The organism is Marivita geojedonensis, from assembly GCF_002115805.1.
GTDB classification, from domain to species: Bacteria; Pseudomonadota; Alphaproteobacteria; order Rhodobacterales; family Rhodobacteraceae; genus Marivita; species Marivita geojedonensis.
Genome location: NZ_JFKC01000011.1, coordinates 1 through 108,102 on the forward strand (window position 1 = coordinate 1; position 108,102 = coordinate 108,102).

General features: G+C 58.2%; 89 protein-coding genes and 1 pseudogene. 52 read left to right on the forward strand and 38 right to left on the reverse strand.

The features are described 5' to 3' along the window. Window positions 1-221 precede the first annotated feature (221 nt). Window positions 222-422 (forward strand): type I restriction-modification system subunit M N-terminal domain-containing protein, encoded by a 201-nt coding sequence (locus MGEO_RS21930; protein WP_085637835.1) that lies wholly within the window; start codon window positions 222-224, stop codon window positions 420-422. Between the two features lie 169 nt (window positions 423-591). Here MGEO_RS21930 and MGEO_RS12040 read toward each other — a convergent pair whose 3' ends face one another. Further along, window positions 592-1,536, reverse strand: a complete 945-nt coding sequence (locus MGEO_RS12040; protein ID WP_332908313.1) for a phosphatidate cytidylyltransferase — start codon at window positions 1,534-1,536, stop codon at window positions 592-594. Continuing rightward, window positions 1,533-2,198 (reverse strand): lysophospholipid acyltransferase family protein, encoded by a 666-nt coding sequence (locus tag MGEO_RS12045; RefSeq protein ID WP_085637841.1) that lies wholly within the window; start codon window positions 2,196-2,198, stop codon window positions 1,533-1,535. The genes MGEO_RS12040 and MGEO_RS12045 overlap by 4 nt, the downstream gene beginning before the upstream one ends. 167 nt (window positions 2,199-2,365) lie before the next feature. On the opposite strand from MGEO_RS12045, the gene MGEO_RS12050 reads away from it, so the two are divergent. After that, on the forward strand, window positions 2,366-2,992 hold the full coding sequence (locus MGEO_RS12050; RefSeq protein ID WP_408607508.1) for an alpha/beta hydrolase family protein: 627 nt from the start codon (window positions 2,366-2,368) through the stop codon (window positions 2,990-2,992). 203 nt (window positions 2,993-3,195) lie between these two features. Further along, a complete protein-coding gene (locus MGEO_RS12055; protein ID WP_332908314.1) occupies window positions 3,196-4,716 on the forward strand; it encodes an aldehyde dehydrogenase family protein in 1,521 nt (506 codons plus the stop codon). On the opposite strand, the gene MGEO_RS12060 is transcribed toward MGEO_RS12055, so the two are convergent. Beyond that, window positions 4,706-5,329: a TetR/AcrR family transcriptional regulator gene (locus MGEO_RS12060; protein ID WP_085637850.1), complete on the reverse strand. Its 624-nt coding sequence runs from the start codon at window positions 5,327-5,329 to the stop codon at window positions 4,706-4,708. The two genes, MGEO_RS12055 and MGEO_RS12060, sit on opposite strands and share 11 nt — an antisense overlap. Window positions 5,330-5,455: 126 nt before the next feature. Between MGEO_RS12060 and MGEO_RS12065 the strand changes: the two genes are divergently transcribed. From MGEO_RS12065 to MGEO_RS12095, 7 genes and pseudogenes are all read left to right on the forward strand, one after another. Continuing rightward, window positions 5,456-6,508 carry an ABC transporter substrate-binding protein gene (locus tag MGEO_RS12065; protein ID WP_085637853.1) on the forward strand — a complete coding sequence of 351 codons (1,053 nt, stop codon included), beginning with the start codon at window positions 5,456-5,458 and terminating at the stop codon, window positions 6,506-6,508. After that, window positions 6,505-7,356 (forward strand): ABC transporter permease, encoded by an 852-nt coding sequence (locus tag MGEO_RS12070; RefSeq protein WP_085637856.1) that lies wholly within the window; start codon window positions 6,505-6,507, stop codon window positions 7,354-7,356. The genes MGEO_RS12065 and MGEO_RS12070 overlap by 4 nt, the downstream gene beginning before the upstream one ends. A 2-nt stretch (window positions 7,357-7,358) precedes the next feature. Further along, the gene (locus MGEO_RS12075) at window positions 7,359-8,129 is read left to right on the forward strand and encodes an ABC transporter permease (protein WP_085637859.1); all 771 of its coding nucleotides are present in this window, start codon (window positions 7,359-7,361) and stop codon (window positions 8,127-8,129) included. After that, window positions 8,126-9,169 carry an ABC transporter ATP-binding protein gene (locus MGEO_RS21935; RefSeq protein WP_085637862.1) on the forward strand — a complete coding sequence of 348 codons (1,044 nt, stop codon included), beginning with the start codon at window positions 8,126-8,128 and terminating at the stop codon, window positions 9,167-9,169. The genes MGEO_RS12075 and MGEO_RS21935 overlap by 4 nt, the downstream gene beginning before the upstream one ends. Further along, window positions 9,166-9,894 carry an MBL fold metallo-hydrolase gene (locus MGEO_RS12085; RefSeq protein WP_085637865.1) on the forward strand — a complete coding sequence of 243 codons (729 nt, stop codon included), beginning with the start codon at window positions 9,166-9,168 and terminating at the stop codon, window positions 9,892-9,894. Before MGEO_RS21935 ends, MGEO_RS12085 begins: the two co-directional genes overlap by 4 nt. Window positions 9,895-10,300: 406 nt before the next feature. Beyond that, window positions 10,301-10,459 (forward strand): annotated as a pseudogene (locus MGEO_RS21725) (carbohydrate ABC transporter permease); the annotation flags it as partial. 4 nt (window positions 10,460-10,463) lie between these two features. Continuing rightward, on the forward strand, window positions 10,464-11,561 hold the full coding sequence (locus MGEO_RS12095; RefSeq protein WP_085637869.1) for an ABC transporter ATP-binding protein: 1,098 nt from the start codon (window positions 10,464-10,466) through the stop codon (window positions 11,559-11,561). A gap of 106 nt (window positions 11,562-11,667) precedes the next feature. On the opposite strand, the gene MGEO_RS12100 is transcribed toward MGEO_RS12095, so the two are convergent. Beyond that, a complete protein-coding gene (locus MGEO_RS12100; RefSeq protein WP_085637872.1) occupies window positions 11,668-12,012 on the reverse strand; it encodes a hypothetical protein in 345 nt (114 codons plus the stop codon). Between the two features lie 331 nt (window positions 12,013-12,343). Between MGEO_RS12100 and MGEO_RS12105 the strand changes: the two genes are divergently transcribed. Next, window positions 12,344-13,789: an FkbM family methyltransferase gene (locus MGEO_RS12105; protein ID WP_143746269.1), complete on the forward strand. Its 1,446-nt coding sequence runs from the start codon at window positions 12,344-12,346 to the stop codon at window positions 13,787-13,789. Window positions 13,790-13,792: 3 nt separating this feature from the next. On the opposite strand, the gene MGEO_RS12110 is transcribed toward MGEO_RS12105, so the two are convergent. Further along, a complete protein-coding gene (locus MGEO_RS12110; protein ID WP_085637878.1) occupies window positions 13,793-16,003 on the reverse strand; it encodes a hypothetical protein in 2,211 nt (736 codons plus the stop codon). Between the two features lie 225 nt (window positions 16,004-16,228). Between MGEO_RS12110 and MGEO_RS12115 the strand changes: the two genes are divergently transcribed. Then, window positions 16,229-17,197 carry a glycosyltransferase family 2 protein gene (locus tag MGEO_RS12115; protein WP_085637881.1) on the forward strand — a complete coding sequence of 323 codons (969 nt, stop codon included), beginning with the start codon at window positions 16,229-16,231 and terminating at the stop codon, window positions 17,195-17,197. 70 nt (window positions 17,198-17,267) lie between these two features. On the opposite strand, the gene MGEO_RS12120 is transcribed toward MGEO_RS12115, so the two are convergent. Together MGEO_RS12120 and MGEO_RS12125 are read right to left on the reverse strand one after the other, a co-directional pair. After that, window positions 17,268-18,917 carry a glycosyltransferase family protein gene (locus tag MGEO_RS12120; RefSeq protein WP_085637884.1) on the reverse strand — a complete coding sequence of 550 codons (1,650 nt, stop codon included), beginning with the start codon at window positions 18,915-18,917 and terminating at the stop codon, window positions 17,268-17,270. A 36-nt stretch (window positions 18,918-18,953) separates the two neighbouring features. Further along, on the reverse strand, window positions 18,954-19,700 hold the full coding sequence (locus tag MGEO_RS12125) for a class I SAM-dependent methyltransferase (protein ID WP_085637887.1): 747 nt from the start codon (window positions 19,698-19,700) through the stop codon (window positions 18,954-18,956). A gap of 260 nt (window positions 19,701-19,960) precedes the next feature. Here MGEO_RS12125 and MGEO_RS12130 point away from each other — a divergent pair, with 260 nt between their 5' ends. Continuing rightward, the gene (locus MGEO_RS12130; protein ID WP_085637890.1) at window positions 19,961-22,207 is read left to right on the forward strand and encodes a glycosyltransferase family 2 protein; all 2,247 of its coding nucleotides are present in this window, start codon (window positions 19,961-19,963) and stop codon (window positions 22,205-22,207) included. Between the two features lie 161 nt (window positions 22,208-22,368). Here MGEO_RS12130 and MGEO_RS12135 read toward each other — a convergent pair whose 3' ends face one another. The 4 genes from MGEO_RS12135 to MGEO_RS12150 all read right to left on the reverse strand — a co-directional run bounded on the left by MGEO_RS12135 (window position 22,369) and on the right by MGEO_RS12150 (window position 26,394). After that, window positions 22,369-22,575, reverse strand: coding sequence for a hypothetical protein (locus MGEO_RS12135; RefSeq protein WP_085637893.1), 207 nt, complete (start codon window positions 22,573-22,575; stop codon window positions 22,369-22,371). Between the two features lie 35 nt (window positions 22,576-22,610). Further along, window positions 22,611-22,817, reverse strand: coding sequence for a hypothetical protein (locus MGEO_RS12140; RefSeq protein WP_085637896.1), 207 nt, complete (start codon window positions 22,815-22,817; stop codon window positions 22,611-22,613). A gap of 527 nt (window positions 22,818-23,344) precedes the next feature. Next, window positions 23,345-25,552 (reverse strand): NADP-dependent isocitrate dehydrogenase, encoded by a 2,208-nt coding sequence (locus tag MGEO_RS12145; RefSeq protein WP_085637899.1) that lies wholly within the window; start codon window positions 25,550-25,552, stop codon window positions 23,345-23,347. Window positions 25,553-25,656: 104 nt separating this feature from the next. Continuing rightward, window positions 25,657-26,394, reverse strand: coding sequence for a metallophosphoesterase (locus MGEO_RS12150; protein WP_085637902.1), 738 nt, complete (start codon window positions 26,392-26,394; stop codon window positions 25,657-25,659). 176 nt (window positions 26,395-26,570) lie between these two features. Between MGEO_RS12150 and MGEO_RS12155 the strand changes: the two genes are divergently transcribed. The 7 genes from MGEO_RS12155 (at window position 26,571) to MGEO_RS12185 (ending at window position 33,928) form a co-directional block, all read left to right on the forward strand. Beyond that, a complete protein-coding gene (locus MGEO_RS12155; RefSeq protein ID WP_085637905.1) occupies window positions 26,571-27,575 on the forward strand; it encodes an NAD-dependent epimerase/dehydratase family protein in 1,005 nt (334 codons plus the stop codon). A 132-nt stretch (window positions 27,576-27,707) separates the two neighbouring features. Then, window positions 27,708-28,541 carry a bifunctional allantoicase/(S)-ureidoglycine aminohydrolase gene (locus MGEO_RS12160; protein WP_085637907.1) on the forward strand — a complete coding sequence of 278 codons (834 nt, stop codon included), beginning with the start codon at window positions 27,708-27,710 and terminating at the stop codon, window positions 28,539-28,541. A gap of 208 nt (window positions 28,542-28,749) precedes the next feature. Then, window positions 28,750-29,943 carry an L-aspartate--glyoxylate aminotransferase BhcA gene (gene bhcA / locus MGEO_RS12165; RefSeq protein WP_085637910.1) on the forward strand — a complete coding sequence of 398 codons (1,194 nt, stop codon included), beginning with the start codon at window positions 28,750-28,752 and terminating at the stop codon, window positions 29,941-29,943. Then, the gene (gene bhcB / locus MGEO_RS12170; protein ID WP_085637913.1) at window positions 29,940-30,908 is read left to right on the forward strand and encodes a beta-hydroxyaspartate dehydratase BhcB; all 969 of its coding nucleotides are present in this window, start codon (window positions 29,940-29,942) and stop codon (window positions 30,906-30,908) included. The genes bhcA and bhcB overlap by 4 nt, the downstream gene beginning before the upstream one ends. Before the next feature lie 106 nt (window positions 30,909-31,014). Next, a complete protein-coding gene (bhcC, locus tag MGEO_RS12175) occupies window positions 31,015-32,178 on the forward strand; it encodes a 3-hydroxy-D-aspartate aldolase BhcC (protein ID WP_085637916.1) in 1,164 nt (387 codons plus the stop codon). A gap of 128 nt (window positions 32,179-32,306) precedes the next feature. After that, a complete protein-coding gene (gene bhcD / locus MGEO_RS12180) occupies window positions 32,307-33,272 on the forward strand; it encodes an iminosuccinate reductase BhcD (RefSeq protein ID WP_085637919.1) in 966 nt (321 codons plus the stop codon). Between the two features lie 131 nt (window positions 33,273-33,403). Further along, window positions 33,404-33,928, forward strand: a complete 525-nt coding sequence (locus tag MGEO_RS12185; protein ID WP_085637922.1) for a peroxiredoxin — start codon at window positions 33,404-33,406, stop codon at window positions 33,926-33,928. Here MGEO_RS12185 and MGEO_RS12190 read toward each other — a convergent pair whose 3' ends face one another. Genes MGEO_RS12190 through MGEO_RS12200 form a run of 3 tightly spaced genes read right to left on the reverse strand, consistent with a single transcriptional unit; the run spans window position 33,929 to window position 36,149 of the window. Further along, window positions 33,929-34,729 (reverse strand): 3-methyl-2-oxobutanoate hydroxymethyltransferase, encoded by an 801-nt coding sequence (locus MGEO_RS12190; RefSeq protein WP_085637925.1) that lies wholly within the window; start codon window positions 34,727-34,729, stop codon window positions 33,929-33,931. A gap of 2 nt (window positions 34,730-34,731) precedes the next feature. Continuing rightward, on the reverse strand, window positions 34,732-35,043 hold the full coding sequence (locus tag MGEO_RS12195; protein ID WP_085637927.1) for a MocE family 2Fe-2S type ferredoxin: 312 nt from the start codon (window positions 35,041-35,043) through the stop codon (window positions 34,732-34,734). A gap of 26 nt (window positions 35,044-35,069) precedes the next feature. Beyond that, window positions 35,070-36,149, reverse strand: a complete 1,080-nt coding sequence (locus MGEO_RS12200; RefSeq protein WP_085637930.1) for a fatty acid desaturase family protein — start codon at window positions 36,147-36,149, stop codon at window positions 35,070-35,072. Between the two features lie 124 nt (window positions 36,150-36,273). Here MGEO_RS12200 and MGEO_RS12205 point away from each other — a divergent pair, with 124 nt between their 5' ends. After that, complete coding sequence (locus MGEO_RS12205) at window positions 36,274-37,302, forward strand: LacI family DNA-binding transcriptional regulator (protein WP_085637933.1); 1,029 nt, start codon at window positions 36,274-36,276, stop codon at window positions 37,300-37,302. A gap of 11 nt (window positions 37,303-37,313) precedes the next feature. On the opposite strand, the gene iolB is transcribed toward MGEO_RS12205, so the two are convergent. From iolB to puuE, 13 genes are all read right to left on the reverse strand, one after another. Then, window positions 37,314-38,120, reverse strand: a complete 807-nt coding sequence (gene iolB / locus MGEO_RS12210) for a 5-deoxy-glucuronate isomerase (protein WP_085637936.1) — start codon at window positions 38,118-38,120, stop codon at window positions 37,314-37,316. A gap of 90 nt (window positions 38,121-38,210) precedes the next feature. Continuing rightward, the gene (locus MGEO_RS12215) at window positions 38,211-39,392 is read right to left on the reverse strand and encodes a phytanoyl-CoA dioxygenase family protein (protein WP_085637939.1); all 1,182 of its coding nucleotides are present in this window, start codon (window positions 39,390-39,392) and stop codon (window positions 38,211-38,213) included. A gap of 56 nt (window positions 39,393-39,448) precedes the next feature. Continuing rightward, entirely contained in the window at window positions 39,449-40,354 is a 906-nt protein-coding gene (iolE, locus tag MGEO_RS12220; RefSeq protein ID WP_085637942.1) for a myo-inosose-2 dehydratase, read from the reverse strand. Beyond that, the gene (gene iolD / locus MGEO_RS12225; protein WP_085637945.1) at window positions 40,354-42,183 is read right to left on the reverse strand and encodes a 3D-(3,5/4)-trihydroxycyclohexane-1,2-dione acylhydrolase (decyclizing); all 1,830 of its coding nucleotides are present in this window, start codon (window positions 42,181-42,183) and stop codon (window positions 40,354-40,356) included. Before iolD ends, iolE begins: the two co-directional genes overlap by 1 nt. Window positions 42,184-42,289: 106 nt before the next feature. Then, a complete protein-coding gene (gene iolG / locus MGEO_RS12230) occupies window positions 42,290-43,300 on the reverse strand; it encodes an inositol 2-dehydrogenase (protein WP_085637948.1) in 1,011 nt (336 codons plus the stop codon). A 137-nt stretch (window positions 43,301-43,437) separates the two neighbouring features. Continuing rightward, window positions 43,438-44,217: an ATP-binding cassette domain-containing protein gene (locus tag MGEO_RS12235; protein ID WP_085637951.1), complete on the reverse strand. Its 780-nt coding sequence runs from the start codon at window positions 44,215-44,217 to the stop codon at window positions 43,438-43,440. A 12-nt stretch (window positions 44,218-44,229) separates the two neighbouring features. Next, entirely contained in the window at window positions 44,230-45,318 is a 1,089-nt protein-coding gene (locus MGEO_RS12240) for an ABC transporter permease (RefSeq protein WP_085637954.1), read from the reverse strand. A 95-nt stretch (window positions 45,319-45,413) separates the two neighbouring features. Beyond that, window positions 45,414-46,358 carry a sugar ABC transporter substrate-binding protein gene (locus tag MGEO_RS12245; protein WP_085637957.1) on the reverse strand — a complete coding sequence of 315 codons (945 nt, stop codon included), beginning with the start codon at window positions 46,356-46,358 and terminating at the stop codon, window positions 45,414-45,416. 77 nt (window positions 46,359-46,435) lie between these two features. Then, window positions 46,436-47,251 (reverse strand): TIM barrel protein, encoded by an 816-nt coding sequence (locus MGEO_RS12250; protein WP_085637960.1) that lies wholly within the window; start codon window positions 47,249-47,251, stop codon window positions 46,436-46,438. Between the two features lie 161 nt (window positions 47,252-47,412). Further along, window positions 47,413-48,444 carry a LacI family DNA-binding transcriptional regulator gene (locus MGEO_RS12255; RefSeq protein WP_085637963.1) on the reverse strand — a complete coding sequence of 344 codons (1,032 nt, stop codon included), beginning with the start codon at window positions 48,442-48,444 and terminating at the stop codon, window positions 47,413-47,415. A 146-nt stretch (window positions 48,445-48,590) separates the two neighbouring features. Then, entirely contained in the window at window positions 48,591-50,006 is a 1,416-nt protein-coding gene (locus MGEO_RS12260; RefSeq protein WP_085637966.1) for a uracil-xanthine permease family protein, read from the reverse strand. 66 nt (window positions 50,007-50,072) lie between these two features. Further along, the gene (locus MGEO_RS12265) at window positions 50,073-50,564 is read right to left on the reverse strand and encodes an ureidoglycolate lyase (protein ID WP_085637970.1); all 492 of its coding nucleotides are present in this window, start codon (window positions 50,562-50,564) and stop codon (window positions 50,073-50,075) included. Beyond that, window positions 50,561-51,973: an allantoinase PuuE gene (gene puuE, locus MGEO_RS12270; protein ID WP_233139874.1), complete on the reverse strand. Its 1,413-nt coding sequence runs from the start codon at window positions 51,971-51,973 to the stop codon at window positions 50,561-50,563. The genes MGEO_RS12265 and puuE overlap by 4 nt, the downstream gene beginning before the upstream one ends. A 148-nt stretch (window positions 51,974-52,121) precedes the next feature. On the opposite strand from puuE, the gene uraH reads away from it, so the two are divergent. Next, window positions 52,122-52,478 (forward strand): hydroxyisourate hydrolase, encoded by a 357-nt coding sequence (gene uraH / locus MGEO_RS12275; RefSeq protein WP_085637977.1) that lies wholly within the window; start codon window positions 52,122-52,124, stop codon window positions 52,476-52,478. 42 nt (window positions 52,479-52,520) lie between these two features. Here the strand turns inward: uraH and MGEO_RS12280 are convergent, their stop codons facing one another. The 3 genes from MGEO_RS12280 to MGEO_RS12290 all read right to left on the reverse strand — a co-directional run bounded on the left by MGEO_RS12280 (window position 52,521) and on the right by MGEO_RS12290 (window position 54,150). Next, window positions 52,521-53,234 (reverse strand): class I SAM-dependent methyltransferase, encoded by a 714-nt coding sequence (locus MGEO_RS12280; protein ID WP_158091015.1) that lies wholly within the window; start codon window positions 53,232-53,234, stop codon window positions 52,521-52,523. Between the two features lie 113 nt (window positions 53,235-53,347). Next, the gene (locus MGEO_RS12285) at window positions 53,348-53,866 is read right to left on the reverse strand and encodes an OsmC family protein (RefSeq protein ID WP_085637983.1); all 519 of its coding nucleotides are present in this window, start codon (window positions 53,864-53,866) and stop codon (window positions 53,348-53,350) included. Window positions 53,867-53,934: 68 nt separating this feature from the next. Then, entirely contained in the window at window positions 53,935-54,150 is a 216-nt protein-coding gene (locus tag MGEO_RS12290; RefSeq protein ID WP_085637986.1) for a tautomerase family protein, read from the reverse strand. A 191-nt stretch (window positions 54,151-54,341) separates the two neighbouring features. Between MGEO_RS12290 and MGEO_RS12295 the strand changes: the two genes are divergently transcribed. Next, on the forward strand, window positions 54,342-55,019 hold the full coding sequence (locus MGEO_RS12295) for a winged helix-turn-helix transcriptional regulator (RefSeq protein ID WP_233139875.1): 678 nt from the start codon (window positions 54,342-54,344) through the stop codon (window positions 55,017-55,019). Between the two features lie 23 nt (window positions 55,020-55,042). Here the strand turns inward: MGEO_RS12295 and MGEO_RS12300 are convergent, their stop codons facing one another. Beyond that, on the reverse strand, window positions 55,043-55,951 hold the full coding sequence (locus tag MGEO_RS12300; RefSeq protein WP_085637993.1) for a LysR family transcriptional regulator: 909 nt from the start codon (window positions 55,949-55,951) through the stop codon (window positions 55,043-55,045). A 98-nt stretch (window positions 55,952-56,049) separates the two neighbouring features. Here MGEO_RS12300 and MGEO_RS12305 point away from each other — a divergent pair, with 98 nt between their 5' ends. The 6 genes from MGEO_RS12305 (at window position 56,050) to MGEO_RS12330 (ending at window position 63,080) form a co-directional block, all read left to right on the forward strand. After that, window positions 56,050-57,276, forward strand: a complete 1,227-nt coding sequence (locus MGEO_RS12305; protein ID WP_085637996.1) for a urate hydroxylase PuuD — start codon at window positions 56,050-56,052, stop codon at window positions 57,274-57,276. A gap of 191 nt (window positions 57,277-57,467) precedes the next feature. Then, window positions 57,468-59,048 carry an ABC transporter substrate-binding protein gene (locus tag MGEO_RS12310; protein WP_085638094.1) on the forward strand — a complete coding sequence of 527 codons (1,581 nt, stop codon included), beginning with the start codon at window positions 57,468-57,470 and terminating at the stop codon, window positions 59,046-59,048. 171 nt (window positions 59,049-59,219) lie between these two features. After that, the gene (locus MGEO_RS12315) at window positions 59,220-60,200 is read left to right on the forward strand and encodes an ABC transporter permease (protein ID WP_085637999.1); all 981 of its coding nucleotides are present in this window, start codon (window positions 59,220-59,222) and stop codon (window positions 60,198-60,200) included. Continuing rightward, on the forward strand, window positions 60,200-61,144 hold the full coding sequence (locus MGEO_RS12320; protein ID WP_085638002.1) for an ABC transporter permease: 945 nt from the start codon (window positions 60,200-60,202) through the stop codon (window positions 61,142-61,144). The genes MGEO_RS12315 and MGEO_RS12320 overlap by 1 nt, the downstream gene beginning before the upstream one ends. Next, window positions 61,144-62,118, forward strand: coding sequence for an ABC transporter ATP-binding protein (locus MGEO_RS12325; protein ID WP_085638005.1), 975 nt, complete (start codon window positions 61,144-61,146; stop codon window positions 62,116-62,118). The genes MGEO_RS12320 and MGEO_RS12325 overlap by 1 nt, the downstream gene beginning before the upstream one ends. Next, entirely contained in the window at window positions 62,118-63,080 is a 963-nt protein-coding gene (locus MGEO_RS12330; protein WP_085638008.1) for an ABC transporter ATP-binding protein, read from the forward strand. Before MGEO_RS12325 ends, MGEO_RS12330 begins: the two co-directional genes overlap by 1 nt. 33 nt (window positions 63,081-63,113) lie before the next feature. Here the strand turns inward: MGEO_RS12330 and ggpS are convergent, their stop codons facing one another. From ggpS to MGEO_RS12345, 3 genes are read right to left on the reverse strand one after another with little or no spacing between them, the layout of a single operon-like run. After that, window positions 63,114-64,601, reverse strand: a complete 1,488-nt coding sequence (ggpS, locus tag MGEO_RS12335; protein ID WP_085638011.1) for a glucosylglycerol-phosphate synthase — start codon at window positions 64,599-64,601, stop codon at window positions 63,114-63,116. Beyond that, window positions 64,601-65,383 (reverse strand): HAD family hydrolase, encoded by a 783-nt coding sequence (locus MGEO_RS12340; RefSeq protein WP_085638014.1) that lies wholly within the window; start codon window positions 65,381-65,383, stop codon window positions 64,601-64,603. The genes ggpS and MGEO_RS12340 overlap by 1 nt, the downstream gene beginning before the upstream one ends. Further along, a complete protein-coding gene (locus tag MGEO_RS12345; protein WP_085638018.1) occupies window positions 65,380-66,522 on the reverse strand; it encodes an NAD(P)H-dependent glycerol-3-phosphate dehydrogenase in 1,143 nt (380 codons plus the stop codon). Before MGEO_RS12345 ends, MGEO_RS12340 begins: the two co-directional genes overlap by 4 nt. A 152-nt stretch (window positions 66,523-66,674) precedes the next feature. Between MGEO_RS12345 and MGEO_RS12350 the strand changes: the two genes are divergently transcribed. After that, window positions 66,675-67,571: a UTP--glucose-1-phosphate uridylyltransferase gene (locus MGEO_RS12350; protein ID WP_085638021.1), complete on the forward strand. Its 897-nt coding sequence runs from the start codon at window positions 66,675-66,677 to the stop codon at window positions 67,569-67,571. Window positions 67,572-67,665: 94 nt separating this feature from the next. Continuing rightward, on the forward strand, window positions 67,666-68,658 hold the full coding sequence (locus tag MGEO_RS12355; protein WP_085638024.1) for an aldo/keto reductase: 993 nt from the start codon (window positions 67,666-67,668) through the stop codon (window positions 68,656-68,658). A 43-nt stretch (window positions 68,659-68,701) separates the two neighbouring features. On the opposite strand, the gene MGEO_RS12360 is transcribed toward MGEO_RS12355, so the two are convergent. The 3 genes from MGEO_RS12360 to MGEO_RS12370 all read right to left on the reverse strand — a co-directional run bounded on the left by MGEO_RS12360 (window position 68,702) and on the right by MGEO_RS12370 (window position 73,211). Then, window positions 68,702-70,987, reverse strand: a complete 2,286-nt coding sequence (locus MGEO_RS12360; RefSeq protein WP_085638026.1) for a TRAP transporter permease — start codon at window positions 70,985-70,987, stop codon at window positions 68,702-68,704. A gap of 149 nt (window positions 70,988-71,136) precedes the next feature. Beyond that, window positions 71,137-72,120 (reverse strand): TAXI family TRAP transporter solute-binding subunit, encoded by a 984-nt coding sequence (locus MGEO_RS12365; RefSeq protein WP_085638029.1) that lies wholly within the window; start codon window positions 72,118-72,120, stop codon window positions 71,137-71,139. Window positions 72,121-72,296: 176 nt separating this feature from the next. Next, entirely contained in the window at window positions 72,297-73,211 is a 915-nt protein-coding gene (locus tag MGEO_RS12370; RefSeq protein WP_085638032.1) for a LysR family transcriptional regulator, read from the reverse strand. Between the two features lie 128 nt (window positions 73,212-73,339). On the opposite strand from MGEO_RS12370, the gene MGEO_RS12375 reads away from it, so the two are divergent. The 9 genes from MGEO_RS12375 (at window position 73,340) to MGEO_RS12415 (ending at window position 87,348) form a co-directional block, all read left to right on the forward strand. Continuing rightward, window positions 73,340-74,413, forward strand: a complete 1,074-nt coding sequence (locus MGEO_RS12375) for a tartrate dehydrogenase (protein ID WP_085638035.1) — start codon at window positions 73,340-73,342, stop codon at window positions 74,411-74,413. Window positions 74,414-74,505: 92 nt separating this feature from the next. Further along, window positions 74,506-75,585: a tartrate dehydrogenase gene (locus MGEO_RS12380; protein ID WP_085638096.1), complete on the forward strand. Its 1,080-nt coding sequence runs from the start codon at window positions 74,506-74,508 to the stop codon at window positions 75,583-75,585. 2 nt (window positions 75,586-75,587) lie between these two features. Further along, on the forward strand, window positions 75,588-76,478 hold the full coding sequence (locus MGEO_RS12385) for an alpha/beta fold hydrolase (RefSeq protein ID WP_085638038.1): 891 nt from the start codon (window positions 75,588-75,590) through the stop codon (window positions 76,476-76,478). A 129-nt stretch (window positions 76,479-76,607) separates the two neighbouring features. Continuing rightward, window positions 76,608-77,732, forward strand: coding sequence for an efflux RND transporter periplasmic adaptor subunit (locus tag MGEO_RS12390; protein WP_085638041.1), 1,125 nt, complete (start codon window positions 76,608-76,610; stop codon window positions 77,730-77,732). Window positions 77,733-77,735: 3 nt separating this feature from the next. Further along, window positions 77,736-80,906 (forward strand): efflux RND transporter permease subunit, encoded by a 3,171-nt coding sequence (locus MGEO_RS12395; RefSeq protein WP_085638044.1) that lies wholly within the window; start codon window positions 77,736-77,738, stop codon window positions 80,904-80,906. 52 nt (window positions 80,907-80,958) lie between these two features. Further along, on the forward strand, window positions 80,959-82,713 hold the full coding sequence (locus MGEO_RS12400) for a sensor histidine kinase (RefSeq protein ID WP_085638047.1): 1,755 nt from the start codon (window positions 80,959-80,961) through the stop codon (window positions 82,711-82,713). Beyond that, the gene (locus MGEO_RS12405) at window positions 82,706-84,043 is read left to right on the forward strand and encodes a sigma-54-dependent transcriptional regulator (RefSeq protein WP_085638050.1); all 1,338 of its coding nucleotides are present in this window, start codon (window positions 82,706-82,708) and stop codon (window positions 84,041-84,043) included. The genes MGEO_RS12400 and MGEO_RS12405 overlap by 8 nt, the downstream gene beginning before the upstream one ends. 120 nt (window positions 84,044-84,163) lie before the next feature. After that, the gene (locus MGEO_RS12410; RefSeq protein ID WP_085638053.1) at window positions 84,164-85,174 is read left to right on the forward strand and encodes a TAXI family TRAP transporter solute-binding subunit; all 1,011 of its coding nucleotides are present in this window, start codon (window positions 84,164-84,166) and stop codon (window positions 85,172-85,174) included. Window positions 85,175-85,239: 65 nt separating this feature from the next. Continuing rightward, complete coding sequence (locus MGEO_RS12415; RefSeq protein ID WP_085638056.1) at window positions 85,240-87,348, forward strand: TRAP transporter permease; 2,109 nt, start codon at window positions 85,240-85,242, stop codon at window positions 87,346-87,348. 3 nt (window positions 87,349-87,351) lie between these two features. Here the strand turns inward: MGEO_RS12415 and MGEO_RS12420 are convergent, their stop codons facing one another. Beyond that, window positions 87,352-88,125 carry an SdiA-regulated/phytase-like domain-containing protein gene (locus MGEO_RS12420; protein ID WP_085638059.1) on the reverse strand — a complete coding sequence of 258 codons (774 nt, stop codon included), beginning with the start codon at window positions 88,123-88,125 and terminating at the stop codon, window positions 87,352-87,354. A 167-nt stretch (window positions 88,126-88,292) separates the two neighbouring features. Here MGEO_RS12420 and MGEO_RS12425 point away from each other — a divergent pair, with 167 nt between their 5' ends. The 12 genes from MGEO_RS12425 to MGEO_RS12480 form a co-directional block, all read left to right on the forward strand. Continuing rightward, window positions 88,293-89,534: an NAD(P)/FAD-dependent oxidoreductase gene (locus MGEO_RS12425; RefSeq protein ID WP_085638061.1), complete on the forward strand. Its 1,242-nt coding sequence runs from the start codon at window positions 88,293-88,295 to the stop codon at window positions 89,532-89,534. 91 nt (window positions 89,535-89,625) lie between these two features. Beyond that, the gene (locus tag MGEO_RS12430; RefSeq protein ID WP_085638064.1) at window positions 89,626-90,438 is read left to right on the forward strand and encodes an OmpA/MotB family protein; all 813 of its coding nucleotides are present in this window, start codon (window positions 89,626-89,628) and stop codon (window positions 90,436-90,438) included. A gap of 101 nt (window positions 90,439-90,539) precedes the next feature. After that, on the forward strand, window positions 90,540-91,841 hold the full coding sequence (locus MGEO_RS12435; RefSeq protein ID WP_085638067.1) for a flagellar hook protein FlgE: 1,302 nt from the start codon (window positions 90,540-90,542) through the stop codon (window positions 91,839-91,841). Between the two features lie 27 nt (window positions 91,842-91,868). Continuing rightward, entirely contained in the window at window positions 91,869-93,317 is a 1,449-nt protein-coding gene (flgK, locus tag MGEO_RS12440; RefSeq protein ID WP_085638070.1) for a flagellar hook-associated protein FlgK, read from the forward strand. A 10-nt stretch (window positions 93,318-93,327) separates the two neighbouring features. Then, window positions 93,328-94,323, forward strand: coding sequence for a flagellin (locus tag MGEO_RS12445; RefSeq protein ID WP_085638073.1), 996 nt, complete (start codon window positions 93,328-93,330; stop codon window positions 94,321-94,323). After that, window positions 94,320-95,420 carry a flagellar basal body P-ring protein FlgI gene (locus tag MGEO_RS12450; RefSeq protein WP_085638076.1) on the forward strand — a complete coding sequence of 367 codons (1,101 nt, stop codon included), beginning with the start codon at window positions 94,320-94,322 and terminating at the stop codon, window positions 95,418-95,420. Before MGEO_RS12445 ends, MGEO_RS12450 begins: the two co-directional genes overlap by 4 nt. Before the next feature lie 33 nt (window positions 95,421-95,453). Next, window positions 95,454-96,320 carry a flagellar motor stator protein MotA gene (gene motA / locus MGEO_RS12455; protein ID WP_085638079.1) on the forward strand — a complete coding sequence of 289 codons (867 nt, stop codon included), beginning with the start codon at window positions 95,454-95,456 and terminating at the stop codon, window positions 96,318-96,320. Between the two features lie 34 nt (window positions 96,321-96,354). Continuing rightward, a complete protein-coding gene (locus MGEO_RS12460; RefSeq protein WP_233139876.1) occupies window positions 96,355-98,031 on the forward strand; it encodes a hypothetical protein in 1,677 nt (558 codons plus the stop codon). An 81-nt stretch (window positions 98,032-98,112) separates the two neighbouring features. After that, entirely contained in the window at window positions 98,113-99,765 is a 1,653-nt protein-coding gene (locus MGEO_RS12465; protein ID WP_085638085.1) for a hypothetical protein, read from the forward strand. A 108-nt stretch (window positions 99,766-99,873) separates the two neighbouring features. Continuing rightward, window positions 99,874-100,746: a glycosyltransferase gene (locus MGEO_RS12470; RefSeq protein ID WP_085638088.1), complete on the forward strand. Its 873-nt coding sequence runs from the start codon at window positions 99,874-99,876 to the stop codon at window positions 100,744-100,746. Window positions 100,747-100,796: 50 nt separating this feature from the next. Next, window positions 100,797-102,104 carry an oligosaccharide flippase family protein gene (locus MGEO_RS12475; protein ID WP_233139878.1) on the forward strand — a complete coding sequence of 436 codons (1,308 nt, stop codon included), beginning with the start codon at window positions 100,797-100,799 and terminating at the stop codon, window positions 102,102-102,104. A 107-nt stretch (window positions 102,105-102,211) separates the two neighbouring features. Beyond that, window positions 102,212-108,102: type I polyketide synthase (locus MGEO_RS12480; protein ID WP_085638091.1), on the forward strand; the 5,891-nt coding region annotated here is incomplete at its 3' end.

Genomic DNA, 108,102 nt, shown 5'->3' on the forward strand with positions numbered 1-108,102 from the left:
GTTATACGGTTTTGACTGGTTGGGTCCGGTCAAGTCCAAGAGTGGGACGGCAAAATTCGTAATGATGGGATCGGGGGTTCGAGTCCCTTCAGCGGCACCAATTCTACTCCAAAAAAGAAACAAACGTTAGTACGGATTGTGCGGTAGCAACTGCCGCCCAAGAGCTTGCCGTTTGATTTGTGTTGTCGAAAGAATTGGCTTTTCCGGGCCTTATTGAGGCTATGCAGCATGATGCGGCTGAAGTGAAATCCGCCCTGTGGGAGGCGGCAGAGACGTTACGCGTACCTGCGGTCGATACAACTGATTGGAAGGGTTACATCCTTTGTCTCTTGTTCTTTAAGTGTATCTCTGACGTGTGGGACGAGGAGACCACCGAGGCACAAGGACTTTACGGCCAAGCAGAAACAAAGTGTTGGCATTGAGACCTCCTGTGGCCTCAATTCAACTTAAGCGGGATAAGGCCAAAATACACTCATTATCAGAGGCTTATCCTATGTGAGCCGGCGCCGCCCTTCGCGCGCGGGTGTAAGTCAACAAAAGCCGGAACTCTGAGCTAAACATTGGCGACGCGAGAAAAAACAACCTTCACCGTCAGCTCCAAATCAGGTGGGTGATGTGATAGAACACCGGGGCCGCGAAAATTACGCTGTCTAGTTGATCTAGGAACCCACCATGGCCAGGGATGAGGTGTGACCAGTCCTTTACATCCTTGTCGCGTTTGATCGCCGCGAACACCAAGCTCCCAAACATGCCTGTCAACGACGCCATTGCCGCCATGCCAATCGAGCCGATCACTCCAAATGGGGTTATCCAACTGAGCGCAGCCCCAACCAAGGCCGCGGCAGAAATGCCAACTCCAACGCCGATAAAAGATTTGGTGGATATCTCGGGCGCAATTCTGCTTCTGCCGAAGGCACGCCCTGCATAATACTCAAAAAGATCGCCGACTTGGACCACCATCGCAAAGAAAACGATCAGCAGAATGGACCTGTCCGCTCCGTCTTGAATGTCAAAGGTCAGCAGCGCCGGGACATGGCTGATACAGAAGACGCATATCATCAAGCCCCACTGCGTTTCCGCGACACTCACTAGGAAACGGTCTGGATCACCCCGCATGGCACTCACAACCGGCAAAAGGAGAAACGCATAGACGGGAATGAAAACCGTGAACAGTGCCATCCAATCCAGCCAGACAAAGAGGTACTGAAGCGGAAGAATGACAAAGAACGCCAATACCAGAGATAGGTGATCTGCCCGACGTTTGGCCGTTAGCGTTAGGAACTCTCTGAGGGCGGCAAAACTGACAAACGCAAAAAGCAGAGTTACGCCGATCTTGCCACTCAGCACCGCGACAGACAGAACGATCGTCAAACCCCACCAAGTGTGCAGACGAACGGCAAAGGCTTCCAAGGCGCTGTCTGTGTGACCTTGGGGGACGCGCGCACGCCACAGTTCAGCAAACACAGTTAGCGCTGCCAGTAAGCCGAAGACGGCAAGCATCAGAAAAATCAGATCTAGTGTAGTCTGAGACATCATGGTCCGGGATCCACATCGCCCGGCGACAACTCAAACAGGGCTTGGGCCGCGCGACCAAGAAAGGCGTCCTTCTCTTCACCTTCTTCGACGTGAATGGGTCTGCCGAAGGTCACCGTACATATCAGTGGAATCGGGATGACCTCGCCCTTCGGCATGATTTCATTCAGATTTGCCACCCAAGTAGGAACGAGATCGACATGCGGTCGTGATCTTCCGATATTGTAGAGCCCAGCGCGAAACGGCAGTAAGGGAGCCTCCGTCATATTGCGCTTTCCCTCTGGGAAAATGATGAGCGAGGAGCCTTCATCGAGCGCCTCGAGTATTTTTTGCATTGGGTCTTCTGTTCGAGTTTCCCGTCGCCGGTCAATTAGAACGCAGTTGAAAACCTCTGGACCGACAAAGGCGCGTAACTTGTTCTTTAGCCAGTAATCGGCCGCTGCAACGGGTCTCGTTTGTTTTCTCATAGACCGGGGCAGGACCGTCCAGATCATCGGCATGTCAGCATTGCTGACATGGTTGGCGAAATAGACGCGTTGCTTTGCGATTGGTTCAATACCGCGCCAATCTGCTCGGACCGCTGTGATGAAACGGGCGGTCAAAGCCAGCAAATGGCCGACAGCTCGGGCTGCGATTTGCCGGAGAAAGGACCTTGTCTGCACCATAAGCAGAGTTTGACCAAGAAGTGCGTTGATTTGAAGCCTACCATGCGATGTGGCCAAAGGCTTCGAATCGGGTGTGCTAGGTATCGGACCATCTTCACGCCGCAGCAAATGCACGTTGAGCGAACACTGGGAACCTCATAGGAAGATCGACTATGCGAACCAAATTCTTGGAGCTTGGATCGAAATCAGCAAGCGCAACCATCCTGTTTGCACACGGTGCCGGTGCGCCGATGGACTCTCCCACAATGACAGCGACTGCGGAAGCTCTTGCCGAACAGGGGCTGAGAGTTGTTCGGTTTGAATTCTCCTACATGGCTAACCGACGAACTGAAGGCAGCCGAAAACCCCCACCACGCGCTGATAAACTGAACGCAGAATACAAAGCCGCAATCGACGCGCTCGATGTCGATGGCCCGCTGATCATAGGCGGAAAATCCATGGGCGGGCGTGTCGCCAGCATGATTGCAGATGAGTTGTTTGAAGCGGGTCAGATCGCTGGGCTGCTCTGTGTAGGCTATCCATTTCACCCTATTGGGAAACCCGAAAAACTTCGCACTGAGCACCTGCTAAACCTGCGGATCCCAACGCTGATCTGCCAAGGAACGCGCGACCAGTTTGGCTCGAGGGATGAAGTCAGCGGGTATGAGCTATCGTCGGCAATCCAGCTGAGATGGTTTGAAGACGGCGATCACGATCTGAAACCGCGCAAGCGAATTTCAGGCTTCACACATGCAGATCATATCACGTCCATGGCCGCAGCAGTTTCAGCATGGGTCGAGGGTCTTGTTCGCTAGAGAGACCAAGCGCGCCGGGTTTACCGTGTCTGAAGGGTATGATTGCGGCAGCTGCACCGCGCAGTCGGCGTTCAACAAAAGGACGCATACGTGTGCCGTCGTAACTAAGTCGCCGTTCGAGCCACTCGATATCAATGGTTTTGGGAAAATAGGAAAAGTTCGCCTTGAGAGTTGTACCTGAACTTTGCGAACACCTTCCGGCGGTGGATTTCATTTCATGCAAATTTTTGGCATGTTCACAGAAGCCGTTCGCTTTCCCGGAGATCGAGCTACCAATCAATGCGCCCAGGAGAGCCAGGATGGATAAATCGCACAAGTATTACGTTAATGGGGCATGGGTCGATCCCGTCGCTTACAGGGATTTTGAAGTCATTCATCCCGGCAACGAAGAGGTGATCGCAACGATTGCACTCGGATCGTCCTCTGACGTTGACCATGCAGTTGCCGCAGCGACGGAGGCGTTCAATACATGGCAGTTCAGCACTGTGGATGAACGTGTGGCACTGCTTGAACGGATGATCATCGCCTACGAGAAGCGCTCGGAAGCGTTTATCAAAGTTATGTCGCAGGAGATAGGCACGACCCTATCGTTCTCGCGCGAGGTTCAGATGCCAGTTGGGATTGGGCATTTGGAGGCCGCCATTGAGGCGTTGAAGGCGCATCAGTTCGAGCGACCGTCGCTGCGCGGCGGGTCTACGCTCATTGACGAACCTGTTGGTGTTGTTGGCATGATCACACCCTGGAACTGGCCGGTGAACCAGATCATGATTAAGGTTGCACCCGCCTTGGCAGCCGGATGCACAATTGTTCTTAAGCCAAGCGAATATTCCCCCCTATCGGCAATTATGCTTGCCGAGGTGATTGATGAGGCGGGGTGCCCACCGGGCGTGTTCAACTTGGTGAACGGCGACGGACCCGGCGTTGGAGAAGCGATATCAGCGCATCCCGGCATTCACATGGTGTCATTTACGGGTTCAACCCGCGCGGGAAAATTGGTGACAAAGTCCGCCGCCAATTCAATCAAACGGGTGACACTCGAACTTGGCGGCAAGTCACCGAACTTGTTCTTCGCAGATGCGGATCTGGATGCGGCAGCACGGATCTCGGTCGATGCCTGCTTCATCAATAACGGACAATCCTGCGATGCGGCGTCGCGACTGCTCGTGGAACGCAAGATCTATGATGAGGTTGTCGAGCGGGTCACGCAGATTGTTGAAAACACAAAGGTCGACGACCCGATGAAAGAGGGCAGCCATATCGGCCCTGTTGTGAACAAGAAGCAGTTCGAACACGTCCAACGGCTAATCCAGGTTGGCATCGACGACGGCGCGCGGCTTGCTGCGGGGGGACTTGGACGTCCTGCGGGTTTCAACAAAGGCTACTACATCCGGCCTACCTTATTTGCTGATGTCACAAACGACATGGAGATCGCACAGCAGGAGGTTTTTGGACCGGTGCTGGCGATCCTGCCGTTCGACACCGAAGAGGAAGCCATAGAGATCGCCAATGACACGCCGTACGGTTTGGCGGCCTACATCCAGTCCACCGATCAAGAGCGCATTCATCGTGTGAGCCGCAAGCTCAGAGCGGGGGTGATCAGTGTGAACGGTAAGGTGGGCGACTACGACGTGCCATTCGGCGGCTACAAGGAGTCCGGTAACGGCCGCGAAGCTGGGCCGATGGGGTTCCACGAGTATTTGGAAACCAAAGCCATCACGATGTGAGTTTTGGCAGCAGCTGTGCGATTGGCTTGGTCAAGGCGGTCATGACGGTGCGAAGGTCGTGCAAGGTCATGCTGTCGTCAGTTACGAATGCGATGAAGGACTGATTGAGGTTGTTGAAAAGGACACGCCCTAGAGCAGTAGCATCGAGATCGCTGGCCAGTTGCCCCTGGGCCTGAAAGCGCCGCAAGAGATCGGCGACCTGTTGCGCGAGTTTTGCATCGAGCGCAGCGTATCTCTGCCCGTTCGGGGTGTCTGGTGCTTCGATTGAGAGCGCCATAGCGCGTCGCCACATCTCTTTGGTGAGGTAATTCAACGAATGGTCATAGTAGCACAAGGTGAGTGCCAAGAGCGCTTCGCCAGGATCCTTGGGCGGGTTGTCGACAAGGGCCTGACCCTCTGCCAGAACCTCTTCCACCTCCATCGTGACAATCGCGATGAGGATGTCCCCCTTCGTTCCGTAGTAATTGTAGACCGTGCCAACCGAGACCTCCGCCGCTTCAGCGAGGTCTTCGATGCGCGCAGCCTTGTAGCCATTTGCCCGAAATTTATGCACTGCGGCAGAGAGAATGCGTTTTTCGCGGTCAGCCTTCTTTCTCTCGCGGAGTGTACCCATATCTGCCTGCCTCAAAATTGAACCGTATACAATTTTATAGTTGACTACAAAAATGAAGGTATTCAACCTTTTTCCGTCAAACGGGCTATCTCAATGGCGCGATGACACAACATGGGAGCATGGAAGATGACAAAACGGACCGTTGCCCTTTTGGGCGGAACCGCGATGTGGCTTGTGGGGGCCGCAGCGAATGCGCAGGAACTGAACGCACTGGTGTGGTGCGACCACACGGATGATGCGCTGATTAAGCCTTTTGAAGAAGAGTTCGGCGTTACCGTGAACGTGCGTGAATACGAAGGCACCGGTGCAGCGCTCGCGCTTCTGGAGCAATCGCGCCCCGGCGATTGGGACGTTCTTGTCATCGACGGGATCGACGTTTTCCGTGCTGTGGAGTCTGGTTTGCTTGCGCCGTTGCCGGACGATCAGTTGCCCACCGCAGATTTCTTCCCAGAGATCGTGATGGCGGAAAACAACACCCTGGATGGTGTCACTTACGCGGTAACCGAGAAGTTCGGTTATAACACAATCTCGTACAACTCCGAAAAGGTGGACCCGGCGGACATGCAGGACCTGTCGACCGTTTGGTCTGACAAGTACGCAGAGCGCATATCGATTTATGACTATTACCTGCCGGTGATGGGGCTTGCCGCGATTGCCGAAGGTGTGGCGACAGCGGACATCGATGCGAAATCGCTCGACACCATTGGGCCAGTGCTCTCGCAGATGCGGTCGAGTGCGGCGTCGGTGGCGGGCGTCGTGGCAGCACAAACCGCGCTGGCAACCGGTGAGGTAGACATCGTCGTTGGTGGCGGTGAATGGCTGACTGCCGTGCTGGCCGAGGAGCAACCCGAGCTGACATGGACCATTCCGGATCAAGGTGCGGTGCGTTGGACGCAGTCCATCGGTGTCCTTGCTGACAGTGAACAGCCCGATCTGGCATTGGAATTCGTGAAATACATCGTCAGCCCAGAGGGTCAGGCGCGCCTTGCGACATCGGCGTGTTTCTGGGGCATGCCGGCCAATTCTGCTGCGGGGGAAATTCTGAACGATGATCAGAAATCTGTCCTGCGCTGGGATGATCAGACAGACTACCTTGCGCGCACGCAGCTCTACCCGGCGCCGGATGCCGATCTTGATGTAGAGATGCAGGATCTTTGGCTCGATACGCTCTCGCAGTGAGCGCTGGTACAGGCACAAAACTTGGCTGGGGCTTCGTGGCCCCAGCTCTGCTCTGGACGCTCGCGTTTTTCATCGTGCCTTTCCTTGTGATGGGTGCCATGAGCTTTGCGACACTGGAAGGGCGCAGCCTTGTCTGGGGGTTTTACCTCGACAATTACATCGAACTGGCAACGCGGGCGTATCTCTGGCGAGCGATCTTGGTGTCGCTAGAGATCACCCTGACGGTTACCGTGGTGTCCGTCGTTCTAGCCTATCCACTTGCCGCGATCATTGCATTCCGTGTGCCGCCTCAATGGCAGCGCCTGGCACTTCTTCTGGCGATCCTGCCGTTTTGGACGTCGTACGTGGTCCGGTCCTACGCCTGGCTACTCGTGTTGGCGCGAGAGGGACTGATCAACCAGACCTTGATCAACATCGGGCTGATTGCAGAACCCATAACGCTGGCCAATACACGCTTTGCGACAGTGACCGGCTTTGTGCATTTCTTTGTCATGCTGCTCACGCTGACGATCTACGCAAACCTTGTGCAACTGTCGCCGAATTACCGGCGTGCCGCCACAGATTTGGGCGCCAATGCGTTCCAGACCTTCAGGCATGTAATCCTGCCTTTGACCTTGCCAGGGATTGCTACAGGCGCGTTCCTGACCTTCGTGCTGTGCATTGGCGACTACGTCACGCCGCAGGTTCTGGGTGGCAACAATGAGCTGACCATGCCGCAGGTGATCATGGTTCAACTGGGACGCAGGGCCGACTTCCCCCTCGCCTCGGCTTTGGCAATTGTCATGATGGCGATTGTCATGTTGGCCTACCTTGCCAGTGCGCGCTGGCTGCGACTGGATCGGGTGTGACGATGCGGATGGCGGCGTGGTTCTATTTGGTTTTGGCTTTTGGGTTCATCTACCTCCCGGTGGGCACACTGGTTCTGTATTCATTTCAGGATGGCACATTGCCGGTCCCTCCGTTTAACGGGCCGTCGCTCCAATGGTACACTGAGGTTTTGGCGGACGATGACGTTACAGACGCGCTGTTCAATTCCCTGATTGTAGCGATCGGATCCTCTGCCGTGGCTGTGCTCTTGGGCTTTCTGGCCGCTTATGGATTGGCGCGCCATGTGTTGCCCGGATCGGCCTTCATGCGCGGGCTGTTGATCGCGCCGTTGACCGTGAGCTACCTGATCGTCGGACTTGGTCTTTTGATCGTGCTCAACCGAACGGGCGTTGGCCTGTCCCTGGTCACCGCTGGTATTGGGCATGTGGTAATCAACCTGCCCCTCGCCTTCGCGATTATCTACGCGTCCATGGGCGCACAGCACGAAAACGCCGAACGCGCCGCGCGGGACTTGGGTGCGAGCGAAACCAAGGTTGTGCTGCTGGTGACAGCGCCCATGCTCGCCCCAGCTATTGCGGCGGCGTTTTTCCTCTCGGTTACCCTGTCGTGGGACGAGTTCATCATCGCTTTTCTTCTCACGAGGTTCGACATCACCCTACCAGTCGAGATCTGGTCGATGTTGCGCTCTGGCCTCTCACCGAGGTTGAACGCCATTGGCAGCGTGGTGTTCCTGATCTCGGTCACAGCGGTGCTCGTCCTTGAATTCACAATGTTGCGGAGGCGACAGTCATGACTGCCTCGGTACGGTTAGACAAACTGAACCATTGGTTTGGAACCTTGCACGCGTTGCGCGACATCTCTTTGGAGATAGGCGCGGGCGAATACGTCACGCTGCTTGGTCCGTCGGGCTGTGGAAAGACGACGCTGTTGTCGGTGCTCGGGGGATTCATCGACCCCGATCAGGGCACCGTGTTCATTGGGGACGCGGATATGACCAGCGTCGCGCCCGCAAAACGGCCGACTACCACGATGTTTCAGGACTACGCTCTGTTCCCGCATATGAGCCTTCGGGACAACGTGGCTTTTGGGTTGCGCATGGCTGGCGTTGCCAAGGCCGAACGGCATCGCAAGGCGGACGAGAAGCTCGATCTCGTGGGTCTCAAGGCCGACGGGAGGAAGCGACCGCATGAACTGTCAGGCGGGCAAAGACAGCGCGTTGCGTTAGCCCGCGCTTTGGCGGTGGAGCCAGAGGTGCTGTTGCTTGATGAGCCGCTTGGAGCCTTGGACCTGAAATTGCGCCGTGCCATGCAGGACGAACTCAAGGACATTCAAAGGCAGGTTGGCACAACCTTCGTGCATGTGACACATGACCAAGAGGAAGCGATGGCAATCTCTGACCGGATTGTGGTGATGAACGCGGGCAGGATCGAGGATGCAGGGCCGCCTTTGCGCATCTACCGGGAGCCCGCATCGCTGTTTGCAGCCGATTTCATGGGCGAGATGAATCACATCCCGGCACAGGTTGGACCGCAAGGCGCGCAAACCGCGCTCACAAATCTGCCAGCCGCAGACCTTCCGCCAGGTGCTGCCACTGTTTGCATACGTCCCGAAGCCGTACGTCAGGATGGCAAAGGCATCGCATTAGGAGACGCAACGGTCCGGGACGCAACCTTCTTCGGCACATATACCCGTGCGCATGTCACGCCGGTCACCGCGCCGGATATGGTACTGGTTGCGCATTTGCCGCCGACCAGCCTTCCCGAAGCGGGGACGGTGCTGAATTTGTCTGTCCTGCCGGAAGACATTCGGATCTTCACAAAGGAAACCGCATGAAACGCGCCGCTCCCGAAGATTGGTATCGCGTCCAGACAATGGGCGATGACGTCACCTTGATCGACGAACCGCATATCCAACCCTTCTACCGCTGCAATATCTGGCACGTGCGCGGGAGGGACAAAGACATGTTGGTCGACAGTGGGATGGGCGTTGTGTCTCTGCGCGAATGGGTGCCGTTGGTGACCGAGCGCCCGCTGACAGCGGTCGCCAGCCACACGCATTTCGACCATATTGGCTGCCATCACGAGTTCGAAGACTGTGCCATCCATCACGCAGAGGCCGGCATTCTGGCCGATCCAACGCGTGCCTCCACCCTTGCAGAACCTTACGTCACCGATGAGATTTTCGACCTACTGCCGCCAGCACCGTACGTGTCCACAAATTATTCTGTGAAAGGCGCCAGGGCTGCGCAGTTGCTTGATGATGGCGACGTGATCGACCTTGGCGACCGTCACTTCGAAGTCATCCACACACCTGGTCACTCTCCCGGAGGTATCGCGCTTTGGGAAGCTAAGAGCGGCATCCTGTTTTCCGGCGATATCGTCTACGACGGTCCGCTGATCGAAGATACATATCATGCCGATCCACACGACTACCACGCGTCGATGGTCCGGCTTTACGATCTTCCCGTGCGCGTCGTTCACGGCGGCCACTTCGGAAGCTATGGCGCGGAGCGACATCGCACAATCATACGGGAATGGCTGGCATCAAAGGAGGGGTAGACGCCGCCGCATACCTTTTTTCTCAAGACGGGCAACGAAGGTTCAAACTGCGTTCCTTCAGTACGAGTTTCGGCGAATTTCTGTGTTGCACGGAAAAGCGGCTTGGCTTGCTGTTGGCGCTATGCATTAAAGTGGCGTTCCAAGTAGCTCGCCGGTCTCAATGCGCCGCCCCGAGTTCAAAAGGAATTCTGAAAGATCGACCGCCGACCGCTATTCGTGCAAGCGATGGATCTTCCGTGCGAATATGCATGCTGCGCGGCCAGACTGGATCCATCTCGCATCGATTGACACAGGTCAAACAATTGCCGCGTCAACCGTGATTGATTTATTTCTATCCCTCCGGGCGGTTTGTGTTTTGGGGAGGACAGCGATGCTTGGAAGATCAGCTATCCGTTCAACCGATCACGTCGCCCTCAACAGCATCGTCAACGCTAGCACGGGGGTGAAGGATCACAACGTCGACATGGCTGCCGCAATAATTGCCGCTCTTCCGACCTTGCCCGTCTATGTCGTGGCCGGGAGGGATTCTACCCGAGGGTTCATCGCGGGAGCAGTCAAGGGATAACCGAATGGCACCAATCCTCGAAATTCGAAACCTTTACAAGAGCTTCGGCTCCGTCGACGTGTTGAAAAACATCAATGTCTCGATCGATCCCGGAGATTTCGTCGTGCTCGTCGGTCCCTCGGGGTGCGGCAAGTCCACGCTCTTGAATTGCATCGCTGGCCTGGAGCCCATCACACGCGGCACGATCGAGATCGCCGGCGAGGACATGACGGACGTGCCGGCTAGGGACCGCGACATCGCTATGGTGTTCCAGTCCTACGCCCTTTACCCCACGATGAGCGTGGCACAGAATATCACTTTCGGGATGAGGGTACGCGGGATCGACCGTGAGACCCGCGAAAAAAAGCTGGCGGAGGTCGCTCGTCTTCTGAAGATCGAACCACTGCTTGACCGGCGGCCAAAGCAGCTATCAGGCGGACAGCGACAACGGGTGGCAATGGGCCGGGCGCTGGTGCGCGAGCCCAAGCTCTTTCTGTTCGACGAGCCCTTGTCGAATCTGGACGCCAAACTGCGTGTCGAGATGCGTGCAGAGATCCGCAGGCTTCACCAGAGACTGTCCACAACGATAGTATATGTGACTCACGATCAGATCGAGGCCATGACACTCGCCACGAAAATCGCCGTGATGAAGGCTGGGGAGGTTCATCAGATCGGCAAGCCCAAAGAGATTTACGAGCGGCCCGTAAACATGTTCGTGGCCGATTTCATAGGATCACCCTCCATGAACCTTTTCCCGGCTCGCGCAACGAGGGTCGATGGACATACGAGACTGGAAGTTTCGCGATCTGGTGGGGCGCCACTTGTGTTGAAGGATCCAAGGCAGTTTGATTTGCCATCCCAAGTCGTTGTCGGACTGCGCCCAGAGGATATCGCCGAGGCCAATCTGCGATCAGGGCCCTTCGTACAGACGGGCACCTGCCGTATTGATTTCATCGAGCAGTCCGGCTCTGACACCTATGTTCTCACGAAGCTTGGTGGGGTCGATGTCTTCGGGCGTTTCCACACGGAAACACATGTGGAAGAAGGTATGGAGATCGATTTCGCATTCGACCTCGCGAAGGTCTTGTTCTTTCACCCAGAGACCGAGGTGCTGTTAAACTAGGGTCTGGACTCATTGAGTTTCAAAGCCAGTAGAGATCAGACATGGTCACCGCTCGTTTTTCGATCCGTGAATTACGCTACCGAGCGGTGATCAATAGGTCCTGTCCCTATGAGCCAAACTGGGACAGAGAACCCGAAGCAAACTGGGTTTCGGACGACACTCCAGGAGGCAGGTCAGGGACGTCGGCCAAATCCGGGACGGACGCGCCGAAAATGCCACCCAGCAGACCTTCGCGGCTGCTGACGAATTCACGCAGCGCTTCTGCGAGGGGATCCGTGCCGTTCACCAGCTGTGGATTGGCCGAGATGTAGGCAAGAATAGCCTGCGTATCGCCCGCTTCGACTAGGCCGCGCAACTCCACAAGATCATCCAGAGAGTAGACTGCGTGTGCAGCTTGTCCGAGTCCCAATGCTAAAGCGGACGAAAGGAGAACGATGCGTAGTTTCTTCATTCAGGCAACTCCGTAATTTGCGCGTTGGGCCATGGTTTAGCAGTGCAGCCATTAATGAAGCGTAAACGAATCCGGCCGTATGAATTTTCCATGTTGATTCAAAATCGAACGGTTGGCTGTTCCTGAAGGCCCTGCGGGTCAATTCAAGGTGCTGCTGGAAAAGGACGCAAATGTCGCAAAAAATGCTTGAAGCCATTGGGTTGAGCGCTGCGTATCGTGCAATCTGGGCGGAGGCTCAGATGTCAGACGACAAATCGGGACCGAGGCCATCGCGCGGTCTTCGGCTCGTTTGGATGCCGAGTCCATTGAGCTTCTCGAACTGTCCGAGAAATTGTCGAGGTATGTTTCCGAAAGCTGTCTTTCGCCGTTTCTCGATCTCGACAGTTCCGCTCTGAAAGCGCTTTTGCCTAAGGCGACGGTTCAGTCATTGCAGCGTTTTGGGTATCGGCTCACCCCAGACGCCACTGGTGAAGATGGGGCCTCCACGCCTATCCGGGATGAAACTCTGAGCCACTATGGTCTGAGGTATCTTGAAAAGGCCGAGCTTCGCAGTATCGAAAACCGTGACGTCATTGACGCGGGGAGTTTCGATGGATCGTCGGCGCGGTTCTTTCTGCAAAATCATCCGATCCAACGGGTTTTCTGTTTCGAACCCGATCCGGCAAATTTCGCGCATTTGATGAATGACTCGCAGGCTGAACTGTCAAGCGGTCGGATCGTGGCAACGCAAGTGGCGTTATCGAACAGGATGGGGCTGGCGATCATGAGCCCCGCTGGCATGGGATCTTCGCGGGCAAAGGCCGAGCTCGTGGCAGAACCGCGAATTGTGGTGCGGTCAAAAACGATAGACGTTTTCCTGAAGGATTTCCCTGAAGCCAATATCGGTTTGATCAAACTGGATGTGGAGGGTGACGCAGTTTTGGCATTGCAAGGTGCTGTTCAGACCATTCGAACGCACCGGCCTGTTCTGATCGTCTCTTTCTATCATACGCCGCAGGAGTTCGCGGAAACACCTCCATACCTGCTTGATACGTTTCCCGCACCTGGAGCACCACAGCGCGACGTCTGTCGGGAGAGGTTGGGTCTGGCACCTGAAACCAGAGTTATTCTCCTTGCCGTTCACAAGTCTTCGAACAAGCGTAAGGGGTTCTCACTTGCTGCGCAGGCGCTGGCCAAGCTGGCGGTGGCAGACGACGGCGCGCATGATATCTGCGTTGCCGTCCTTGGAAGTGTCGACAAGGATGCGCTGTCCGATCTGGCACTGCCGTTCAAGGTTGTTTCGTTGGGATTCATCTCTGAAGAGGAGCAGAAATCGGTGATCTACAAGGCCGCTGATGTCTGCCTTGTGCCATCGTTACAGGAATCGCTTTCGGTGGTCGCGTCCGATTCCATTCGCAATGGAACTCCGGTGGTGTGTTTCAAATCCAGTGGGTTGCAGAGCTTTGTGCGGCACAAGGCAAACGGATATACCGCCAGCGCCTTTGACACGGACGATCTGTCGCGCGGGTTGCAATGGGCGTTGTTTGATTGTGACGCCCGTGCCACCCGCTCGGCAGCGGCCGAAACCGGGCAGGAGCTGTTTGCACCGGAAAACAATATCGAGCGTTATGAACAGATCATCGACCACGCAATTCGAAACCATGCGGCGCAGGACTTCGATACGGAAACCTTCGAGGAACTGACAAATCTTTTTCAGTGTGTTGGTCAGGATTCCCGGTACCGCCATGTTGTTCGACGGCATCTGGAGAAGTCGCTCAAGAAGACGAAGGTCGGCTGACACTCAGCCGGTCAGCGCATTCAGCCCCATTCGCACTGCACGGTTGGGGTTCTTTTTGAGGATGTGCTGGCCCAACGCCTTGGCGAGCCGGGTATGGCCCTTTTCGACGGCTCGATTGAAAAGCTCCCGCTGATATCTCGGAAAGCTGCGACGGGTTCGGAGCATCTGGTAGTAGGCATCGCTGCTGAGAGTGCCATTCAGCGCGCCCAGAATGATCGGGCTGAGAATTCCCATCTGATTCAGCGAACTGCCAAGCCGGTGGCCTAGAAGCGGCGCGCGAAGGTGCTGGACGTTGTCTGCCGTAAAGCGGGCTGCGTGACCGGCGTCCAGCGGCTCGTAAGGATCGTAGAGGATGGATACGCGGTTTGCTGCGGCGCTGACTGCTGCAGCATCCCCATATTTCCCGGAGAAATCCCGATCCCATACAACCCTGTAGCGGGTTTCCCATGGAACAATCGATTTATCGACTGTCGATTGCGGTGAGATGGCGACGACATCGCATCCCGGTGCGGCAGGAGAAAACGCGCAGGCGGCATAGCCGCCCATGGATGCGCCGTAGAACACGACGCGTTTGAATTGGTTGAAAAAGCCACTCGCCTTCAGTTCGTCGAACTGGTCGTATACCCACGGTTCCCGATACCAAGTCCAACCACCGGCCAGCACGCCGAGCATGGACCAGCCTTGGTCCTTGATGAAACTGTATCCCCATGGCCGCCGGTCTTCGCGCTTGGTCATCGCGATGTCGAGGTTGTCGAATGTCACGACAAGCGTATCCGGATCCCGCGGCACATAAAGGAAACTGTGGCCGTTTGTTCCCGGGCGATACCACCCACCCTTTCCAGCCAATTGAACGGCGATTTCATCCCAGGACTCATCCGTAACGGGAGAAGGTGGATTGGGGGTCACGCGTATGCGGGTGACCGGTTTTCCGTCGTCTTCCCGTTCGGACAGCTTCGCATTGCTGCCGTAGGCTTTGAGGAATGGGAAAGCCCCGGACCCACGCCGGACATCCATAAAGACCCGCGTGTCGGAATGGATGCAGCGCTGCAGGAATGGTTCCAGAAACTGTGTTTTCCACTGATCGCCGAACCCTTGCAGATTGCACAGCACATCCACCGGGCGCAGGTCTTTCTCGGCGCGGATCACCTTGATCCGATCAAGATCGACCTCGTTTTCGGTCAGGAAGGTGATGTAGTCCTTCAGCCACGGCATGTCTTCGTCTTTGAATTTGGCCCGGCGGTTGGTGTTCACAAGCTGAATATCGCAATCGAATTTGTGGTGCAGGGCCAAGACAAAACTGCGCGCCTGTCCGGTCAGATCGGCAACGCTGGTGACCTCGTCGAGGTCCAGCGAGTCTATCAGCGCACCGTCAAAGGTGGTGTTGCCACGCCCTTTGATCGGGGCCAGCGCGGGGGTGATGCCATGCTCCTGCACCAGTTTCTCAAAGTACGATCCTTTGGGTGGCAGCCCGTCATGCAGGTTGCCCAACTGTCGCTTGTTCGACGCCCAGAGGTGCAGAGCGGTGGTCTGGCTCGTGATGAGACCCTCGGCAAGTTCGGCGCGTCGCATGAACTTGAACCGTTCCCGAAAGGTAATCGGGTAGAAGGCGTTGAGCGGCTGCACATGCTCTTCCAGACCCAGCTCATGCACATAGTGGGTGACCATCATCGGCCCCCACACACCCCAGGGCTGTTCGGTGATATGCACCGGCTTGCCCTTCTCGGCCTTCTTGCGCATCTCTTCTTTCCGCTTTTTCGGCAGGAAGGGCGCGATGGAGAACCGGTCACTTGTGAAGTCGAGCATCTGACGCAGCGCGTCGCTGTCGGCGGGAAGGCCCAAGACCGCGTTGTTCACCCGGTGTTCGCCGGGAAGCTCGTAGCCGAACACGTAGTCGCTGTCATAGTCCATCGGACGGTAGCAATAGACGTCCGTATCCACCCAGATCATGCCTGGGTTCTGGTGGATCATGTGCAGGCGGAACCAGTCAGCAAACAGCGCATAGCTGTTCTTCTGCTCGTACTTGATGAAATCGTCGGTATCGATGATCTCGCGCCCGTCGCGGCGTATGACGCCGTCAGGGACATTGGGGATGTCCTCATAGCTGAACAGGGTGATCTTCTGGCCCTTGTCGACAAAGGACTTGAGACACAGCTGTTCCAGCCAGCTGAGCGGCCCTCCGATCCAGAGCGTTCCAACCTCGCGGGTGCGTGGCATCTGCTATTCCTCAATGCGCGCGCCTCTTGTTCTTTTTCGGGCGGCGGCGTTTCGAGCAGGTTAATCGCAAATGCCCCGACTTGGGTAGCCTGCGTGAAATCTGACTCAGTTTTTGCGTCATTCGTGCCTTTGCTGCCATGCGGGTTGCGTGGGCCTAGGCCGACACGTTAATTTTTCGAAAACATATGCAAACCGGGCAGAAATATTTCCGGTCATGAGGCAGAGATGAGCAGTGAGACCTATACGGTTGTCTCAACCATGAAGAATGAGGGGCCCTACATTATTGACTGGGTCGCTCACTACAAAACCCTTGGTTTCGATCACATTCTTGTCTGTACGAACGACTGCACCGACACCACGGTTGAAATCCTCCTGCGACTGCAGGAAATGGGCCTTGTCACGCAGCACAACACCATTGTCCGACGCGCGGGGATTCACCGCTCTGCCCTGAGACAGGCGAGCCGGCGCTATGACATCGTCATGAATGCGACATGGGTGTTTGTCTGTGACGTCGATGAATACCTCAACATTCATCTTGGCGATGGATCAGTGCAGGCGCTGGTGGACGGGTCGGGTCCGGACGCAGACGTGATTTCGGTTCCTTGGCGTGTTTTCGGTCCGGATGGGATCGAGACCTTTGAGGATAAGCCTGTGACACAGCAGTTCCGCATGGCGGAACTCGAATGGGACGCAACCGAGCGGCCGGAGACCGGCAAATTCGTCAAGTCGCTGTATACCAACCAGCATAAGTTTCAGCGGATGGGTCTCCACGCACCCGTGTCGCTCGATGAACATGTTGCCGATACACGTCGGGTTCTCCCCGGTGGAGCGGAGTATGTCCTCAACGGCCAAAGAACGGAAAATCCTCCGCTTTTTACGCATGCTCAGGTGAACCACTACGCACTGCGATCCTTGGACAGCTTTCTCATTAAGCGCGCGCGCGGCCGGGCCAACCATTCGCACCACGTTCTGGGGATGGAGTATTGGGAGCGGTTCAACCTCAACGCGGAAAAAGACACATCGATCGACCGCTACAAGACCAAGGCGAACAAACTTGCGAAAGAGCTGAAGTCGGACCCGATCCTGGGGGATCTGCACGCGCGTGCCGTGGAGTGGCATCAGCGCAAGGCAGCTTCGATCAAGATGGATCCGGAGATGGACGCTTTGGTGGGTGGTTTGAAAGCCGCACTGTAAGCCCAGCGGACGGGCTCTGTTTGAGACCGTCCGCCTGTTGGGCAAGCATTTCGTACGGTTGGTCGCTTGGCTATTCAGCCGCAATCCGCTGTTTGTCCAGGCTCGCCGCCACATCGAGAATTGTCTGTGCGCGGGCTTCAAAAGAGTGCGATTTTTCGAGACTCTTCGCCAATGCGGCGCGTTTCTTTTTCTTGGTTGCTGTCTCGGAGCGGGCTTTATTAATGGCCGTCTTGAAGCTCTTTTCATCGTCGAAGGTGTAGACGAATTTGGCGATGTCATCGGGAAGCCAGCCAACATCCTCCGAGACCGGGATTGCCCCACAAGCCAGTGCATCAAACACGCGATTGGACAGAAGCCCGCGAGTTTGCATCACTGACGTGTGGTCATTGAGCACGATCTCTGCCGACTGGTAAATCTCGGGCAAGTCCTGGTTGGCAACGCCATCAGCGACCACGCTGTCCTCATAGGGTCCATCCCGCCAGCCCGGTCCCCAAACCTTGACCTCTTCTCCGGCCTCGATCGCGTATTTGACCGCTTTTCTCTCGTGACCTTCGCGGGCTCGTCCGACAAAGACGATCCCATTGCGTGACTTGGATTTACCGGGTTGCATGAGGTCAGCATCAAATGCCTGAGGCAACAGGGTGGAAATACCCTTGCCTCGACCCGTTTCCCCTTGTTCCATGAGGTCAGGAGATGCCCAGAACACATGATCCGCATGTTCGTAGTTCATGATCCGCATCCCTTTTGAGATCGACCATAACAGGCACGGACGTCCGGGAATTCGGGACACCTGCGCACGGCCCCTGAGAACAAGGTCGATCCCGCCGGGATCGGTAATCAGGTTCCAGTTTTCCTGAGACGCGATCGTGACTCGGTGGCCTTTCCTGCTGAATGCGCGGGCGAGTCCTCGGGCAAAATAGTAGTCGCCCCAATTGATCATCTTCGCTTGCGACGGCGCGGCGATCTTGATGCAGATGTCCGGATTGGTTTCCCAACCTTTGCCGAGCTCGCGCGGGAATTCTGATATCCAGCGGCATTTGTTTGCGGGGACAATCGGGAAGGATGAAAAATATCGCTCCACGCCGTAGTCCGCCAGTTCCACATCCAGAAACTCGCTCAGGATTTCGTCGTATTTCTTTTCGAGAATGCGGTTTTTCGGATCCAGGCCGGTTACGATGACAAGACCTGTCGGTTCGGCATCGACGATTTCGAGTGTGAGATCCGGGCGGTATTTCTGAAGGACCGGAACCATCTTCCAGACATCGCCGGTCCATGACGAGGTTTCTGTCTGCCCGCGCACGCGCGAGGTCATGGCAGTGTTCCACGGCAAGCAGTCGTGAAGCAGGATCATTCCATCTTTTGAGCAGTGCTTTTCGGTCCCGATGAAATCGCGCAGCAGGTACTCGAACAGATGCATCCCGTCGAGGAACGCCAGATCAACTGATACCCCGAGTTTCTTGATACGATCCGCTTCAAAGAAGGCGTCACTGGTTTCCTGAAACGCATATAACTCCGGTTTCTGGCCAATTACATCGTGCCGGATCCGATAGACCGGATCGACGGCGATGGACTTTGATGAACTCAGAGCAAGGCTCGCCCCGGTTTGCGTCCCGATCTCAAGATACCAATCCGGCTTCAATGTCTGATGAAGACGTTCGAAAAATGACAGGTACCGCATCCCGTCAGCGAGAATACAACCGTTCTCTGCAATACGTTTCATACCCTTTACCTCAGTTTTTGGTTGTTCGGGTGCGGCTTATTCTGCCGCTTGTTCCCAGCGATTGACGTAGTCTGACTGATAGACCTTTGTGTTCGAAGATGCGGCACGCATTGGTTTGCGGACAGCGTAGTTGAGAATGATCCCTCCACCGACGAGCGGACCGGATAACCGAGGACGTTTCCCCGTTTCATTGGGATTGGTCGTTGTCACGACCTTGTGCGCATACATCGGCATGAGCGGCTGCAGTGAGCAGTGGAGGACCTCGTAGCCAAGCGTTTTCTGCCAGAACCCGTAAACCATCTCCGGATTGATCTGGTAGAACGAGTGGTTGACCCAGTTGTTGCAGGGCGAGTGACCGATCAGCACCCCGCCGGGTTTCAGCATTTCGTGGATGTTGCGATAAGCCGTGGGCAGATCGAAGATATGTTCACAGGTGCCGCCGTCATAGACGACGTTGAACCTGCGCTCGAGCTTCTTGGGGATCTTTGCGCCCAGATCTTGAATGATGCTGGCGTTTTCAAAGTCTGACACGTCCATCGAGTCGACTGACGAGAATCCCAGTGTTTCAAAGAAACGTTCCGAATACTCATTGTCGGGGTTGGCCAGATCTTCGTCACTTACGCCCGGCAGGTATTTTTCGAGCGTTTGTTGAAGAAGAGCAGCAGACCGTTTGCGCCGTTTCCCGACCCAGCGCTGACGCCCAAGCATCACGAAAGCGCCGGAGAGGTCGTTCTCCTTCACGGTTTCGATCAACCGCGCCGCGAGCGTGTCGGGGATCGCCATTTTGTACTCGTCCTCAATATTTGGCGTCTTTTTGCGCCTGATTACCGCGAAGCCTACACAATATGTCGCCGGTTAGGCAGCAAAATTTCGCCATAGGTTGTGGAAAGTGCTTTTGCGCTGTGGCCGAATTGCCAATGCCTGCGAAACTGGATTTTTTCTCAGCATAGCGGTAAAGCGTTGAAAAAGACTGTACCGATACGATCAGAGCAGACGAAGCGCGGACCAACCGCAACGGTGCAGAGTTACGGGCGAACCTTGTGATGAAACGAGTGATCGAACGGCAATTGGCTGGCCGGGACCATGGTCCGGCAACGGTCCTCGACGCTGTTCGTCATGAGGTAGATGGCACGGACGGTGCCACTCTGTTTCTGGCTGCCGGATCCGATGCTCGGGCGCTTCATCCCGGAGCCGGCGTTACCTTGGCCTCCCAGAACAGTGTCGGTGGCGCGCTTTGCCTGACATTCCGGATCGAACATGGCGCCGAGCCTGACTTTCTTCTCGACGGTGAGCGGATTGATCTGGTTTGGTCGGCGGTCGAGACGCAGTTGTTCGAAGGCCTCAACACGATGGCAGCGGTGCGCAACGGTGAGACGGCGTCCACCGTCGCAGTGTGGCTGAACCATCACGTTCAACTCCAATCGCTCCAGGGAGCCGTTGTCGTAGACCGCGCGCCGCCCGGCGACGATACGGAGTTTGCCGAAAATCTCGATCGCGCAATGGATGAACTCGGGCTGAAGATACCCGTGCTGGTCCTGCGCAGCAGCGTGCCTCTCGGAAAGGCGGACATACCTGCTGAAGCGCATCCGTACTGTGTGCCGGAAGCACCGGGAAAGGATCGAATGAAAGTTCCGCCCCCTGCGCCTTGGCGCTCTCCTTTGGGGGCAATGTCGCTTTATGAGATATTGCGGTTGCGGTTTCTGTCCTCCGCGCGCGCGGTTGCCAACCTTGAGGTGCATGATCTTCTGCCGGACGGAGCGCGAAATGTCTTCGACAGCGCGGTGGAGGCTGAAGGCGGTGTGATCGCACTGTTCGGCCGCCATTGTTACCCGTGGCGGGTGCGCAAGGATCAGGATGCCCAGTTCGCGGATCATATCTGCGTTCAGTTCGATGCAAAAGGTGGTCGACCGCGATGGTGTATCGCTCCATCCAAGGCGCCCGAAGCGGCGGTTTGGCGGATGATCCGGATCGGGAATACGGTGCCGGATCGGTCGCGCACACAGCTCTTCTACCGTTACATGGCGCTGCGCCATCCGACGCCGTCGATCTCCAAAATCGTGCCCAAGACTTCGTTGATTGAGCATCCTCCATTGCTCGAGATGTCCGAACAACGTTGGGGTTACAAACCGGTTCGAATGCCGGAACTGGAATCAGACAACTTGCCAAAGGGAAAGGGCAGGCGTGCGATCGTAACGACGATGAAGAATGAGGGGCCGTTTATCCTGGAATGGCTGGCCTACCACCGTGCAATCGGGTTCGACGATGTTCTCGTCTATACCAATGATTGCACTGATGGGACTGACACGATGCTCCAGATGCTTGAGCGGAAGGGCTATGTGCAGCATCGCGAGAATCCGTTTCGGGAAAGCGGGCTCAAACCGCAACACGCGGCGCTCCAGGCGTCGGACGATGAATCGGTGGTCAGGAACGCCGCGTGGGTGACCTGTATTGATGTGGACGAATATGTGAACATCAAGGTCGGCGATGGCACGCTGGACGCGCTGTTCGATGCGGTCCCTGACGCCAACATGATCGCCATGACGTGGCGGCTGTTTGGAAATGGGGATGTTCACGAATACGAAGACCGTCCGATCACCGAGCAGTTTCTTCGCTGTGCCCCAGAATTCGCCCGAAAGCCTCATCAGGCTTGGGGCTTCAAGACGTTGTTCCAGAACATTGGTCTGTTCAAGAAAATGGGAGTTCACCGCCCGAAAGGACTGAACCCGCAGTTGTGGGAGGAGATCAACTGGGTCAACGGGTCTGGACAACTGCTTCCCCGCGAGATGTATCGGAACGGGTGGAGGTCCACCACGGACACCTATGGCTACGATCTTGTGCAACTCAATCACTACGCAGTCAGATCGGCCGAGAGCTTTCTGGTCAAGCGTGACCGTGGGCGCGTGAACCATGTAGACCGGGATCAGGGCCTCGCTTACTGGTTCCGGATGAACAACAACGCGGAAGAGGAATTGTCTATCCAGCGTCGTCTGCCGATGATGCGGGAAGAGCTTGCACGGATGATGGCGGACCCCGAGATAAGATCTGCACATGAAGCTGCGGTCGCGGCTCACCGGGCCAAGATCGACGCTCTCAGGGCGACGGAGAATTACGCCAATTTCTATTCCGATCTGACGGGGTCGCGGCTGGAAAAGCTGTCGCGGTTGCATACCCATTTTGGATCGAACGTATTTCTGTCGGGGCCAGAAGTCGTTCCGGACGATATCGTTGCACGCGAACCGGGAGGAGACTGGTTCTTCACGGTCGAACTGACCGGTGAAACGGCTCATTGACCATCGCACCATTGAAATGCAGGTCGTGTCGGGTGCCCAATATCACGCTTTGAATATTGAAGGCCGCCCGGTTGGGCGGCCTGTTCAGCATCCGCGACGCATCAACAACTAGATCGTGCGTCGCGGGTTCTGATGTTCGGCCATCAAGGACCGTGCTGCGATCACTTGACCAGTGCTTGAATGATCGCGCGCTTTTCGCCGGCGCTGTCGCCCGAATGGACGATTGACAGAAGCAGGTTCACTTCGGCGTCGCTCAGTGTGGAGACGTCGACGTTCGGTGCGTACTGCTGGATGGCAGACATATCGACCATTGCCGAAGCGGAGACTGCGGTCAGAGCGAGAGCTGCAGATGCGATGAGAGTTTTCATTGGTGTGTCCTTTTTTGTGAGGTTGGTGTTTTGGGTTACTTCACGAGGGCCTGAACGAAGGCACGCTTCTCGCTTGCGCTTTCGATCGAATGGATCGCCGAAAGGATCGAGTTGACCTCGGCTTCGCTCAGCGTCGAGACATCGACATTCGGCGCGTACTGTTCGATGGCAGACGTATCGACCATTGCCGAAGCAGAGAATGCGGTCAGGGCGAGAGCTGCAGAGGCGATAAGAGTCTTCATGGTTTTGGTCCTTACTTTCAGTTGGTTACACGCCGTATGGCGCTTTTGGGTTCATTCGGTTTGCCGGGCTGTCTGTCCGACACCGATCAAGCTAGGGGCCGGTTGGGCGGCTTTGAACTCACAGCTCGTGCACACTGGCTCTCGCAAATGTGGACTTGACGGGAGCGGCCGCTGACCAGCGGTTGCGCAGGGATGCACAGGCATGGTGCGGGTCAAGAATGATTGGACAAAACGCGACTTCAGATAGGTGACTTCTGACACCTCGCCGTGACGCGGATCACGTCATCTGCCACGTCAAAAGACATATCAACAAAATGTGTTTTCCGGGATTTCGCGCATTGTTTCAGGCAAAGCACCAGCACGCGACCGGAGAGGTGATATTTCGTGATGCCTGTGTCAGGTATTCCCGCCTGACCTGTCGCAAGATGCGGATGCGTCCCGCAAAAAATGAGGGGCCGAAAGGGCCATTGTCGCGAAAAAAAAGGCCGGGCATTTGCCCGGCCTTTTGACGCTCAGTTGTTTGGGTATCAGCCGATGATTGAGTTCAGCGTTGCGGACGGGCGCATCACCGAAGCCGTTTTGTCGGCATCTGTGTGATAGTACCCGCCAAGGTCCGCCGGGCTTCCTTGTGCAGCGGCAAGCTCGGAAATGATGGCCGATTCATTGTCGGCCAGCGCCTTCGCAATTGGTGCGAAATGCGCGGCCAGATCGGCATCTTCGGACTGAGCGGCAAGCGCCTCGGCCCAGTAGCGGGCAAACCAGTAGTGGCTGTCGCGGTTGTCGGGTTCACCGACCTTGCGCGAGGGCGAGCGGTTGTTGTCGAGAATGCCCTGCGTTGCAGCATCGACCGCCTTGCCCAGCACGCGCGCCTTTTCGTTGCCACGCGCATCGGCGAGGAACTGAAGGCTTTCACCAAGCGCGCAGAACTCTCCAAGGCTGTCCCAGCGCAGGTGGTTTTCCTGCTGGAGTTGCTGGACGTGCTTGGGAGCAGAGCCGCCGGCACCGGTTTCAAACAGGCCGCCGCCGTTCATCAGTTTGACGATGGACAGCATCTTGGCCGACGTCGCCAGCTCGAGGATCGGGAAGAGGTCGGTCAGATAGTCGCGCAGCACGTTGCCGGTGACGGCGATCGAATTCTTGCCGGCACGGATGGTTTCGAGCGAGGCACGAGTGGCTTCGCGCGGGGCCATGATCTTGAACTTGTCTGCGACGCCTTTCGCTTCGAGGATCGGCTTGACGTACTTGATCAACTCGGCGTCATGCGCACGGTCAGCGTTCAGCCAGAAGATCGCTTCGCAGCCTTCTGCGCGCTGGCGGTCGATGGCCAGTTGGACCCAGTCCTGGATCGGGGCCTTGCGGGTCGAGGCAGAGCGCCAGATGTCGCCGGCTTCGACGGTGTGCTCGTGCAGAACCGTGCCGTCCGACAGGATCATTTTCACGGTCCCGTCATGCGGGATCTCGAAGGTGGTCGGGTGCGAACCGTATTCTTCGGCCTTCTGCGCCATCAGGCCGATGTTCTGAACCGTACCTGCGGTTGCCGGGTCGAGTTTGCCGGTTTCCTTGAAGTAGTTGATCGTCTCGTCATAGACGGGCGCATAGGAATTGTCCGGGATCACGCAGTTGGAGTCGTGCTCCTTGCCGTCCGGGCCCCAGCCCTTGCCGCCGGCGCGGATCAGTGCGGGCATGGAGGCGTCGACGATCACATCCGAAGGAACGTGCAGGTTGGTGATGCCACGGTCGCTGTCGACCATGTAGAGCGGCGGGCGCTCTGCCATGACCTTTTCGACTTCGGCCATGATCTCGGGCTTGTCGTCAAGACGCGCGAGCATGTCGCCCAGACCGGAGTTCGGGTTGACACCTGCTGCTGCCAGCTCGTCGCCGTACTTGTCGAAGACCGGTTTGAGGTAGGCCTTGACCGCGTGGCCAAAGATGATCGGGTCGGAAACCTTCATCATTGTCGCCTTGAGGTGCAGCGAGAACAGCGTGCCATCGGCCTTGGTCTTTGCGATCTGATCCTCGAGGAACATACCCAGCGCCTTGGCCGACATGAACGTCGCGTCGACCACCGTGCCGGCGGGGTAGCTGAGGCCATCCTTCAGAACCGTCTCGGACCCATCTTTGCCGACCAGAACGATCTTCGCGCCGGTTTCAGCGGCCAGCGTCGCGGATTTCTCGTTCGACACGAAATCATTGCCGGACATCGAAGAGACGCGCGTCTTGCTGTTGGCTGTCCAGTCACCCATGCGGTGCGGGTTGGCCTGGGCGTAGGCCTTGACGGCCTTAGCCGCGCGGCGGTCGGAGTTGCCTTCGCGCAGAACCGGGTTCACGGCCGAGCCCTTGATCGTGTCGTACTTGGCGCGGATCGCCTTTTCAGTGTCCGTTTCCGGTGCTTCGGGGTAGTCCGGCAAGGCGTAGCCCTGGCCCTGCAGTTCCTTGATCGCGGCAACCAGCTGCGGCACGGAGGCCGAGATGTTCGGCAGCTTGATCACGTTGGCGCCGGGCGTCTTGACCAGTTCGCCGAGCACGGCGAGATCGTCTGTCTGACGCTGGTCTTCGGTCAGGACCTCGGGGAAGGTCGCGATGATGCGGCCCGCCAGCGAAATGTCCCGGGTGCCGACGGTAACGCCAGCGGCATTTGCGAATTTCTTGATGATCGGCAGGAACGAAGCCGACGCCAACTCGGGCGCTTCGTCTACCTTGGTATAGATGATGTCTGGGGTGGTGTTTTCAGCCATGGGTCACGCCTTTCATGATTTGTCCCTGCCATAGGCCAAACCAAGCGAGTCGTAAACAGCATACAGTGGTATACATTGCCGCAATCGGCGGAATGTCCCAACTGTCAGGTCGACATGAACTCAACACCTTCTGGTGTGAACACGGCAGCGGTCAGTTGTCCGGTTGCATAGGCTCCGGTATCGATTGAAATCCTGCCATCTCTCATTTTGGGCCGGTCAACAATTGTGTGCCCATGAACGATCCAGAAGCCGTCTGATCGTGGAATTTTCCGAAAGTCGGCATGGCCCCAAATGAATGTGTCCGGGTCGTGCTGTTCAAGAGGAATGGCTGGGTTCGCGCCTGCGTGGACGACCGCAACGTTGCCGGACCAAGCTATACAATCCAGCCCCGACAACCAGATCAGCATATCTTCGCCCATTGCCTCATAGAGGTCGTCGCGCACCCGGATCAGTGTGTCGCCGCTTGTTGCTTCGGTGATCCCCGCGATGCCAAAACTTGCCAGCGTCTGCAGCCCGCCGTTGCGAAGCCAGCGGCGGCCCTCTGTCTCCGGGGACTTGAGGAAGTTGAGCATCATCTGTTCATGGTTTCCCATGAGCGGGGAGATCAACTCATTGTCCATCGCAAAGCGCAGGACCTGCGCACTCTGATCGCCACGGTCAACGAGGTCGCCAACACAGATGATGGTGGTGTCTTTCGGCAGCGCAGCCACCAAAGTGGTAAAGAGATCGAGGCGACCGTGGATATCCCCAATCACGCAGAACGGAGCATCCGGTTTGACCGGATCGAAATGAACCTCAGGCTCTGGTTGCTTCCGTTTGCCGAACAGCGTGGGGATTTTCATGCGCGTTTCTTCTTTGACCGGGCGTGCTGTGCCATTTTTTTAAGCGGAACTACAGGGGAATATGTGTTTCAGATCATCATTAAAAAGTGCTTGCCGGGTCTGGTGGAGTGGCTCCAGCCAGATGATCATGCTAGGTGGCGAGCACAGATTTGAACCTGGAAGGACGAATTGACCCGATGAAACGTGTTCTGGTCACCGGTACGGCCGGGTTCATCGGCTTTTATCTTGCTCGGCTACTGCTGGACGATGGGTTCGTTGTCCACGGGTACGACGCGATCACCGATTACTATGATGTGACGCTCAAGGAACGCCGCAACCAGATGTTGCTGCAATCTGCGGGCTACAGCTTTACCCATGCGACGCTGGAAGAGGACGGCACGTTTGAACGCGTTGCGGCCGAGTTCGCACCGGACATCATTGTTCATCTCGCCGGGCAGGCGGGGGTGCGCTACTCGCTGGAGAACCCGCGCGCTTATCTGGACAGCAATCTCGTTGGGACGTTCAACGTGATGGAGGCCGCGCGGCAGTTGGAGGTGGAGCATCTGTTGATGGCGTCCACATCGTCGGTCTATGGCGCAAACGAAGAGATGCCGTTCCGCGAGACTGACAAGGCGGATACGCAGCTGACATTCTATGCGGCGACGAAGAAGGCCAATGAAAGCATGGCGCATTCGTATGCGCATCTGTGGAACATCCCCACCACCATGTTTCGCTTCTTCACCGTGTATGGCCCGTGGGGGCGGCCGGACATGGCGCTCTTCAAGTTCACCAAGGGCATCTTCGAAGGCACGCCCATCGACATCTACAACCACGGCGACATGTACCGTGACTTTACCTATGTCGAGGATCTGGTGCGGGGCATCCGGCTTTTGATGGATGCGGTGCCCGGTGGGCCGGAGACAGCCGTCGAGGGCGATACGCTCAGCCCGGCGGCCCCTTACCGGATCGTGAATATCGGCAACTCGGACAAGGTGCGTCTGCTCGATTTTATCGAGGCAATCGAGGCGGAGACCGGGATTGAAGCCAAGCGCAATTACATGGAGATGCAGAAGGGGGATGTGTTCGCCACTTGGGCCGATGCGTCGCTGCTGCGGAACCTGACGGGATATGCGCCCAAGACCGATGTGCGCGAAGGGGTGGCAAAGTTCGTGGCGTGGTATCGGGACTATTACCAAGTCTGACGATTGATCGCGGTTGCAAGGCAATCAGCCGCGATTATCAAGGAAAGCCGAAAAGTCTTGATTGACGAAAGGCATGGTCGCGCAGGCGTTGCGGCGCGATACTTAATGCATCAGCAACAAAGGGTATCGCGCATGACCACGTCATATTTTGCGCCCAAGGGTGGGCATCCGGAGCAGGACCAGCTTTTGACGGATCGCGCGATGTTCACCGAGGCCTATGCGGTGATCCCCAAGGGCACGATGCGCGACATCACCACCAGCTTTCTGCCGTTCTGGGACAACACCCGCCTGTGGGTGATCGCGCGGCCGCTGACCGGCTTTGCCGAGACCTTTTCGCATTACATCATGGAGGTTGGCCCCGGTGGCGGGTCCGACCGTGCCGAGACCGACCCCGAGGCCGAAGGTGTGCTGTTCGTCGTCGAAGGGTCCATGACCCTGAGCGTGGGCGGGCAGACCCACGAGATGAAGGCGGGTGGTTATGCGTTCCTGCCGCCGCAATCCGGCTGGACCCTGCGCAACACAGGGACGGAGCCTGTGCGCTTTCACTGGCTGCGCAAGGCGTATCAGGCGGTGGACGGGCTGGACTATCCTGAGGCGTTCGTCACCAACGAGGCGGATGTGACGCCGAACGCGATGCCGGGCACCGATGGTAAATGGGCGACGACACGGTTTGTCGATCCGACCGACCTGCGGCACGACATGCACGTCAACATTGTGACCTTCGAGCCGGGCGCTGTGATTCCGTTTGCCGAAACCCATGTGATGGAGCACGGGCTCTACGTACTGGAAGGCAAGGCGGTCTACCGGTTGAACCAGGATTGGGTCGAGGTGGAGGCCGGGGATTACATGTGGCTGCGCGCCTTCTGCCCGCAGGCCTGTTACTCTGGTGGGCCGGGGCGCTTCCGTTACCTGCTCTACAAGGATGTGAACCGGCACATGCCGTTGCGGCTGGGTACCGCGCGCTGACCTGCTGCGATTCTGATGAAATCTACCTGAAAAGCGCATCCAAACGGGTGCGCTTTTCATTTTTCAAAAAATCATTTCATAATATGAAAAATATAATCATTTGTTTTTATGTAGTTTTGTAGATTTTCAAAATATGAAAAATAATTTCGAAAAAATTGTGTGGTGCGGATCGGTCGCGTAGTTTGATGGCAATTGGAGGAGAGACACCATGAGTTTCCAGAACCCCGTTTTCATTCCCGGCCCGACCAACATCCCAGAATCGCTGCGCAAGGCGTGCGATATGCCGACGATCGACCACCGGTCGCCACTGTTCGGTCAGATCCTGCACCCGGCCCGCAAGGCGGTTCAGCAAATTCTGAAAAGCACCAGCGCCGAGGTGTTCATCTTCCCGGCATCTGGGACTGGCGGTTGGGAAACCGCGCTGACCAACACGCTCAGCGCCGGCGACACCGTTCTGGTTGCACGCAACGGCATGTTCTCGCACCGCTGGATCGACATGTGTGAACGCTTTGGTCTGGATGTGATCATCGTGGACGTGGCCTGGGGCAATGGCATTCCGGCGGATCGCTACGAAGAGATTCTGACCAAGGACACGGCGCACCGGATCAAGGCGGTTCTGGCCACACACAATGAAACAGCGACAGGTGTGAAATCTGACATCGCCGCCGTGCGCCGTGCGATGGACGCGGCCAAGCACCCGGCCTTGCTCATGGTGGATGGCGTGTCGTCGATCGCGTCGATGGATTTCCGCTTTGACGAGTGGGGTGTCGACGTTGCCGTGACCGGGTCGCAAAAGGGTTTCATGCTGCCCGCCGGGCTGGCAATTGTCGGGTTCAGCCAGAAGGCTATGGAGGCGACCAAGACCGCCGGCCTGTTCCGCACCTTCTTTGACGTGCACGACATGATGAAGGGGTACGCCAACAACGCCTATCCCTACACGCCCGCCGTTGGTCTGATGAACGGCCTGAACGAGGCATGCCGCATGTTGCAGGCCGAAGGTCTGGAGAACGTGTTCGCACGTCATATCCGCATCGCCGAAGGCGTGCGTGCTGCGGTGGACGCGTGGGGTTTGAAGCTTTGTGCGGAAACGCCGGATGTCTATTCCGATACAGTGTCCGCGATCCGGACTCCCGAAGGGTTCAATGCGTCTGACATCGTGTCCCATGCGGCGACAACCTATGGCGTGGCCTTTGGGACAGGTCTCGGTGACGTTGCCGGCAAGGTGTTCCGCATCGGTCACTTGGGCAGCCTCACAGACGTAATGGCGCTGTCGGGCATCGCCACGGCCGAGATGTGCATGGTTGACCTTGGCCTCGACATCAAGCTTGGCTCGGGTGTGGCTGCGGCGCAGGACTACTATCGTCAAGGTTCCAACATCGCGCAGAAGGTGGCGGCAGAATGAAAGACATGAGCATGATCATTCCAACGTATGAGGACATGCTGGCAGCGCATGAGCGGATCAAACCGCACATCCGCCGGACGCCCGTGATGCAGTCGGACTACCTGAACGAACTGACCGGCGCGCAGCTGTTCTTCAAGTGCGAGAACTTCCAGGAGCCGGGCGCGTTCAAGGTGCGCGGCGGATCGAACGCGGTGTTCGGGCTGAGCGATGAAGAAGCGCAGCGCGGGGTCTGCACACATTCCTCGGGCAACCACGCTTTGTGTCTTAGCTATGCGGCTGGTCGCCGGGGTATTCCCTGCAACGTGGTTATGCCGCGCACGGCGCCGCAGGCCAAGAAGGACGCGGTGCGTCGCTATGGCGGCACCATCACCGAATGTGAGCCGTCGACCACATCGCGCGAGGCGGTGTTTGCCGAGGTGCAGGCGCGCACTGGTGGTGAATTCGTGCATCCCTACAACGATCCGCGCGTGATTGCGGGTCAGGGCACCTGTTCCAAGGAATTCATGGAGCAGACCGATGGTCTCGACATGATGGTGGCACCCATTGGGGGCGGGGGAATGATCTCGGGCACCTGTCTGACGCTGTCGACACTGGCGCCCGAGGTCAGCATCATCGCCGCCGAACCGGAGCAGGCCGACGACGCCTATCGCAGCTTCAAGGCAGGCCACATCATTGCCGATGACGCGCCCGAGACGATCGCGGATGGCCTCAAAGTTCCGCTCAAGGACCTGACATGGCATTTTGTGTCGAACCACGTGTCCGACATCATGACCGCGTCGGAACAAGAGATCATCGACGCGATGAAGATCACGTGGAAGTACCTGCGCATCGTGATGGAGCCGTCCTGCGCCGTTCCGCTCGCAGTGATCCTCAAGAACAAAGAGGCGTTCGCGGGCAAACGTGTCGGCGTAGTCGTCACCGGGGGCAATGTGGACCTCGATAAACTGCCGTGGATGGCGCAGTAATCGCGCTTCCATATACGTTTTGTTTCCGATAGGAAACTTCTGAGAATATACGACACATGCCGATTCCGCGCGATGACCGCGCTCGGCTTATAATCGGAGAGACGCAATGAAAGACATGAGCATTCTGGACGACTACGAAGTGGGCTACGACATCCCGGCCAAGCCTGGCATGAGCGAAGCCGAGGTGCAGACACCCTGCCTCGTGCTCGACCTCGACGCGCTGGAGCGCAACGTCAAGAAGATGGGCGACTACGCCAAGGCGCATGGCATGCGTCACCGCGTTCATGGCAAAATGCACAAGTCCGTCGATGTCGCTCTGATGCAGGTCGAGCTGGGCGGCGCGTGTGGCGTCTGCTGTCAGAAAGTCTCCGAGGCGGAAGTGTTCGCCCGTGGCGGCATCAAGGATGTTCTGGTGTCGAACCAAGTGCGTGACCCGGCCAAGATCGACCGCCTGGCACGTATGCCCAAGCTGGGTGCGCGGACGATCTGCTGTGTCGACGATCTAGCCAACGTGGCCGACCTTTCGGCAGCGGCGGTCAAGCATGGTACGCAGATCGAATGTCTGGTCGAGATCGACTGCGGCGCGGGCCGCTGTGGTGTGACCACGACACCGGAAGTTGTCGAGATTGCCAAGGCGATCGACGCGGCAGAGGGGCTCAAGTTTGCCGGCATCCAGGCCTATCAGGGCGCGATGCAGCACATGGACAGCTATGACGATCGCAAAGCGAAGATCGACATCGCCGTGGCACAGGTGAAGGACGCGGTGGACGCTCTGAAAGCCGAAGGTCTTGAGTGCGACATCGTCGGCGGCGGTGGCACCGGGTCGTATTACTTCGAGTCCAATTCGGGTGTGTATAACGAGCTTCAGTGCGGATCTTATGCGTTCATGGACGCGGATTACGGCCGTATCCTCGACAAGGACGGCAAGCGCATCGACCAGGGCGAGTGGGAGAACGCGCTTTTCATCCTGACCTCGGTGATGAGCCACGCGAAGGCCGACAAAGCGATTGTCGATGCGGGCCTCAAGGCGCAGTCGGTTGATAGCGGTCTGCCGGTGATCTTTGGCCGTGATGACGTGCAGTACGTCAAATGCTCGGACGAGCATGGCGTGGTGATGGACCCGAACGGCGCGCTCAAGGTCAATGACAAGCTCAAGCTGGTTCCGGGCCATTGCGATCCGACCTGCAACGTGCACGATTGGTATGTCGGCATCCGCAACGGCGTTGTGGAAACAGTCTGGCCGGTCTCGGCGCGCGGTCGGGCATATTGATGTCGTCGCGCTGACGCGCGCCGACACCTGGGGGCTCTGCCCCCAGACCCCCGAGGTATTTGGAAAACGAAGAAGACTAGGACGGTGCGCAGCGTGGACTGTCGCACCGTTTTTGTGAGGGAGAGACCATGTATATCGTTCCGGAAGCCATGATTGCTGATCTGGTGTCACGCGAAGCCTCGTTCGAGGCGGTGGAGCAGGTGTTTGCCGCGATGGCGGCGAAGGATGCCTATAACTTTCCGGTGGTGCGCGAGGCGATTGGCCATGAGGATGCGCTCTATGGCTTCAAGGGTGGGTTTGACCGGGTGGGCGGTGCGCTGGGCCTGAAGGCCGGAGGGTACTGGCCGCACAACCTCGAGAAGCGCGGGCTGATCAACCACCAGTCGACGGTGTTCCTGTTCGATCCGGATACCGGCAAGGTTCGGGCGATGGTCGGGGGGAACCTGTTGACCGCCTTGCGGACGGCGGCGGCGTCTTCGGTGTCGATCAAACATCTGGCGCGGGCGGATGCCAGGGTCATGGGTATGGTTGGCGCGGGTCATCAGGCGACGTTCCAGCTGCGCGCGGCGCTGGAGCAGCGGCCGTTCGAGAAGGTGATCGGGTGGAACTACCATCCAGAGATGCTGCCCAATATCGAGAAGGTCGCGAACGAGGCCGGTGTGCCGTTTGAGGCGGTGGACCTACCGGGGATGGCCGAGGCGGATGTGATCATTTCGATCACCTCGGCTTTTGCGCCGTCACTGATGGCAGATCATGTCAGCCCGGGAACCCATCTGGCCTGCATGGGCACCGACACCAAGGGCAAGCAGGAGGTCGAGTCGGCGCTTCTGGCGCGGGCCAAGGTATTCACGGATGAGGTGGCGCAGTCGGTCAGCATTGGTGAGGCGCAGCACGCGGTGGCTGCCGGTCTGATCGCGGAAAGCGACGTGACCGAGATCGGCGCGGTGATCAACGGCACCCATCCGGGGCGGACATCGGGCGATGACATCACTCTGTTCGATGGCACGGGAGTCGGGCTTCAGGATCTGGCGGTGGCGTCGAAAGTTGTCGATCTGGCCATCGAGCGTGGTGTGGCGATCGAGGTTGATTTCTGATCGGTTTGAGTTTGGCAACTCAGTCAACGCGGGTCGTTCCCATGGATTGCCCTTGTCGGTCTGCTGTCTATGGTCCGGGATTTGACGAGATGTTGCGCTATGATCTCTAGGCGCACTCAGAGGGGGTAGAGATGGCGAAAGGTTTTGCAGTTGGGGCGGAGGTGCCCGATATCGCGCTTCCGGCAACCGATGGACAGACAATCAATCTGCGCCGTTTGACCGGAGTTTCGGTTGTGTATGCATACCCGCGCACCGGCGTGCCAGGCGCTGTACCGATTCTGGGATGGGGCGACATTCCCGGTGCAACCGGATGTACGCCCCAGTCATGTGGGTTTCGCGACCATCACGCCGAGCTTCTTGCCGCCGGGGCATCGCAGGTGTTTGGGTTGTCGACACAGGACACCGCGTATCAAAAAGAAGCGGTGGACCGTTTGCAGCTTCCGTTTGCAATCCTGTCGGATGAAGAGTTGCGATTTGCCAGCGCTCTGGGGCTGACCACTTTTGAGGCAGGAGGCATGGTGCTGTTGAAGCGGGTTAGTTTCGTGATCGAGGACGGCCGCTTGATCATGGTGATGCCTGACGTACCTGACCCGGCGGAAAACGCAGAAGAGGTTCTCGCCTGGCTTCGTGGCCGCCCTCGGACTCCGTCCGCGTGATCACTTGTCGAGATCGGCGATGAACTGGTCCAGTTCGGCGTCATCAATACTGACGCTGTGTTCACGCGCCGGGTAGACACCCGAGGCGACATCAGCACGAAACTCCTGAAAAGCGGTGACACGTTCCTGTTGCAGTCGCGCGAACTCGGCATTGAAGTCGCGGTACCTTTTGGCGTGGCGGGGTGTGTGGCCCTGCGTTTGGCCCAGGACATCATCGGCAAAGAGATATTGCGCATCGGCATATGGGCCGGCGCCCATTCCAAGCAGGACAAGACTGGTTCGTTTGGCGATTTCTTCGGCGACGCGATCCGGCACGACTTCGAGTTCCGCGCCAAAGCAGCCGATGTATTCCAGCATCTTCACGTGATCAAAGACACTGCGGGCACTTTCGGCGGTTTTGCCGACGGCTTTGAAACCACCTGTCCATGTGGCCTTGGACGGGATGAGGCCCACATGGCTGACCACCGGGATGCCATCGTCGGTCAATGCACGGATTGTTCCCGGCGAAGATGCGCAATAAACGCAATCTCCGCCGATCTGCATCGCACGATGCGCGGCGCGCTGGTAGTCCTCCTGCGTGACGAGTTCGCCGTAAAGGAGGCCGACCTGAACGAAACAGTCACCGGCCGCGTCGCGCATGTCCGGTGACCAGAGCGGGTCGATGATGGACAACATATCGATCCCTGCCTCGGCTGCCGCCTCCGCTTCTTCAGGCGTTTCAACATACAGCATGGTCAGGGTGCGCTTTCCCTTAAGGTCGCGGATGTCGGCGACGGTGGGTCGGGTGTGATAGAGGCCCATTTTCAGACCTCGATCAGCACTCGGCCATCTTCGACCCGGACAGGGTAGGTGCCGAGGTTCACGCAAACAGGAGCACGCTTCGCTTCTCCGGTACGATAGTCGAACTGGCCGTTATGTTTGGGACATTCGATGACGTAATCCATCACCAGACCGTCTTCGAGGTGGACGTTTTCGTGGGTGCACAGACCATCAGTGCAGAAGTATTCGTCATCCGGGCTGCGGTAGATGGCGAACGTGTGACCGTCATGGTCGAAACGGATCAGGTCTTCTTCTTCGATATCGTCGGTTGCGCAGGCGTCTATCCATTGTGCCATTCGCCAAACTCCTTCTGCTGGATTGATCATTCTGCGGGTATGCCAAGCGCGTCGGCGTGCAGGTCTTCTCGGTACGGGCGCGCGGTGGCAGGCAGGTCGCGGCGCAGGAAGTAGTCTTCGTAGCGCAGTTGCCGTTTCAGTGCTGGCCAGACCTCGGCATAGGCTGCGAAGATTGACGGGTTCGGCTCGGGCAGATCATGTTTGATCATCTCGTGAAGTTCGGGCAGCCGATGGTAGGGCACCATCGGGAACATGTGGTGTTCCACGTGGTAGTTCATGTTCCAGTAGATGAAGCGGCTGACCGGGTTCATGTAGACTGTCCGACTGTTGAGCCGGTGGTCGAGAACATTGTCTGCAAGACCCGCGTGCTGCAGAACACCGGTCATGACATGGTGCCATGCGCCATACAGCCGGGGCAGTCCAATGAAAAGCAGCGGGATCCAAGACTGGGCCAGCAGGGCACTGGCGAGTGTGGCGGCGTAGATGACCGTCCAGATGCGCGCGACACGGACCACCTTGGGATGCTCCTGTTCGGGGATAAAGGTCGCCTCTTCCGGATCAAGCCTGCCGCTGGCATTGAGCAGCATCCGTTTCCAACCGTTCAGCGCATCGAGTATCCCAAAGACGTTCAGAAGGATGCGGATGAGCGCGGGTGGGCGCATGGCTACGATTTCCGGGTCACGACCGACGATGATCGTGTCTGTGTGATGCCGTGCGTGGCTCCAGCGCCATGTGACGGGATTTCGAACCATACAGAACGAGGCAATCTGGTAAACGGCATCGTTCATCCATGGTGTCTTGAAGGCTGTGCCGTGGCCACATTCATGCCAACGGCTGTCCATTGCGGACCCATAAAGCACGCCATAGGCCAACCAGAACGGGACTGCGACCCACGATGGCCACAGAGCTATGGCAACTGCTGCGAAGACTGCCATGCAGCCAAAGAGTATGAGAGTGTCCTGGATCGCGGGCGAATCCGTCCGTTTCATGAGCGCTTTCATGTCTTTGCGCGGGATGTCGGTGTGATACCATTCCGCCGTCGCCAGACCGGTCTCAACCGCGCGCCGGGCGTCGGATCCCAGCATCGAATAATCGCGTCGCGCCATCCTGTCCTCCCGTTCTGGCCTGATCCGTTGCTAGCACAGCAGATGGGTGAAAAGGTGCAGCGCACTTGCAGTTTACATCAAAAAACATCAGTCTATGTGGATAAACTGATGTGATTACATCAATATGTCCAAACGACCCACCATATCTGATCTTGCCCGCGAAACCGGGTTGGGTGTGGCGACTGTCGATCGGGCGCTCAACGGACGCAGCAACGTGTCAGCGCGGGCTGTTGCACGGGTGGCCGAAGCTGCGGAACGGCTTGGCTATCATGCCAGCGGGCTGGCAAGGCTGCGTGTCGAGGCCAAGGCGCGACCTGTCAAAAGACTTGGTTTTGTGCTGCAAAAGCCCGGACAGGCATTCTATCGCAACTTTGCCACGGAACTGGAGGTGGCCGTTGCTGCCCGTAGCGATGTGAACGGAAAAACCAAAATCCGGTTTCCCGACTCGCAGGCCATCGAAGCCTACGAGTCCGTTATCGGCGAAGTGGCCGATGAGGTGGATGCGCTGGCGGTTGTCGCGCCAAACCATCCCCGGCTGGTGGAACTGGTTGGGCGGTGCCGGGCGAATGGTCTCCCGGTGTTTACGCTGTTAAACGATTTTGCCCAGGACACGCGGGCTGGATATCTCGGGATGGACAACCTCAAGGTTGGCCGCATCGCGGCTTGGATGCTGACCACGGGCCTGCGCCAGCCTGGAGAGCTTGCCATTTTTGTCGGATCGGGACGCTGGTATGGTCACATGATGCGTGAAACAGGGTTTCAGAGTTACCTGCGCCAGAACGCACCCGCGTTCACGATGCTGGATACAATGGTCAACCTGGACACCCGCCAGGTGACATACGAGGCCACACTGGATCTGCTGAACCGCAGGCCGGATCTTCGTGGGATTTACGTTGCGGGCGGGGGCATGGAAGGCGCTATCGCCGCGCTCAGGGAGGTACGCCCGGCGGGTCGGGTAGGGCTCGTGGTCAATGAACTGACACCGGAAAGCCGAGCCGCGCTGGTGGACCGCTATGCCCTGATGGCAATTGCGACGCCGTTGGCAGAGCTGTGCCGCCGCTGCGTTGCGGCGATGCTGGAGGCGTCTTCAGGTGGCGCGAGCTTTGGACAGGTGTTCCTTCCGCCTGATCTTCACGTGCCCGAGTCGATCTGAAGACGTCCTGGTCAGGCGTCCCGCTCCATGATCCACTCGACCTCAGGTGCAGCGACAAAGCGCCATTTCCGCAACGGGCCGGCCATGACATTGAGGTAATACATCTCGAAACCGTAGGGCGCGCCGCAGGGGTGGTGACCTCGTGGGACAAGGACAACATCGCCGTCGGACACCGCCATTGTTTCGTCGAGTTGGCCATCATCGGTATAGACGCGTTGGATACCAAATCCGGAGGCCGGATTCAGCCGGTGGTAATAGGTCTCTTCGAGATAGGTGATGCGCGGGAAGTCATCCTCATCGTGACGGTGACTGGGATAAGAGGACCAGTGCCCGTTCGGCGTGAACACCTCGGTGACCAACAGACTGTCTGCGTAATCCTCGGTCTCCATCGCGATGTTGTTGATGTAGCGGGTGTTCACACCTTTACCGCGCTCCGTGAGCGTGATGCCATCCGGCCCGATTGTGCGCGCCGCATGCCCACCTTTGCCGGGTGCCGAGCAGACCGCGATAACGCAATCGGTTTCCGCCGTGGCAGTCCAGTCGGAACCGTTCGGAAGGTAAAGGCAATGCGGCGGCGTCTTTTCGAAGACGGACATGCGGTCGCCCAGCACGCCCCAGTCCCGCCCTGCCCCGGTAATTGCCGCCTTGCCCTCGACCATCACAAGGATCACTTCGCGGTCTCCCGTCGCCTCCGACGCGGTGTCGCCTTTTTTTAGGTGGTACAGTGAGAACCCGACATAGCGCCAACCAGCGCTCTCGGGAGTGATCCGATGCACCTCTCCGCGTGTGCCGAAGGGTTTGCGCAGCAGGTTGGGCATGTTTCGGATCCTTTTCTGTTTCGTGTTCGGCCGCTGAGCGCCGTGGAGCAAGCAGGCCCGGAAAATCCACCCGGACCTGCCGTCTATGTGTCAGGCTGCCTGACGATGCGCCATATCGCTCAGAGCGTCCCGGAACTGAGCATTTGTCCAGCCTTCTTCGAGCGCGCGACGCAGCATGTCGGCTTGGCTTTCCGGAGCGTTGCCGCCGATGGGCGGATCTGTGTCCAGATTGGTTGGAAAGCTGTAGCCCTCCGCACAGGCCGCGATAGCAGCGTCACACTCGCTGGCGGACAAACGTCCGCCCTGTTTGAGCGCGACAAGTTCCGGAAAGAGTGCGGCACTCATTGTCCGGCGATCGACGGCTTCCATTGCGCGGCCAAACGCGGATGAGACCTGCAGCAGATTGACCATGCGATTGATGTCGCTGCTCCGGTTTTCGCCCGCCGCATGAAACAGCGCGGGATTGAAGAAGACGGCATCGCCCTTTTCCAGCGCAACCTGCACATGGTTCGCCTCAAAATAATCCGAATGATCCTCCCGATGAAACGCAAGATACCCCGACGGGTAAAGTTGCGAGAAGGGAAGGAGCTTTGTCGGACCGCTTTCCAGCGGCATGTCGCAATGCGCAACCGCGCCCTGCAACGTCAGCGTCGCCGTGACTTCATGGGCATGTGCCGGGTATCGGGCGGACTGATCCGCGCTTTGGAAGCCGAGGTGATAGTCCCGGTGTGCCTTTTGCGCCTTTCCACCCGGCCGCACCTGATTGACCTGCGCGGTCATCTGGTAGTTCGGGCCAAGCCATGCCTCGCAAGCTGCGGCGATGGACAGGTTGCCGAAGTAAAGCGCAAAACCTTCGGGATCGCGCAGACATTGCTTCTGCAACGAATTCCAGACCCGGTCGTTGGCTCCGGACGTAGCGAAATGATCGCCTTTGCCTGCGGTTTGCGATTTCTCATCCGCAATAATCGCGTTGAACACATCCGAGGCACGGTCGATCAATGACGTATCGGCATACGCGCGCTTCAGCGCGATCACACCTGCGGATTGTCGCAGAACCCAGGCCCACTCTGACATGAGTGACTGTTGCTTTTCAGGATCGTCCAGAGCAGATCGCAGCGCGGTCATGTCATAGATCGGTACGTTCTTTTCGATTCCGGCAGCATGAGGCACGTCTGCTGGCTGAAGTTGTTGCGAGGTCAGCACCTTGAATTCATCCAGATCGCAGGACTCCCGATCGAAATAACCGATATATCCGAATGTGCGATGTACCATGTCGTCCTCCTGTTGCATGGTTTCGGTGCTGGCCCCAAGCGGGGACCGGTTGAACCTTACTGCGCGATCTCCAGACCGGAGGCGGCGGCGATTGCGCGAATGTGATCGTAGCCGATTTTTGAGTACTCAAAGGGCGGCGCCTTGGCGGGGTCCTGTTCGGCCTCGACAACGATCCAGCCGTTGTAATCCATCGCCGCCAGTTTTTTCGTGATGGCCATAAAGTCGATGCAGCCTTCCGGATCACCCGGCACGGAATAGACGCCGGCGGCCACACCATCGAGGAAGCTGCGGTCCTCGGATCGCACCCAGTCCAGCACCGACTGCCTCACGTCTTTGCAGTGAACGTGGTGAACGCGGTGACCCCATTTTTCGAGAACCGCCAAAGGGTCCGCCCCGGCGAAATGCAGATGACCTGTATCGTAAAGCAGGGTCAGTGCAGGATCGCTGCCCTCCATCAGCCAGTCGATGTCCTCGGCATCCTGCACCATTGCACCCATGTGATGGTGGTAGGACAGAACGCAGCCCTGGTCGGCGGACCATTTGGCAAGTTCCGACAGTTTCGCGCCATACGCCATAACTTCATCACGGGTCAGTTTGGGGCGCTGGCTGACCGGGCGGGCGATGTCGCCCTGAATGGTGTTGGAACATTCCGCATAGACGATGCAGGGCGCATTGAGGGCAGCGAATTGTTCGACCTGCTGCCGGATTGCGGCTTTTTCGGTCGCAAGGTCATTCACCATCAGATTGCCCGAACACCAACCGCCGCAGAGTGACACGCCATAGCGATCCAGATAGGCGCGCAACCCTTCGGTGTCGGCTGGCATCCGGCGACCGCGCTCGACACCCTGATAGCCAATCCGTGCGGCGTCTTGCATCGCACCTTCGGTTGTGTAGGCCGCTGTCAAATCGGGCAGGTCGTCATTCTGCCAGGCAATCAGCGAGATGCCGATTTTGATCGCCATCAGTCTGCCCTTTGTTTGAATTTGTTGGCTTCATACCGTTCCCGCGCGGCGTTCACTTCAGGACGGACCGAGACTTCGGGAACGCCAACCTCCCACCAGGTTCCCCCATGCTCGGTGGATGGATAGGGATCAGTGTCGATGACGATCACGTAGGGAACCGCCATGTCGTGACGCTTGGCCAGTGCATCTTCGAGCTCCGAAATGGAGCTTACTTTGACACTGATCGCGCCCATGGATCCTGCGTGCTGGGCAAAATCGATGGCACTAGGGTTCGCGTGAACCGCGTGGTCGAGCAGGTTGTTGAACTCGGCCCCGCCTGTGCCCATCTGCAGCCGGTTGATGCAGCCAAAGCCCCGGTTGTCGGTCACGACCACTGTGAAGGGGATACCCATCATGACAGCCGTGGCCATTTCCGAGTTGGCCATCATGTAAGTGCCATCCCCGGTAAAGCAGACAACGTCGGCCTGCGGCTGGGCCATCTTGATTCCCATTGCCCCCGCGATTTCGTAGCCCATGCAGGAAAAACCGTATTCCATATGATAGCTGCCCGGCTTTCCCGCCTTCCACAGCTTGTGCAATTCACCGGGCATGGTGCCTGCAGCGCACATCACGACCGTCTCATCCGTCGCAGCACGCTGAACCGCGCCGATGACCTGCATATCTGTTGGTAGCTCATTGCCCTCGGGTGCATCGGTCAGCGGATCGACCTTGGAAAACCAGCCGGATTTCAGGTCGGGGGCAGGCGCGTCGGCGGCGTAGCTCACCAGTTCGAGCGCAAGCTCGGTCAGGCCGGTTTTTGCGTCCGACATCACCGGCATCGCGCCGTGCTTAGCAGCGTCATAAGCGTTGACGTTCAGGCTTATGATACGGCGTTCGGGATTGGCAAAAAGTCCCCAGGACCCGGTTGTAAAATCCTGAAAACGGGTGCCGATGCCTATGACCACATCTGCCTCTGCGCAAACAGTGTTGGCCGGCTCGCCCCCAGTGACTCCGATGGGCCCGAGGTTCAGGGCGTGGTCCCAGGGCAGAGCGGATTTCCCCGCCTGGGTTTCGGCGACAGGGATGTTGTGCGTTTCGGCAAAGGCTTTCAGGTCTTCCATCGCGCCGGAATAATGCACCCCGCCACCTGCGACGATCACCGGGCGTTTGGCAGACCGGATCACCTCGACTGCGCGGTGCAGTTCGTGATGATCGGGACGGATGCGGCGCTGGTGCCAGACCTGCGGCTCGAAAAAGCTGACCGGGTAGTCAAATGCTTCGGCCTGGACGTCCTGGCAGAACGAAAGGGTCACCGGACCACAATCTGCGGGATCGGTCATCGTGCGGAACGCACGCGGCAGGGCCGTCAGCAGATGCTCGGGTCTGGTGATCCGATCGAAATAGCGGCTTACGGTCTTGAACGTATCATTGACCGAAGCGCTGCCGTCGGAGAAATCCTCGATCTGCTGCAACACTGGGTCCGGGCCACGGTTGGCAAAGACGTCGCCGGGAAGAAACAGGACAGGAAGACGGTTGACGTGTGCCAGCGCTGCCGCAGTGACCATGTTGGTTGCGCCCGGTCCGATGGATGACGTGACAGCCATCGCCCGACGACGGCGCAACTGCTTGGCATAGGCAATCGCCGTATGTGCCATCGTCTGTTCGTTGTGGCCTCGGTATGTTGGCAGCGAGTCGCGCACGCCATAGAGCGCCTCGCCCAGACCGGCGACATTGCCATGTCCAAAGATGGCCCAGACCCCGGCGATGAACGGATCGCCATCCTCGTTCATCTGTGCCGTGAGATAGCGCACCAATGCCTGTGCAGCGGTCAACCGTATTGTCTTGGCCATGGTTCAGTCCTTCATTGTCTTCGGTGTCGCGCCATGGTGCCATCCTGGCACGACGGTAACATTCCTGGTCCTGGTCCTGGACCTCTGGCCTGGACACAGTGTTGGATCATGCATCGTCGAGAATTTCCGACACATGCACGACGCGCTTTTCCTTGACCGAGCGCAGCGCCGCCTCAGCCAGTGCCAGCGCCATCATCCCATCATGACCGGTCGTCGGGGTTTTGCCGTCTCCGGCCAAAGCGGCGACGAATGCGGCGATTTCATTCGCATAGGCAGCCACGTAGCGGGTCATAAAGAAATCAAGCAGCGGCGGGCGGTGGAAACCATCTGCATTTGCCAGTTCGATATTGGCTTCGCGCATGTTTTCGGCCGAGACCGACCCGTGCGATCCAAGCACCTCGATCCGCTGGTCATAGCCGTAAGTCGCGCGGCGGGAGTTGGTGATTGTGCATTGCCGGCCACCTGCCGTCGTCAAGATCACGTTCACACTGTCGTAGTCGCCCAGATCTGCGATCTTGGGATCGGTAAGAACCGATGCAGCTGCCTGAACGGTGTCCACCTCTTCGCCCAAAAGCCAGCGCGCGACGTCGAAATCGTGGATTGTCATGTCGCGGAAGATGCCACCAGACACCTTTATGTATTCAGCGGGCGGTGCGCCCGGATCGCGGCTGGAGATTGTGACCATCTCGACATCCCCGATCCGGCCCTCATCGATGGCCTTTTTGAGCGCCCTGAAATCCGGGTCAAAGCGTCGATTGAAGCCGACCATCAACGTCGCACCTTCCTGCTCGACTGTTTTCAGGCAGTCTTTGACCCGTCCCAGATCAAGATCCACCGGCTTTTCACAGAAGATCGCTTTTCCAGCACGCGCGAACTGTTCGATCAGATCGGCATGTGTGTTGGTCGGTGTGCAGATCGCAACCGCATCGACATCGTCGCTTGCCGCGATTTCGTCGATGGTGCGGATATCGCATCCATAACCCGACGCCACACGCTCGGCTGCTTCAGCCACCGGATCGGCAATAGCGACCAGTGAAGCACCTTCGGTCGAAGCGACAGCGCGGGCGTGGACCTGGCCGATGCGGCCTGCTCCGAGAATGGCGAAACGAACGGTCATGTGATCCTCATGATCTTGGCGTCCTTGGACGGATTGGGCGCTGTTGCGCAATGCAGTCTGGGCGACCGACGCTGGGAGGCCGCGCCGGTCGCTATTTGGCTTTGCCCCTGTCCTGTTGGACCGGGCATCTGCCGGTGTCAGGCGGCGTCTTCGTAACCTGCCTGGGTCTTTGCGCCTGTAATGTAGGCCACGACATCTTCGCCCGAGATATCCTCGTTCTTGATGTCAAGGTTTGCGCAGATACGCCCACGCCGGAATACCACGACACGATCAACCAGATCGAACACCTGACGCATGTTGTGACTCACAAGGATCAGCGGTTCCCCTGCTTCCTTGAGAGTACGAATGATGTTTTCCACCTGCGCGGTTTCCTGCACACCAAGCGCCGCCGTGGGTTCGTCCATGATGGTCAGCTTGGAGTGGAACGTTGCCGTGCGCGCGATGGCAACGCACTGACGTTGACCACCGGACATGTTGCGGATGGAGTTTCGGATGTTCGGGATTTTCACGGCAGTCTTTTCCAAACCGGCAAGTGTCGCTTCGCGCATCGAACGGTAATCAAGGAGCCGGAACGGACCCAGGAAATTCCACTTCGTGATCTCGCGCCCCAGAAACAGGTTGTCGGGTACATCAAGGTCGTCGGCCAGCGCCAGCGTCTGGAATACGGTCTCGATCCCTGCCTCACGGGCGTCGATCGGACCGGAAAAATTCACCGGTTTACCGTCGAAAATGATGTCACCGCGGGTTCGCTGCTCCACTCCTGTAATCTGGCGGACAAAGGTGGATTTCCCTGCACCGTTGTCTCCCATGATTGCAACGTGTTCGCCTTTGCGAAGAACGAAGTTGGCATCCTGCAGCGCATGTACGCCGCCATAGTGTTTGGTCAGGTTTCGGGTCTCAAGGATGATGTCTGACATGGTGATCCCTCCTCAGGACCGCATCGCGGCGCGTTGCTGACGCCATTGATCCAGAACGACGGCGCTGATGATGATCGCGCCCATGGCCATCAACTGATAGAACGCGTCGAGTTTGATGAAGGTGAAGCCGGACTGGATGACGCCAAAAACCATCGCCCCCAGAACAGTGCCGACGATAGAGCCGCGCCCTCCGGTAAGGCTCACGCCGCCGATTACGGCCATGGCAATGGCGTAGAGTTCGTAGAACTGTCCCATGCCGGCCTGCGCGGTGAGGTTCTTGGAGCTCAGCACGATCGCAGCAAAGGCGGCCAGCATGCCCGCGATCATGTAAACGAGGATCTTGTGACGTTTCACGTTGATGCCCGACATGCGTGCCGCGTCTTCGTTCGAGCCGATGGCGTATGTGTGCTTGCCGTAAACGGTGAATTTCATGATCACGAAGAACACGGCGGCCAGCAGGACGAACCAGACAACAGGCATCATACCAGCGCCAAGGGCTGCGTACTGTTCGGTCGGAAACGAGACGGGTTGCCCCTTGGTCCACCACTGAGCAATGCCGCGGCAGATCAGGAACATGCCAAGAGTCGCGATGAACGGCGGGATTCGGGTAAGGGCAATGAATGTGCCATTGATCGCGCCGATCAAGGCACCGAAGGCCAACCCCACGAGTATGGGAATGATCACGGGAAGGTCAAACGACCAAGGCCCAAACACGGCCTTTGGGTTCGGGTTGCCGTTGACCAGCTCTGTTTGTGCAAAAGACATCACGATCATAGCCGCCGCGCCGACGAGTGGCCCTGAGGAAAGGTCGATCCCTCCGGAAATGATGACCTGGGTTACTCCAAGCGCGATGATCCCGATGATCGACACCTGCAGGATCACGATCTTGATCCGCGCGATGTTGAGGATCGTGCCGTCCCGGTTGGTGTTGAAATCGAACAGCATGCTCTGGCCGTTCATGTAGGGCAGGATCTGTCCGAGAGCCTCGAAGATCAGAATGATCAAAACCAGCGCGATAAAGACATTGGCCTCGTTCGGCCAGGCGCGCTTGGACTTGTCGTAGGTCAGTCCGCCGATACCGTGTGATGTTTGATCTGCCATTTTCCCCTCCGCACGCCCGTTCTGCGCGCTGCTCGCGTTGCAGTCGGGACGGCGCGAAGTTGGTGCGCCGCCCCGATCTTCTCAGTCGTTCAGGCTCAGTTTTTGCTCAGGAAGTTGTCGATGTTAGCCGGGGTGACCAGCTGGAACGGGATGTAGACTTTCTGATCGACATCTTCGCCACGGGCCAGCGCCAGAGCTGCGTCGACCGACCCTTCACCCTGACCGAACGCATCCTGGAAAACGGTTGCATCGAGATCGCCCGCCTGCATCGCAACCAGAGCGTCCTGAGTGGCGTCTACGCCGACCACAACCACGTCTTCCATCGAGATGCCTGCGGCCTTCATCGCCTGGATCGCGCCGATGGCCATTTCGTCATTGTTTGCGAAGACCACCTGGAAGTCTTCACCCGAGGACAACCAGTTGGTCATCAGATCCTGCGCTTCGTCGCGCGACCAGTTTGCCGTCTGGCGGTCGATGATCGAGATGAAGTTGCACATGTCGATGCCGAGAATGTCATCGACATCCTTGGTGCGCTGTACCGCCGCCTGGTTGGACAGCTGCCCCATCAGCAGGTAGCCGGATGCGCCACCGCTGTGCCCCATGGCACGCAGCATCTTGCAGGCTTCGAATGCGGCGAGTGTACCGGACTCGATTTCGTTCGAGGCGACGAACGCCTGATCGTCGGGAAGTGTGTCCACGTTGACAGGTTGGCGGTTCACATAGACGAGCGGTACGCCGGCAGAAGCGGCGGCCTGTGTCATGGCTTCGGTTGCGTTGGTGTCGACGGCGTTCACGATGATCGCGTCAACGCCGGACGCGACGAAGTTGTTGATCTGGTCAAGCTGACGGGCCACGTCATCCTGTGCGTCTTCAACAACGAGATCCACGCCATCGATGCCGGACGCATAGTCTTCCATGCCGTTCCGCATGACGGTCAGGAAGTTGTCGTCAAAGCGGGCAATCGACACGCCGATTGTCTCCGCAAACGACGCCGAGGACATCAACGACAGCGTGACTGCAGCAATAAGAGTTTTCTTCATGGTTTCCTCCCTAAACGGTGTCCGGCACACCAAACTCAAAACCGGAAGCCCCGCTGGCGGGGCGGTTGGTCGTCCCTTCAGGCGGCGTGCGCCTGAAGTTCGGAAGCGATAAAGTCAAAGGATCTCCGGATTGCACTGTACGGATCCGTCAGCGCGTGGGTTTCCGGTGAAAAGCATTCGTAGGAGACCGGGCCGTCATATCCTGCCGAGAGCAGCGCAGCGATTTGGTCGATGTTGCCAAGACGGTCCGAGGCATCGATGAGAACGCGGTGTTCGTCTTCCATTTGCCCCAATGTCAGCGCGGGATCGACGACGCCGGAGATGTGCACAATGCCTGTCATCTGGGGGAAGAAAGTGTCTTCCTCGGCCAGTGTATGGTGAAACGTATCGTGCACGATGCGCATATGCGTTTCGCCGCCGATGGACCGGATCGTGTCCACCAGCTCTGCCTTGTGGCGCAGCGACGAGCGCTGGAAACCCAGCGGTTCCACAAGGCCGATGAGTTCGGCATCCTGCAGCAATGGAAGGATGGCTCGCAGCGCGACGCGCAGATTTGCCTGCCGCTCACCGTTGCCAAGGGCGGTTCCATCGTTGCGGGGGATCAGGCTGATCGTATCGGCGCCAGCCTCTTTGGCGATCCCGATAAGGGCTTTCACCGCGTCTTCGCGCTCTGCCGACCAGTCATTGAAGGGATACACCTGGCTCACACCGAATAGGCTGAGGCCCTTGTCCTGCGCGATACGTCCGGCGTCCGCAGGGGAGCGCCCGTCGAAGAGGGGCTGGTCGATGTCATTGCGGACCTCGACCCCGGCGCATCCCAGTTTGGATGCAAGGTCCAGAAACGCCACATAGTCCAGACCGGGCACGGTCATGTGGTTCAGAGCCGTCTTCATTTTTCCTCCCAGCGCAGCTCCGCCAACCTCTTCGGGTCGTGTCAAAGCCTGCCTTACGGAAGGTAACCTGTCGTCAATTGTGAGATTCGGTCAATGCTACGCGCGTAAAAATGCGTCATTCATGACGCTTTCCAGGCCGCAATAATGACGTAAACACGTCATCATACGATTTCAGGCAGGATCAGCACCGGGTCGAGAAACAGCTGCCCGAATACGCCGTCCTCACCATGCAGCGAGGTCTTGACCATCATATCCACCACATCATCGCAAACCTTGGCCAGCGGTGTGGAAATCACCATGGTGGCATATCCATCGATCAATGCTGCGCGGCTCTCGGCCGTCAGTTCGTTTACCACGAGCGCCACTTTTGGTTCGGAATGAACCTCGCGCAAAGCGGCGATCGCCCCCTCCATGCCGCCACCTGCCACGTAGATACCCTTGAGATCCGGGTGACGGTGAATGAGGTCGAGCGTTGCCTCGTAGGTCAGTTGGCGTGTCTCGAGGTTCACGAGCGTGTCCAGAACCTGAAACCCACGCCCGGTTTCCCGGACAAATGATCGGAATCCCACTTCGCGAAGATCGTGCCCGTGCCAACGGTTGCCGCCGACGAAAATGGCCAGCTTGCCCGGTTCATGCACGGTTTTGGTGATCAGCCACGCAGCCTGCCTTCCGATCTTCATATTGTTCATGCCGACATAGCAACTGCGGATGCCCTGCGCGAAATCATTGAGCATCGAGAATACTGGAACGTCTTTGTCCTTCAGATCCTGAACGACGCGGTCAAGTTTGGGGTCATTCACCGCAACCCCGGCGATCGAGTCACAGGAGGCTCCAAGCTCTGACAGCAGTTCGGCGAATTCGGACGGCGATTGAGAAGACGCGTATCGGATTACGGCCTGCCCCCGGATATCCGAGCGTTCAGACACCGCGCGTTCTATCTCGCGTGCGAAATTCTTATAAAACTCCTGAGACTGCTTCAGAAGCACAAATCCCAGCCGAAGCTCTGGCAGGGACTCATTCAGCCGCCCCTGGAAGAGCCCGGTTCCATGGTAGCCGATGCGATGTGCAGCTTCGGAAATCCTGCGTATGGTTTCGGGCCGTACTTTGGCCCGACCGTTGATTGCCCGGTCAACGGTGGTCACGCTCACCCCGGCTTCGCGGGCAACGTCCTTGATGGTGACTCGGTCAGCCACGCAGTCTCCTATGGCGAAATAACGTCATTGGATGATAGCTTTGCAGCAAGTCACTTGCCAGATCAAAGTTAGCAGGCTTGTTTATTCGACACGAAACACCCCCAGCCGTCTGGCCGGGGGTGTTTGCATAATTGGATCTGCTGCCGTTATTCGCCGGGCATAGATCCTGAGCCGTGACCGGACATGCCGCCCGAAACTTCCTCGGTCGATTCACTTGCCAGTTCCTGTGGCAGGACGAGGTTGAGAACGATGGCGATAAGCGCGGCAGGCAGGATGCCGGAGGTGGCGAGCACCTTGATCGTCTGCGGCAGGTACTGCAACGCGCCGGGTTCGAGTTGCAGGCCAAGGCCCAGCGACAGAGCAATCGCGAAGATCACCATGTTGCGGCGGTTCCAGTTCACATCAGACAGCATCGAAATACCGGCCGCGACGACCATGCCGAACATGACGATCACACCGCCGCCCAGCACTTCGATCGGGACCGACGAGATCACCGCGCCCACTTTGGGCACGAGGCCGCAGAGGATCAGGAACAGCGCGCCGATGGTGACGACGCCCCGGCTCATCACGCCGGTCATGGCGATCAGGCCAACGTTCTGGCTGAAGGAGGTGTTGGGCAGCGCGCCAAATAGGCCCGAGACGGCAGTCCCGAGACCGTCGGCAAAGGTCGCGCCCTGGATTTCCTTGTCGGTGGCTTCGCGGCCCGCGCCTCCTTTGGTGATGCCCGACACGTCGCCCACGGTTTCCACCGCCGAGACAAAGGACATCAGGCAGAAGCCGAGGATTGCGGCGAAGGAGAACTCCAACCCGAAATGCAGCGGGTTCGGCAAGGCGAAACTCGCCGCACGCCCCACGTTGCCCAGGTTCACCTGACCCAGAGCGAAGGCCACGACGTAGCCGACCAGGAGGCCGACCAGAACCGCCGAGACCGACAGCATGCCACGGGTGAAGAACTTGAGCCCCAGCGTGACGATGATCACGGTGCCGGCCATCGTCCAGTTCAGCAGAGAGCCGTACTCTTCGGTCCCGATGGCGGGAACGCCGCCTGCGGCGTATTGGATACCCACCTTGACCAGCGCGAGGCCGATCATCGTGACGACAAGGCCCGTGACCAGCGGCGGCAAGGCAAAGCGTAGCTTGCCGATGAACAGGCCGAGGAAGGCGTGAAACAGGCCGCCGACAAGGATGCCGCCCATCAGCACCGCGATGGCATCGACGCCCTTGCCGGCGACCAGCGGGATCATGATCGGGATGAAGGCAAAGCTGGTGCCCTGCACGATGGGCAGCCGCGCGCCGACTGGACCGAAGCCGATGGTCTGGAACAGCGTGGCGATGCCTGCAAAGAACATCGACATCTGGATCATGTAGATCATCTGGGGGAAATCGGGGCTGTTGGAACCAAAGCCGAAGCCCGCCGCGCCGCAGACGATGATTGCCGGGGTGACGTTGGACACGAACATCGCCAGAACGTGCTGGATGCCCAGGGGCACCGCCTTGGCGATGGGGGGTGTGTAATTCGGATCGCGGAGCTGCTCCGGCGTGCCGATGGATGCGTCTGACATGGTTCCTTCTCCCTCGTAACCACTTGTTTTATTGCCGGACGCCCCTCCTCAAAGGCGGCCGGTTCGTTAACTTCCGTCGATCACCTCGTAGGGGGTGTCGAGCCAGTGTTCCTGCAGATTTTTGCCGTCTCCGATCCGGTCGATGACGACGAAAAGGCCGCTGCCTGCCAGCGGGGTCAGAACCCCGTGCCAGGTGTTGCGGTGCAGATTGATCGCCTGACCCGCCTGGGTCAGGAACGCGCGGGGTGTGCCGGGTTTGCCATCGGCGTCCGGAGCGACGATCGCAAGAAAGGGATCGTGGCTCATCGGGACGAAGGCCTGACTGCCCAGCGGGTGCCGCTCCAGCAGGTCGAGCGTGTAGGGCAGGCTGCGCAGCTCGGCCTTGAATATGCTGATCCCGGCGCGGCCATCGGCGAAGTCGAGCGTCGCGCGGTCGTGGTAGCGGCCGCACAGACCCTGGTTGATGATCTTGTCCGGCGCACCTGCGCAATCGAGCAGGTCGCCGAACGGGGCGAAGGCGTCCGCTGTCAGCGGCTCTGTCTGAATCTGACGGGTCATGCGCCAAGCTTGTCCAAAAGCCGCAGCTCGGCGATGCGTTCGACCTGACGGCAGGCTTCGGCGAATTCGGTGGCGCGGTCGTTGCCGATGCGGCGGTGGAAGGCGTCGAGGATGCTGGCCTTGGTGTTGTCCTTGACCGCGATGATGAACGGAAACCCGTGGCGCGCGACGTAATCGGCGTTGAGTTTCTGGAACGTGGCGCGTTCGTCGTCGGTCAGCATGTCGAGGCCGGCACCGGCCTGTTCTGCGGTGGACTCGGCAGTAAGCCGTCCGGCAGCGGCGAGTTTGCCGGCAAGGTCGGGGTGGGCGTTCAGCACGCCGAGGCGTTCCTCATCCGACGCGCTGCGGAAGGCGCGGCAGAGCAGGTTGTGTACGCCACGCGCCGTGTCGTGGGTTGGGCCGGATTCATAGGCGCAGGCGCGTTCGGCAATCCAGGGGGAATGCTCGAAGATACCGCCAAAGGCCGCGACGAAGTCGTCCTGGCTCATCTCGGACGGGCGCTGCGCGGTGGGGGCCGGGTGTTCCCTTGCCCAATGCTGCGCGATCTGCTGGCGGGTGGCGAACCAGACGCCGTCGTGCCCCGCCATGTAATCCAGCGCGCGCTTCAGCGCAGCCGCGCGACCGGGGCGGCCGACGATGCGGCAATGCAGGCCGATGGAGAGCATCTTGGGCGAGCCTTCGATGCCTTCGGCATAAAGGTAATCGAAGCTGTCCTTGAGGTAGCTTTCGAACTGGTCGCCATTGGTATATCCCGCCTGGATGCCGAACCGCATGTCATTGCAGTCCATCGTGTAGGGCATGATGAGCTGGTCGATATCCCCGAACCGCATCCAATAGGGCAGGTCGTCGGCATAGCTGTCGGCGACATAGTCGAAGCCGCCCTGTTCCGCGACAAGCCGGATCGTGTTGTTGGAACAGCGCCCGGTGTACCACCCCTTGGGCGGTTCCCCGACCACTTCGGTGTGCAGGCGGATCGCCTCGAGGATCTGTGCGCGTTCCTCGTCTTCGGGCATGTCCTTGTGTTCGACCCATTTCAGACCGTGCGAGGCGATTTCCCACCCGGCATCCTTCATCGCGGCGACCTGTTCAGGCGCGCGGGCAAGCGCCGTGGCGACGCCGTAGATGGTGATGGGAATGTCCTTCATCATCCGGTGCAGGCGCCAGAACCCGGCGCGCGAGCCGTATTCGTAGATGGATTCCATGTTCCAGTGCCGTTGACCCGGCCAGGGCTGCGCGCCGGTGATCTCGGACAGGAACGCCTCCGAGGCCTTGTCGCCATGCAGGATGTTGTTCTCGCCGCCCTCTTCGTAATTGAGCACGATCTGAACGGCGATCTTTGCACCCTTTGGCCAGTTGGCCTTGGGTGGGTTGGCGCCATAGCCTATCATGTCGCGTGGATAGCGTTGCACGTCGGTGTCCTCCTGATCGGTTGTCTTTGTAATCCGAATAATCGAATTCCTTTTTCAAGAAATCCCGAAAGCTGTCTCAAATGGCTTACAGTTTGCGCATTTCGGACGGATGGCTGCATAAAGAGGCAGTTGATCACAGGAGGCCGCGATGTCCGGTTATTTGACGACCCATGTTCTGGATACCGCCAAGGGCTGCCCGGCCGAGGGGATCAGGATCGTTCTTTACCGTGTGACCGATTCCGGCACCGAGCAGATCGCCGAGACAGTAACCAATGACGATGGGCGCACCGACAGCCCGATCTTGCCGGTTGATGCGTTCCAGACCGGAACCTACGAGTTGGTGTTCTTCGCGGGCGACTACCTGCGCGCGACCGGGCAGGCTGGGGCCGATCCGCTGTTTCTGGATGAGGTGCCGATCCGGTTCGGCATGTCGGATGCAGCGGCGCATTACCATGTGCCGCTTTTGCTATCTCCGTATGGGTATTCGACCTATCGGGGGAGTTGAGCCCAGGCTCAGACTGGGGCTCGTACGGTAAGCGCGAATGTCCTAGGTGGCCTCGCGTACACCCTTCACGGTGACAAATTCACCCGGTATGCCATAGCTGCCGTCATTTCGCCGGAAGTCCGCGACTGAGGCCAGGAAGGAGTTTTGAACTTCCGCCCAAATCTCATTTGAAAACCGTTTGACCGCGAGGGCGACTGGCCCGCCCAATAACACGGCGTCCAAGACGTCATGTTCGGTTCCAAACTCAAGGGTTTCGCAGTGGCGGATCTCTTCAATCCGTCCCAGACCCGCATCTTCGAAAATACGCTTTAGTATTCCGGGCGCGCCCGTTCCGAAAAACATTGGGCACACCTCGGATGCCACATGGGAGTCCACGATGGGAAACACTTCGGCCCATCCACAATTCCTGCGGTTCCCCCAAACGGTTGCTGCCACGGTTCCGCCGGAACCCGTCACTCTCGCCATTTCGGAAACAGCTGCGGCGGGATCGGGCGTATACATGAGACCAAGCGCACAAATTGCTGCATCAAAGCTCTGGTTTGGCAGGTCCAGTTTCTCTGCACCCATACGCTCTACTTTGACATTCGGGGTCGCGCTCGCCTCCAGCCTTGCTTTCAAGTCATCGATCATGCCTTGGGACAGGTCCGTGGCAAGAACTGAGCCTGCGTCACCCACCATCTCAGCCAGGCGCAACGTGACCAAACCACTGCCGCAGGCCGTCTCGACCACGTTCTGTCCACTTTGGACTCGTGCCATGTGAAGAAGTCGATCATGGGCGGGGCGCAGCTGTTTGCCCCATGAGTCATGATAATGCGCCGACGCCGCATCCCACCCATAGCGCTGCACGCGCATTTGAAGCCGAGCATCCATTACAAGACTTTCTCGATGACGGAAATCGCGGTGCGAACTGGTTGAGCATCCCGATATGCGAGGAACCAAGGATCGCTGTTCAGTGCGCGCGTGACCACGTCTCCAATTTTTTCCTCAGATTCAGAGCTGGAGATCTCGATGCGGATACGCGTGTCGCTTGGAACCGGGCTCGCACCATCCATTCCGAGTACGCCGCGATTGTCCCAGTCTTGTTCAATCCCAACTGTCACGCTGTCCAGCGCCACGTTCTCTCTTGCGCCTGTCATCTTGATCCCGATTGCCAGACACCCACAAATCCCCGCTCTGGCGAAAAAACCGGGTGTCGGCCCTTCATCACTGCCTCCAATCGCGCGAGGCATATCCAGAATGACGCGGTGACCATCCTGCTCAAAAGTGCAGGTTAATCCGTCGTGAACCACTGCCGATCCACGATGAACGGTCCGGGCTGTCTCGGGACGCTGCCTGTAAACGGCCTGTGCCCTCAGCTGTGCTTCGCGGGCATGAGTGTTGCGATCCATTGGGTCTTCTCCATTTTTTGAGGTCTTGGCCGGATCGCGCCAGTTTGGTCGGTCCGGCCAATCCGAACTCAACCTGCCGCCATCGCCTTGATGTCGTCAGCGCTGGGCGTGTTGCCACCGATACCCCAATGGCCACTGCGCACTTCCTTGACCCGAACCCAGGTCACGGGCCGCATGTTTTCGCCTTCGACCTCAACCATCGCGTTGGTGACTTTTTCGATCATTTTCGCCTTTTGTGCGTCGTCAAAAACGCCTTCGATCACTTCGATATCTACCAGTGGCATGGTTCACCTCCGTTGCTTCCAATCTCTGGTGGGCTGAGGTTCGCATTGGTCGCGCGAGGCAAGCCAGTTCTGCAAATGCAGTAAATCCACTATAGTTTCTGAAGTAGACGCCAGCCCGCGCGAGATGCTTTGCTGCAGGAGGAGGTGCCGATATGTTAGAAGCCAATTACCCAAAGTTTTGCCCGGTGGCGATGGCAGCCAGTCTGCTCGAGCCGCGTTGGACCATGCTGCTGCTGTGCGAAATGTGGTCCGGTTCGACACGCTTCAACGAGATTCAAAGGGGCGTGCCGGGCATGTCGCCGGGACTGCTTTCCAAGCGCCTGAAGGAAATGGAAGCCAACGGTCTTGTCGCGCGCCAAGCCGACAGTCAGGGCCGCGCCGAGTATCTGACAACCGCCCTTGCCGATGAATTGGAGCCGTTGATCCGTGGACTGGGTGAATGGGCGCATCGCAACATTGACTGCGAGGTGTCGCTCCAAAACCTGGATGCACGGCTGCTGATGTGGAAAATCCGGGGAAAGATTGACCGGCTTCAACTGCCAAAGCCAAAATGTGTGATCCAGTTCGTTCTGAATGATGCCCCGAATGAAACCGCGAATTATTGGCTAGTCGCAAAGCCAGGGGAAGAAACCGACCTGTGCTATACCGACCCCAAATTCGACGTAGACCTGTTCGTTGTGTGCGAACTTCGCGCGCTGACATCCGCATGGATGGGACACACGACATTCGAAAAGGAAATCGATGCCGGACGAATTACGCTAACTGGGCATGACCTTATGGAACGGACATTGACCAAGTGGCTGATGCGGAGCAGCTTTGCCGAGGTCTCCAAAGGCGCCGATGAGGAAAGACATCGGGCTGCCGTCTAGGGTTCGCGGAACTCTCATCTCGATCAGGCACTCTTGATCGCCGTGCCGATCCTTCCGATCACGAAATCCATGAAAAGCCGTGTCTTGGGATCCTGCCTGCGCCGGTGCGTAAAGAGGCACGCCATCTGGATCGGGACGGGTGGCGTGTCTTTGGCCACCGCGATCAAGCGCCCGGCGCGCAGGTGATCGGCCACTTCGAACATGGGTTTGAGCGCGATGCCCTGACCATCCAGAGCCCAATCGGTCAGAACGTCGCCATCGTCGGATTCGTAACGGCCCTTGACCTTGAACCGCTTGGGGCCATCGGAGGTCTGGAGCCGCCATTGGAATTCGGTTGCGCCGGGAAACCGCAAGTTCAGGCATTCGTGGTTCTGGTTCAGCAGGTCGTCGCCCGTGTTCGGCATGCCACGCGCCTTGATGTAACTGGGCGCGGCGCAGAGCACGCGGTCGACATCGGCGATCTTGCGGATGCGCAGAGTGCTGTCTTCGGGTTCACCCAGGAACACCGCGAGGTCGAGGCCTTCGGTGGTGAGGTCAACCTTGCGGTCCGTCAGGCGCAAACGAACGGAAACCTCGGGGTACTGTTCGATAAAGGCGGGCACCTGCGGCGCGATCAGGCGGCGGCCAACGCCCAAGGGGGCCGCGACATAAATCGACCCACGGGGTTTTTCGGTGATATCGACCACCTGTGCCTCGGCGGCCTCAACCGCTTCGAGGACTTCGACGGCACCGGCGTAGAACAGCCGCCCTTGTTCCGTAGGGGTCAGGTTACGCGTGGTGCGCTGGAAGAGCCGCACCGAGAGATGTTCCTCAAGCTGTGCGATCCGCGTCGAGGTGACGGCGGGCGAAATCCGCAAATCGCGTCCGGCAGCGGACATGCTGCCCAATTCGTAGACACGGACAAAGGTTCTGATGTTGTCGAGATAGGACATTATTCGCAGATTTTTGATACAGCTTGGAGTTTCATCGGAATAGCAGAAGAATGGCGGTGCCGCTAGTTTGTGGGAAACAGCCAAGGGAGCCTTTCGCCATGTATGATTTCGCCGTTCTCTGGGACTGGATCGCCTTTGCGGTGCGCTGGCTGCATGTGATCACCGCGATGGCGTGGATCGGGGCGAGTTTCTATTTCATCGCATTGGACCTGATGCTGAAACCGGCCAAGGACATGCCCGAGGGGGCGTATGGCGAAGAATGGGAAGTCCACGGAGGCGGGTTTTACCATACGGTAAAATACCTCGTCGCCCCGGCGCGGTTGCCGGAGCACCTGACCTGGCACAAGTGGCAGAGTTACACGACGTGGCTGTCGGGCGCAGCTTTGCTGATGATCGTCTATTGGGTGGGCGGTGAGTTGTACCTGCTCGACCCGACCAAGGCCGATCTGGCGCTGTGGCAAGGGATCGTGATCTCGGCGCTGTCGCTGACCATCGGCTGGCTGCTTTATGATTTCCTGTGCAAATCCGCGCTGGGCGAACAGCCGACGGTGCTGATGCTGCTCCTTTTCGCGATCCTCGTGGTGGTGGCGTGGGGCTATGACCAGGTGTTCACCGGACGTGCTGCACTGCTGCATTTGGGGGCGTTCACAGCGACAATCATGACGGCCAATGTGTTCTTCATCATCATGCCGAACCAGCGGATCGTGGTGGCGGACCTCAAGGCGGGGCGCACGCCGGACCCTAAGTACGGCAAGATCGCCAAGCTGCGTTCGACCCACAACAACTACCTGACACTGCCGGTGATCTTCCTGATGCTGTCGAACCACTACCCGCTGGCCTTCGGGACCGAGTTCGCGTGGTTGATCGCGTCACTGGTGTTCCTGATGGGGGTCACGATCCGGCATTACTTCAACTCCATGCACGCGGGCAAAGGCCAGCCGCACTGGACCTGGGCGGTAACGGCGCTGATTTTTGTCATCATCGCGTGGCTTTCGACACTGGGCGGGACGGAGACCTATGACGAGGCGGCAGAGCGTCCGATGACCGAGTTCGAAATGCGCTTTGCCTCAGCCGAGGGGTTCGAGGATGCCTATAACGTAGTACAGGGCAATTGTTCGATGTGCCACGCGCGCGAGCCGCTTTGGGATGGCATTCGCTGGGCGCCGAAGGGCGTATATCTGGAGACCGAGGCGGACGTCGCGCAGCACGCGCATCAGATTTACCTGCAGGCCGGTCGGTCCCATGCCATGCCGCCGCCGAACGCGATCCAGATGGACCCGGAACAGCGGGCGCAGATCGTGGCGTGGTACAAGGCGGCGGAATAGACCGCTCTTTCTTGGCCAGACAACGCGATTTCTGTCTTGGTGACAGAATGCCCGGCGCGGATTTCCGCGCCGGTTTTGTTTTACCTTGCCGTCACAAAATGACGTCGGGATGGGTCTTGCCAATCCTGTGCCGTTGTCGAAGAGTGATGGCACAGCAAATCACCAATGATAACGAACCACAGGGAAGTCTCATGAAGACAACACTTGCTATTTCCATGGCTGCTGCGCTGCTTGCCACGACGGCCACGGTCAACGCCGAAACATTGCGCTGGGCGCGGTCCGGCGATGCGCTGACGCTTGATCCGCATGCACAGAACGAAGGCCCGACGCATACGATCCGTCACCAGATGTACGAACCGCTCATCATCCGTGATGTGACCGGTGCGTTCGAACCCGCGCTGGCCACCGACTGGGCACCGAGCGCCGATGATCCCAATGTCTGGGTCTTCAACCTGCGTCAGGGCGTCAAATTCCACGATGGTGCTGATTTCACGGCTGAAGACGTTGTGTTCAGCTTCGAGCGCGCCAAGCAGCCGAACTCTGACATGAAAGAACTGATCGGTTCGATCACCGAAGTGCGAGCGGTTGACGATTTCACCGTCGAAATGGTCACCGATGGGCCGAACCCGATCCTGCCGTCGAACCTGACCAACCTGTTCATCATGGATAAGGGCTGGACCGAGGCGAACAACACGGTCAACGTGCAGGACTTCGAAGGTGGTGAGATCACCTTTGCCACGACCAATGCCAACGGAACCGGCCCCTATGTGCTGCAAAGCCGTGAACCGGACGTAAAGACTGTCATGGTGAAGAACGATAACTATTGGGGTATCGACCAGTTCCCGATGGAGGTCACCGAGATCGTCTACACGCCGATCCAGAACGCTGCGACCCGTGTGGCTGCGTTGCTGTCGGGAGAGGTCGACTTCCTTCAGGACATGCCGGTGCAAGACCTGGACCGCGTGAACAACGCCGATGGTCTGGTTGTGAAGCAGGCACCGCAGAACCGCGTCATCTTCTTTGGTATGAACCAAGGCGCGGATGACATCGAAGCGGACAATATCGACGGTGCGAACCCGCTGGCTGACGTGCGCGTGCGCAAGGCGATGTCGATGGCGATCAACCGTGATGCGATCCGTCAGGTCGTGATGCGCGGCCAGAGCCAGCCGGCTGGTATGATTGCGCCGCCCTTCGTCAACGGCTGGACGGAAGCGATGGATTCGGAATCCACGACCGATATCGAAGGTGCAAAAGCGCTCATGGCCGAAGCCGGCTACGGCGATGGGTTCTCGATCCGCCTCGACTGCCCGAACGATCGTTATGTCAACGATGAGGCTATCTGTCAGGCGGCGGTCGGCATGCTGGGCCAGATCGGCATCACCGTGAACCTCGACGCAAAACCCAAGGCGCAGCACTTCCCGCTGATCACCGATGGCAAGACCGATTTCTACATGCTGGGCTGGGGTGTTCCGACCTACGATTCCGAGTACATCTTCAACTTCCTCGTGCATGGGCGTGAGTCCGATATCGGCACGTGGAACGGCACAGGATTCGACAATGACGACCTGGATGCGAAGATCAAATCGCTTGCGTCGAACACTGATCTGGAAGCCCGCAACGCGGATATCGCGTCGATCTGGCGTGTTGTTCAGGACGAGCAGCTTTACATTCCGATCCACCACCAGGTTCTCAACTGGGGCATGTCCGAGAAAGTGGGCATCGAAGTGGACCCGGAAGATCAGCCGAAGATCAAGTACTTCACCATGAACTGATCACGCCGCTTGCTCATGCAGCGGTAAACCATTGTGTCGCGGTCCAAGACGTTGGGCCGCGGCATCTCACATAGGTGTCAGGCCAAAAGTGCTGAAGCAGCTTTTGGATAAACGAACACCACGACGCATCGGGATCTGCGAGATCCCGGAGCACGAAATTCCGGGGGCGGTATGCTCGCATATATCATTCGGCGTGTGGGGCAATCGGCGCTTGTGCTGCTGATCGTCGGGCTTGTTGCCTTTGCGATGTTCCGCTTTGTCGGGGATCCCATCGACAACATGCTTGGACAGGAGCGCACTGCCGAGGATATCGAGCGGCTTCGGTCGCAGCTGGGGCTCGATCAGCCATTTGTCGTTCAATACTACAAGTTTCTCGAAGGTGCGGTGCAGGGCAACTTCGGTGTCAGTTATCGGCAGGGTCGACCCGTGGCGGAAATCCTTTTGGAGCGCGCCCCTGCCACGCTTGAACTTGCAATGGTGTCCGGTGTTCTTGCAATTCTGTTCGGCATCGCGCTGGGCGTGTTCACCGCGATCCGGCGCGATGGCGTGCTGGCAAACGCGATCATGTCTGCATCATTGATCGGGGTGTCGTTGCCCACTTTCCTGATCGGCATCCTGCTGATCTATCTGTTCTCTGTCGAACTGGGCTGGCTGCCGAGTTTCGGGCGGGGAGAGACCGTGGACCTTGGTGGTTGGACCACAGGCTTTCTGACGGAAAGCGGTCTGAAGGCGCTCATCCTGCCGTCGATCACCTTGGGGCTCTATCAGATGACCCTGATCATGCGGCTGGTTCGATCCGAAATGCTCGAGGTGCTCCGGCAGGACTACATCCGTTTCGCCCGTGCGCGCGGTCTGCGGGACCGCGCGGTGAATTTCCGCCATGCGCTTAAGAATACGATGGTGCCGGTCATTACGGTGATCGGTCTCCAGCTTGGCGCGATTATCGCGTTCGCCATCATCACCGAGACCGTGTTCCAGTGGCCGGGAGTCGGTCTGTTGTTCATCAATGCCGTTCAGTTCGTCGATATTCCGGTGATGGCGGCGTATCTGATGCTGATCTCGGTGATGTTTGTCGGGATCAATCTGCTGGTGGACATCCTTTATTTCTTCATCGACCCACGTTTGCGGGTTGACCGATCGGGAGGCCATTGATGTCGGATCTGCCAATTCCGGTGAAGCCGAAATCACGCTTCCGGCTCGCCCTGGAAAGCGACCTGTTTTACACGTTCCGTCGCTCGCCCGTTGCGATGGTGTCCGCTGCGGTCGTGGTGGTGCTTGTGCTCTCGGCAATATTTGCGCCGCTGATCGCACCGACCAATCCGTTCAATCCGGCATCGCTGAACCTGATGAACGGCTTTACGCCGCCGATGACCCCCAATGCGTTCACCGGGGACAGCTTCCTCATGGGTACAGATGATCAAGGTCGTGACGTGTTCTCGACCATTCTTTACGGCATGCGGATTTCGCTGTTCGTTGGTGTCGCCGCCGTCTTCTTTGCGATGGTGCTGGGGATCACGCTTGGCCTGATCTCCGGCTATGTCGGCGGCTGGACCGAAACCATCATCATGCGGACGGCAGATGTGCAGCTGACTTTCCCTTCGATCCTGGTCGCCATGCTGATCTTCGGCATCGCCAAGGGTGTGACACCGGTCGAATACCGCGATCAGATGGCGATCTGGGTGCTGATCCTTGCCATTGGCCTCTCGGACTGGGTGCAATTCGCCCGCGTGGTGCGGGGCGCGACGCTGGTTGAGAAGAACAAGGAATACGTGCAGGCCGCGCGCCTGATCGGGCGCACGCCGGGCGCCATCATGCTGCGGCACATCCTGCCCAACGTGCTCTCACCGGTGCTGGTGATCGCCACCATTTCTCTTGCACTTGCGATCATTGCCGAAGCGACGTTGAGCTTCCTTGGTGTCGGTGCGCCGCCAACCCAGCCATCTCTTGGCACGCTGATCCGTATCGGTCAGGGGTTCCTCTTCTCGGGTGAGTGGTGGATCTTGCTCTTCCCGGCGATCACGCTTCTTGCTTTGGCGCTGTCGGTCAACCTGCTCGGCGACTGGCTCCGCGATGCTCTGAACCCGAGGCTCCGCTGATGGCTGATCCAGTTCTGTCGATCCGCGACCTGTCGGTCGAAATTCCTACGCGACATGGCATCGTGCGCCCCGTGGATGGCGTCAGCTATGACATTCAGGCGGGCGAGATCCTTGGCATCGTCGGCGAAAGCGGCGCGGGCAAATCGATGGCCGGGAACGCCGTGATCGGTCTTCTTAATCCGCCTGCGCATATCTCGAAGGGGGAGATCTGGCTGAACGGTCAGCGGATCGACCACCTCAAGGGTGATGCGATGCGGCGGCTGCGGGGCAAGGAAATCGGTATGGTCTTTCAGGACCCTCTGACCTCGCTCAATCCGCTGCTGCGGATCGGGGATCAGCTCACTGAAACAATGCTGACGCACCTGCCAATCAGCCGGGCCGAGGCGGAAAAGCGGGCTGTGGCCGCTTTGGAAGAGGTGGGCATCCCTGGCGCGGCAGAGCGCGTCAACAGTTATCCGCACGAATTCAGCGGCGGTATGCGGCAGCGTGTGGTCATAGCCTTGGCGCTTTGTGCAGAGCCGTCGCTAGTGATTGCGGACGAACCGACGACCGCACTCGACGTGTCGGTGCAGGCACAGATCATCGCGCTGTTGCGCCGCCTGTGCCGGGATCGTGGAACAGCTGTGATGCTGATCACACATGACATGGGCGTTATCGCAGAAGCGACGGACCGCGTGGCGGTGATGTATGCCGGGCGCCTTGCCGAGCTGGGGCCGGTGCGCGATGTGCTGACCCATCCCCAGCATCCCTATACCCACGGGCTGATGGCCTCGACCCCGCTTGCGTCGCAGGGCAAGCGGCGTCTGCACCAGATCCCCGGCGCGATGCCGCGTCTGGATGCTGTGCCGGATGGATGTGCATTCAATCCCCGCTGCCCCCATGCAACGGACAAATGCCGACAGGCTCCGGTGCCGCGGGTCAGCAATGGTCAGGCCGCCTGCTGGTATCCTCTGGTCGATGAAAAGGTCATCTGATGGCGCTTGTTAGGGTCAAAAACCTCAGCCGCGTGTTCGACGTGTCGAAACCCTGGTTGAACCGGGTGATCGAGCGCCGATCCAAAGCCTTTCTGACGGCGGTGTCCGAGGTGGATTTCGAGGTGGAACCGCGCAGCACATATGCGCTTGTCGGGGAAAGCGGGTCGGGCAAATCGACCATCGGCAAGATGCTGGTCGGTCTGCTTAAGCCGTCCTCCGGTACGGTCGAGATCGAAGGCATCGATCTGGCCAGCGAAACCGACGCGGCAAAAATCGATGCGATCCGGTCAGATATCCAGATGATATTCCAGGATCCTTATGCGTCGCTCAATCCGCGCTGGCGGGTGCGCGACATCATCGTGGAACCGGTGGCGTCGCGTGGTGGCAGGACCGAGGGTCTGGCTGAGAAGCTGCTGGAACAGGTCGGGTTGTCCGTTCAGGACGCTGGCAAGTTCCCACATGAATTTTCCGGTGGTCAGCGCCAGCGTATCTGCATAGCCCGGGCTTTGGCGTCTGAGCCGAACCTGATCGTTTGTGACGAGCCGACGTCTGCTCTTGACGTGTCTGTTCAGGCGCAGGTTCTGAACCTGATGAGCGATCTGAAAGATGATTTCGGTCTGACTTATGTTTTGATCAGCCACGACCTGACCGTGGTGCGTCACATGGCGGACAAGATCGGCGTTCTCTATCTCGGTCGTCTGGTGGAAGAAGCGTCGCCGAACGATCTCTTTGAAACGCCAAAACATCCCTATACGCAGATGCTCTTGGAAGCTGCACCTCAGATGGATGGGTTCGGACGCGAGGTCCAGCCGCCGGAAGGGGAAATCCCGGATCCGATCAATCCGCCGTCTGGCTGCGCCTTTCACCCGCGCTGTCCGATTGCGCAGGATATCTGCAAACGCCAGCGCCCCGAGATGCGGAGTATCAACGGGATGCGCGTGGCCTGCCATCTGGCCGAATAGGAAACGGGGCCGACTGCGGCCCCGTTTTTTGAATCAGGCGGCATCTCTGTGGGGTTTGGGAAGCAATTCTTCCACCGACAGCCCCCAGCTCGACAAATCGTACCTCCGCACGGCCGACTGCATCGCTTTCATACGGTCCCGACGTTCGGTTTCTGACATGTCGAGCGCCTGACAGATCGCCACATCCATTGAGCGGTTCGAAAAGGGATTGGTTGCGACTGCTGCGCCGAGTTCAACTGCGGCACCTGCGAATTCCGACAGCACCAAGGCTCCGTCTCCATCAATGCGCGACGCGATGAATTCTTTGGCGACGAGGTTCATTCCGTCTGCCAGAGGTGTGATCCACGCGACAGACGCGGCTCGGTAGTATGCGACCAAATCCTTGAACGGGATGGCGCGTGACACAAGCGTGATGGGTTGCCAGTCAAGCGAGCCGAACCGGCCATTGATCCGGCCTACGGCTTCCTCGATGGCAGACTGAATTTCACCATAAGCGGCCATGCCTCGATTTGCGCTTACGGAAACGTGCATCAGCTGCACCTTGCCGCGAAGTTCGGGTCGGTCTTCAAGGATGCGCTCAAACGAGTTCAACTGTTCGATCCCACCCTTGGTGTAGTCGGTGCGCCCGACCGAGAGGATCAGCTTGCGGCTGTCCAAATCGTCCAACAGTTCTTTCGTGCGTGCTTCGGTTGCTTCCTCGCGCGCACGGCTTTGGATGTAATCCACATCGACACCGACCGGGGCGACACTCAGATGAACGTCCCGGTTGGGACCGCCGAGCCTTGTCGGCATGCGCCGCTCGGTCAGCGCGGTGCCTTCGGCGATCAGATCATCGGACACGATCGTGCGCTCGGTGATTTCCACATCGAACAGGCTTTGCACGACTGCAGCGAAATTGGTCGCGTAACGCGGGATGTGGAACCCGACGCTGTCGCATTCGAGGAGGCTTTCGATAATCTCTTTGCGCCACGGCAACACGTTGAACATGTCCGGCGCTGGGAAGGGGGTGTGGTGGAAAAAGGCGATCTTCACGTCAGGCCGCATCTGGCGCAGATAGCCGGGAATCAGCCACAGATTGTAATCATGCACCCAGACAAGTGCGCCCTGCGCGGCCTCGGCGGCGGCGGCTTCGGCGAACCTCCAGTTCACTTCCCGGAAGTTGGGCCAGTCGACCGGGTCGTAATTGTAGCGGTCCTTGAAGCTGTGCAGGATCGGCCAGAACGCCTCTTTCGAGGTGACGTGATAAAACTCGTGTACCTGCTTCTGCGTCAGTGGAAGGCGCGAGACCGAGTAGCTGCCAAAACTGTCTTCGACCTCGATCTGCCGTTCCCATCCGGGGTCATTGGCATCATCCGCGAGTTTCCATGCAACCCATGAACCGTGATCGACCTTGCCGAAAAAGCTCTTCAGCGTTGGCACGATCCCGTTCGGGCTCTTGTTTTCACGCAGAACGGTTTTTCCGTTCTCTTCGACTTCTTCATAGGGTTGGCGGTGGTAGACGATCACAAGATCGGAGGACATCAAAAACTCCCTGGAGTTGGATGAAGGTCAAAGGCCGCAATAGCCTCGAGAATGCCCGCAGCGCCAATCGCGCGAGCACGGTGAATTTTGGGACTGTCAGGCAGCGCGTCATAAAGCGCGTCTTCAGACCCGCCGACGGCAACGGCGTGCAGATCGGCTGTCAGCATCGAAATGTCATTCAATGTGTCGCCGGCAGTCAGAACGCGCTCGGGCGCAATGCCAAGGGCGTTGATCAGACGTTTCAGGGTCGGACCTTTGGAGATGCCCTTTGGCAGGATATCGACAAACCGGTTGTCCGAGACCAGGACATCAACATCCAGCGCGCGGACCGGTTCGAGATCAGGCAGGCTGAAGCCATCGGGGGAAATGTCATAGCTCAGCCGGTGTCGGAACGGAGTGTCCTGCAGGGTCAAGCCATCGACCCCTTCCATAAGAGTCCGAACCGCGTCGGCTTTCCCTTCCCATGCTTTTGCGATGGGCGCCTCGAGTTCGGGCACCGGAAGAACCATCCCCGGGGAATGGACTTGTGCAATCGTCGTACCAACATCAGCGATCACGTAATCGGGCATGGGAATCCCGAAGGTGTCGCAATGCTCTTGGATGAACTCCGGATGGCGCCCTGTGACAAATATCAGACCGATCGTGTGCCGGTTGTCCTCGATCCAATTGTAAAGAGCTTCCCGTGCATCGGCGGACCCGCCAAGAAACGTGCCATCGAGATCGGTCGCAAGCACAAAGGGTTTTTCGCCAATGGGTCGATGGATGGGGACCTGAATGGTCATGTTGCAGTCTCCTTGAAAACGGGGGACGCGAGCGTGGGTGCTGGGTGCTCAAACGTCAGGGACATCGCGCGGGGTTCGGACTCGATCGGCTCGGACCAGAACCGGGCGAAAGTTTCTGCAATCGGTTGATCGTCATGCAGGATACTGCGCACCGTTTCGCAGATCGGCATTGGCACAGAGAGTTTTCGCGCCAGATCTGTAACCGATTTGGCGTTGGCCTCGCCCTCGACCACGATGGGCTGACCGTCGAAACACTCGGCCCGCGGCACGCCTTTGCCGAGTTGCGTTCCCAGCGACATGTTACGCGAGGTCGTGCTCGAGCATGTCAGAGTCAGGTCCCCGATCCCCGACAATCCCGTGACCGTTTCGCGTCGACCGCCCAACGCCTCGGCCAGAGCCTTCATCTCATCCAGCCCACGGGTGATCAGCGCGGCGCGCGTGTTTTCCGAATAGCCTGCACCGCTCATCATACCGCAGGCGATGGCGATGACGTTCTTCACCGCGCCGCCGATTTCGACACCGACAAGGTCATCTGACAGATAAGTGCGAAACGCATGGGTCGTGAGCGTGACAGCCATCCGCGCTGCAGCGCTGGTTTCCGGATTCAGCCGGGATGCCTGATCGAATGCAAAGGCGAGAGTCGCAGCAGAAGGATGCCCAAGCGCGAGCTCCCTTGCGAATGTTGGCCCGGACAACGCGCCGACGGAATGTCCGGGCAATTCGTCTTCGACGATCTGAGACATGAGAAAGCCCGTTTGGGCTTCTATCCCCTTGGCGCAGACGGTGATGGGAATCCCGTCGGGTATGACCTTGCGCATCGCCTGGGACATGTCCCTTACCGCCCGGGATGGTACGACCAGCAGAGCGGCTTCGGCCCGGGACAGGGCGTCAGCCAAATCAGCCGTGGCTCGCAGCCTCGGTGCGAGATCGACCTCGGGGAGGTATCGCTCATTGCGTCCCGCATTGTTCAGATCTTCAGCGTGGTCGGCGTTTCTGGCCCAGAGGGTCACGTGGGTCTGGCCCTGCGCCGCGACATGGGCCAGGGCCGTTCCGTAGGCCCCGGCTCCGATAATCGCTATGTTCGAGAAAGGAAGCGCTGCGCGCGGATAGAGAGCGCCGCCAAACCGGTCAACCTTCATGAGAATGCCCTGTTTCAGCTTTTACCATAACCCTTCAACGCACATGGATCGAAAGGGTTCCGTGCGGATGCAGAAAAAATGCTGCATCTGCGAAACCTTTTGCGATCCAGGCGCGTTGAAGACATGATTTTTTGTCAAACGAGGACTTTTCGATGAACCGTCACGTGCGCACCGCAATCTTCCCCGTTGCAGGCCTTGGCACCCGTTTCTTGCCAGCTACAAAGGCCACGCCCAAAGAGCTTTTGCCCGTTCTGGACACGCCTCTTATTCAATATGCCGTGGATGAGGCGCGCGACGCCGGGATTGAGCGGCTTGTTTTCGTGAGCCATCCGTCCAAGACCGCTATTGAGCGTCATGTCATGGAAGACGCCCGGCTGACGCGCGAGCTGCGGGCTCGGGGAAAGGATGATGTCGCAGAGGCATTATCCGACGCCGCGCTGAACCCGGTTGAAGACGATGTTCGATTTGTGATGCAGACCGAACCTAAGGGCTTGGGTCATGCGGTCGCTTGCGCAAAGGACCACGTCCTGCCCGGTCCGGTGGCTGTGATCTTGCCGGACGATCTGATCCTTGGTCGGCAGGGGTGTCTGAGTGAGATGGTCGAAGCGTATACTACCGGTCGGGTTGGACATCTTGTGGCGACGATGGAGGTTCCGGAGGACAGGGTACACCGGTATGGCGTCCTGTCTGTGACTGGAAAAGAAGGGTCCATCGTGATAGCAGACGGCATGGTCGAGAAACCCAAACCCGAGGATGCACCATCCCGACAGGCGGTGGTCGGACGGTATATCCTCGATGCCAACATCTTTGAGGCACTCGCTACACAGGTGCCAGGAGCTGGTGGAGAAATTCAGCTTACAGATGCAATTGCCCGTGGTGCGTCGGAATTCGGGGTTGGTGGCTTTCAATTCTCCGGCAGACGGTTCGATTGTGGTTCAAAGGCAGGGATGCTGGAAGCAACGCTTGAACTTGCCATGGACGACCCAGAATGTCTGGCGATCTTGCAGGCGCGTGGTCTTGCAGAAGGTCGCCGTGCTGTTGCAGCGTAAAAAGCGGTCAAGTCATCTTTCCCTTGCCGCCTGCGCATGATGTTATCTGCGCGGGCGCTGCGCGTCCGGGACAAGATATTTGCGGAGGTCTTCTGTGAAGAAACGCCAGTTGCTGTCATCGGGAAAAATGGTGTCGGAAATCGGTCTGGGCTGCATGAGCTTTGCAGGCACCTACGGCGGCACCAGCGAACGAGAGGCGCATGATACGCTTTCTGCGGCGCTTGATCTGGGTGTGGATCACCTCGATACATCCAACATCTATGGGCTCGGTCTGTCCGAGCAGGTGATCGGTTCTTTCATTCAGGGCGATGCCTCGAAATTCACGATTGCCACAAAGGCAGGGATCTGGAGGGATCGCGAGCACGGCAACCGTGGCTTCAACAACAAGCCGGACTACCTGCGCGACGAATTGCATGGGTCCCTGAAACGGTTGGGCGTGGACCATGTCGATCTGTTCTACATCCATCGTCGCGACAGAGACCTTGAAATCGAGGACGTCATGGAAACCTTGCTGGCGTTCAAGCAGGAGGGGAAGATCGGTGGGATCGGTTTTTCCGAGATTGCACCGGCTTCGCTGCGGCGGGCATGTTCGGTTGGTCAGGTTGATGTCGTGCAGAGTGAGTATTCTCTTTGGTCGCGCCAACCTGACCTGGGGTTGCATAGCACCTGTCGGGAACTTGGTGTCGCACTCGTCGCGTATTCGCCACTTGCGCGAGGTATGCTGACTGATGCAACGCCTGACCCGGCCCGCTTCGCCGACAATGATCTGCGCAGAAACACACCGCGTTTCGTAGAGCCGAACTACGGTTTCAATCTGCCCTATATCGACCGGTTCAAGGCCTATGCGGCGGATCACGGAACCACGCCTTCGGCACTTGCCATCGCGTGGTGTCTTGCGCGCGGGGACCATATCATTCCGATCCCGGGCACACGCACCAAAGAGCATCTGGCCGATTGTGCTGCCGGGTCTGACCTGAATCTCACAGATGAGATGATGGCCGAGATCGAGACCATCCTGCCCAGTGGATGGGCACATGGCGATCGCTACACACCGGCGCAATGGGCCGGCCCCGAGCGGTATTGCTGATAATACCGCCCACGCGTGATTGCGTGGGCGGACCTGTTCGGGATCAATCGGCGCCGCGTACAGGGATCGTGGCATCCGGACGCGCGTGAACGACCTTCTGAACAAAGAAGGTTGCAGCAGCGATACCCACTCCGATCAGATCGGTGATCAGACCGCCTTCGATCATGAACAACGCGGCGAAGATCAACGCAACCCGCAGGAACCAGGCGGATCGGCCCCCGAGGAACCAGCCCTGAACGCCTGAGCTGAGCAGGAAGACCCCGATGGTTGCCGTCACACCGGCGCGAAGAACTTCGAACCATGTGCCGTCCATGAGCAGGGCGCTGTTGTAGAAGAACATGTACGGCACGATGAAGGCGGCGATGCCGATCTTGAACGATGCGACAGAGGTTTCCATCGGGTTGGCACCGGAAATCCCCGCTGCCGCATAGCTGGCCAGCGCCACCGGTGGCGTGATGGCTGACAGCACCGCAAAGTAGAACACGAAGAAATGCGCGGTCAGTTGCGGGATCCCCAGCTGCACCAGCCCCGGTGCGACGACGGACGCGGCCACTGCATAGGCGGCTGTAGTCGGCATCCCCATCCCCAGCAGGATCGCGATGCACATGGCGAAGAAGAGCGCCAGAAGCTGGCTGACACCGGCAAGATCAAGAAGCACGGACGAGAAGCGTGCGCCCACGCCAGTCAGTGAAATCACGCCAACAATGATACCGGCGCAGGCACAGACAGCGATGATCTGGATCGACATGATGCCAGCCAGTTCGAACGCCTTGAGTATCGACCGCAGGCCCATCCGATTGGGTGTGAACCAAGACACCACAGCCGCAGCGACGGTTGCGAGAGTGCCTGCCCGGATCACGGAATAGCCCATGAACAGCGCTGCAATCAGAATCAGAATTGGAATGAACAGATAGACCTGCCGCACGAGTTTGTTGAACTTGGGAAGCTCGTCTTCGCGCATGCCGCGCATGCCCAGTTTGGCCGCTTCGAAATCCACCATGAAGTAGATCGACACGAAGTAGAGAACCGCGGGGATGATCGCGGCAATGGCGATGTCGGTGTAGGGGATGCCGGTGATCTCGGCCATGATGAAGGCCCCCGCCCCCATGATCGGCGGCATGATCTGACCGCCTGTGGACGCGCCCGCTTCGACCGCGCCCGCGATTTTTTTCTGGTATCCCACCTTTTTCATAAGCGGGATCGTCAGTGAGCCTGTGGCAACCACGTTTCCTGCGGAGGTTCCGTTGATCATTCCCATCAGACCGGATGCGAAGATCGCCACTTTGGCAGGTCCCCCCCGTGCGCGTCCGGCTGTCGCAAAGGCGAAGTTCACAAAGTAGTCGCCCACCTTGGACGCCTGCAGGAAAGCCGCGAAGATGATGAACAGGATGATGTAGGTCGATGACACCGCCGTGGTCGGTCCAAGGATACCGGCGTCGGAATAGACGTGGCCGAAGAACCGCTGCCAGCTGTAGGCACTTTGCACGGCAAGGATGCCGGGAAGCAGGTGCGCCGTGAAAGTATAGACAAGGAAAACGGCTGTAATGATCACAAGCGCCAGTCCTGCGACTCGTCTCGTGAGTTCAAGGATCATGGCGGAGCCAGCTGTCGCCGCGAAGGCCACGCCAATAGGGACAAAGGGCGTACCAACCGAATTGCGGGCCGCCGTTCCGTAGATGCCGATCAGATAGATGGCAACGACAAGACCACAAAGAGCGAGAACCACGTCGGACGCTGCGAAAAGCTCCCGTCCGCGCCGTTCGAACCATCCGGTCAAAATTGCTCCGAAGGTGGCGATCAGGAGCGGGGTTCCAAACCACCAGACCTCGCTCGAATAGATCTCGGTTCCGGGGAACGCGGCCCAGGTCGTCAGGCCGCCCATCTCGGGGAGTGTGCCCGAATTGATGAGGTTCAGGAACCCGATCGCGGTGACGCCAGAAACGAGGGCCGGCAGAACCAAAATGGCCGCAAGAATGGAGATTGCCCTCGTTTCCTTATGGGGCGGGCCGTCGTCCGAAAAGGTATGTGCCGAAAACAGAAGGAAGCCGAGCGCCAGCGCACCTGCGATGTGGGCGATCCGGAAATTCCAGGTTTCGAGCGGAAACTGGGGCAGGAACGGCAGATCGAGCCCGGTCCAAGCCGATATTGACACGCCGTTGAGCGCAATCATGTGGAAGGCCGCGTAGAATGTCGAAAGGCCCGCCATGAGGAGATACGCGCGTCCTGAGAAAAGGCGGCGATTGCTCTCGATGGGTTCTTCATCAACGCCTTCTGCGAGAACCGGCGCGTCGGGTTCGTCGTCAATCGGCGCGGTCTTTGGATCGGTCATGGAATGGTTCCCCCCGGCTGAAGCGTCGGTATTCTGGCGATACCTTTTCGCTATCATCGTTCAAAAAAGGCCGCGCCCGCAAGTCGGGCACGGCCAGCGTTATGTTTTGCTACGAATGACGAAAGCGCGTCATTGGCAGTTCTTGTGGCTCAGCCACCGTGGATCATGTCTGCGGCGATTTCGGCTCCGGCGTTTTCAGTGAACCAGCGCGCCGCGCCCGGGTGCCACTTCATCACGGTATTGCGGTCCCAGAACTCCGGCAGAGTGGAGCGTGCTGCGCGGTGTGTGTTCACCATGCGCTCGTTGTCGGACATGACTGCGTTGACCACTTCGTAGACAAAAGTTTCGGGAAGATCGCAATTTGCAATTGCGAAGTTCCACATCGACACCGAGCGCGCCGGAGCTTCGAGTGTGGTGTAGGCATCGGCCGAGATTTCGAAATTCGCAACCGGGAAGGCCGCCGTGATCTTCGCCTGCTCTTCTTCGGTGAACTCGATGATGTTGATATCGGTCTGCACCTCAAGCTGCGACACGGCCGGAACCGGGACGCCAGCAGCGAACGCGATCACGTCGAGCAGGCCGTCCTGAAGCTGACCGCCGAGGTCGGACCAGCCGCCGTTGCGGCGTTCGAAATTGACACCCAGCTCTTCCATCATGCGCGGGAAATAGGTGTCGGAGGTCGATCCCGCCGGTCCGAAACCGATGCGCGCGCCGTCCGGAATTTCCGAGATGGAAGTGATGCCGGACGAGGACAGTGCGGTCACCGAGAATGGTGTCTGGTACATCGGGAACATCGCGCAGGCATTGGTCATCGGCAGACCGGGCGCGATCGGGTTCGATCCTGCGATCGATTCCGCCGCCGGTCCCATGGTCGTCATGCCAAAAGGAAGATCGCCGGTATGCACCAGCGCCATGTTCTGCATCGGGCCACCGGTGACTTCGGCACCGCCCGAAACGCCCAGAACTTCGGACACGATACCGGCCCAGCCGGAACCGTAGCCGAAATAGGTGCCCCCCTGCGAACCTGTGCCAACGGTAAAGCTTTCCGGCCAGCCGGTGCGGTCCTGAGCAACGGACATGGTTGCCGTAAAGGCAGCGACCACAACGGCCCCTGTCAAAGCGGTAAATTTCATTGTTTTCCTCCACTGTGCGCGTTCGTCAGGCGCAGATGTTCTTGCTTTCCCTGGCGGACTGATCCGCGACGCATGGAATTACGCTACAGGCAAGGATTTCATCAGTTCAAGACAAAAGACCTTGGTTTCGGGGGTTCTGATTATTCAATAATTTTGAACAATCCATCGTGAGTTGGTCACGCGGTGTCCGCGATGCTGCTTAGACGCTCTTTAAGGACTGTAAGGAACGAATCCCGCGCAGGATGACGCACGTCACGAACCCATACTGCGGACAAATCCAACCGGTTTCTGGCTGCGCCAGAAGGGAGGTCCAGTGGGACAAATGTAACCCCGCCGACCGCAAGTCTCGACGCCCAGCGCGGTACAATGGCCAGACCAATCCCTGTGCCGACAAGGCTGACGATGGTTTGTTTCTCCTCGGCGATCTGAGCAACGCGGGCGGTCAGACCGGCTTCGAGAAAGAGTTTCATGGTGAGGTCGTGACTGTGTGGTCGAGAGGTCCGTTCGGGGACGATCAGGGGTTCGTCTGCCATGTCTTCGACCGTGACAGAGGAGTATTTTGCAAGCGGGTGGGTTTCAGGTACGGCCACGACAGCGGTTTCATAGAACAGGTGCTGGTATTCGAGTCGGGAGTCTCTTACCTCGGGCGATCGGATGATCGCGATGTCAAGGCGACCCGAGAGAAGGCGCGGGAGGAGGCGAATGGTCTTCTGTTCGAGGAGCTCCACGTCGATATCCGGATGCACCTCACGGAAATGCGGCAGGAGCTGGGGCATCAACCCGGCAGCGGCGCTGTCGATGACCCCGATGCGGAGGATTGGCGTCTGCTCCGGTCTGTTTTCACGGAAGGCCGCTTCGAGACGATCTGCCTGGTTCAGGATATCTCGTGCCGCATCGACGAACTGCCGCCCTGCTTCGGTCAGCGCTACGCTGCGTGTCGTGCGTGTCAGAAGGCGGGTGCCTAGGTCTTCTTCAAGCATCTTGATCTGCCGGCCCAGCGACGCGGGCAGCATATCGAGGTTCTGCGCAGCGCGCCCGAAATGAAGCGTGTCCGCGACCTCAACAAGACAACGCAGCTGACGTAGTTCCATTAAGCGACCATTATTTCATTTTTTTATATGATCTCTGGCGCGTTGTCTTGGTCAGGTCAAGTTGCGATTGTCCAGCCAAACCACCGGCTGAACAGAGTATCCGCCGGACCAACAATCAGGAGAAAAGAATGCGGACGTACAGAATTGCTGCCATTCCCGCAGATGGCATCGGACCGGAGGTAATCGATGCAGGCAGCGAGGTTCTGTCCGTTCTGGCGCAAAGGAGCGGGGATGTGCGCTTCGATGTGACCTCCTTTGATTGGGGGTCGGACTACTACAAGAAGAACGGGATCATGATGCCCGAGGACGGGCTGGAGCAGCTCAAGCCATTTGACGCGATCTATTTCGGGGCCGTCGGTGCACCGGATGTGCCGGATCACATTACGTTGTGGGGGCTGCGCCTGCCGATCTGCCAAGGTTTTGACCAGTACGCGAACGTGCGTCCGACCAAGATCATTCCCGGTGTGACATCGCCGCTGCGCGGAGTCGACGTTGGTGATCTGGACTGGGTCATTGTGCGCGAGAATTCCGAGGGCGAATACTCGGGCCACGGCGGCCGCGCGCATAAGGGCATGCCCGAAGAAGTAGGTACTGAGGTGTCCATCTTCACCCGCGTGGGCGTGACGCGCATCATGCGCTATGCGTTCCAACTGGCGCAGTCGCGTCCGCGCAAGCTGTTGACCGTTGTCACCAAATCGAACGCGCAGCGGTTCGGAATGGTCATGTGGGATGAAATCGCAGCAGAGGTCGCGCAGGAGTTTCCCGATGTGACATGGGACAAGATGCTGGTCGATGCGATGACTGTGCGCATGGTGAAGAATCCGCAGTCTCTCGACACGATCGTGGCGACCAATCTTCATGCCGATATTCTGTCCGATCTGGCTGGTGCGTTGGCGGGCTCCCTCGGTGTGGCCCCGACAGCGAATATCGATCCCGAACGGCGGTACCCATCGATGTTCGAGCCGATCCATGGCTCAGCCTTTGACATCACCGGCAAGGGGATCGCCAACCCGGTGGCCACGTTCTGGACCGCCAGCCAGATGCTTGATCATCTTGGTGAACCCGATGCCTCAGCACGGCTGATGCGGGCGGTCGAAAAGGTCTGCTCCGAAGGCATACTCACCCCGGATGTGGGCGGGACTGCCACGACTAGGGAAGTGACCGATGCGGTGTGCGAGGCGATCCGGGGAGACAACACCTGAAATTGACCGATCTTGGCTCTGCGGGCCAGGAGGATATATCTCAATGAGGCGGCGCGTTCTGTGCCGCGTTCTCACGAAAGGTGATCTGGTTCGTGACCCAAAACAGCTTCAAAATTGCGGTCATCCCCGGAGATGGGATCGGCAAGGAAACCACCCCTGAAGGCGTGCGCGTCCTGGAGGCAGTATCGCGGCGGTTCGATCTTGGTTTCGACTATCGGGAACACGACTTCTCAAGCGCCGATTATTACGTCAGGCACGGTGAGATGCTTCCGCCTGATTGGAAAGATCAACTTGCGGGAAGTGACGCGATCTTTTTCGGGGCAGTCGGCTGGCCCGAGATCGTTCCGGATCACGTGTCACTGTGGGGATCTCTGATCCAGTTCCGGCGCGAGTTCGACCAATATGTGAGCCTGCGCCCGGCACGCGCGATGCCCGGAGTGCCGCTGCCACTCGCCGGTCGAAAACCCGGCGACATCGACATGATGATCGTGCGCGAAAACACCGAAGGGGAGTACTCCTCTATCGGTGGACGCATGTTCCCGGGTACGGACCGCGAGGTCGTCATTCAGGAAACGGTGATGAGCCGGATCGGTGTCGACCGTATCCTGAAATACGCCTTTGACCTGGCCCGGTCCCGCGGTGGTCACCTGACCTCGGCGACAAAGTCGAACGGTATCTCGATCACCATGCCTTATTGGGATGAGCGCGTTCAGGAGATGGCGGGCCAGTATCCCGACGTAAAGGTAGATAAATACCATATCGACATTCTCACCGCGCAGTTCGTTCTGCACCCCGACTGGTTTGATGTGGTTGTTGCCTCGAACCTGTTCGGCGATATCCTGTCCGATCTCGGTCCGGCCTGCACCGGGACAATCGGGATCGCGCCGTCGGGCAACATCAACCCCGAAGGCCGGTTCCCGTCGCTGTTTGAGCCGGTCCATGGGTCGGCCCCCGATATCGCGGGCAAGGGCATCGCCAACCCAGTGGGTCAGATTTGGGCGGCGTCGATGATGCTTGACCATTTAGGTCAGCCAGAAGCCGCTGCGGCCATCGTCCGCGCGATTGAGGTTGTGCTGGCCGAAGATGCGCTGCGCACCGCCGATCTAGGCGGAGAAGCCGACACTGTTACCTGCGGCACCGCGATCGCAGACGCCCTTCTGGACGGTGTCTGAGTGTGACCGCCTCGCGCTTTCTGGATGGGTTCACGCTTCGAGATGAGACCGTCAACGGCTTGCGCATCCACTGCGCCAGCGCCGGAGACGGACCGCCGGTGCTTTTGCTTCATGGTCACCCGCAGACACATGTCGTCTGGCGCAAGATCGCGCCCGGTTTGGTGAAGGCGGGCTATTCGGTTGTGGCGCCGGATCTGCGCGGGTACGGCGACAGCGAAAAAGTAGAAAGCCACGCTCCCCATCTGCCCTATTCCAAACGTGAGATGGCCAAGGATCAGGTCGCGCTCATGCGTGCTCTGGGCCACGAACGGTTTGCAGTGGTCGGGCATGATCGCGGCGGGCGTGTTGCGCATCGCTTGGCGCTGGATCATCCAGAAATGGTGGATCGATTGGTAGTGCTGGACATTGCGCCCACTCTGACCATGTACGAGAGAACCGACCAGGCCTTTGCCACACGGTATTTCTGGTGGTTTTTTCTGATTCAGCCCGAGGATTTGCCCGAGCGTATGATCGGTCGGGACCCGGAATACTTTCTGCGCCGCCATATCGCGGGGCAGGTGAAAACCGAAGGTGCGGTCAGTGACCGGATCCTGTCTGAGTATCTGCGCACCTACCGGGACCCAGCCACAGTTCATGCAATCTGCGAGGATTACCGCGCGGCGGCGACCATTGACCTCGACCATGACCGCGCTGACTGTGATCGCCGCATCGCAGTGCCGCTCTTGGCGCTCTGGGGCGCCAAAGGGGTTGTCGGCGAAACCTACGATGTCTTGCAAACCTGGCGGGACAAGGCGCTTGATGTTCGGGGAAGAGCGTTGGACTGCGGCCATGCCATCCCGGAAGAAGCTCCTGAAGACCTCATGTCCGAGCTTTTGGCCTTTCTTCCGCGTTAATGCGTATCATTGAGTGAACGTGTCGCGAGTTCCCTGCGGGGTCTGTTTGTGCGTCAGGCCCTGCCTTTCCGCAAAGACGTGCTAAGTTCTGCGATGCGGCATTGAGCCGATACGAAAAGGAGTCCCGCCATGCGTGCTTTTGCCCGCGTTGCCTTGTTCGCATTTCTGACAAGCCTTCCTATTCTTGCCGCAGCGCAGGGGCGTCCGGCTGGCGTTTCAACAGCTATGGTTACAACGAGCACCATGGCCGAAACGGTATCTGTCTTTGGAGAGGTTGTTGCCGGGCGCGAAAGCGCTGTGGCCGCGAGAGTCGGCGGTGTGGCGCAAGAGGTTCCGGTGCGGGTCGGCGACCGCGTTGCACAGGGTGACATCCTGGCCCGGCTCGATACGGAACTTCTTGAGATCGAACTCGCTCAGGCCGAAGCGCAGATTGCCATTGCGCGGGCCGGTATTTCCGTGTCCGAAGCGCGCTTGGACCGGGCGGAAAAAGCGTTCCGCCGTGCCGAGACCCTGCGCCAGAATTCGACCATTGCAGAGGCGCAACTCGAGGAACGGGCCAGCGATTTTGCCGAGGCGCGCGGCGCACAGCAGGAAGCTTTGGCGCGTATTCAGGCGTCGCAGAACGCTGTCGAACAAGCGCGCTACCGCCTCGACAATGCGGTTGTGCGGGCCCCTTTTGACGCCGTTGTCCTTGATGTCACGACAGAGGTCGGCCAGTTCATCGCGTCGGGCAGTCAGGTGGCGACGCTGATCGACACAAGCGCACTTGAGATCGAAGCGAATGTGCCCGCGCGCTATGTCTCGGCGTTGCGTGTGGATCAGCCGGTAACCGCCACAACAGACATTGGGGATACGGTCACGCTGACACTGAGGGCCATTCTTCCGACCGAATTCGCCGCCACACGTACGCGCCCTGTCCGGTTTGAAGTTGCAGGCACGGACATGGCTATCGCAGTGGGACAGACCGTGACACTGGATGTTCCGGTCAGCGCCCCGCGCGAGGTGCTTGTCGTGCCCAAGGATGCTTTGGTGCAGGCACAGGGCGGTTGGAGCGTTTTCGTCAACCAGGACGGCAAGGCTATGCCGCGCAATGTCGAAATTGGTGCCGCTCTCAACAACTCCTTCGAGGTTCTGTCCGGCTTGACGGAAGGCGACGAAGTAGTGGTTCGAGGGAACGAGCGATTGCGTCCGGGGCAGGACATTGCGCCGTCAGGCCCACCGCAGGAATCTGCACAACCCGGGAGCAACGGTTAAGCCATGGACCTCATACGCGCGTCCATCGAACGCCCTATCGCTGTGATGGCCGTGGTCATCATGGCCGTCTTGTTTGGCGCTTTGGCGCTCAGCCGCATTCCCGTTCAATTGGCGCCGGACGTCCGCAAGCCGGTGGTTGTGGTCGAGACCACATGGCCTGGCGCCGCCCCTGCCGAGATCGAACGAGAGATCATCAATCCGCAGGAAGACGCGTTTCGGGGGCTTGAAGGGCTAGAGATCATGACCAGCCGCGCCCGCACGGGTCAGGCATCGGTCACGCTAGAATTCGCCATCGGGTCCGACATGGGCGACATCCTTCTGCTGGTGTCGAACCGTCTGGATCGCGTGGGTGGCTATCCGAGCGAGGCCGGAGAACCGACGCTGAACACTTCCGGGTCTGATGACAGCCCAATCGCCTGGGTGATGGTCAAAGCGAAGGAGGGCAACACACGTCCGCTGCCAACCTACGGCGATTTCGTTGAAGACGTTGTCAAGGAACGGCTTGAGCGGGTGAACGGGGTCTCTACCGTCAATGTGTTCGGCGGTGTCTCCCGTGAGTTGCAGATCGTGATCCGTCCGGAGGAACTCGCGCGGCTGGGCCTGACGATCCCTGCGGTCGTGCAGCGGCTGCGGGCCGAGAACATCAGTATTTCAGCTGGTGACGTGGAAGAAGGCAAACGCCGCTACACCGTGCGCGCCGATGGTAACCTGAACACCATCGAGGCTATCAACAGTGTTGTTCTGCGCAGCCAGAGCCTTGGGACCAATGGCGCACTGGGCCGCGTCCGCGTCGGCGATGTCGCGGATGTGAGCTTTGCCTACAAGGAAAACACAGCAAGGCTCCGGTTCCGGGGCGAACCGGCGCTGGCCTTCAACATCGTGCGCGAACAGGGTGCGAATGTTATTTCGACGATGGAAGAGGTGAAGGCTGTCATAGCGGAACTTGAGGCGGGTCCGGTTGCGACGAACGGTCTGACGCTTGAGCAGGTTTATGACGAGACGATCTATATCGAAGGCGCAATTGATCTCGTCACGCAGAATATCTGGATCGGTGGTTTGCTGGCGGCCGCGGTTCTGCTGATCTTCCTCCGCAGCCCAAGGGCCACACTGGTCATCAGTATGGCGATCCCGGTGTCGATCGTGGCGACCTTCGTGGCGATGGCCGTCACGGGGCGGACGCTTAATGTAATCTCTCTGGCCGGGATCGCGTTTGCAGTCGGCATGATTGTGGACGCCGCGATTGTGGTCCTCGAGAATATTTTCCGATTGCGGGAAGAGGGCAAACCCCGGCGCGAGGCCGCGTATATCGGCGCCAAGCAGGTGTGGGGCGCAATCCTTGTGTCTGCGCTGACAACGGTCATGGTGTTCATCCCGATCCTCGTTATGCAGCTCGAAGCGGGGCAGCTGTTCCGCGACATCGCGGTGGCGATATCCGTGTCTGTTCTGCTGTCGCTGGTGGTGGCGGTGACGGTCATTCCAGCGCTGTCGAGCCGGTTGCTCAAGGGCGGGGAAACCAAGAAGCTGGGGCTTCCCGGCATCGACCATTTCGGGCGCGGGTTTACATGGCTCATCATGAAATACGTACGTTTCACCGTGCGCTTCCGTACGGCTGGTCTGGTAATGGTGGCCGCGATCGGGACAGGTGCAGCGGTGGCTGCTTGGACGTTTTTGCCCAAGCTGGAATACCTGCCCGAGGGAAACCGTAACCTGGTTTTCGGTTTGATCATCCCGCCACCGGGCTACAACCTCGAGACCACGGAAACCATCGCCCAGCGTATCGAGGCGGTCGCGGAACCGATGTGGGATGCAGCCCCGGCCTCCGAAACCGAGGACGGCCAACCGGCGCTGGAGTCGTTCTTTTTTGTCGCCACACCGGGCAACAGTTTCGTCGGTGCGGCGGCTGTCGATGGCAGCCGTGTGGCTGAGGTCATCCCGATCCTCTCGCGCCCGATCTTTGCCGAACCGGGGACCTTCGGGTTCATGACCCAACCTTCCCTGTTCGGACGTGGTGTGGGGGGTGGTCGGACCATCGAATTGAACATCTCTGGCGACGAGCTTGAAGACATCCTGCGTGTCGCCGGTCAAGCGGCGGGTACCATCGGGCAGCTGCTGCCGCGATCAGAAGGACACCAGTTCCGGCCCATTCCCGGTCTCGAGTTGGGCGCACCCGAAGTGCGATTGATCCCTGACCGCATCCGTCTGGCGGATGCCGGTCTGACCACTCAGGACCTTGCCGCGACAGTGGATGCGTTCAACGACGGCCTGCGCGTGGCAGAGATCAATGTTGGCAACCGGCGGCTTGATCTGACACTGAAGGGCGACAGTACCGTGCTCAGTGGTCTGCGCACACAGGATGTCGGCAGTTTCCCGGTGGTCACGCCGACAGGGCGGATCGTGCCGGTCTCTGAGTTGGCGGAGGTGCGCGTAACGGCTGGGCCAACCGAAATCCGGCACCTTGAGCGCCTGCGGACCATTACTCTGGAAGTGCGCCCTTCGGATGCTTTGCCGTTGGAAGCGGCCGTTGAATTGCTGGAAACTGACGTAATCGCCGCGCTGGAAGAACAGGGTCTGCCCCCCGGCGTCCGCATGTCGGTGTCCGGGACTGCGGATCAGCTGTCTCAGACGTGGAACGCAATCCAGATCAACCTCGCGGTTGCGATGGTGATTGTCTTTCTCGTGATGGCGGTGCTGTTCGAGTCATTTGTCCTTCCTCTGGTCGTTATGATCTCTGTTCCCGTGGCCGCTGCTGGCGGCGTTGGCGGGCTCGCCGTATTGAACATGATCGGTACGCAACCTTTGGACATGCTGACGCTATTGGGTTTCGTGATCCTTGTTGGGATCGTGGTGAACAACGCGATTCTGATCGTGCATCAGTCTCTCTACCTCTTGCGCGAAGAAGGCATGTCTCCCGTCGATGCCATCGAGGAGGCGACGCGCAATCGTATCAGACCGATCTTCATGTCTACGCTGACATCGGTTTGCGGGATGCTGCCTCTGGTTCTTTTCCCCGGTGCCGGGTCCGAGTTGTATCGCGGGCTTGGGGTGGTGGTTGTCGGGGGGCTGTCGATGTCGGCCTTCCTCACGCTGTTGACCGTGCCACCGCTTCTGCGATTGGTGTTGGCTGCACGACCGTCCGAAGCCGACGCCGGACCTGAACCTGTGGCTGCGGAGTGACGTCCGGATTTATCGCTGACTTTGTTGGTCATCCTTCGATATAGGTCGAAGCATGACCGACACGCTGAGCAGATATCCCACCCTGTCCGGTGACCCGCCGCAACGGCGTGGGGTGTTTCTTGTGGCTGCCGTTGTCGGTCTGTGCGTGATCGCGGTCGGGAGTTATCTCGCGCTTGCGGCATACTTTCTGCGCAGCGAAGCGGCGACAACTCCGGAACGCGCGCAGTTTTTCGCGTCTTCGATTGACGATGCACTGACGCGGTTGGAACACCTGCCTTATGTATTGTCGATCGACGAAAGCACGCTGGATGCTCTGATCACCGGGGACACCGCAGAACTTGACCCGATCCTGGCCGACATTGCGGCGCGAGCGGGTGCCGAGTTTGTTTTTGTATTGGACGTCAACGGCAAGACAGTGGCGTCTTCCAATTATCGCGACAGGGACAGCCTTGTTGGTAATTTCTACACGTTCCGCCCCTATTTTCGCGATGCTCTCGCTGGCGAGTCCGGCCGTTACTACGCGGTCGGAGTCACGACCGGTCGCCCGGGGTATTTCATTGCCGAACCAGTGCGGGATTCCGCCGGCACGATTCATGGTGTCGTCACGGTCAAGATCGGGTTCGATGATCTGAGCCGTGCCTTGTCTGGCAATGGTGAACTCGTGCTGGTCGCAGATGAGCAAGGCGTCGTTCTTGCCAGTTCGGACCCTGAATTGATCTACGGTTACATGTCACCTATTTCGGATTTCGAGCGCCAGACACTGGAAGAGCAGCAGCAGTTCGGGGACAAGACACTGTTCCCCCTGGATTGGACTCCGGAAAGTGAGCGTCGCGCGCGGCTGGATGGCACGGCCTACGTCTGGACGAGGGCATATCTCGAGGAGGAAGACTGGTCGCTCCACCTTTTGTCCGAGGTCCGCAATTCGCGGAGGCAAGCTCTGCTGTATGTGGCAGGCGGCTTGATGACGCTGTTGCTCCTGACGGTTGCGGCATCGGTTTACCGGGCGACACAGCTGCGGAATGCTCTGGCTATCTCCAATGCGGACCGTCAGCGCCTGACGCGTGAGATCGAGGAGCGGCGGATTGCGGAGAAGAAGCTGGAAACGGCCCGCACCGAGCTTGCCCAGAAAGAACAGCTTGCTGCGCTCGGTCAGTTGTCAGCTTCGATCACCCATGAACTCGGTCAACCGATCTCGGCGATGCGAAACTACCTCGTGGCCGAAGAAATCGCTGCCAACGCAGAGCCTAACGCGCTCTGGCCGCAGTTGTCAGGGCTGGTCGATCGGATGCAGCGCATCGTGGATCAGTTGCGTCTGTTCGGGCGCACGTCGGCGTCCTCTCCGACCTCGTTTCCGGTTCAGGACACCGTGCATGCCGCGTTGCAACTCGTGCAGCATACGGCGCGGGAAGCGGGAATTCGTATTGAGGTGTCTCTGCCCGAAGCACAGGTTCGGGTGCGGGGCCGGCCGGAAAGATTTGAACAGGTGATCGTGAACCTGTTGCGGAATGCGATTGATGCCACGCAAGACCATGATGAAGGTGCCGTTAAGCTGACCATGAGAGAAGAAAGAGGGTCCGTGATCCTTTCGGTGGCAGATAATGGGCATGGGCTGGGTGACCTTGATATCGCCGATCTGAGCAAACCGTTTTTCAGCACAAAGCCGTCTGGAAAGGGAATGGGGCTTGGGCTTGCCATTTCGGGGCAGATCATCAACGAAATGGGGGGAACGCTTCACGCAGAGAATGGACCAGATGGTGGAGCTCTTTTCGTGATTGCGCTTCCGAAACCGGATGACAGTGATGCCTGACAAGTTTCGTGTGTTGATTGTCGATGACGATGCCGAGATGCGGCAATCTCTTGCCGTGCTTCTCGAACGCTCAGGCTGGTCTGTCGAGGCGGTGGGAGCGGCTCAGACGGCCCTGTCGAGAATGGAGGCCACATCGCCGGATGTGGTTCTTTCCGACGTTCGCATGCCGGGCATGTCCGGGCTGGAATTGCTGGACGAGATGCAAAACCGTCCTGCTCCGCCACTGGTGCTCATTTCGGCGCATGGTGACATACCGATGGCCGTGGATGCGATTCAAAACGGTGCGTATTCCTTCCTCGAAAAACCGTTCGAGCCGAGGCGGCTTCTGACGGTGCTCAGACATGCTGCAGAACAGCATCGACTGACCGATATGGCCAAACGGATGCGGGAACAGCTTGTTTCGCTGTCTGGTCTGGATCGGGTGCTTTTGGGCAGCGACCTTCGTGTTGCGGAACTGAAGGCTGAAGCCGTGGATCTGGCGATGTCGGACGGTCCCGTTCTGATCACAGGGGAAACCGGAACCGGCAAGGAACTGGTGGCGAGGGCGTTGCATCGTCTGGGACCGCGACGGGACCATGAATTCGTTGCCATCAACTGCGCGACGCTTGCGCCGGACCGGGTCGAGGAACAGGTGTTTGGCAAAGCGAAGACACTGCGCGGAAGTTTTCGGAAGGCGGACGGAGGTACGCTTTTCCTTGATGAAGTTACTGCCTGCCCCATCGAAGTGCAGACCAAGCTCTTGCGCGCCATTGAGACAGGCGTAATCCATCCGGTCGGTTCCGATGACGAAGTGCAGACCAATGTGCGTGTCGTTGCAGCGACGAATGAGGATCTGGGACCATTGGTCGAGGCTGGCACATTTCGCGCCGATTTCCTGTTCCGGCTGAACACCTTTGAACTTCGTCTGCCCCGGCTGATTGACCGTGGCGACGACATCATCCTTCTTTATCAGCATTTCGTGTCGCAGCTCTGTGAGACCTACGAGATCGGACCCATTGAGACGACGGCAGAAGATGCAGCCTCGCTATTGGCACATAGCTGGCCCGGCAACGTACGCGAATTGCGCCATGTCGCTGAACGTCGGGTATTGGCGGCGCGCCGTGGTGGGGGTTCCGTCGCTGAAGCATTGCGTACGGACGACCTGGTAGACGATGTGCCAGCCACTCTGCGCGAAGCGGTCGCCCGTTTTGAAAAGACGCTGATCTCTCAGGCCATCTCGAACCACGGAGGGCGCATGGACGCAGTGGCAGAGGCGCTGGGTATTGGCCGCAGAACGCTGAACGACAAGATCGTGAAGCTGGGTCTGGAGAAATCCAAGCTGCTCGATTGATCTCTGCGGATTTCCGCAAGGCCTGTTGTCGCTAACCTGCGGATTGTTTCCTACCGAAATGTGATTTTCGCGCTATTCTTCTCATCAGCGCCGTTCAAGTGCGCATATGGGGAGGACTACATGAAACACTTCAAGACCGTCGCACTCGCGGCGACCATTGCTCTTTCCGGCATCGCTGCGCATGCGCAGGACGAAGGTGGAAATTACGTACTGACAACCGCATCGACTGGCGGCACCTACTATCCGGTGGGCGTGGCTCTGTCGACGCTGGTAAAGGTGAAGCTCGAGCCGAAACAGAAGATCGGTATGTCGGCCATCAGTTCGGCCGGGTCAGGTGAAAATATCCGGCTGCTGCGCGAAAACGAAGCCCAGTTCGGCATTCTTCAGGGTCTCTTCGGCTACTATGCCGCGACTGGAACCGGACCGATTGCCGAGGTCGGCCCGCAGGAAAACCTGCGGTCTGTTTCGATGCTCTGGCAGAACGTTGAGCACTTCATCGTGTCTTCCGACGTCGCAACTACGGGTACACTGGCCGACATGGTTGCTCTCAAGGGTGAGGCCATGGCGATGGGCGCGCAGAACTCGGGCACTATCGGTTCGAACCGCACCATCCTGTCCGGCTTCGGCGTCGACATCGACACGGATTACGAGCTGGTCTACGGCGGCTATGGCCCCTCGGCCGAAGCGCTGCAGAACGGGCAGGTGAAGGGCATCGGTGCACCGGGCGGTGTTCCGGTCGGCGCGATCAGCCAACTGATGGCATCGGCAGGTGACAGTGTCACGCTTCTGAGCCTCACTGAAGAAGAAATGGCAAAGGCCGACTCGGATCGAGGCCTCTGGACGCCGTACACAATTCCGGCCGGTTCCTATCCCGGTCAGGACGCGGACGTGCAGACCGTTGCACAGCCGAACTTCCTTGCCACCAATGCAGACATCCCGGAAGAGCATGTCTACCAGCTGACCAAGGCGATCTATGAGAACCTGCCGTTCCTGCAGGCGATCCACCCGGCAACCAAGGTAATGAGCATCGAGAGTGCCATTGCAGGTTTGCCGCTGCCGCTGCACCCTGGTGCGCTGCGCTACTATCAGGAAGTCGGCTTGGACATTCCTGATCGTCTGATCGCAAAATAATCCACACGAATTCAGCCAGCCCGCGTCTGTGACGTGGGCTGGTTCTCTGACGTTTGGGTGGGGCCATGTCAAAGACTGAAGAAGACGAGGACGGAGGACGACTCCGTTCATTCGATGGGCTTGCGGACAAGGCGCTGTCGGTCATCTGTTTCGTGATCGCGGTTGGCCATATCTACGTAGCCTTTGATCCGGTGCTGTCCGAACTTCAACGCAACGCGTTTCACTTTGCTGGTTTCGCGATGTTGGCGGCCCTGCTTTATCCGATGTGGCGGGGGTCCTCTGGCAGAACTGCTCCGCTCGCCTTGGATTTTGCCTTGGGTATTTCGGTTGCGGCGTCTGCCGTCTGGCTCGCTCAGGCTGAAAACGCGATTTACGACCGAGGCGTAAAATTCTCGACCGCGGATTGGATCGCCGCATCTGTCGCAATTGTAGGTGCAATCGAGCTGACACGCCGTGTCGCCGGCATCATCATTCCCATCCTGATCATCCTCTCGCTGAGCTATGTAGCCTATTGGGGCCAGTTCGTCGGTGGCGTCTTTTCTTTCCCAGGCCTTAGCGCCGAGACCGTCGCGTTCCGGTCGATCTATGGCGATGACGCGATGTTTGGAACGATCGCACGAATATCGTCGACCTATGTGTTCTTGTTCATCATCTTCGGTGCGTTCCTGCTGCGGTCTGGAGCCGGTGAGTTCGTGATCAACATGGCCCGGGCTGTTGCGGGCAAACTGGTCGGCGGCCCGGGGATCGTGGCGGTGATCGCCTCTGGCCTGACAGGCACGATTTCGGGGTCAGCGGTGGCCAACACCGCATCCACGGGCGTGATTACTATCCCCCTGATGAAACGTGCCGGCTTTGCCCCAAAATTCGCGGGTGGAGTTGAAGCCGCGGCTTCGACCGGTGGGCAGTTGATGCCGCCAATTATGGGCGCGGGCGCCTTCGTGATGGCGAGTTTCACTCAGATTCCTTATGAAACCATTGTCGCTGTCGCGGCGTTACCGGCGATGCTCTACTTCCTGTCGGTCGCCTTCTTTGTCCGGATCGAAGCGCGTCGGAACAATCTTCAGCCGATCCCGGATGAAGGTCAGACGCTTGGCTCTGCTTTCAGGGAAGGTGGCGCCAGCTTCATCATTCCGATTTGCACACTCATCGGTCTGCTGGTCGCTGGATTTACGCCGACCTATGCAGCGGTCTTTGGTATTCTTGCGGTCATCGCCTCGAGTTGGCTGACAAAGAACCGAATGGGACCGAAAGCCGTGTTCGAGGCTTTCGTCATGGGCTCGAAGGGTATGGTCCTGACGGCGGTTCTGTTGTGTTCGGTTGGATTGGTGGTGAACGTCATTGCCACTGCGGGGATAGGCAACACGTTCAGCCTGATGATCACAAGCTGGGCGGGGGGCAACATCATGGTCGCCCTTATCCTGATCGCCTTGGCCAGCCTGATCCTTGGCATGGGCCTTCCCGTTACTGCGGCTTATATCGTTCTGGCGACACTTTCTGCGCCTGCCTTGTCTGGCATGATCAGCGACCAGTTCGTGATTGCGCAGATGGCAGCAGGTGCTTTGCCGGAAGCAGCAAAGGCGGTTCTCATGTTCGGTGTTCCCGATCAGATCGAATTGCTGAGCCGCGAAGTGACCTATTCTGAAGCCGCCGGACTGATCCAGTCGCTTCCGCTCGAGATTGCGGCACCGTTGCGAGATTTGGTCGTGCCGCCTGCGGTCGCGACCAGCGCGCTGCTATCGGCGCATATGATCATTTTCTGGCTCTCGCAGGACAGCAACGTTACACCTCCGGTTGCCCTTGCAGCCTTCACGGCAGCGGCGATTGCCAAGGCTCCGGCGATGGCCACAGGGGTCGCAAGTTGGAAGCTTGCCAAAGGCCTGTACATCATCCCGGTTCTGTTCGCTTACACACCATTCCTGTCGGGAGATTGGCCGGCGATGATCCAGGTCTTCGTCCTTGGTGTCTTTGGTGTCTATGCTCTATCTGCTGGGTTGCAGGGCTGCATGGAGCGCCCGTTTGGTCTGATCATGCGGGTGCTGTGTTTGACTGCCGGCCTCGTATGCCTCTGGCCCGGAGAGATCGTCGTGAATCTTGCTGGTGTCGCAGCCGTGGTCGCCCTGCTGATCTTCAACATTCGGTTCGGAAAAAGACCCGAGGTGACGGTTCCGGTCTGACTTTCAGGAATAAGCGCAGTCAGGGCCGCGCTCCAAGGGCGTGTCGATGGTGATTTCCGTCGGCACCCAGTCGAAGATCGCAAGTGCCTGCCCACCGTCGAAGCCGACATAGAGCGTCCCCGTCTCGGGTTGCAGCGCGACCCCTTCGGCATCGAAGCCGTATTGCGACAAAGGAGATACTGACAGCACCCTACCATTCGGCGCAAGTTCGAACAGACTGTTCAAACCTTCGTTGTCATCGACCACCAGAATATTTCCCGAATACGGATCACGTGTGATGCCTTGGGGTTCGGTCATGGGCGGATCAAAACTGTCGCCGAAGAGTTCCATGAGTATCGTACCATCAGGCGCAATGCGCATCAGCCGGGATGGATCGTCCTCGACGGCAAGGAAGCTTCCATCTGCATCCCGGTGCAGGCCTTCGGTATCGTAGAGCGTTTCGCTGAGTCTGAATGGCGTATCGATCGGGCGTCCGTCGCGATCCAGTCTGCGGAACTCGCCCCAGCCGCTGGCAATGAGCAGTCCGCTCTCCTCGACCGTCAGACTGCGGACCATGCCCATATCGGTTTCAATCCGTCTCAGCTCTTTGCCGAACGTGGACAGAAGAACAATTTCGTGGCTTTCGTTGGCAACCCAGATTCCGCAGACCAATGCATCGTAGGCGATACTGACGGCGCGGAAATTCTGTATGGTTTCGCGGTGAAATATCTCGGCTCCGGCAGGCAGCGCGATGCCGGTTGCAAGCGCCACAACGGTTCCGATCAGTCCTTCCCGCATGTCGATCTCCTCTTGTTGGATATGACCTGTTCTGCGTGCACCGGAATTCAAGCAAAGCTTCGCGATTTCATCATGTGCTGCGTTCTGCCCACCTTGTTCCTACACGAAAAACGGTGTCATGCTCTGCAGCAACCGCAGTTGAGAGTGGCACCATCGGAGCATTCGTGATGCAGAAACACGTCATCGTCATTGGGGCCGGAATTGTAGGGGTCTCGACTGCAATCTGGCTCAGGCGCTTTGGTCAGGATGTGACGATTGTTGATCGAGATCGACCTGGGCAAGCGGCGTCCTATGGGAATGCAGGGCTATTGGCGGCTTCTGCAATGGTGCCTGTGACAACGCCGGGTCTGATCACCAAAGCTCCGAAGATGGTGCTTGATCCGGATTCACCACTGTTTGTGCGTTGGTCTTATCTGCCGCGGATTGCGCCCTGGCTGGTTCGGTATCTCAAACATGCAAATGACAGGGACACCAAGAGAATTGCGGCGAGTTTGACCGAGATTACCGCAGATACGGTTGCTCAGCATTTCGCTCTGACAGACGGGTTGAAGGCCCGCGAGTTCCTTACAAAAAGCGATTATGTTTATGCCTATGGGTCGCGCGTTGAGTTTGAGGATGACCGCTATGCGTGGGACCTCAAGCGCCAGTATGGGTTCCCACCGACCCTGATCGAAGGACCGGATGTGCAGGACTACGATCCGTGTTTCGGTTCAGCGATCAGGTGTCTTGCGGTGGTGAAGGACCACGGATTTGTCATTGACCCCGGAGGTTACGTTGCAGCCTTGGCCAGCGACTTCGAAGCGATGGGCGGACGGATTGTTCAGGCAAGTGTCGAAGACATCGAAACCAGTGACCCATCCCGCCCTCGCGTGGTCACGACACAGGGGCCATTTGATTGCGACGCGGCGGTGGTGGCTTCGGGCGCATGGTCAAAGCAGCTGATGACCCGACTGGGTTTGAGCATTCCGCTGGAATCTGAAAGGGGATATCACATCGTCATGAAAAACGCGTCTGGCGGGCCGCGGACGCCGTCGATGATCACCTCTGGCAAATTTGTTGCGACCCCGATGAAGGCTGGCTTGCGCTGCGCCGGGATCGTCGAGTTAGGAGGCTTGGAAGCAGGTCCATCCGAGGCCCCGTTTGCGCTGTTGCGACGTAAGATCAAATCCGCCTTTCCGGATTTGGAGTTTGATGGCGAGGAAACATGGATGGGCCACCGCCCGGCCACAACAGACAGTCTGCCGTTGATCGGCGAAGTGCGGAATACAGGTGTCTATACCGCATTTGGGCATCAGCATGTTGGCCTGACCGCAGGTCCGAAAACAGGACGTCTCGTTGCCGGGTTGATATCTGATCAGCCAAGCAATCAGGATCTCGCACCGTTTTCTCCTCACCGGTTCGGCTTGTAGCATCGTCACTCAGTCGCTCGATTTCTTGGGCGTTAAGCTATGCTTAACACACTGCTGCTACTCCCAATGCGGGGCGTAAGGAGAGTAGGGCATGGCGACCGACAGAAATGTCGCGCCAGTTATCATCAAGCGTAAGAAAGTGATCGCGGGCGGCGGTCACCATGGCGGTGCCTGGAAAGTGGCCTATGCGGACTTTGTCACGGCCATGATGGCATTTTTTATGCTGATGTGGCTGTTGAATGCGACCACGGAGAAGCAACGCAAAGGCATTGCGGATTATTTCAGCCCAACCGCCCCGATCAGCCGTCTGTCCAGCGGGTCGGACGGGATGATGATGGGGGAAAGCATATTTGCTGCGGATGTGCTCCCCCGAATGGGTGTTGGAGCAAGCTCACTGCAGGACACGACTGGTGATGCAGCGGATAAATCGGCGGACAATGCGCAGTCCGACGCGTTCAAGGAGGTTCAAGATGTCTTGCTTGGCCTTGGAGGCGAAAGCCTGCTGGAGGACCGCTGGCTCAGGCATGTCGTCACGCGGGTGACTGACGAAGGACTGGTTCTTGAATTCTTCGATATGCCGGATGTGCCTCTGTTCACCGACGGCGCGGAGCCCACGAAGCTCATGCATGAAATCGCTTATGCGGTCCAAGAAGTCAGCAAGCTCTTGTCGAACAGAATTGCGATCGAGGGTCATGTCGCAAAGGTTCCCGTTGTCCGTCTGGATGATCCCGTTTGGGATTGGTCGGCGGAACGTGCCTTTGTGGTCTCTGATCTGCTGGTCGAATACGGCCTTCCACAGGATCGTCTGCGGCGTGTGACGGCTTATGGCGACCGCGAACCTGCGGTCGATAATCCGATGGCGCCGCGCAACAATCGGATAGAGCTGATTTATCTCCGCTACTGATCGCAGAGAGAAGTAATTCGATTTTTAAGCGTTAGGCTGCCGTTAAATCGGCCGCCTCAAAGGTGTGGGGGCAAAGAGCCACCACACCAGAAAGGCGTTTCATGTCGATATCCTCTTCCCTTAGTGCAGGCGTTGTCGGCCTCGCATCCAACGCGACCCGACTGGCTACAATCTCCGACAATATCGCCAACTCACAGACCCCTGGCTACAAACGGGTGGAGGCCAATTTCCATTCCATGGTCGTCACGTCTGGCGGGGGCACCTACACGGCGGGGGGCGTTCGCACCACGACGCAGCGCTATATCGATCAGGACAGCGCGATCACGACCACGTCCAACTCGACCGATCTGGCTGTCAGCGGCCGTGGTTTTCTCCCGGTGGCACAGGCGATAGAGGTTCTGGCAGGGTCGGAAACGCCACAGATGTTTCTGACGACCACGGGTTCGTTCCGAACCGATGCCAATGGTTATCTCCGTACTGCATCCGGTCAGATGCTGCTTGGCTGGCCTGCAAATCTTGATGGCAGCATCCCCAATTATCCGCGGGCAACGAGCGAAGCACTGGAACCGGTACGTATCAATGTGAACCAGTTCAGCGGCGAACCGACGACCCGAATTGAACTGGGGATCAACCTTCCTGCAACGGAAACCGAAGCGGGTGCGCTGGGCGACCCGCTGACCCAATCAGTCGAATACTATGATAACCTTGGCCGCGCCGAGACGCTTGAGTTCACCTTTACGCCGGTTGTCCCAGCAACTGGAACATCCAACCAATGGTCACTTGAGATCGTGGACAGCGCTGATCCGGGCACGGTCATCGGTCAATATGATCTTGAATTCGATGATGCGCGAACACTCGGGGGGACGTTGCTGAACGTCACAGATGTAACCGGCGGGCCGTACGACCCTGGCACCGGCATCCTGACGATTACAGCACCCAGCGGTCCGATCGATATAAACATTGGGCGAATTGGGTTGAACGAAGGCCTGTCTCAGCTCTCAGATATATTTGCGTCCTTCAACATCAGTCGGGACGGTGCCCCAGTGGGCAAAGTCACGTCAGTCGAGGTGGATGAAACGGGGCTGGTAAATGCCTTCTATGATACTGGAACAACACGCACGCTGTATCAGGTGCCGCTGGTCGATATCCCAAACCCGAACGGCATGGCCTCCGCGGGCAGTCAGCTCTACATGCCGACCCCCGAAAGCGGCAGCTTCTTCCTATGGGATGCGGGCAATGGATCGACCGGAGACATTCTGTCCTTCGCTCTCGAGGAATCCGCAACTGACATCGCAAATGAGTTGACCGAACTGATCCGCACACAGCGCGCGTATTCGTCGAATGCGAAAGTCATTCAGACGGTGGACGAGATGTTGCAGGAAGCAACAAACATCAAACGCTGAATCCAGTAACTGAAGGAGGGTACAACCATGAGCCTTTCAGGTGCGCTTTCCAACGCGATGAGCGGACTGACCTCAAACGCACGTGGAACGACAGTGGTCTCGGCAAATATCGCCAATGCTCTGAACGAAAGTTACGGTCGACGTGAGCTTCAACTGACCACCGACCCGAACCACTCTTCCGGGGGGGTTCGCGTCGCACAGATCAGTCGCTATTCGGATCCGGTCCTCGCCTTTCAGAAACGGATGGCGCTTGCCGATCACTCTGCCAGCGGTGCGTTTGCCGCCTTTAAGGCCGAACTGGAACGGATCATAGGAAGCGCCGACACTCTTGGTTCGATTGCCGACAAGCTGACGAGGTTCGAAACCGCGCTTTTGTCTGCGGCTTCCGATCCTTCATCGACCACACGTCTTCAAAACCTGTCTGACGCCGCGGATGGGCTGGCATCCGCCCTCCGCTCCGCGAGCGGTGGCATCGATCAACTGCGCACTCGAGCAGACCAGCAGATTGCATCCTCCGTTTTGGAGATCAATTCCGGTCTCGAACGGTTGGAAAAGCTGAACACTCAGATAATGACCGCGCGCCATCTGGGGCAGGACACTCATAGCCTCATGGACAATCGGGATATGATACTCGACCGGCTCTCCGAATTTGTCCCTCTGCATGTTGTCGAGCGTGACAGCGGAACCATCGCGGTATTCACTGCGCAGGGCCGAACGCTGCTCGACGAGAACGCGGTGTCGCTATCCTTCGAAACACCGTCAACGGTGTTGCCGCACATGACCGTCGGAAATGGTCTTCTTTCAAGACTGCAGATCAACGGAGCAGGCATCGATATTCCCGGATCAGGCATGATGAACGGTGGTTCGCTTGAGGCGCAGTTTGTCCTGCGCGATATCACTGGATCGGATGCGCAGGCGCAACTGGATGCCATTGCTCGCGACGTGATCGAACGGTTTGGCTTTGGAGGTCCGGATTCGACTCTCGCGCCGTCGGACTTGGGCGTATTCACTGATAATGGTGGTGTCTTCACGGTAGCGAATGAAACGGGACTCTCGGGCCGAATTGAACTGAATGTCGATTTGGCTTCGGAAAGCAACGATCTCTGGAAATGGCGGGATGGTCTTGGTGCGACCTTTGAAGGGGATGCAGGGAATTCCGTTCTGTTGCTGGCACTCCATCAGCAGATCTCTGCTGCAATACCGCCGGGGTCTGCGTCTCTGGGGACAATGGCACGATCCCTTGTCGCGCATGTGCAGGACCTGTCAGCGCATCAAGCTGCGCAGCGTGTCCAGTCGCAAGAGGCATTTTCATTGTCGTCAGATCAGCTTGACGCTCTGCGCGAGTCCATTGCGTCGGACGGTGTCAATACAGACCAGGAACTGCAAAAACTGATCGAGCTTGAAAAGGCGTATGCCGCCAATGCGCGTGTTGTCCAGGTGGTCGACGACATGCTGTCAGAACTTCTTAGGATTTGAGGATTGAGATATGCGTGCCATTGGTGATCTTGCGTCTTACATGCTGGCCAGCCGCTTGCAGACCGACTTGCGTAATCAGGCGGACTCCGCAGCGGAATCGGCAACGACAGGTCTGGCAGCCGACAAGGCGCGTCACCTCGGTGGCGCGACACTTGCGATAACTCTGCTAGAGAGGAAATCGTCACTCCTCGTCCAGCACCAACGCGGGATATCAGAAGCGGCGGTACTTGCAGGGGCCAGCCAAGCAACTCTGGAGCGTATTCAGGAACAATCTGTCGATCTGGCCAATGACCTGGCAATTGTACCTCAGCTTCAGAATTCGTCACAAATTCAAGCACTGTCGTTGGATGCCTCGCGTGTTTTTGTCGATACGGTTAACGCGCTCAATTCCTCGATCGCAGGACGGTATCTTTTTTCTGGTTCTGCAACACAAACCAAACCACTGCCAGACGGAGCGGTTTTTCTCGATATGATCCGAACAGATCTTGCCGGGGCGTCGTCTGCGGCTGATGTGTTGGCAGGAGTCGATGCTTGGTTCGATGCGCTCTCCGGATCATTTGACGCGGTATATCAGGGGTCGACGGATGGTTTCATGACCTTGCCCCTGAGCAGCGAAACCACTGCGGTGTTTGCTTTGCGCGCGGATGGTGAAACCCCTCGCGGCGTGCTGAGGGCGTTGGCGAAGACGGCTTTGGCAGAAAGCGCCGGTTTGTCCCTGCCCGAACAGTCTCAGATTCTTGAGGCAGGACGCGCAGATCTTCTTCAGGGCGATCAATGGCTGACGGAGGAACGGGCCAGTCTTGGATTGACGGAAGCCCGTATCGCCGATGCAGCCAGCGCAACTGAGGCTGACATTACGCGCATAGAGTTGGACCGCCTGTCTCTGATCGGGGTTGATCAGTTTGAGGCAGCGGCTGAATTCGAAGCGGCGCAACAACAGCTTGACGTGTTTTACAGAATTGCCGCGCGGCAGAGCCGAACGTCATTGGCGGAGTATCTGAGATGAGACCGGTAATCATTGCCATCTGGCTGTTGCTTTGCCCGGCATTGGCGCTGGCCCAAGGGGTTCGCTTGAAAGATCTTGCCGATTTCGAGGGCGTACGCGGTAACGATCTCGTGGGCTACGGGCTGGTCGTCGGGTTGGACGGAACGGGGGATGGTTTGCGAAACTCTCCATTCACAGAAGACATGATGTCCAACATTCTGGAGCGTCTTGGCGTCAATGTGACGGGAGAGCAGTTCCGGGCGAAGAACGTCGCAGCAGTGATCGTCACGGGGCAATTGCAACCGTTCGCCAGGGCGGGAAGCCGCATTGATGTCACCGTGTCGGCCATCGGCGATGCATCAAGCCTGCGTGGTGGGACGCTGGTCATGACGCCGCTCAACGCAGCCGATGGTCAAATCTACGCCGTCGCTCAGGGATCAATTATTGCCGGGGGCGTCGTTGCGGAGGGCGAAGCCGCGAAGACCGTCCAGGGTGTTCCAACTGCTGGCAGCATTCCATCCGGTGCTGTTGTCGAGCGGGAGGTCGCGTTCGAATTCGGAGAATTGCAGAACCTGAAACTCGCTCTCAAGAGCCCGGATTTTTCGACGGCGTACAGGGTTGAGCGGGCGATAAACGTGGCGGCCGGAGCGCCCATAGCCCGCATGACGGATTCGGGCACCGTTCATGTCGATCTCGCTCAATCCCGCCAGCAGTCGCCTGCGCATTTTCTGGCACAGGTCGAAAATCTGAGAATCGAACCAGACACTTTGGCCCGGGTCGTCGTCGATCAGCGATCCGGAACCATAGTGATCAGCGAAAATGTGCGTGTATCCCGCGTTGCGGTGTCCAAGGGCAATCTGACCCTAACGGTTCAGGAGCAACCCATCGTCGTGCAACCCAATCCGTTTGCAGAAGGCGAAACGCTGGTTGTTCCGCGGACAGATGCGCGGATCGAGAATGCGCCCTCTGCGTCGCTTGCAGAAGTCCCCGGCGGTACAACGCTGACGGATGTGATCACGGGTCTGAATGCGCTTGGCATCACGCCAAATGATCTCATCGACATTCTCAAAACGATCAAGGCAGCTGGCGCTTTGCATGCCGAATTTGTCGTGATGTGACGACGTATCCAAAAGACATAGGAACCGTAATTCATGATTGCTTTGGCTGGAATCGCCTTCACTTTCGTTATGGTCTTCGGCGGATACTTGCTTGCCGGAGGAAAGCTCGGCATCATTTTGAAATCGTTGCCATTCGAACTGATGATGATCGGCGGGGCTGCGGTCGGTGCCTTTGCGGTGGGGAATTCCTTCGATTCACTCAAACAGACCGGCAAAGATACTCTGAAGGTGTTCAAAGGTAGCGAGTGGAAAGCTGAGGACTATAATCAGCTTCTCCAGGTTTTGTATCAACTCATCAGTGTCGCGCGGAAGAACCCTGTTGGACTTGAGGCTCATATCGACAACCCGGAAGAGTCCGAAATTTTTACTCAGTTTCCCAGAATTCTAAAGGATCACGCAGCGCTCGACATCATCTGTGACACGCTTCGTTCGGCGTCTATGAACTATGACGATCCGATGCAGGTCGAAGAGCTTCTTGATAAAAAGATCGACGAGACCAGGCATCACCGGGAACACTCGGTTCATGGACTGCAATCAATTGCAGACGGCCTACCCGCGCTGGGCATCGTCGCTGCGGTCCTCGGCGTGATCAAGACGATGGGATCGATTGATCAACCGCCTAAGGTGTTGGGCAAGTTGATCGGTGGAGCGCTGGTGGGAACGTTTCTTGGCGTTTTCCTCGCCTATTGTCTGGTTGCTCCATTTGCCTCGAAGGTCAAGGCGGCTGTCGATGACGACATCAATTTCTACCGTGCGATCAAAGAGGTGCTGGTGTCTCATTTGCACCAGCACCCACCCAAGATTTGTCTCGAAGTCGCCAGGCAAAGCATTCCGCACCATTTCCGTCCCGGTTTTTCGGAGCTTGATGATGCGCTTCGGTCATTGAAAAACCATGCATAGACACGCTGCAATACTTGCGTCGTTCTTCGTTTTGGTGCTGGCACTTCCCGCGATTGCCAACACCGGTGTTGTGCGCGGAGGCGAACATGACGGTTTCACCCGATTGACCATTTCGACCCAAGATGAAGTGGAGACCGTCCACCATCGTCTGACCAAAGATGGACAGTACATCTTGGATGTTTCGCCGCGTATTGACCGTCTCGATTTGAGTCTGATGTTCAAACGTCTGAGCGCAGGCCGCGTTGCGGGGCTTTCGCGCAAAGGAGATGGATTGAGCCTTGATCTGGATTGCGAATGCGATGTCCAGCTGAAGACCGAGTCAGGTCGGTTGATCATAATCGATATTCTGGACGTACCCGCAGCAGCGCCTTCGCCTTCACACCGGCCCGTAATACTGCCGATCCTGCCGGAGAAACCCGCTTTGCTGCCTGAACCATGGGGCATTCGCTTCGCTGTCAAATCTGCGGAGGAGATACCGTTGGATTCTGCAATGGTAGGTCGAGTGTCGAAACAGATCGCGGCCCAGATCGGTCAGGCTTCAGCGATCCAAGGGTTTTTCGATCTGGCCACCGGTCAGAATCGAGACGAGAGTTTGGGCCATGTTCCTCAGCCTGTCGAAAACCCGGCAATTGGGGCGGACAATAGCAACCAGTGCTTCTGGTTTGACGCGGTTTGGAGCAATGTCACGCAACATGCAAAAGGCAAAGAGGCTGGTTTATTTGCAACGTTGGCAGTTGAAGCTTTGAGTGACGAGACAAGCGATGCGCATCAGGAAATGATCCTGTCGTTTCTGACGAATGGGCAATTTGCAGAAGCGAGAGCCGCAGCTCTGCGCGCATCGTTGGACACGCGGCATCTCGAAGGTTTGCACGCTTTCCTGCGCGCGGTTCTTGTTTCGGATTCGACTGATGTTGCGTTGATACCGCAATGTAACGCCCTGTCCGATCTGCTGTCCGCAGCACGAAGGGATCTACCGGATGTCACGAACGAGGAGAAGCTGACTCTCGCCCGCGTTTTTGACGAATTGCCTGTCGGTTTCCAAATTGGCCTGTATCCGCGCGTTGCGCCGATACTCGATGACATTTCGTCGGCTCTTCACCGGGACTTGGCCGTGCATCGCCATGTCGAATTGGAACTCACCGAGCGTATTTCAACCGAGATTGAAATTGTTGGCAAAAATACTGATCCAGATGGTCTTGCAGCGCTGAGCCTTGAAATGCGGGGAACAGAGCTGGCGACGCAGAGCTGGCACGCGTCCTTTTCCGCATATCTGTCACATCAGCGGTTCTTCGATGCATTGGAGGAGCTGAATTCAACAACCGGATTGACAAAGAAAGAGCGAAAGTCAGCCGTCGGTGAGTTTGTTGATCGACTCGTTGAACAGGCGGACAGCATTACTTTTCTTCAGATTGCGTTGACTGAAGTTCCAAAACTGCGGCCAAGGCCGGAACACTCGGATCTACGCCGCATTGAGGCCCGGCTGAAGGTGGAAGGGTTCGTGCCGGATCTCAAAAGCGTTGTGGACAGCGAAGCTGCGCCAAAGCTCAAGCCCAATGACACGCGTTCGACAGAAGAGTCTACGCTGTCTGTTTCAGAAGTCGATATGCTCCACACCGGCCGCCAAACGGTTGCAGTTGCGCAGGAACAGCTTGAGAATGCACAGGCGGTTCGGCAGTCTTGGCGTGCAAGATTTACCCAACAGGAACGTTAGCAGGTTTACTCAGGTGACTTACGCGAACCATTCAAACCCTAAGGCGTTTGCCGTCCTTGCAATTGTTCGAAGGGCAGCGTCGTGAACCGTTTTGCGATCCTGTTGGTGCTGCTGATTTGGACTCCGTTGACAGCAGTGTCGCAGGAGCGGGCAACTGTTGGCCTCGCGTTCGGGCTTAACGGGGTTTCCGACTGGTCGACCCAGCATCCATTTCTGGACATCATGAAGACCGCCCGCCCCTGGATTGGTCATTTGCCGGGGCAATGGGGTGGCAAGAGTTTTGAAGATCTCTTGACCGAAGGCCATTTGGATTCGTCGGGATGGCCGCGAGCCGTTCCTTTGGACGTCGAGAAAATCGAAACCCTGATCCTCACGGATCAGCCGCCCGAGGCTACCCATCTGTCAGGTCGTTACCATGTGTTGTTCGACGGAGAAGGTGACCTTCAGGTGACTGGACGAGGGCGCGTCGTTTCCCGCAGCAAGGGCCAACGCGTCTTTTCCTACACACCCGGTCCTGGGGCGGTCGGGATCGCGATTTCCCGTATTGATCCGAATGATCCGATCCGGAACATCCGAGTCGTCAGGGAAGACCAACTGGAGTTTTTTGCCAAAGGAGCTCTGTTCAATCCGGATTGGCTCGCCATCCATGATGCAACGACCTTGGTCAGGTTCATGGATTGGATGAACACGAACGACTCTTTAACGCAGGATTGGGACGACCTGCCAAGAGACACGGATTTTTCGTATGCGTGGCGCGGCGTGCCCTTGAATGTGATGGTGTCTTTGGCAAACGAACTAGACGCGGATCCTTGGTTTACGATCCCGCACCTCGCAAATGATGCATTGGTTGCGCAGTTTGCTGAGACCGTTAAGCAAACCGTTGAACCGGAACGTCAAGTCTTTGTGGAGTATTCCAACGAAGTCTGGAATTTCCTGTTCGAGCAGTCCCGCTGGGCTCAGCAGCAGGCCGGAGAGCGATGGGGCGATATCGGCGATGGCTGGATGCAATTCTATGGCCTGCGCGCTGCCGAGGTTATGGGCATCTGGACCGATGTTTTTGGCGTCGACGCGGAATCGCGTCTTGTTCGCGTGATTGGCGTCCATACAGGCTGGCCGGAACTGGAGCAGGCAATCCTGTATGGAGAAAAGGCAATCGATGCCCTTGGGTATCCGCCTGCTGAGGGGTTTGATGCATATGCCGTGACCGGATATTTCGGATATGAGCTTGGAGAGCCTGAAACGATCACTCCGCTCTTGGAGGCCGCAGAGAACAGGGCGAGAGAGGCGGGGGTCGCCGAGGGTCTGTCCCGTGTTGCTTTACGCGAGTTCGTGAAACGCTCACGCTTTGATGGGGCTGCCGGCGCCGCAGCGGAAATCGTGCGCAGTGGCTCGCTCCGCGAGTTGACCGAAACGCTTTGGCCTTACCATGCGGAAGCGGCACGAGCGGCGGGACTCGACCTTGTGATGTATGAGGGTGGGACACATGCTGCACCGGTAGGTGACGGACTCGGTGATGAGCGGCTCGTCTCTTTCCTGACCTTCTTCAACTACACGCAAGATATGGTTGAACTGTACCGGCATGCTCTTACGCGTTGGAGTGCTTTCACGGAAAGCCCATTCAATGCCTTTGTCGATGTCGCCCCGCCGAGCCAGTGGGGCAGTTGGGGCGCATTACGCTATCTCGGTGACTCAACGCCACGATGGGACGCACTGACCGCTGCTGCACCGGACTGACTGAGTCAAAAGCAAGGCGGTTTTCCCCTATCCATAAATTTGACATGATTTTATGCGAACCGGGCGCGATGCCTGCAGCTGTGCTGCATCCACGGGAAATATCGATCTATGCCGTCTGATGTCCAAGCGGATACAACAGGAACACTGCCGGTCCTGAGCGTTTTGATACCAGCCTCTAACGAAGAGGATCTGATCGGCAGCTGTTTGCGTGCTGTGTTGGACAGCACGTGGAAGCAGGACCGCCACTTTGAAACCATAGTGATTTCCAACGGAAGTCGTGACCGAACAACAGACGCCGCATTGTCCTGGCAGGACGCCTTTGCTGCAAAAGGACTCGACCTGCGCGTTCTTGATCGCGAGGAAGGGGGCAAGCTCGGAGCTTTGAACGCGGGTGATCAGGTCGCGCGCGCAGGTATCCGCGTGTATCTCGACGCCGACGTAGAGGTTTCCCGCCCGCTTCTGGATGATCTGTTCAAAGCTCTGAACACTCCGAACCCCCGCTATGCAAGCGGAACTCTGGAATTGGCCAGAGCGCGGACGTGGGCAACACGAGCCTATTCCCGGATTTATTCAAAAGTGCCTTTCATGAAGCATGGCGTTCCCGGTGCAGGTCTGTTCGCCGTCAATGCAGCTGGTCGGATGCGGTGGGGCTCGTTCCCCGATATTATCTCAGACGATACCTTTGTGCGCCTGAGCTTTCGCCCGGACGAGCGGGTCGGCGTCAGTGCATCCTACACCTGGCCGCTTGTTGAAGGATGGGGCAACCTTGTCAGGGTGCGCAGACGGCAAAATGCCGGAGTTGATGAGATCAGAGACAGGTTTCCTGACCTCGTGCGCAACGATGACAAACCCGACTTTTCAACTCTGGAAAAAGCGAAACTGGCCCTGCGGGATCCGCTTGGATTCGCGGTTTATTCCGGTGTGGCACTTGCAGTGAAACTCACTGAGACCGGGAGCACGGAATGGAGCCGCGGCCGGTGATGGAAGCACTGGTTTCAAGATTTCGGGGTGGATCTCTTAACGCGCGCTTCATGCGAAGTTCGATATTCACGCTGGGTGGGTATGGCATGGGGCAAGTGCTGCGCCTTGCGTCGAACCTGATCCTGACGCGCCTGCTGTTTCCAGAAGCCTTCGGTCTTATGGCGCTCGTTGCCGTGATCATGCAGGGCCTGGCCATGTTCTCCGATGTCGGGGTCAGTCCGGCGATCATGCAGTCCAAACGCGGAGATGATCAGAAGTTCCTTGATACCGCATGGACGATTCAGGTCATGCGCGGCGTTCTTCTCTGGCTGTTCGCGTGTGTGATTGCAATTCCTGTCTCGGCTCTCTACGGAGAGCCCTTGCTCGCCTGGATTTTGCCCTGTGCCGGGATCAGCCTCTTGGTTGCGGGTTTCAATCCGACACGGATGGATACCGCCAATCGCCATTTGCTATTGGGGCGTTTGACCGTTCTGGACCTGACCGCGCAGGCTTCGGGCATCGTCGTAGCCGTAATTCTGGCTTGGATTCTGCATACCGTTTGGGCGCTGGTCATCAGTGGTATCGCGTCTGCCGTCATCCTGCTTGTGCTCTACAATCTCTTCCTGCCTGGAGAACGGAACCGGTTCCATTGGGAAAGGGAAGCAGCGGGCGAACTGATCGGGTTCGGGAAGTGGATCTTTCTGAGTACGATCTGCGGGTTTCTTTACATGCAAGGTGACAAGCTTCTGCTTGGGAAATACCTCGCACTAGATCTGTTCGGCATCTACAACATCGGATTTTTCCTGGCGAGCTTTCCGTTGCTGATGGGCGGAGTGATGACACGGAAGGTGTTGATCCCCGTGTATCGCGAACGTCCACCATCCGCGAGCGCCGAGAACTTTGCGAAACTTCAGAAGATGCGCTTTCTGTTGACCGCAGCCATGATTGCCCTGACCGGGGCCGTTTCGGTGGCCGGTGTGGTTCTGATCGATCTGCTGTATGATCCCCGTTATGCCATGGCGGGTCCCGTTGTGGTTTTGATCGCAGCGATGCAGATCCCTCATATCATCGTTATGACCTACGAACAGGCGGCCCTGGCTGCCGGGGATTCGCGGCGGTTTTTCGTACTGTCAGCCGCGCGTGCGATCCTGACGTTCGGCTGCCTATTTCTCGGCCTGTCTGTGGGCGGGCTCTTCGGTGCATTGATTGGGCAGGGGGTCGCGGGGCTGGCGGCGTATCCGTTTGTCGTCTGGATGGCGCGGCACGTCGGAGCGTGGGACCCCAAGCATGATGGGGTGTATGCGCTTGTTGGCGCCGTAGCTGCGGCTCTTGCGCTTTGGGTCAATGCGAACGCGATTGCCAATCTGGCCAGCCTCTGAGGCTTTGTGAGGGCTGGCCTGAATTGTAGTGTCTGATTGTCCGTCACCAGTGCCTAAGTTTTTTCATATTTCTGCGTTACTCAGGTTTTGGGGAACAAGGTGCGACCATGATCAACCAGGCAACCGAAGCATATTCGGCGGCAGAGGGCGACATTGCCATTGTCGGTATGTCGGCTCATCTTCCGGGCGCGGCATCGCTGGCGGAATACTGGCGAAATCTTCGGGAGGGCGTGTCATCAATCCGGCGTCTGACCGAGGATGAGCTGGTTGAGGCAGGTGTGTCACCCGGCCTGTTGCGTCACCGCGACTATGTCCCGTTTGCGGCACCTCTGGATGGCTTCGATCAGTTCGATGCCGAGTTTTTTGGTTTGTCCCCCAAGGATGCGGCCATCATGGATCCGCAGCACCGACAGTTCCTCGAATGTGCATGGGAAGCACTGGAAAATGCCGGACACACACCGGACCGCCATGACGGGCGCATAGGTGTGTTCGGCGGCTGCGGCATGGGCAGCTATTTCTACTTCAATCTTTGTTCCAACCCGGATCTGGTCGAAGGGACCGGGATGTTCCTGCTGCGGCATACCGGAAACGACAAGGATTTTCTGACCACACGAGTGAGCCATATCTTCGATCTGGATGGCCCCTCGGTGAACGTTCAAACCGCGTGTTCGACCTCTCTTGTTGCGACGCATTATGCCTGTCAGTCACTCCTGAATGGCGAATGTGATATGGCGCTTGCAGGAGGCGTCACCATCGAACTGCCACAGGGGCAGGGGTATCTCTACAAGGAAAACGAAATTCTGTCCCCTGACGGTCAGTGTCATGCATTTGATCACCGCGCGCAGGGAACCGTGTTTGGCTCGGGTGCAGGTGTCGTGGTCTTGCGTCGCCTGTCCGATGCGCTTGAAGATGGCGACCATATCTGGGCTGTTATCAAGGGAAGTGCAGTCAACAACGATGGGGCGGCCAAAGCCGGGTACCTTGCCCCCTCAGTCGAGGGCCAATCAGAGGCGATTGCCGAAGCACATGCCATCGCCGGCGTGACGGCGGACAGCATCGACTATGTCGAGTGCCACGGTACAGGCACCTATCTTGGGGATCCGATTGAGGTCGCGGCGCTGACGCAGGCGTTTCACGCTACAAGCGACAGGGTTGGTCATTGCCGGATCGGATCGGTCAAGACGAATATCGGACACTTGGACACTGCCGCTGGCGTGGCGAGCCTGATCAAGGCGTCAATGGCGCTGCACCACCGCCAGATGCCCCCCAGCCTTGGGTTTGAGAAACCGAACCCGACCATTGATTTCGAAACTTCTCCGTTTCGGGTCAATGACCGCCTGACGGACTGGGCGGCCTCGGATCACCCGCGCCGCGCGGGCGTCAATTCACTGGGCGTCGGTGGGACGAACGCGCATGTGGTTCTTCAGGAAGCACCACCCGCTCAACTGTCTGAGGAGAGCGACTGGCCATTTCAGATCCTCACAATTTCGGGTCGTACAATAGCGGCGCTGGATGAGAATGCTGCCAAGCTCGCAGCGCACCTGCGGGCCAATCGGGATCAATCACTGGCTGATGTGGCATGGACTCTGAAAGAAGGTCGCAAGGCATTCGAGAAACGCCGTGTGATCGTGGCGTCTGATCACCTCGATGCAGCAAGGTTGATCGAACAGAACGACACGCGAAGGGTTCACACGCATCAGGCACTTTCGAAGCCCGATACGGTATTCCTGTTTCCGGGCGGCGGCGCGCAGTACGCGGGCATGGCTCGGGATCTCTACGAAACCGAACCGGTCTTTGCCGAATGGATGGACCGCGGGCTTGCCCATCTCCAGACTTTGGAACAGCGCGATATCCGTGCGCTGTGGTTGCCGGAAGCCGGAAAAGAGCCGCAGGCGAATGCAGCATTGCGGCAGCCCTCCCTTCAGCTGCCGCTGATCATGATCGTCGAATATGCGCTGGCGCAGCTTTGGATGAGTTGGGGCATCGAACCTGCCGCTCTGTGCGGCCATTCGATGGGAGAGAACACGGCCGCCTGTGTTGCGGGTGTGATGTCGTTCGAGGATTGCATCGGACTCGTGCATTTGCGCGGAACTCTGTTCGACACGGTTGAGAAGGGCGGGATGATCTCGGTTGCTCTGCCGGCGCGGGATTTGGAGCCTTTACTTGGCGATGAGCTTGACCTTGGTGCCATCAACAGCCCCGGTCTCAGCGTTGCATCCGGGCAAAGCGGTGCGCTTCTGGATCTCGAAGAAGACCTGAAACGCCGCGAGATTGATTTCCAGCGTATTCCCATCGACATCGCGGCACATTCTCGAATGCTTGAGCCAATACTGGACAGGTTCCGGAATTACCTCGCATCTATCCCGCTCAACCCACCGAAGATCCCGATCACCTCCAACCGGACGGGCCTGTTCATGACAAATGAACAAGCGACCAGCCCGGACTATTGGGTGTCACATTTGCGGGGGACGGTTCACTTCGCGCGATGCCTTGAAACTCTGTCTGAGAAAGCCAACCGTATCTTTTTGGAGGTGGGACCGGGAAAAGCGCTCTCTGCACTGGCCCGCCAATCCGAAGGGATTTCGGCTAACCAGGTTCTGTCGAGCCTCCGACACCCCGAGGAAGAGATCGAAGATGATCGCCACATGCTTGAGGTGCTTGGACGCTTCTGGGCCCTTGGCGGGAATTTCGACTGGGAGCAGATCTGGGGTGACGCGAAGCGCAGTCGCGTTCCATTGCCGACCTACGCGTTTCAGCGATCTCGCTATTTCATTGAGCCTGGCAAGCCGCAGGCACAATCCGTAACGGACTATCTCACACGGATAGACGGCATTGAAAATTGGGCGTGGACGCCCGTTTGGAAGCCGCAATATGCAGCATCACCTGTTGATGCGCGCAGGGAACTTCACAAGGCCGAAAAGCAAAGCTGGCTCTTCTTTATGGACGATGCCGGCGTGGCGTCCCGCGCTGTCAGAAAACTGCGTGATGTCGGACATGCGGTGATCGAGGTCTGGCCGGGCGACAGCTTTGCGCGGCTTGACGAAAGCACTTACGTCCTTGCACCAGAACGCGGGCGCGAGGGGTACGATCTTCTCTTCCGGGACATGCTGGCACGCGGCCTCGTGCCAAGCCGCATCGCGCATTTCTGGGCGGTCACCAAGGATCAAAGCCACCGCCCCGGGTCGAGCTTTTTCCACCGGATTCAGGAGCACGGATTCTATTCGCTGTTGTTCATCGCGCAAGCCATAGCTGATGACACGCTTCCCAAACCGACGCAGATAACTGTATTCACAAACGGCGCAGCAGCGATGGGCGATGAGGTGCTTAAGTCCCCTGAGAAAGCCATTCTGTCTGGGCCCGTCCGCGTGATCCCGCGTGAGATACCGGGGCTGTCCGTTGCCTCAGTGGATCTTGTGTTGCCCGACGCCCCGAAGAAGAGCGTCTTTCTGAAGGGGGCAAGCCAAAAGGTCTATTCCTCTGCATGCGATGATCTGGCAGACCTCGTTCTGGAAGACTTGATTGCCCGGCCGTCATCTACGATTGCCGCCCTTCGGGATGGACGCAGGTATGAGCAAAGCCTGCAGAAAACTGCCCTTGACGCGCAGTCGGACACGCCCATTCACCCCGGTGGAACATATCTGATCACCGGAGGCTTCGGTGGGATCGGCCAGACAGTTGCGCGCTCTCTGGCTGCTCAGAAGTGCACACTTATCCTGACGGCACGCGATCCGATGCCGGAGCGAGCGCTCTGGGACCGGTTCCTCAGGCATCACGCTCCACAGGACAAGCAAGTCAGGCGAATTCGAGCCGTGCAGGAGCTTGAAGCGCTGGGCGCGACCGTCCGAACTTATGCGGCGGATGTGTGCAACCTTGCAGACATGACGACGGTTGTGGACGACAGCCTTGCGCAGAACACACGGATCGACGGTGTTATCCATGCGGCCGGTGTCATGGATGACTCACCGCTGCTGGCGAAATCCACAGCATCGGTCGAGAGGGTCTTTTCAGCCAAAATTCATGGCACAAAGGTTCTTGATCAGTTGTTCGCGGACGGGTCGACCGATTTCATCGCGGTTTTCGCCTCTTCCTCCACACAGACCGCACCTGCGGGTCAGATCGACTATGTCGCTGCCAATGATTACCTGAATGCTTTTGCGTTGTCGCGCATAGGCGGTCACACCAAGGTTGTTGCGATAAACTGGGGCATCTGGTCCGAAGTGGGAATGGCAGCCGACGCGATGGCCCAACGCGTGGGGGATACCGAGGTAAAGCCTTTTGACGAAATCGATCTTCCGTTGTTGCACAAGGCAGGCTTTGACCCAGCTGGGCACAGGTTGTTCGAAGCGCGCTATTCCACTGAAGACTGGTTTATTGATGAACACCGTCTCAAGAACGGAGAGGCACTTTTCCCTGGTGCGGGGTACCTGACACTTGCGGCGCAGGCTTTGCGCGGCCAAGGGGAAACCGATTGCTTTGCCATTCAGGATATGACGTTCCTGCGTCCGCTGAACGTTGCTGATGACGCGCACCGCGACATCAGGTTACGGCTGATGCGTCGCGATGATGGCTATCACATGGATGTTCTGGGCAGCTGCGTGCTTGACGGGCGCGCAGGTTTTGTCCCGATCGTGTCCGCAGACCTGTCGCTCATACCTGAAGTGGAACCGAAACCGCTCGATATCGCGTCCATTCGTGCCAGCTGCGGTCCCGCCCTGATGGCAGGAGATGGCGGCAAACTCGATGCAGCGCAGGAAAGGCAGTTGTCATTCGGGCCACGCTGGAAGGTCTTGGACAGCTGCGCCTATGGGACCGGAGAGGGTATCGCCGACCTTTCGCTCGGTCAGGCTGCACTCGACGATGAAGGCTGGCATTACCACCCGGCGCTGCTCGATATCGCGACGGGCTGGGCAATGGAGCTTATCGACGGGTACAGCGCCGACAGGCTGTGGGTGCCCGTCTCTTATGACAGCGTGAGGGTGTACCACCGCTTGCCTGAGCGGATCGTAAGCTGGGTACGCTCTGCGTCGGACAATCGAAATCAGGATCAAACTGCATCTTTCGATATCACGCTGGCTATGCCCGACGGCACGGTTTGTACGGAAATCGAAGGTTTCTCGATCAAGCGGCTTGACGATACTTCCAGTCTCTCGGCTCCGATCAAGGTGAGCAAATCAGAGTTCGAGCCAGCGGATTTCAGTAAGTCCTCACAACCCCTTACGGTGGCGGAAGAACGGTTCCAGCACAACTTGTCGCAAGGCATACCACCCGAAGATGGCGCAGAGGCATTCGTGCGGGCTCTGACTCAATCGATGCCCCAGATATATGTCTCATCGCTCGACATGGATGCTTTGATCGAGCAGGCCGGCATGACGAATGACACGGGTGGGGAATCCCAGAAGTTTGACCGCCCGCAACTGGATGGCGAATATGTTGCGCCGGAAACCGAAATTGAACGGACACTTGTTGGAATCTGGGAAGACCTTCTGGGCGTGCAGAACGTTGGCGTTGAAGACAGTTTCTTTGACCTTGGGGGGCATTCTCTGATCGCGGTACGCCTCTTTGCGAAAGTCCGCAAAACCTACGCGGTGGATTTCCCGATCTCGATACTGTTCGAAGCGCCCACAATCCGTGCCTGCGCCGCCCTCATCCAGGAGCGCACTGGCCAATCCGCTTCTGAGACAGTGCAGGAGCAGAAGCCGAAACGTAGCAAACGGCGGTTCAAGCATCTTGTTGCCATGCATGATGGGGAAGGTGGCTCCCAGACGCCTTTCTTCCTTGTCGCCGGGATGTTCGGAAACGTGCTCAACCTTCGGCATCTTGCCCAGCTTCTTGGCAATGACCGCCCCTTCTATGGTCTGCAGGCCCGCGGGCTGTATGGGGATGAAGAACCGCACAGTTCGATCAAGGATGCCGCGCGTGATTACATAGCCGAGATGAAGCAGGTGCAGCCAGCCGGCCCTTACCTCATCGGCGGTTTCTCCGGTGGCGGGATCACGGC

Coding starts and splice junctions, on each gene's coding strand:
- MGEO_RS12125 (WP_085637887.1), bottom strand. CDS start 19,700: ATGGCGATCCCCGACACGCTCGCGGCGCGGTTGATCGAAACCGTGAAG.
- bhcA (WP_085637910.1), top strand. CDS start 28,750: ATGAGTTTCCAGAACCCCGTTTTCATTCCCGGCCCGACCAACATCCCA.
- iolD (WP_085637945.1), bottom strand. CDS start 42,183: ATGGCCAAGACAATACGGTTGACCGCTGCACAGGCATTGGTGCGCTAT.
- MGEO_RS12060 (WP_085637850.1), bottom strand. CDS start 5,329: ATGGGTACACTCCGCGAGAGAAAGAAGGCTGACCGCGAAAAACGCATT.
- MGEO_RS21930 (WP_085637835.1), top strand. CDS start 222: ATGCAGCATGATGCGGCTGAAGTGAAATCCGCCCTGTGGGAGGCGGCA.
- MGEO_RS12435 (WP_085638067.1), top strand. CDS start 90,540: ATGTCGATATCCTCTTCCCTTAGTGCAGGCGTTGTCGGCCTCGCATCC.
- MGEO_RS12430 (WP_085638064.1), top strand. CDS start 89,626: ATGGCGACCGACAGAAATGTCGCGCCAGTTATCATCAAGCGTAAGAAA.
- MGEO_RS12305 (WP_085637996.1), top strand. CDS start 56,050: ATGTATGATTTCGCCGTTCTCTGGGACTGGATCGCCTTTGCGGTGCGC.
- MGEO_RS12340 (WP_085638014.1), bottom strand. CDS start 65,383: ATGACCATTCAGGTCCCCATCCATCGACCCATTGGCGAAAAACCCTTT.
- MGEO_RS12075 (WP_085637859.1), top strand. CDS start 7,359: ATGCGGATGGCGGCGTGGTTCTATTTGGTTTTGGCTTTTGGGTTCATC.
- MGEO_RS12395 (WP_085638044.1), top strand. CDS start 77,736: ATGGACCTCATACGCGCGTCCATCGAACGCCCTATCGCTGTGATGGCC.
- MGEO_RS12410 (WP_085638053.1), top strand. CDS start 84,164: ATGAAACACTTCAAGACCGTCGCACTCGCGGCGACCATTGCTCTTTCC.
- bhcC (WP_085637916.1), top strand. CDS start 31,015: ATGAAAGACATGAGCATTCTGGACGACTACGAAGTGGGCTACGACATC.
- MGEO_RS12155 (WP_085637905.1), top strand. CDS start 26,571: ATGAAACGTGTTCTGGTCACCGGTACGGCCGGGTTCATCGGCTTTTAT.
- MGEO_RS12310 (WP_085638094.1), top strand. CDS start 57,468: ATGAAGACAACACTTGCTATTTCCATGGCTGCTGCGCTGCTTGCCACG.
- MGEO_RS12405 (WP_085638050.1), top strand. CDS start 82,706: ATGCCTGACAAGTTTCGTGTGTTGATTGTCGATGACGATGCCGAGATG.
- MGEO_RS12205 (WP_085637933.1), top strand. CDS start 36,274: ATGTCCAAACGACCCACCATATCTGATCTTGCCCGCGAAACCGGGTTG.
- MGEO_RS12200 (WP_085637930.1), bottom strand. CDS start 36,149: ATGGCGCGACGCGATTATTCGATGCTGGGATCCGACGCCCGGCGCGCG.
- uraH (WP_085637977.1), top strand. CDS start 52,122: ATGTCCGGTTATTTGACGACCCATGTTCTGGATACCGCCAAGGGCTGC.
- MGEO_RS12215 (WP_085637939.1), bottom strand. CDS start 39,392: ATGGTACATCGCACATTCGGATATATCGGTTATTTCGATCGGGAGTCC.
- MGEO_RS12100 (WP_085637872.1), bottom strand. CDS start 12,012: ATGAAGAAACTACGCATCGTTCTCCTTTCGTCCGCTTTAGCATTGGGA.
- MGEO_RS12330 (WP_085638008.1), top strand. CDS start 62,118: ATGGCGCTTGTTAGGGTCAAAAACCTCAGCCGCGTGTTCGACGTGTCG.
- MGEO_RS12285 (WP_085637983.1), bottom strand. CDS start 53,866: ATGGATCGCAACACTCATGCCCGCGAAGCACAGCTGAGGGCACAGGCC.
- MGEO_RS12415 (WP_085638056.1), top strand. CDS start 85,240: ATGTCAAAGACTGAAGAAGACGAGGACGGAGGACGACTCCGTTCATTC.
- ggpS (WP_085638011.1), bottom strand. CDS start 64,601: ATGTCCTCCGATCTTGTGATCGTCTACCACCGCCAACCCTATGAAGAA.
- MGEO_RS12300 (WP_085637993.1), bottom strand. CDS start 55,951: ATGTCCTATCTCGACAACATCAGAACCTTTGTCCGTGTCTACGAATTG.
- MGEO_RS12260 (WP_085637966.1), bottom strand. CDS start 50,006: ATGTCAGACGCATCCATCGGCACGCCGGAGCAGCTCCGCGATCCGAAT.
- MGEO_RS12345 (WP_085638018.1), bottom strand. CDS start 66,522: ATGAAGGTTGACCGGTTTGGCGGCGCTCTCTATCCGCGCGCAGCGCTT.
- motA (WP_085638079.1), top strand. CDS start 95,454: ATGATTGCTTTGGCTGGAATCGCCTTCACTTTCGTTATGGTCTTCGGC.
- MGEO_RS12110 (WP_085637878.1), bottom strand. CDS start 16,003: ATGCCACGCACCCGCGAGGTTGGAACGCTCTGGATCGGAGGGCCGCTC.
- MGEO_RS12400 (WP_085638047.1), top strand. CDS start 80,959: ATGACCGACACGCTGAGCAGATATCCCACCCTGTCCGGTGACCCGCCG.
- MGEO_RS12140 (WP_085637896.1), bottom strand. CDS start 22,817: ATGAAGACTCTTATCGCCTCTGCAGCTCTCGCCCTGACCGCATTCTCT.
- MGEO_RS12195 (WP_085637927.1), bottom strand. CDS start 35,043: ATGGCACAATGGATAGACGCCTGCGCAACCGACGATATCGAAGAAGAA.
- MGEO_RS12475 (WP_233139878.1), top strand. CDS start 100,797: ATGCGAAGTTCGATATTCACGCTGGGTGGGTATGGCATGGGGCAAGTG.
- MGEO_RS12150 (WP_085637902.1), bottom strand. CDS start 26,394: ATGAAAATCCCCACGCTGTTCGGCAAACGGAAGCAACCAGAGCCTGAG.
- MGEO_RS12445 (WP_085638073.1), top strand. CDS start 93,328: ATGCGTGCCATTGGTGATCTTGCGTCTTACATGCTGGCCAGCCGCTTG.
- iolG (WP_085637948.1), bottom strand. CDS start 43,300: ATGACCGTTCGTTTCGCCATTCTCGGAGCAGGCCGCATCGGCCAGGTC.
- MGEO_RS12375 (WP_085638035.1), top strand. CDS start 73,340: ATGCGGACGTACAGAATTGCTGCCATTCCCGCAGATGGCATCGGACCG.
- MGEO_RS12320 (WP_085638002.1), top strand. CDS start 60,200: ATGTCGGATCTGCCAATTCCGGTGAAGCCGAAATCACGCTTCCGGCTC.
- MGEO_RS12185 (WP_085637922.1), top strand. CDS start 33,404: ATGGCGAAAGGTTTTGCAGTTGGGGCGGAGGTGCCCGATATCGCGCTT.
- MGEO_RS12360 (WP_085638026.1), bottom strand. CDS start 70,987: ATGACCGATCCAAAGACCGCGCCGATTGACGACGAACCCGACGCGCCG.
- MGEO_RS12425 (WP_085638061.1), top strand. CDS start 88,293: ATGCAGAAACACGTCATCGTCATTGGGGCCGGAATTGTAGGGGTCTCG.
- MGEO_RS12450 (WP_085638076.1), top strand. CDS start 94,320: ATGAGACCGGTAATCATTGCCATCTGGCTGTTGCTTTGCCCGGCATTG.
- MGEO_RS12095 (WP_085637869.1), top strand. CDS start 10,464: ATGGCACCAATCCTCGAAATTCGAAACCTTTACAAGAGCTTCGGCTCC.
- MGEO_RS12280 (WP_158091015.1), bottom strand. CDS start 53,234: ATGGCACGAGTCCAAAGTGGACAGAACGTGGTCGAGACGGCCTGCGGC.
- MGEO_RS12065 (WP_085637853.1), top strand. CDS start 5,456: ATGACAAAACGGACCGTTGCCCTTTTGGGCGGAACCGCGATGTGGCTT.
- MGEO_RS12325 (WP_085638005.1), top strand. CDS start 61,144: ATGGCTGATCCAGTTCTGTCGATCCGCGACCTGTCGGTCGAAATTCCT.
- MGEO_RS12235 (WP_085637951.1), bottom strand. CDS start 44,217: ATGTCAGACATCATCCTTGAGACCCGAAACCTGACCAAACACTATGGC.
- MGEO_RS12295 (WP_233139875.1), top strand. CDS start 54,342: ATGGCAGCCAGTCTGCTCGAGCCGCGTTGGACCATGCTGCTGCTGTGC.
- MGEO_RS12145 (WP_085637899.1), bottom strand. CDS start 25,552: ATGGCTGAAAACACCACCCCAGACATCATCTATACCAAGGTAGACGAA.
- MGEO_RS12045 (WP_085637841.1), bottom strand. CDS start 2,198: ATGGTGCAGACAAGGTCCTTTCTCCGGCAAATCGCAGCCCGAGCTGTC.
- MGEO_RS12160 (WP_085637907.1), top strand. CDS start 27,708: ATGACCACGTCATATTTTGCGCCCAAGGGTGGGCATCCGGAGCAGGAC.
- MGEO_RS12250 (WP_085637960.1), bottom strand. CDS start 47,251: ATGAAGACGGCTCTGAACCACATGACCGTGCCCGGTCTGGACTATGTG.
- MGEO_RS12120 (WP_085637884.1), bottom strand. CDS start 18,917: ATGAAACGTATTGCAGAGAACGGTTGTATTCTCGCTGACGGGATGCGG.
- MGEO_RS12190 (WP_085637925.1), bottom strand. CDS start 34,729: ATGGGCCTCTATCACACCCGACCCACCGTCGCCGACATCCGCGACCTT.
- MGEO_RS12040 (WP_332908313.1), bottom strand. CDS start 1,536: ATGATGTCTCAGACTACACTAGATCTGATTTTTCTGATGCTTGCCGTC.
- iolE (WP_085637942.1), bottom strand. CDS start 40,354: ATGGCGATCAAAATCGGCATCTCGCTGATTGCCTGGCAGAATGACGAC.
- flgK (WP_085638070.1), top strand. CDS start 91,869: ATGAGCCTTTCAGGTGCGCTTTCCAACGCGATGAGCGGACTGACCTCA.
- iolB (WP_085637936.1), bottom strand. CDS start 38,120: ATGCCCAACCTGCTGCGCAAACCCTTCGGCACACGCGGAGAGGTGCAT.
- MGEO_RS12365 (WP_085638029.1), bottom strand. CDS start 72,120: ATGAAATTTACCGCTTTGACAGGGGCCGTTGTGGTCGCTGCCTTTACG.
- MGEO_RS12390 (WP_085638041.1), top strand. CDS start 76,608: ATGCGTGCTTTTGCCCGCGTTGCCTTGTTCGCATTTCTGACAAGCCTT.
- MGEO_RS12135 (WP_085637893.1), bottom strand. CDS start 22,575: ATGAAAACTCTCATCGCATCTGCAGCTCTCGCTCTGACCGCAGTCTCC.
- MGEO_RS21935 (WP_085637862.1), top strand. CDS start 8,126: ATGACTGCCTCGGTACGGTTAGACAAACTGAACCATTGGTTTGGAACC.
- MGEO_RS12420 (WP_085638059.1), bottom strand. CDS start 88,125: ATGCGGGAAGGACTGATCGGAACCGTTGTGGCGCTTGCAACCGGCATC.
- MGEO_RS12265 (WP_085637970.1), bottom strand. CDS start 50,564: ATGACCCGTCAGATTCAGACAGAGCCGCTGACAGCGGACGCCTTCGCC.
- MGEO_RS12085 (WP_085637865.1), top strand. CDS start 9,166: ATGAAACGCGCCGCTCCCGAAGATTGGTATCGCGTCCAGACAATGGGC.
- MGEO_RS12240 (WP_085637954.1), bottom strand. CDS start 45,318: ATGGCAGATCAAACATCACACGGTATCGGCGGACTGACCTACGACAAG.
- MGEO_RS12370 (WP_085638032.1), bottom strand. CDS start 73,211: ATGGAACTACGTCAGCTGCGTTGTCTTGTTGAGGTCGCGGACACGCTT.
- MGEO_RS12130 (WP_085637890.1), top strand. CDS start 19,961: ATGAAACGAGTGATCGAACGGCAATTGGCTGGCCGGGACCATGGTCCG.
- MGEO_RS12290 (WP_085637986.1), bottom strand. CDS start 54,150: ATGCCACTGGTAGATATCGAAGTGATCGAAGGCGTTTTTGACGACGCA.
- MGEO_RS12470 (WP_085638088.1), top strand. CDS start 99,874: ATGCCGTCTGATGTCCAAGCGGATACAACAGGAACACTGCCGGTCCTG.
- MGEO_RS12350 (WP_085638021.1), top strand. CDS start 66,675: ATGAACCGTCACGTGCGCACCGCAATCTTCCCCGTTGCAGGCCTTGGC.
- MGEO_RS12245 (WP_085637957.1), bottom strand. CDS start 46,358: ATGAAGAAAACTCTTATTGCTGCAGTCACGCTGTCGTTGATGTCCTCG.
- MGEO_RS12315 (WP_085637999.1), top strand. CDS start 59,220: ATGCTCGCATATATCATTCGGCGTGTGGGGCAATCGGCGCTTGTGCTG.
- bhcB (WP_085637913.1), top strand. CDS start 29,940: ATGAAAGACATGAGCATGATCATTCCAACGTATGAGGACATGCTGGCA.
- bhcD (WP_085637919.1), top strand. CDS start 32,307: ATGTATATCGTTCCGGAAGCCATGATTGCTGATCTGGTGTCACGCGAA.
- MGEO_RS12115 (WP_085637881.1), top strand. CDS start 16,229: ATGAGCAGTGAGACCTATACGGTTGTCTCAACCATGAAGAATGAGGGG.